Source organism: Weizmannia sp. FSL W8-0401 (assembly GCF_038009125.1).
GTDB lineage: Bacteria > Bacillota > Bacilli > Bacillales > Bacillaceae_C > Weizmannia > Weizmannia coagulans.
In genome coordinates, this window is sequence record NZ_JBBPAG010000001.1 from 57,672 (window position 1) to 173,014 (window position 115,343).

General features: G+C 48.0%; 111 protein-coding genes, 10 tRNA genes, 9 rRNA genes, 1 other RNA gene and 3 other annotated features (2 of these 134 cut by a window edge). Of the genes, 120 read left to right on the top strand and 11 right to left on the bottom strand.

What is annotated here, in order from left to right; genetic code table 11:
• The 23 genes from tilS to rrf (NSU00_RS00395) all read left to right on the top strand — a co-directional run.
• A protein-coding gene (gene tilS, locus NSU00_RS00285; RefSeq protein WP_340703205.1) for a tRNA lysidine(34) synthetase TilS crosses the window boundary here: on the top strand, positions 1–76 show its 3' end. Its footprint begins 1,361 nt before the window's first position; only the last 76 of its 1,437 coding nucleotides appear in the window; the start codon falls outside the window, past its left edge; its stop codon occupies positions 74–76.
• Positions 60–608: a hypoxanthine phosphoribosyltransferase gene (gene hpt / locus NSU00_RS00290; RefSeq protein WP_013858021.1), complete on the top strand. Its 549-nt coding sequence runs from the start codon at positions 60–62 to the stop codon at positions 606–608. Before tilS ends, hpt begins: the two co-directional genes overlap by 17 nt.
• A 166-nt stretch (positions 609–774) precedes the next feature.
• Positions 775–2,787 carry an ATP-dependent zinc metalloprotease FtsH gene (ftsH, locus tag NSU00_RS00295; RefSeq protein ID WP_340703206.1) on the top strand — a complete coding sequence of 671 codons (2,013 nt, stop codon included), beginning with the start codon at positions 775–777 and terminating at the stop codon, positions 2,785–2,787.
• A 152-nt stretch (positions 2,788–2,939) separates the two neighbouring features.
• The gene (locus tag NSU00_RS00300; RefSeq protein WP_017553409.1) at positions 2,940–3,710 is read left to right on the top strand and encodes a type III pantothenate kinase; all 771 of its coding nucleotides are present in this window, start codon (positions 2,940–2,942) and stop codon (positions 3,708–3,710) included.
• A gap of 15 nt (positions 3,711–3,725) precedes the next feature.
• Complete coding sequence (gene hslO / locus NSU00_RS00305) at positions 3,726–4,607, top strand: Hsp33 family molecular chaperone HslO (RefSeq protein WP_340703207.1); 882 nt, start codon at positions 3,726–3,728, stop codon at positions 4,605–4,607.
• Between the two features lie 336 nt (positions 4,608–4,943).
• Positions 4,944–5,870 carry a cysteine synthase A gene (cysK, locus tag NSU00_RS00310; RefSeq protein WP_133537104.1) on the top strand — a complete coding sequence of 309 codons (927 nt, stop codon included), beginning with the start codon at positions 4,944–4,946 and terminating at the stop codon, positions 5,868–5,870.
• 228 nt (positions 5,871–6,098) lie between these two features.
• Positions 6,099–6,935, top strand: a complete 837-nt coding sequence (folP, locus tag NSU00_RS00315; protein ID WP_017554387.1) for a dihydropteroate synthase — start codon at positions 6,099–6,101, stop codon at positions 6,933–6,935.
• Positions 6,913–7,281, top strand: a complete 369-nt coding sequence (gene folB, locus NSU00_RS00320; protein ID WP_013858027.1) for a dihydroneopterin aldolase — start codon at positions 6,913–6,915, stop codon at positions 7,279–7,281. Before folP ends, folB begins: the two co-directional genes overlap by 23 nt.
• Positions 7,274–7,792 (top strand): 2-amino-4-hydroxy-6-hydroxymethyldihydropteridine diphosphokinase, encoded by a 519-nt coding sequence (gene folK / locus NSU00_RS00325; protein ID WP_013858028.1) that lies wholly within the window; start codon positions 7,274–7,276, stop codon positions 7,790–7,792. Before folB ends, folK begins: the two co-directional genes overlap by 8 nt.
• 330 nt (positions 7,793–8,122) lie before the next feature.
• Positions 8,123–9,610 carry a lysine--tRNA ligase gene (gene lysS, locus NSU00_RS00330; protein WP_019722065.1) on the top strand — a complete coding sequence of 496 codons (1,488 nt, stop codon included), beginning with the start codon at positions 8,123–8,125 and terminating at the stop codon, positions 9,608–9,610.
• 395 nt (positions 9,611–10,005) lie between these two features.
• Positions 10,006–11,559, top strand: a 16S ribosomal RNA gene (locus NSU00_RS00335).
• A gap of 319 nt (positions 11,560–11,878) precedes the next feature.
• Positions 11,879–14,810 (top strand): 23S ribosomal RNA (locus NSU00_RS00340).
• A gap of 214 nt (positions 14,811–15,024) precedes the next feature.
• A 5S ribosomal RNA gene (gene rrf / locus NSU00_RS00345) occupies positions 15,025–15,140 on the top strand.
• 8 nt (positions 15,141–15,148) lie between these two features.
• Positions 15,149–15,224 (top strand) — tRNA-Val (locus tag NSU00_RS00350).
• Positions 15,225–15,231: 7 nt separating this feature from the next.
• A tRNA-Lys gene (locus NSU00_RS00355) sits at positions 15,232–15,304 on the top strand.
• Positions 15,305–15,377: 73 nt separating this feature from the next.
• Positions 15,378–15,452: transfer RNA gene (locus tag NSU00_RS00360), tRNA-Gly, on the top strand.
• A 12-nt stretch (positions 15,453–15,464) separates the two neighbouring features.
• Positions 15,465–15,553, top strand: a tRNA-Leu gene (locus NSU00_RS00365).
• 10 nt (positions 15,554–15,563) lie between these two features.
• Positions 15,564–15,640 (top strand) — tRNA-Arg (locus NSU00_RS00370).
• 4 nt (positions 15,641–15,644) lie between these two features.
• Positions 15,645–15,721, top strand: a tRNA-Pro gene (locus NSU00_RS00375).
• A gap of 9 nt (positions 15,722–15,730) precedes the next feature.
• Positions 15,731–15,806, top strand: a tRNA-Ala gene (locus NSU00_RS00380).
• Between the two features lie 119 nt (positions 15,807–15,925).
• Positions 15,926–17,479, top strand: a 16S ribosomal RNA gene (locus tag NSU00_RS00385).
• Positions 17,480–17,798: 319 nt separating this feature from the next.
• A 23S ribosomal RNA gene (locus NSU00_RS00390) occupies positions 17,799–20,730 on the top strand.
• Positions 20,731–20,944: 214 nt separating this feature from the next.
• Positions 20,945–21,060 (top strand): 5S ribosomal RNA (gene rrf / locus NSU00_RS00395).
• Together the 16S, 23S and 5S rRNA genes with 7 tRNA genes alongside form the textbook arrangement of a ribosomal RNA operon.
• Before the next feature lie 257 nt (positions 21,061–21,317).
• Here the strand turns inward: rrf (NSU00_RS00395) and NSU00_RS00400 are convergent.
• Positions 21,318–22,244, bottom strand: coding sequence for a YaaC family protein (locus tag NSU00_RS00400; protein WP_340703898.1), 927 nt, complete (start codon positions 22,242–22,244; stop codon positions 21,318–21,320).
• A 122-nt stretch (positions 22,245–22,366) separates the two neighbouring features.
• Here NSU00_RS00400 and guaB point away from each other — a divergent pair, with 122 nt between their 5' ends.
• The 6 genes from guaB to NSU00_RS00430 all read left to right on the top strand — a co-directional run bounded on the left by guaB (position 22,367) and on the right by NSU00_RS00430 (position 28,892).
• Positions 22,367–23,833 (top strand): IMP dehydrogenase, encoded by a 1,467-nt coding sequence (guaB, locus tag NSU00_RS00405; protein ID WP_013858032.1) that lies wholly within the window; start codon positions 22,367–22,369, stop codon positions 23,831–23,833.
• A 203-nt stretch (positions 23,834–24,036) separates the two neighbouring features.
• Complete coding sequence (locus NSU00_RS00410) at positions 24,037–25,356, top strand: serine hydrolase (protein WP_340703208.1); 1,320 nt, start codon at positions 24,037–24,039, stop codon at positions 25,354–25,356.
• Between the two features lie 144 nt (positions 25,357–25,500).
• On the top strand, positions 25,501–26,382 hold the full coding sequence (gene pdxS, locus NSU00_RS00415) for a pyridoxal 5'-phosphate synthase lyase subunit PdxS (protein ID WP_013858035.1): 882 nt from the start codon (positions 25,501–25,503) through the stop codon (positions 26,380–26,382).
• Between the two features lie 11 nt (positions 26,383–26,393).
• The gene (gene pdxT / locus NSU00_RS00420) at positions 26,394–26,966 is read left to right on the top strand and encodes a pyridoxal 5'-phosphate synthase glutaminase subunit PdxT (protein ID WP_013858036.1); all 573 of its coding nucleotides are present in this window, start codon (positions 26,394–26,396) and stop codon (positions 26,964–26,966) included.
• A gap of 51 nt (positions 26,967–27,017) precedes the next feature.
• Positions 27,018–27,233 (top strand) — a binding site (T-box leader).
• Between the two features lie 50 nt (positions 27,234–27,283).
• The gene (gene serS / locus NSU00_RS00425) at positions 27,284–28,564 is read left to right on the top strand and encodes a serine--tRNA ligase (RefSeq protein ID WP_029142749.1); all 1,281 of its coding nucleotides are present in this window, start codon (positions 27,284–27,286) and stop codon (positions 28,562–28,564) included.
• Positions 28,565–28,802: 238 nt separating this feature from the next.
• Positions 28,803–28,892 (top strand) — tRNA-Ser (locus NSU00_RS00430).
• A gap of 173 nt (positions 28,893–29,065) precedes the next feature.
• On the opposite strand, the gene NSU00_RS00435 is transcribed toward NSU00_RS00430, so the two are convergent.
• The 3 genes from NSU00_RS00435 to NSU00_RS00445 all read right to left on the bottom strand — a co-directional run bounded on the left by NSU00_RS00435 (position 29,066) and on the right by NSU00_RS00445 (position 31,993).
• Positions 29,066–29,734, bottom strand: a complete 669-nt coding sequence (locus NSU00_RS00435; RefSeq protein ID WP_133537564.1) for a deoxynucleoside kinase — start codon at positions 29,732–29,734, stop codon at positions 29,066–29,068.
• Positions 29,721–30,359 (bottom strand): deoxynucleoside kinase, encoded by a 639-nt coding sequence (locus NSU00_RS00440; RefSeq protein WP_061575902.1) that lies wholly within the window; start codon positions 30,357–30,359, stop codon positions 29,721–29,723. The genes NSU00_RS00435 and NSU00_RS00440 overlap by 14 nt, the downstream gene beginning before the upstream one ends.
• Positions 30,360–30,703: 344 nt before the next feature.
• A complete protein-coding gene (locus NSU00_RS00445) occupies positions 30,704–31,993 on the bottom strand; it encodes a glycoside hydrolase family 18 protein (protein ID WP_340702162.1) in 1,290 nt (429 codons plus the stop codon).
• A 1,143-nt stretch (positions 31,994–33,136) separates the two neighbouring features.
• Between NSU00_RS00445 and tadA the strand changes: the two genes are divergently transcribed.
• The 7 genes from tadA to NSU00_RS00480 all read left to right on the top strand — a co-directional run bounded on the left by tadA (position 33,137) and on the right by NSU00_RS00480 (position 37,374).
• Positions 33,137–33,646 carry a tRNA adenosine(34) deaminase TadA gene (gene tadA / locus NSU00_RS00450; protein WP_133537570.1) on the top strand — a complete coding sequence of 170 codons (510 nt, stop codon included), beginning with the start codon at positions 33,137–33,139 and terminating at the stop codon, positions 33,644–33,646.
• An 87-nt stretch (positions 33,647–33,733) separates the two neighbouring features.
• Positions 33,734–33,998, top strand: an RNA gene (gene ffs, locus NSU00_RS00455) — signal recognition particle sRNA large type.
• A 156-nt stretch (positions 33,999–34,154) separates the two neighbouring features.
• Entirely contained in the window at positions 34,155–35,846 is a 1,692-nt protein-coding gene (dnaX, locus tag NSU00_RS00460; protein ID WP_061565185.1) for a DNA polymerase III subunit gamma/tau, read from the top strand.
• 16 nt (positions 35,847–35,862) lie between these two features.
• Complete coding sequence (locus NSU00_RS00465) at positions 35,863–36,189, top strand: YbaB/EbfC family nucleoid-associated protein (RefSeq protein ID WP_013858044.1); 327 nt, start codon at positions 35,863–35,865, stop codon at positions 36,187–36,189.
• Between the two features lie 14 nt (positions 36,190–36,203).
• Complete coding sequence (gene recR / locus NSU00_RS00470) at positions 36,204–36,800, top strand: recombination mediator RecR (RefSeq protein WP_013858045.1); 597 nt, start codon at positions 36,204–36,206, stop codon at positions 36,798–36,800.
• Positions 36,801–36,818: 18 nt separating this feature from the next.
• Complete coding sequence (locus tag NSU00_RS00475; RefSeq protein ID WP_013858046.1) at positions 36,819–37,031, top strand: YaaL family protein; 213 nt, start codon at positions 36,819–36,821, stop codon at positions 37,029–37,031.
• A gap of 76 nt (positions 37,032–37,107) precedes the next feature.
• Positions 37,108–37,374 (top strand): pro-sigmaK processing inhibitor BofA family protein, encoded by a 267-nt coding sequence (locus tag NSU00_RS00480; protein WP_237348762.1) that lies wholly within the window; start codon positions 37,108–37,110, stop codon positions 37,372–37,374.
• Positions 37,375–37,552: 178 nt separating this feature from the next.
• On the opposite strand, the gene NSU00_RS00485 is transcribed toward NSU00_RS00480, so the two are convergent.
• Positions 37,553–37,693 carry a ribbon-helix-helix protein, CopG family gene (locus NSU00_RS00485; protein WP_003352379.1) on the bottom strand — a complete coding sequence of 47 codons (141 nt, stop codon included), beginning with the start codon at positions 37,691–37,693 and terminating at the stop codon, positions 37,553–37,555.
• Positions 37,694–37,780: 87 nt separating this feature from the next.
• On the opposite strand from NSU00_RS00485, the gene NSU00_RS00490 reads away from it, so the two are divergent.
• The 10 genes from NSU00_RS00490 (at position 37,781) to NSU00_RS00535 (ending at position 47,020) form a co-directional block, all read left to right on the top strand.
• Positions 37,781–38,899: an RNA-guided endonuclease InsQ/TnpB family protein gene (locus tag NSU00_RS00490; RefSeq protein WP_014096213.1), complete on the top strand. Its 1,119-nt coding sequence runs from the start codon at positions 37,781–37,783 to the stop codon at positions 38,897–38,899.
• A gap of 391 nt (positions 38,900–39,290) precedes the next feature.
• Positions 39,291–40,844 (top strand): 16S ribosomal RNA (locus NSU00_RS00495).
• 257 nt (positions 40,845–41,101) lie between these two features.
• Positions 41,102–41,178, top strand: a tRNA-Ile gene (locus tag NSU00_RS00500).
• A 13-nt stretch (positions 41,179–41,191) separates the two neighbouring features.
• Positions 41,192–41,264 (top strand) — tRNA-Ala (locus NSU00_RS00505).
• Between the two features lie 88 nt (positions 41,265–41,352).
• Positions 41,353–44,284, top strand: a 23S ribosomal RNA gene (locus NSU00_RS00510).
• A 214-nt stretch (positions 44,285–44,498) separates the two neighbouring features.
• Positions 44,499–44,614, top strand: a 5S ribosomal RNA gene (gene rrf / locus NSU00_RS00515).
• A gap of 280 nt (positions 44,615–44,894) precedes the next feature.
• Positions 44,895–45,038, top strand: coding sequence for a listeriolysin S family TOMM bacteriocin (locus NSU00_RS00520; RefSeq protein WP_080612090.1), 144 nt, complete (start codon positions 44,895–44,897; stop codon positions 45,036–45,038).
• Between the two features lie 65 nt (positions 45,039–45,103).
• Positions 45,104–45,976 (top strand): ATP-binding cassette domain-containing protein, encoded by an 873-nt coding sequence (locus tag NSU00_RS00525; protein WP_026104560.1) that lies wholly within the window; start codon positions 45,104–45,106, stop codon positions 45,974–45,976.
• Position 45,977: 1 nt separating this feature from the next.
• On the top strand, positions 45,978–46,727 hold the full coding sequence (locus tag NSU00_RS00530; RefSeq protein ID WP_017550907.1) for an ABC transporter permease: 750 nt from the start codon (positions 45,978–45,980) through the stop codon (positions 46,725–46,727).
• Entirely contained in the window at positions 46,724–47,020 is a 297-nt protein-coding gene (locus NSU00_RS00535) for an LlsX family protein (RefSeq protein ID WP_017550908.1), read from the top strand. The genes NSU00_RS00530 and NSU00_RS00535 overlap by 4 nt, the downstream gene beginning before the upstream one ends.
• 442 nt (positions 47,021–47,462) lie before the next feature.
• Here NSU00_RS00535 and NSU00_RS00540 read toward each other — a convergent pair whose 3' ends face one another.
• Complete coding sequence (locus NSU00_RS00540) at positions 47,463–48,926, bottom strand: transposase (RefSeq protein WP_340703209.1); 1,464 nt, start codon at positions 48,924–48,926, stop codon at positions 47,463–47,465.
• Positions 48,927–50,119: 1,193 nt separating this feature from the next.
• On the opposite strand from NSU00_RS00540, the gene NSU00_RS00545 reads away from it, so the two are divergent.
• Positions 50,120–51,430, top strand: a complete 1,311-nt coding sequence (locus tag NSU00_RS00545) for a transposase family protein (RefSeq protein ID WP_013858128.1) — start codon at positions 50,120–50,122, stop codon at positions 51,428–51,430.
• 404 nt (positions 51,431–51,834) lie between these two features.
• Here NSU00_RS00545 and NSU00_RS00550 read toward each other — a convergent pair whose 3' ends face one another.
• The gene (locus NSU00_RS00550) at positions 51,835–51,981 is read right to left on the bottom strand and encodes a hypothetical protein (protein WP_235601124.1); all 147 of its coding nucleotides are present in this window, start codon (positions 51,979–51,981) and stop codon (positions 51,835–51,837) included.
• Between the two features lie 289 nt (positions 51,982–52,270).
• On the opposite strand from NSU00_RS00550, the gene NSU00_RS00555 reads away from it, so the two are divergent.
• From NSU00_RS00555 to NSU00_RS00910, 72 genes are all read left to right on the top strand, one after another.
• Complete coding sequence (locus tag NSU00_RS00555; RefSeq protein ID WP_371836356.1) at positions 52,271–52,735, top strand: CtsR family transcriptional regulator; 465 nt, start codon at positions 52,271–52,273, stop codon at positions 52,733–52,735.
• Positions 52,736–52,754: 19 nt separating this feature from the next.
• A complete protein-coding gene (locus NSU00_RS00560) occupies positions 52,755–53,300 on the top strand; it encodes a UvrB/UvrC motif-containing protein (protein ID WP_017551242.1) in 546 nt (181 codons plus the stop codon).
• Positions 53,300–54,367 carry a protein arginine kinase gene (locus NSU00_RS00565; RefSeq protein WP_017553279.1) on the top strand — a complete coding sequence of 356 codons (1,068 nt, stop codon included), beginning with the start codon at positions 53,300–53,302 and terminating at the stop codon, positions 54,365–54,367. The genes NSU00_RS00560 and NSU00_RS00565 overlap by 1 nt, the downstream gene beginning before the upstream one ends.
• Positions 54,368–54,383: 16 nt before the next feature.
• Positions 54,384–56,834, top strand: a complete 2,451-nt coding sequence (clpC, locus tag NSU00_RS00570; RefSeq protein WP_013858051.1) for an ATP-dependent protease ATP-binding subunit ClpC — start codon at positions 54,384–54,386, stop codon at positions 56,832–56,834.
• A 139-nt stretch (positions 56,835–56,973) separates the two neighbouring features.
• Entirely contained in the window at positions 56,974–58,344 is a 1,371-nt protein-coding gene (radA, locus tag NSU00_RS00575; protein WP_017551240.1) for a DNA repair protein RadA, read from the top strand.
• Between the two features lie 329 nt (positions 58,345–58,673).
• Positions 58,674–59,759, top strand: a complete 1,086-nt coding sequence (locus tag NSU00_RS00580) for a PIN/TRAM domain-containing protein (RefSeq protein ID WP_104851066.1) — start codon at positions 58,674–58,676, stop codon at positions 59,757–59,759.
• 65 nt (positions 59,760–59,824) lie between these two features.
• Positions 59,825–60,505 (top strand): 2-C-methyl-D-erythritol 4-phosphate cytidylyltransferase, encoded by a 681-nt coding sequence (gene ispD / locus NSU00_RS00585; protein WP_017551237.1) that lies wholly within the window; start codon positions 59,825–59,827, stop codon positions 60,503–60,505.
• Between the two features lie 2 nt (positions 60,506–60,507).
• On the top strand, positions 60,508–60,984 hold the full coding sequence (gene ispF / locus NSU00_RS00590) for a 2-C-methyl-D-erythritol 2,4-cyclodiphosphate synthase (RefSeq protein WP_019722060.1): 477 nt from the start codon (positions 60,508–60,510) through the stop codon (positions 60,982–60,984).
• 395 nt (positions 60,985–61,379) lie between these two features.
• Positions 61,380–62,840: a glutamate--tRNA ligase gene (gltX, locus tag NSU00_RS00595; RefSeq protein ID WP_013858056.1), complete on the top strand. Its 1,461-nt coding sequence runs from the start codon at positions 61,380–61,382 to the stop codon at positions 62,838–62,840.
• Positions 62,841–62,884: 44 nt separating this feature from the next.
• Positions 62,885–63,113: a binding site (T-box leader), on the top strand.
• 143 nt (positions 63,114–63,256) lie between these two features.
• Positions 63,257–63,925 (top strand): serine O-acetyltransferase, encoded by a 669-nt coding sequence (gene cysE, locus NSU00_RS00600; RefSeq protein ID WP_017553269.1) that lies wholly within the window; start codon positions 63,257–63,259, stop codon positions 63,923–63,925.
• Complete coding sequence (gene cysS, locus NSU00_RS00605; protein ID WP_017553268.1) at positions 63,906–65,303, top strand: cysteine--tRNA ligase; 1,398 nt, start codon at positions 63,906–63,908, stop codon at positions 65,301–65,303. Before cysE ends, cysS begins: the two co-directional genes overlap by 20 nt.
• Positions 65,300–65,713, top strand: coding sequence for a Mini-ribonuclease 3 (locus tag NSU00_RS00610; protein WP_017553267.1), 414 nt, complete (start codon positions 65,300–65,302; stop codon positions 65,711–65,713). Before cysS ends, NSU00_RS00610 begins: the two co-directional genes overlap by 4 nt.
• The gene (gene rlmB, locus NSU00_RS00615) at positions 65,713–66,456 is read left to right on the top strand and encodes a 23S rRNA (guanosine(2251)-2'-O)-methyltransferase RlmB (protein ID WP_340703210.1); all 744 of its coding nucleotides are present in this window, start codon (positions 65,713–65,715) and stop codon (positions 66,454–66,456) included. Before NSU00_RS00610 ends, rlmB begins: the two co-directional genes overlap by 1 nt.
• 1 nt (position 66,457) lies before the next feature.
• Positions 66,458–66,967 carry an NYN domain-containing protein gene (locus NSU00_RS00620; protein ID WP_340703211.1) on the top strand — a complete coding sequence of 170 codons (510 nt, stop codon included), beginning with the start codon at positions 66,458–66,460 and terminating at the stop codon, positions 66,965–66,967.
• 111 nt (positions 66,968–67,078) lie between these two features.
• Complete coding sequence (gene sigH, locus NSU00_RS00625; RefSeq protein ID WP_071452439.1) at positions 67,079–67,684, top strand: RNA polymerase sporulation sigma factor SigH; 606 nt, start codon at positions 67,079–67,081, stop codon at positions 67,682–67,684.
• A gap of 312 nt (positions 67,685–67,996) precedes the next feature.
• Positions 67,997–68,143 (top strand): 50S ribosomal protein L33, encoded by a 147-nt coding sequence (rpmG, locus tag NSU00_RS00630; RefSeq protein ID WP_017551231.1) that lies wholly within the window; start codon positions 67,997–67,999, stop codon positions 68,141–68,143.
• A 35-nt stretch (positions 68,144–68,178) separates the two neighbouring features.
• Positions 68,179–68,364: a preprotein translocase subunit SecE gene (gene secE, locus NSU00_RS00635; RefSeq protein WP_017551230.1), complete on the top strand. Its 186-nt coding sequence runs from the start codon at positions 68,179–68,181 to the stop codon at positions 68,362–68,364.
• A 149-nt stretch (positions 68,365–68,513) separates the two neighbouring features.
• The gene (gene nusG / locus NSU00_RS00640; RefSeq protein ID WP_014096514.1) at positions 68,514–69,047 is read left to right on the top strand and encodes a transcription termination/antitermination protein NusG; all 534 of its coding nucleotides are present in this window, start codon (positions 68,514–68,516) and stop codon (positions 69,045–69,047) included.
• A gap of 361 nt (positions 69,048–69,408) precedes the next feature.
• Positions 69,409–69,834, top strand: coding sequence for a 50S ribosomal protein L11 (gene rplK / locus NSU00_RS00645; protein ID WP_014096513.1), 426 nt, complete (start codon positions 69,409–69,411; stop codon positions 69,832–69,834).
• 107 nt (positions 69,835–69,941) lie between these two features.
• Positions 69,942–70,643 (top strand): 50S ribosomal protein L1, encoded by a 702-nt coding sequence (gene rplA / locus NSU00_RS00650; RefSeq protein ID WP_061565124.1) that lies wholly within the window; start codon positions 69,942–69,944, stop codon positions 70,641–70,643.
• A 46-nt stretch (positions 70,644–70,689) separates the two neighbouring features.
• Positions 70,690–70,836, top strand: a sequence feature (ribosomal protein L10 leader region).
• Between the two features lie 35 nt (positions 70,837–70,871).
• Complete coding sequence (gene rplJ / locus NSU00_RS00655; RefSeq protein ID WP_013858067.1) at positions 70,872–71,372, top strand: 50S ribosomal protein L10; 501 nt, start codon at positions 70,872–70,874, stop codon at positions 71,370–71,372.
• 47 nt (positions 71,373–71,419) lie between these two features.
• Complete coding sequence (rplL, locus tag NSU00_RS00660) at positions 71,420–71,785, top strand: 50S ribosomal protein L7/L12 (RefSeq protein WP_017551227.1); 366 nt, start codon at positions 71,420–71,422, stop codon at positions 71,783–71,785.
• Between the two features lie 88 nt (positions 71,786–71,873).
• Positions 71,874–72,476, top strand: coding sequence for a class I SAM-dependent methyltransferase (locus NSU00_RS00665; RefSeq protein WP_118498370.1), 603 nt, complete (start codon positions 71,874–71,876; stop codon positions 72,474–72,476).
• 236 nt (positions 72,477–72,712) lie between these two features.
• Positions 72,713–76,273, top strand: coding sequence for a DNA-directed RNA polymerase subunit beta (rpoB, locus tag NSU00_RS00670; protein ID WP_017551225.1), 3,561 nt, complete (start codon positions 72,713–72,715; stop codon positions 76,271–76,273).
• A 132-nt stretch (positions 76,274–76,405) separates the two neighbouring features.
• Complete coding sequence (gene rpoC / locus NSU00_RS00675) at positions 76,406–79,999, top strand: DNA-directed RNA polymerase subunit beta' (RefSeq protein ID WP_013858071.1); 3,594 nt, start codon at positions 76,406–76,408, stop codon at positions 79,997–79,999.
• Positions 80,000–80,160: 161 nt separating this feature from the next.
• Positions 80,161–80,409 (top strand): 50S ribosomal protein L7ae-like protein, encoded by a 249-nt coding sequence (locus NSU00_RS00680; RefSeq protein WP_013858072.1) that lies wholly within the window; start codon positions 80,161–80,163, stop codon positions 80,407–80,409.
• Positions 80,410–80,505: 96 nt separating this feature from the next.
• A complete protein-coding gene (rpsL, locus tag NSU00_RS00685) occupies positions 80,506–80,925 on the top strand; it encodes a 30S ribosomal protein S12 (protein WP_017551222.1) in 420 nt (139 codons plus the stop codon).
• A gap of 36 nt (positions 80,926–80,961) precedes the next feature.
• The gene (rpsG, locus tag NSU00_RS00690; RefSeq protein ID WP_017554003.1) at positions 80,962–81,432 is read left to right on the top strand and encodes a 30S ribosomal protein S7; all 471 of its coding nucleotides are present in this window, start codon (positions 80,962–80,964) and stop codon (positions 81,430–81,432) included.
• A gap of 49 nt (positions 81,433–81,481) precedes the next feature.
• On the top strand, positions 81,482–83,560 hold the full coding sequence (fusA, locus tag NSU00_RS00695; protein ID WP_340702167.1) for an elongation factor G: 2,079 nt from the start codon (positions 81,482–81,484) through the stop codon (positions 83,558–83,560).
• 124 nt (positions 83,561–83,684) lie between these two features.
• Positions 83,685–84,872: an elongation factor Tu gene (gene tuf, locus NSU00_RS00700; protein ID WP_013858077.1), complete on the top strand. Its 1,188-nt coding sequence runs from the start codon at positions 83,685–83,687 to the stop codon at positions 84,870–84,872.
• A 319-nt stretch (positions 84,873–85,191) separates the two neighbouring features.
• Positions 85,192–85,500 (top strand): 30S ribosomal protein S10, encoded by a 309-nt coding sequence (rpsJ, locus tag NSU00_RS00705; protein WP_013858078.1) that lies wholly within the window; start codon positions 85,192–85,194, stop codon positions 85,498–85,500.
• A 40-nt stretch (positions 85,501–85,540) separates the two neighbouring features.
• A complete protein-coding gene (rplC, locus tag NSU00_RS00710) occupies positions 85,541–86,170 on the top strand; it encodes a 50S ribosomal protein L3 (protein ID WP_013858079.1) in 630 nt (209 codons plus the stop codon).
• Between the two features lie 24 nt (positions 86,171–86,194).
• The gene (gene rplD, locus NSU00_RS00715) at positions 86,195–86,818 is read left to right on the top strand and encodes a 50S ribosomal protein L4 (protein ID WP_013858080.1); all 624 of its coding nucleotides are present in this window, start codon (positions 86,195–86,197) and stop codon (positions 86,816–86,818) included.
• Positions 86,818–87,102: a 50S ribosomal protein L23 gene (gene rplW / locus NSU00_RS00720; protein ID WP_017554006.1), complete on the top strand. Its 285-nt coding sequence runs from the start codon at positions 86,818–86,820 to the stop codon at positions 87,100–87,102. The genes rplD and rplW overlap by 1 nt, the downstream gene beginning before the upstream one ends.
• A 35-nt stretch (positions 87,103–87,137) precedes the next feature.
• The gene (gene rplB, locus NSU00_RS00725; protein WP_071452227.1) at positions 87,138–87,968 is read left to right on the top strand and encodes a 50S ribosomal protein L2; all 831 of its coding nucleotides are present in this window, start codon (positions 87,138–87,140) and stop codon (positions 87,966–87,968) included.
• Positions 87,969–88,028: 60 nt separating this feature from the next.
• On the top strand, positions 88,029–88,307 hold the full coding sequence (gene rpsS / locus NSU00_RS00730; RefSeq protein WP_013858083.1) for a 30S ribosomal protein S19: 279 nt from the start codon (positions 88,029–88,031) through the stop codon (positions 88,305–88,307).
• Between the two features lie 17 nt (positions 88,308–88,324).
• The gene (rplV, locus tag NSU00_RS00735; RefSeq protein ID WP_013858084.1) at positions 88,325–88,666 is read left to right on the top strand and encodes a 50S ribosomal protein L22; all 342 of its coding nucleotides are present in this window, start codon (positions 88,325–88,327) and stop codon (positions 88,664–88,666) included.
• A gap of 3 nt (positions 88,667–88,669) precedes the next feature.
• Positions 88,670–89,326, top strand: a complete 657-nt coding sequence (gene rpsC / locus NSU00_RS00740; RefSeq protein WP_026104594.1) for a 30S ribosomal protein S3 — start codon at positions 88,670–88,672, stop codon at positions 89,324–89,326.
• 2 nt (positions 89,327–89,328) lie between these two features.
• Positions 89,329–89,763, top strand: coding sequence for a 50S ribosomal protein L16 (gene rplP / locus NSU00_RS00745; protein WP_340702168.1), 435 nt, complete (start codon positions 89,329–89,331; stop codon positions 89,761–89,763).
• A complete protein-coding gene (rpmC, locus tag NSU00_RS00750) occupies positions 89,753–89,956 on the top strand; it encodes a 50S ribosomal protein L29 (RefSeq protein WP_340702169.1) in 204 nt (67 codons plus the stop codon). Before rplP ends, rpmC begins: the two co-directional genes overlap by 11 nt.
• A 20-nt stretch (positions 89,957–89,976) precedes the next feature.
• Positions 89,977–90,240, top strand: coding sequence for a 30S ribosomal protein S17 (rpsQ, locus tag NSU00_RS00755; protein WP_013858088.1), 264 nt, complete (start codon positions 89,977–89,979; stop codon positions 90,238–90,240).
• A gap of 47 nt (positions 90,241–90,287) precedes the next feature.
• A complete protein-coding gene (gene rplN / locus NSU00_RS00760) occupies positions 90,288–90,656 on the top strand; it encodes a 50S ribosomal protein L14 (RefSeq protein ID WP_013858089.1) in 369 nt (122 codons plus the stop codon).
• A 38-nt stretch (positions 90,657–90,694) separates the two neighbouring features.
• The gene (gene rplX / locus NSU00_RS00765; protein WP_013858090.1) at positions 90,695–91,006 is read left to right on the top strand and encodes a 50S ribosomal protein L24; all 312 of its coding nucleotides are present in this window, start codon (positions 90,695–90,697) and stop codon (positions 91,004–91,006) included.
• Positions 91,007–91,031: 25 nt separating this feature from the next.
• Positions 91,032–91,571, top strand: a complete 540-nt coding sequence (gene rplE, locus NSU00_RS00770) for a 50S ribosomal protein L5 (protein ID WP_013858091.1) — start codon at positions 91,032–91,034, stop codon at positions 91,569–91,571.
• A gap of 28 nt (positions 91,572–91,599) precedes the next feature.
• Positions 91,600–91,785: a type Z 30S ribosomal protein S14 gene (locus tag NSU00_RS00775; RefSeq protein ID WP_014096494.1), complete on the top strand. Its 186-nt coding sequence runs from the start codon at positions 91,600–91,602 to the stop codon at positions 91,783–91,785.
• A 29-nt stretch (positions 91,786–91,814) separates the two neighbouring features.
• Entirely contained in the window at positions 91,815–92,213 is a 399-nt protein-coding gene (rpsH, locus tag NSU00_RS00780) for a 30S ribosomal protein S8 (RefSeq protein ID WP_013858092.1), read from the top strand.
• Positions 92,214–92,242: 29 nt separating this feature from the next.
• Positions 92,243–92,779 (top strand): 50S ribosomal protein L6, encoded by a 537-nt coding sequence (rplF, locus tag NSU00_RS00785; RefSeq protein ID WP_017554010.1) that lies wholly within the window; start codon positions 92,243–92,245, stop codon positions 92,777–92,779.
• A 31-nt stretch (positions 92,780–92,810) separates the two neighbouring features.
• Complete coding sequence (gene rplR / locus NSU00_RS00790; protein WP_340703156.1) at positions 92,811–93,173, top strand: 50S ribosomal protein L18; 363 nt, start codon at positions 92,811–92,813, stop codon at positions 93,171–93,173.
• A 23-nt stretch (positions 93,174–93,196) separates the two neighbouring features.
• A complete protein-coding gene (rpsE, locus tag NSU00_RS00795) occupies positions 93,197–93,697 on the top strand; it encodes a 30S ribosomal protein S5 (protein WP_013858095.1) in 501 nt (166 codons plus the stop codon).
• A gap of 13 nt (positions 93,698–93,710) precedes the next feature.
• Entirely contained in the window at positions 93,711–93,890 is a 180-nt protein-coding gene (rpmD, locus tag NSU00_RS00800; protein WP_013858096.1) for a 50S ribosomal protein L30, read from the top strand.
• 30 nt (positions 93,891–93,920) lie between these two features.
• Positions 93,921–94,361, top strand: coding sequence for a 50S ribosomal protein L15 (gene rplO / locus NSU00_RS00805; protein ID WP_340702171.1), 441 nt, complete (start codon positions 93,921–93,923; stop codon positions 94,359–94,361).
• Positions 94,361–95,653 carry a preprotein translocase subunit SecY gene (secY, locus tag NSU00_RS00810; protein ID WP_340702172.1) on the top strand — a complete coding sequence of 431 codons (1,293 nt, stop codon included), beginning with the start codon at positions 94,361–94,363 and terminating at the stop codon, positions 95,651–95,653. The genes rplO and secY overlap by 1 nt, the downstream gene beginning before the upstream one ends.
• A 47-nt stretch (positions 95,654–95,700) precedes the next feature.
• A complete protein-coding gene (locus NSU00_RS00815) occupies positions 95,701–96,351 on the top strand; it encodes an adenylate kinase (RefSeq protein ID WP_340702173.1) in 651 nt (216 codons plus the stop codon).
• A gap of 567 nt (positions 96,352–96,918) precedes the next feature.
• The gene (gene infA / locus NSU00_RS00820) at positions 96,919–97,137 is read left to right on the top strand and encodes a translation initiation factor IF-1 (RefSeq protein WP_013858101.1); all 219 of its coding nucleotides are present in this window, start codon (positions 96,919–96,921) and stop codon (positions 97,135–97,137) included.
• Between the two features lie 102 nt (positions 97,138–97,239).
• On the top strand, positions 97,240–97,353 hold the full coding sequence (gene rpmJ / locus NSU00_RS00825; RefSeq protein WP_003156543.1) for a 50S ribosomal protein L36: 114 nt from the start codon (positions 97,240–97,242) through the stop codon (positions 97,351–97,353).
• 21 nt (positions 97,354–97,374) lie between these two features.
• Complete coding sequence (rpsM, locus tag NSU00_RS00830; protein WP_013858102.1) at positions 97,375–97,740, top strand: 30S ribosomal protein S13; 366 nt, start codon at positions 97,375–97,377, stop codon at positions 97,738–97,740.
• A 21-nt stretch (positions 97,741–97,761) separates the two neighbouring features.
• On the top strand, positions 97,762–98,151 hold the full coding sequence (gene rpsK, locus NSU00_RS00835) for a 30S ribosomal protein S11 (RefSeq protein WP_013858103.1): 390 nt from the start codon (positions 97,762–97,764) through the stop codon (positions 98,149–98,151).
• 180 nt (positions 98,152–98,331) lie between these two features.
• The gene (locus NSU00_RS00840; protein WP_017554014.1) at positions 98,332–99,276 is read left to right on the top strand and encodes a DNA-directed RNA polymerase subunit alpha; all 945 of its coding nucleotides are present in this window, start codon (positions 98,332–98,334) and stop codon (positions 99,274–99,276) included.
• A gap of 48 nt (positions 99,277–99,324) precedes the next feature.
• Positions 99,325–99,735, top strand: coding sequence for a 50S ribosomal protein L17 (gene rplQ, locus NSU00_RS00845; RefSeq protein WP_029141994.1), 411 nt, complete (start codon positions 99,325–99,327; stop codon positions 99,733–99,735).
• A 526-nt stretch (positions 99,736–100,261) separates the two neighbouring features.
• Complete coding sequence (locus tag NSU00_RS00850) at positions 100,262–101,110, top strand: energy-coupling factor ABC transporter ATP-binding protein (RefSeq protein ID WP_340703899.1); 849 nt, start codon at positions 100,262–100,264, stop codon at positions 101,108–101,110.
• Positions 101,086–101,955 (top strand): energy-coupling factor ABC transporter ATP-binding protein, encoded by an 870-nt coding sequence (locus NSU00_RS00855; RefSeq protein ID WP_013858107.1) that lies wholly within the window; start codon positions 101,086–101,088, stop codon positions 101,953–101,955. Before NSU00_RS00850 ends, NSU00_RS00855 begins: the two co-directional genes overlap by 25 nt.
• A complete protein-coding gene (locus tag NSU00_RS00860) occupies positions 101,952–102,761 on the top strand; it encodes an energy-coupling factor transporter transmembrane component T family protein (protein WP_340703212.1) in 810 nt (269 codons plus the stop codon). Before NSU00_RS00855 ends, NSU00_RS00860 begins: the two co-directional genes overlap by 4 nt.
• The gene (gene truA / locus NSU00_RS00865; protein WP_327076926.1) at positions 102,758–103,495 is read left to right on the top strand and encodes a tRNA pseudouridine(38-40) synthase TruA; all 738 of its coding nucleotides are present in this window, start codon (positions 102,758–102,760) and stop codon (positions 103,493–103,495) included. The genes NSU00_RS00860 and truA overlap by 4 nt, the downstream gene beginning before the upstream one ends.
• 200 nt (positions 103,496–103,695) lie before the next feature.
• Positions 103,696–104,133: a 50S ribosomal protein L13 gene (rplM, locus tag NSU00_RS00870; RefSeq protein ID WP_013858110.1), complete on the top strand. Its 438-nt coding sequence runs from the start codon at positions 103,696–103,698 to the stop codon at positions 104,131–104,133.
• Positions 104,134–104,154: 21 nt separating this feature from the next.
• Positions 104,155–104,547 (top strand): 30S ribosomal protein S9, encoded by a 393-nt coding sequence (rpsI, locus tag NSU00_RS00875; protein ID WP_013858111.1) that lies wholly within the window; start codon positions 104,155–104,157, stop codon positions 104,545–104,547.
• 83 nt (positions 104,548–104,630) lie between these two features.
• Entirely contained in the window at positions 104,631–104,879 is a 249-nt protein-coding gene (locus NSU00_RS00880; RefSeq protein WP_340703213.1) for a hypothetical protein, read from the top strand.
• 120 nt (positions 104,880–104,999) lie between these two features.
• Positions 105,000–106,154, top strand: a complete 1,155-nt coding sequence (gene sat / locus NSU00_RS00885) for a sulfate adenylyltransferase (protein ID WP_340703214.1) — start codon at positions 105,000–105,002, stop codon at positions 106,152–106,154.
• A 33-nt stretch (positions 106,155–106,187) separates the two neighbouring features.
• Positions 106,188–106,805, top strand: coding sequence for an adenylyl-sulfate kinase (cysC, locus tag NSU00_RS00890; RefSeq protein WP_207368879.1), 618 nt, complete (start codon positions 106,188–106,190; stop codon positions 106,803–106,805).
• Positions 106,806–106,992: 187 nt separating this feature from the next.
• A complete protein-coding gene (locus NSU00_RS00895; protein WP_265114541.1) occupies positions 106,993–108,474 on the top strand; it encodes an amino acid permease in 1,482 nt (493 codons plus the stop codon).
• Positions 108,475–108,592: 118 nt separating this feature from the next.
• Entirely contained in the window at positions 108,593–109,036 is a 444-nt protein-coding gene (locus NSU00_RS00900) for a YbaK family protein (RefSeq protein ID WP_014096473.1), read from the top strand.
• A 91-nt stretch (positions 109,037–109,127) separates the two neighbouring features.
• Positions 109,128–109,841, top strand: coding sequence for an N-acetylmuramoyl-L-alanine amidase CwlD (gene cwlD, locus NSU00_RS00905; protein ID WP_017554024.1), 714 nt, complete (start codon positions 109,128–109,130; stop codon positions 109,839–109,841).
• A 95-nt stretch (positions 109,842–109,936) separates the two neighbouring features.
• Positions 109,937–110,989, top strand: coding sequence for an Mrp/NBP35 family ATP-binding protein (locus NSU00_RS00910; protein ID WP_013858116.1), 1,053 nt, complete (start codon positions 109,937–109,939; stop codon positions 110,987–110,989).
• Positions 110,990–111,107: 118 nt separating this feature from the next.
• On the opposite strand, the gene gerD is transcribed toward NSU00_RS00910, so the two are convergent.
• Positions 111,108–111,662 (bottom strand): spore germination lipoprotein GerD, encoded by a 555-nt coding sequence (gene gerD / locus NSU00_RS00915; RefSeq protein WP_061566922.1) that lies wholly within the window; start codon positions 111,660–111,662, stop codon positions 111,108–111,110.
• Positions 111,663–111,909: 247 nt separating this feature from the next.
• Here gerD and NSU00_RS00920 point away from each other — a divergent pair, with 247 nt between their 5' ends.
• Entirely contained in the window at positions 111,910–112,548 is a 639-nt protein-coding gene (locus NSU00_RS00920; protein ID WP_340703215.1) for a KinB-signaling pathway activation protein, read from the top strand.
• Between the two features lie 121 nt (positions 112,549–112,669).
• On the opposite strand, the gene NSU00_RS00925 is transcribed toward NSU00_RS00920, so the two are convergent.
• The 3 genes from NSU00_RS00925 to NSU00_RS00935 form a co-directional block, all read right to left on the bottom strand.
• Positions 112,670–113,788: an RNA-guided endonuclease TnpB family protein gene (locus NSU00_RS00925; protein ID WP_071452103.1), complete on the bottom strand. Its 1,119-nt coding sequence runs from the start codon at positions 113,786–113,788 to the stop codon at positions 112,670–112,672.
• 11 nt (positions 113,789–113,799) lie between these two features.
• On the bottom strand, positions 113,800–114,198 hold the full coding sequence (gene tnpA, locus NSU00_RS00930) for an IS200/IS605 family transposase (RefSeq protein WP_041818598.1): 399 nt from the start codon (positions 114,196–114,198) through the stop codon (positions 113,800–113,802).
• Positions 114,199–114,607: 409 nt separating this feature from the next.
• A protein-coding gene (locus NSU00_RS00935) for a C45 family peptidase (protein ID WP_340703216.1) crosses the window boundary here: on the bottom strand, positions 114,608–115,343 show its 3' portion. Its footprint extends 329 nt past the window's final position; only the last 736 of its 1,065 coding nucleotides appear in the window; the start codon falls outside the window, past its right edge; its stop codon occupies positions 114,608–114,610.

Genomic DNA, 115,343 nt, shown 5'->3' on the forward strand with positions numbered 1-115,343 from the left:
TGAAACCTATTATGTCGTGCACTATTGTAAGCAAACAACTTCTAGGGGGCAATCGCAAGATGAATCAGGATATTGAAAAAATCCTAATTGCAGAAGAGGAAGTCCAGCGAAAAGTAAAGGAATTGGGGGAGCAGCTGACGAAGGAGTATGATGGCAGATTTCCGCTTGCAATCGGGGTATTAAAAGGCGCCATGATGTTTATGGCCGATCTTGTCAAGCATATTGATACATATTTGGAAATGGATTTTATGGACGTATCGAGCTACGGGAATTCCACTGTTTCATCCGGGGAAGTCAAAATCTTAAAAGACTTGGATACCTCGGTGGAAGGGCGCGATGTCTTGATTATTGAAGACATTATTGACAGCGGGATGACGCTCAGTTACCTGGTTGAATTGTTCCGCTACCGGAAAGCAAAATCCATTAAAATCGTCACATTGCTCGACAAACCATCGGGACGGAAAGCGGACATCCAGGCTGACTACGTCGGTTTCATTGTCCCGGATGAATTCGTTGTCGGATACGGCCTTGATTATGCGGAAAAATACCGCAACCTTCCGTATATCGGCATCCTGAAGCCGGCTGTTTATACCCATGAGGGGGAATAAGAATTCCGGAAAAAGAGGACTATCCTTGTGAAATTCAGGCTATATGTATGGAAAAGCAGACGGTCTGTGAAAAAAAGATGAAAAACGGGTGCAAAATATTGTTAAATTAAAAACCACTATAGTACTATTGAATATAGTTTTTTAAGACCGTGGGAGGAGGTAAGGAATGAATCGGATCTTCAGAAATACAATTTTCTACGTATTATTATTTGTCGTCTTGATCGGGATCGTAAGTTTTTTTAACCGCAGCAACGAAACGACGGAAACGATATCCTATGATCAATTTGTTTCTTATTTGGATAAAGGCAGTGTAAAGAGTATAACAACGCAGCCTTCAAGGGGCGTTTATGAGATCCGGGGCCTGCTGAAAGACGGCAATAAACAGTTTATTACGTATGTCATGGATGACCAGTCCATGCTGAACCGGATCGATAAAGCGGCGCACGATCAAAAAGTGAAAGTCGATGTCCTCCAGGCAAAAGAAACGAATGGATGGGTTTCTTTCCTAACGTCCATTATTCCGTTCGTGATTATTTTCATTCTGTTCTTCTTCATGATGAATCAGGCACAGGGCGGGGGCGGCCGTGTCATGAATTTCGGGAAGAGCAAAGCAAGGCTTTACAATGACGACAAAAAGAAAGTCCGTTTCCGTGATGTTGCCGGCGCGGATGAAGAGAAACAGGAACTTGTCGAAGTCGTCGAATTCTTAAAAGATCCGCGTAAGTTTTCCGAACTGGGTGCCCGTATACCGAAAGGCGTACTGCTTGTCGGGCCTCCGGGAACCGGTAAAACATTGCTGGCAAGGGCAGTTGCAGGTGAAGCAGGGGTTCCTTTCTTCTCCATCAGCGGTTCTGATTTTGTCGAAATGTTTGTCGGTGTCGGCGCAAGCCGGGTACGTGATTTGTTTGAAAATGCGAAGAAGAACGCGCCTTGTATTATCTTTATTGATGAAATTGACGCAGTCGGGCGCCAGCGTGGTGCAGGGCTCGGCGGCGGTCATGATGAACGCGAACAGACGTTGAACCAGCTGCTTGTTGAAATGGACGGATTCAGCGCCAATGAAGGGATCATCATTATTGCGGCAACAAACCGCCCGGATATTCTTGATCCTGCACTTCTGCGGCCGGGGCGTTTTGACCGCCAGATTACGGTTGACCGGCCGGATGTCCACGGGCGTGAAGCTGTACTGCGTGTCCATGCGCGCAATAAACCGCTTGACCCGTCCGTCGATTTAAAAGCGATTGCCCAGCGGACACCGGGTTTTTCCGGAGCCGATTTGGAAAACCTGCTCAATGAAGCAGCGTTGATTGCGGCGAGGGCTTCCAAGAAAAAAATTGACATGCAGGACATTGATGAAGCGACAGACCGCGTCATTGCCGGACCGGCGAAAAAGAGCCGGGTCATTTCAGAAAAAGAACGCAATATTGTGGCCTTCCATGAATCTGGGCATACCGTTATCGGGCTCGTGCTCGATGAAGCGGAAATTGTCCAGAAAGTGACCATTGTGCCGCGCGGACAGGCCGGCGGGTATGCGATGATGGTGCCGAAGGAAGACCGTTACTTCATGACAAAACCGGAATTGCTCGATAAGATTACGGGGCTTCTTGGCGGCCGTGTATCCGAAGAGATTACGTTCGGTGAAGTGTCAACGGGCGCATCCAACGACTTTGAACGCGCAACCGGCATTGCGAGAAGGATGGTAACTGAATTCGGGATGAGCGATAAGCTCGGTCCTCTCCAGTTCGGTTCTTCGCAAGGCCAGGTATTTTTGGGCAGAGATATTAACAATGACCAAAATTATTCCGATAAAATTGCTTACGAAATTGATACGGAAATTCAAAATATCATCAAAACCTGTTATGAACGGGCACGGCAGATCTTGCTCGAACACCGCGACAAGCTGGAGCTGATCGCAAAAACGCTGCTTGAAGTGGAAACATTGGATGCAAAACAAATCAAGCATCTGTTTGAACACGGCACGTTGCCAGAACCGTCTGCGAAGCCACAGGATCCGGCTGAAATCGGCGGGACCGAGCCGCGCGTGAACCTGCAGCCGAAGCAGGGCGGCATAAAAGAAGTGGATCCGGGTGCCGGAAATAATTCGGATAACGGGATGCCGGAAGAAAAGCGCCCGGGGAAACTGGGGCCGTCAAGACCGGTAGATGATGACCAGCTTTAATATTGTGTAAAACCACTTTAAAAAGCACCGTCTGAAAAAAGGCGGTGTTTTTTTATGGCAGCGGGAACCAAATGAAAGCATTCTCTAAATCACGGAGATTATGGTATGATGGTTGCATAAAAACTAAACAGAAAAACAAAGTGGTGAGCATAATGTTATTGGTGATCGATGTTGGGAATACAAACATTGTATTAGGTGTATACGATAAAGATGAATTAAAATACCATTGGCGCATTCAAACAGTAAGGGATAAAACAGAAGACGAATACGGCATGTCCATGAAAGCCTTGTTCCGCCATGTCGGCATTCACTTTAAAGATATTACCGGCATTATTATTTCTTCTGTGGTGCCCCCGATCATGTACGCACTGGAGCGGATGTGCAGCAAATATTTCCACGTTTCGCCGCTGATCGTCGGCCCGGGGGTTAAAACAGGGCTCGACATTAAATATGATAATCCGCGTGAGGTCGGGGCAGACCGGATTGTCAATGCAGTCGCCGGCATCCACGAATACGGCAGCCCGTTAATTATTGTCGACTTCGGGACAGCAACCACTTATTGTTATATTAACGAGGAAAAGCAGTATATGGGGGGAGCCATTGCGCCGGGCATCAGCATCTCGGCGGAAGCCCTGTACTCGAGAGCGGCAAAACTGCCCCGGATAGAAATCGCGAGCCCGGATGATATTATTGGCCGGAACACCGTCAGCGCCATGCAGGCAGGCATTGTTTTCGGCTATGTCGGGCAGGTTGAAGGTATCGTGTCCCGGATGAAAGCAAAAAGTAAAAAAGACCCGGTCGTCATTGCAACAGGCGGGCATGCGCCCCTCATTGCAAAAGAATCAAAAAGCATTGATATTGTCGACCAATTTTTGACTTTAAAAGGGTTGCACTTGATTTATAACCGAAACTTACAGCATTAAAGGAGGATTTTTCTTTTGGCGGATTATTTAATTAAAGCATTAGCGTATGACGGACAGGTCCGGGCATACGCTGCGGACACAACGGAAACCGTTGGAGAAGCGCAACGGAGGCACTACACCTGGCCGACGGCTTCCGCCGCGCTGGGCAGAACGTTAACAGCAGGGGCGATGATGGGGGCCATGCTGAAGGGGGATGAAAAAATTACGATCAAAGTGGAAGGCGGCGGCCCGATCGGTGTCATTCTGGTAGATGCGAATGCACACGGGGAAGTCCGGGGCTATGTTACCAATCCGCAAACCCATTTTGATTTAAACAAAAAAGGAAAGCTGGATGTCCGGCGTGCAGTCGGGACAGACGGGACGCTTACTGTTGTGAAAGACCTCGGACTGCGCGAGCATTTTTCAGGCCAGGTTCCGCTTGTATCCGGCGAGCTTGGCGAAGATTTTACGTATTATTTTGCCGCTTCCGAACAAGTGCCATCTGCAGTCGGTGTCGGGGTGCTGGTCAATCCTGACAACACGATTCTGGCTGCCGGCGGGTTTATCATCCAGTTGATGCCGGGAACAGACGAGAAAGTCATCTCGGAAATTGAAAATAAAATTTCCGATACCGCGCCGATTTCCGAACTCATCCGCGAGGGGCTTTCTCCGGAAGAAATATTGGCAAATCTGCTCGGCAAAGAAAATGTGCAGATATTGGAGAAAATGGCAGTACGGTTTGAATGCACCTGCTCCAAAGAAAAATTTGCTTCTGCCATGATCGACCTCGGCAAACAGGAGCTCCGGGACATGATCGAGGAAGACGGACAAGCTGAAGCCGTCTGCCATTTTTGCCGCCAAAAATACCATTTCAGTCGTGAAGATCTGGAACAAATGCTGGAAGAAGCAAAAGGGTAAGGTAAAAGCCGTGAGGGCAGGAGATTTTCAGCAAAACGGCCTTCCTTTTCAGATGAATGCGGGCCCCTCGAGCGCGAATAGGCAGCTTTTAACCAAGTTGGCTAACCGGGGCCGGCCTGTTCGATTGCCGGAAGCTTGCCCCGCCGTTGCAATTAAGCCGCCGTTTGATCAAGAAGACCCGGCGCCAGTGGCTAAAAAAGCGACTCTTTGCCGTTTCCGTTTTCTTAGGCACTTTGTCATAGAATAGCAAGGCGTTTTGGTTGACAATTGCGTAAAAAGATGTTAATTTTTAGATATTAAACCAATAAAAATACTCGGAATATGGGGTGGATGATTTTGGCAAAGTATGTGAACTCTGTTGCTGAATTGGTCGGCAACACACCGGTTGTAAAAGTAAACCGTCTGACAAATGAAAATGACGCAGAAGTTTATTTGAAGCTGGAATATTTCAATCCGGCCAGCAGTGTCAAAGACCGGATTGCCCTTGCAATGATTGAAGACGCTGAACAAAAAGGGCGCTTAAAACCGGGCGACACCATTGTTGAACCGACAAGCGGCAACACGGGAATCGGGCTTGCAATGATTGCGGCTGCAAAAGGATACAAAGCTGTCATTGTCATGCCGGAAACAATGAGCATGGAACGCCGCAGCCTGCTGCGTGCATACGGGGCAAAGCTCGTTTTAACCCCGGGCTCTGAAGGCATTAAAGGTGCAGTAAACAAAGCGGAACAACTTGTAAAAGAAAACGGCTATTTTATGCTGCAGCAATTCAAAAACCCGGCCAACCCGGAAATCCACCGTTTGACAACCGGTAAAGAAATTATTGAACAAATGGGAGACCAGCTCGATGCATTCGTTGCCGGTGTCGGCACCGGCGGAACGATTACAGGGGCTGGCCAGGCGCTGCGCGAAGCTTATCCGGGCATCAAAATTTATGCGGTTGAACCGGATGACTCCCCGCTGTTGTCTGAAGGCAAACCGGGCCCGCACAAAATCCAGGGGATCGGCACCAACTTTGTCCCTGAAACACTCGATAAAGAAATTTACGATGAAATTATCCGTGTCACAACGGACCAGGCTTTCAAAGCGGCAAAAGATACAGCTGCAAAAGAAGGTATTCTCGGCGGGATTTCTTCCGGCGCTGCTGTTTATGCCGCGCTTGAAGTGGCGAAAAAACTCGGCAAAGGCAAAAAAGTGCTTGCCATCATTCCGGATACCGGCGAACGCTATTTGAGTACCCCGCTTTACCAGTTTGAAGACTAAGAACGGCAAAACCCGCGGAGGAACGGCCCCCGCGGGTTTTTCTTTTCGCAAACCTATGTATGCGGGTTGAAATGCAACCCCCTTCCTGCCTGAACAGTAAAGATTGGGATTTTCAGTGCAGGACCCGGGCCCGCTGCGGGAAGCCGGCATTTTTGCATATCGTATTAATCCCCGGCTGCGGATGTGGTAGACTATAATTATTGAACTGAGAAAAGGGGAGAACAGAAGTTGAAGTGTGGTCCGTTTACGTTCGACTTTACCCGAAAAACCTATGTGATGGGCATATTAAATGTAACGCCCGACTCTTTTTCGGACGGAGGGAATTTTTTTCAGCCTGAAAAAGCGGTGGAACATGCGTATCAGATGGTACAGGACGGTGCCGATCTGCTCGATATTGGCGGAGAGTCGACAAGGCCGGGGCATCAGCCGATATCAGCGGAGGAAGAACTGGACAGAATCCTGCCGGTCATTCATTCTGTGGCAGGAAAAGTCCAGGCGCCGCTTTCTGTTGATACGTATAAAGCGAGAACTGCGGAAGAAGCAATAAAAGCGGGCGCACATATCATCAATGATGTATGGGGGGCAAAACGGGATCCGGAAATCGCCGATGTAGCCGCACAGTACGATGTTCCGATTATTTTAATGCATAACCGCGAAAACCCGCAATATGAACATTTTATGCGGGACTGTTTGAACGATCTGTATGAAAGCATTACGATTGCAAAAAAAGCAGGTGTCGAAGACCGGCAAATCATCCTCGATCCGGGTATCGGGTTTGCGAAAGGTTTTCAGGAAAACATGGAAATGATGCGGAACCTCGACAAACTTGTTGGACTCGGCTATCCCGTCCTGCTTGCTGCTTCAAGAAAGCGCATAATCGGAAGCGTGCTCGGGCTGCCGACTGGCGAAAGAATGGAAGGCACCGGGGCGGTATGCTGTTTTGGCATCATGAAAGGCTGCCATATGGTCCGTGTCCACGATGTAAAACCCGTAAGCAGAATGGTGAAAATGATGGACGCCCTCGTCGGAAAAGGGGAACAGGATGGACAAAATTTATATTCATGATATGGAATTTTACGGTTACCACGGCGTATTGCCCGAGGAAAACAAACTGGGCCAGCGCTTCCGTGTATCCATCGTGCTTGGTCTGGATTTAAAGCGGGCGGGCGAAACCGACCGGCTGGAAGAAACCGTCAGTTATGCGGATGTCTATGCATGCGTGAAAAAAATTGTTGAAGGGCAGCCTTTCAAGCTCCTTGAAGCTGTTGCAGAAAAACTGGCTGCTTCCATTCTCGCTTTATATGAAAAAGTTGCGGAAGTCACAGTCAAAGTAACCAAACCGGACCCGCCCATTCCCGGCCATTACAAGTCCGTTGCGGTAGAAATTACAAGGAGAAGAAAGAATGGATAATCTCGCTTATTTGGCACTCGGATCCAATATTGAACCGCGATTTGATTATCTTCAGCACGCCGTCCGGTTGCTTGGAAACAACCCGGGCATAAAGGTTTGCAAAGCTTCATCCATTTATGAAACCGAACCTGTCGGGTACACAGACCAGGGACAGTTTTTAAACATGGCTGTCAAAATTGAAACGGGGTTATCCCCTTTTGGCCTGCTCGCTGCCTGCCTTGAGATTGAAAAAAAGTTACGGAGAAAAAGGAAAATTCATTGGGGGCCGCGGACCATAGACCTTGACATTTTGTTGTATAATCAGGAAAATATGAAAACAGAGAATCTTACCATTCCGCACCCGCGCATGCATGAACGGGCATTTGTTTTGGTTCCCCTCACGGAATTGGACAATGCACTTTGCGACCCTGTAACCAAAATCCCGTATGCGGAGCTGCTGAAAAAATGCGCAGACAAAGAAGGCGTCCGGCTGTGGAAACAGATCACAGGGGATACTGCTTTCTTGCCATAAAGGGTACCCCCGGGCATTTTAAACAACCCGGCGGCGGCTTTATACTGAAATACGGATTGGTGTATAACCGGTACGGAAACAACGACAGGCCATGTAACGGAGTACTGCCGGAGGAATCCCGGCAGTACTTGCTTGTATACATACAAAGAAAAAACCTGGTGAAAGGATGTCTGAACGCGAAAGATTGTGTACAATAATAGAGGTATACGTCTATAATGGCTAATGTTGGGCGGCAGAACCTTTCATACTTGAAGAGGGCGGAAAATAAGGAAAGGCGTCTTTCCTTTTCTATCATATTGGCCGGCATTTTTAACGATTGGAGGAAAAAAGATGAGTGGCGAAAATATAAATGAACAGTATCTGGTCCGGAAAGAAAAAATGGAGGCGCTCCGCGAAAAAGGGGTGGACCCGTTCGGCAAGCGTTTTGAACGGACAACCGACACGGAAGAATTAAAACAAAAATACGGCGAATGCACGGAAGAACAACTGGAAGAAAAAGAGATTCCAGTTGCCATTGCCGGGCGGATCATGACAAAACGGCGGAAAGGAAGGGCCGGGTTTGCCCATATCCAGGACTTGAAAGGGCAAATCCAGTTTTATATTCGCCAGGACGCAGTCGGCGAAGAACAGTACGAGTTATTCAAAAGCACGGACCTTGGCGACATTGTCGGGCTTAAAGGCACGGTTTTCCGGACAAAAGTGGGCGAATTGTCCGTCAAAGTCAAAGAATTTATTCTGTTAACAAAAGCGCTGCGCCCGTTGCCGGATAAATTCCACGGCCTGCGGGACATCGAGCAGCGGTACCGTCAGCGTTATCTCGACCTGATTATGAGTGAAGAAAGTAAAAACACGTTCATTACAAGAAGCCGCATTATCCAGTCCATCCGCAATTATTTGAACAAGAACGGCTATTTGGAAGTCGAAACGCCAATGATGCATGCCATTGCAGGTGGGGCGGCTGCACGGCCGTTTATCACCCATCACAATGCGCTCGATATCGACCTTTATATGCGGATTGCGATTGAACTCCACCTGAAACGGTTGATTGTCGGCGGGTTGGAAAAAGTCTATGAAATCGGCCGCGTTTTCCGCAATGAAGGAATCGATACCCGCCATAACCCGGAATTCACGATGCTTGAGCTGTACGAAGCATATGCGGATTTTAACGATATTATGCAGCTGACTGAAAACATGATTGTGCACACAGCAAAAGAAGTACTCGGCACCACCGCCATCCGGTACGGCGAACATGAAGTAAATCTTGAACCGGAATGGCGCCGCCTGCATATGGTCGATGCAATTAAAGAATATACGGGCGTCGACTTCTGGAATGTGACAAGCACCGAAGAAGCAAGGGCACTTGCAAAAGAACACCATATTGAAATCACGGAACATATGGAATACGGGCATATCGTCAATGAATTTTTCGAGCAAAGGGTAGAAGAAAAACTGATCCAGCCGACTTTCGTTTACGGGCACCCGGTCGAAATCTCGCCGCTTGCTAGAAAAAATGAAAAAGACCCGCGGTTTACAGACCGGTTTGAACTGTTCATTGTCGGCCGTGAACATGCCAATGCCTTCACCGAACTGAATGACCCGATCGACCAGCGCGAACGTTTCGTGAACCAGCTGAAAGAGCGCGAGCAGGGGAATGACGAAGCGCACCAAATGGATGAAGACTTTATTGAAGCATTGGAATACGGCATGCCGCCAACAGGAGGACTCGGCATCGGCGTTGACCGGCTTGTCATGTTGCTGACCAATGCCCCGTCTATCCGGGACGTGCTGCTCTTCCCATTAATGAAAAGCAGGGATTAAGCAAAGCAAAACTTACAAAAAGCAGCGGGGCAGGAACCGCTGCTTTTTGTAAACATCATTTTAAATAATATTAACGTTCAAGCGGCTGGTTTTTTGTGAATTGTATTGGCTACGGCCAGCGGTAAGCCTTTTTCTTGTTTTGCTGAAAGAGAGCAGGCTTCAGCTTGTTTGAAAAATAAATGGCGAAAAGCTGTTGCATTCGTACCAAATACATGGTATAGTATTATTCGTTGGCTAATTAAATGCCTACTTAAAAATACAGATTTGAAAAAGTTGTTGACAATAGTATTTGTTTGCAGTAGAATATTAAAGTCGCTTAGAAAACAACTTAGATTGTTCCTTGAAAACTGGACAAAATGAAACGTCAAATTCTTTTTGAGCTTTTATCAAACATCTTTACTGAGAGTTTGATCCTGGCTCAGGACGAACGCTGGCGGCGTGCCTAATACATGCAAGTCGTGCGGACCTTTTAAAAGCTTGCTTTTAAAAGGTTAGCGGCGGACGGGTGAGTAACACGTGGGCAACCTGCCTGTAAGACTGGGATAACGCCGGGAAACCGGGGCTAATACCAGATCGTTTTTTCCTCCGCATGGAGGAAAAAGGAAAGGCGGCTTCGGCTGCCACTTACAGATGGGCCCGCGGCGCATTAGCTAGTTGGCGGGGTAATGGCCCACCAAGGCAACGATGCGTAGCCGACCTGAGAGGGTGATCGGCCACATTGGGACTGAGACACGGCCCAAACTCCTACGGGAGGCAGCAGTAGGGAATCTTCCGCAATGGACGAAAGTCTGACGGAGCAACGCCGCGTGAGTGAAGAAGGCCTTCGGGTCGTAAAACTCTGTTGCCGGGGAAGAACAAGTGCCGTTCGAACAGGGCGGCGCCTTGACGGTACCCGGCCAGAAAGCCACGGCTAACTACGTGCCAGCAGCCGCGGTAATACGTAGGTGGCAAGCGTTGTCCGGAATTATTGGGCGTAAAGCGCGCGCAGGCGGCTTCTTAAGTCTGATGTGAAATCTTGCGGCTCAACCGCAAGCGGTCATTGGAAACTGGGAGGCTTGAGTGCAGAAGAGGAGAGTGGAATTCCACGTGTAGCGGTGAAATGCGTAGAGATGTGGAGGAACACCAGTGGCGAAGGCGGCTCTCTGGTCTGTAACTGACGCTGAGGCGCGAAAGCGTGGGGAGCAAACAGGATTAGATACCCTGGTAGTCCACGCCGTAAACGATGAGTGCTAAGTGTTAGAGGGTTTCCGCCCTTTAGTGCTGCAGCTAACGCATTAAGCACTCCGCCTGGGGAGTACGGCCGCAAGGCTGAAACTCAAAGGAATTGACGGGGGCCCGCACAAGCGGTGGAGCATGTGGTTTAATTCGAAGCAACGCGAAGAACCTTACCAGGTCTTGACATCCTCTGACCTCCCTGGAGACAGGGCCTTCCCCTTCGGGGGACAGAGTGACAGGTGGTGCATGGTTGTCGTCAGCTCGTGTCGTGAGATGTTGGGTTAAGTCCCGCAACGAGCGCAACCCTTGACCTTAGTTGCCAGCATTGAGTTGGGCACTCTAAGGTGACTGCCGGTGACAAACCGGAGGAAGGTGGGGATGACGTCAAATCATCATGCCCCTTATGACCTGGGCTACACACGTGCTACAATGGATGGTACAAAGGGCTGCGAGACCGCGAGGTTAAGCCAATCCCAGAAAACCATTCCCAGTTCGGATTGCAGGCTGCAACCCGCCTGCATGAAGCCGGAATCGCTAGTAATCGCGGATCAGCATGCCGCGGTGAATACGTTCCCGGGCCTTGTACACACCGCCCGTCACACCACGAGAGTTTGTAACACCCGAAGTCGGTGAGGTAACCTTTACGGAGCCAGCCGCCGAAGGTGGGACAGATGATTGGGGTGAAGTCGTAACAAGGTAGCCGTATCGGAAGGTGCGGCTGGATCACCTCCTTTCTAAGGGGAAAAGCGTAGGGCGCTCGTTCATCGGCGTACGGATTTCGAAGTCTTCGACTGAGATAAAGGAAACACGATGAGCCTTAAAGGCGAATCGATGCCCGCTTATCGTAGGGAGAAGACGTAGAAATACGCTAGCCGATAGCGCCCGGAGCTAGACATAAAAGGAAAACCTTCGGTTTTCCGAAATTAAGTTTGGCGTTTCCGTTTTGTTCAGTTTTGAAGGTCCAATCCTTCAGTATGTGTTCTTTGAAAACCGGATAGGAGAAATAAACCAAGTAAACCGAGAATCGCTTATTTTTGGATTTAAACCTTTTATGGTTAAGTTAGAAAGGGCGCACGGCGGATGCCTTGGCACTAGGAGCCGATGAAGGACGGTACAAACACCGATATGCTCCGGGGAGCTGTACGTAAGCTTTGATCCGGAGATTTCCGAATGGGGAAACCCCCTGTCTTTAATCGGACAGGATTCCTGCCTGAATCCATAGGGCAGGAAGGGCACACCCGGGGAACTGAAACATCTCAGTACCCGGAGGAAGAGAAAGCAATTGCGATTTCCCAAGTAGCGGCGAGCGAACAGGAAACAGCCCAAACCGGAAGGCTTGCCTTCCGGGGTTGTAGGACACTCATATGGGAGTTACAAAAGAACGGGGTAAGTGAAGCGGCCTGGAAAGGCCTGCCGGAGAAGGTAAAAGCCCTGTAACTGAAACTTCGTTCTCTCCCGAGTGGATCCTGAGTACGGCGGGACACGAGGAATCCCGCCGGAATCCGGGAGGACCATCTCCCAAGGCTAAATACTCCCTAGTGACCGATAGTGAACCAGTACCGTGAGGGAAAGGTGAAAAGCACCCCGGGAGGGGAGTGAAAGAGATCCTGAAACCGTGTGCCTACAAGTAGTCAGAGCCCGTTAACGGGTGATGGCGTGCCTTTTGTAGAATGAACCGGCGAGTTACGGTCTCATGCAAGGTTAAGCTGAAGAAGCGGAGCCGCAGCGAAAGCGAGTCTGAACAGGGCGAAAGAGTATGAGGCCGCAGACCCGAAACCAGGTGATCTACCCATGTCCAGGGTGAAGGCAAGGTAACACTTGCTGGAGGCCCGAACCCACGCACGTTGAAAAGTGCGGGGATGAGGTGTGGGTAGCGGAGAAATTCCAATCGAACTTGGAGATAGCTGGTTCTCTCCGAAATAGCTTTAGGGCTAGCCTCAAGCGGAGAGTTTTGGAGGTAGAGCACTGTTTGGACGAGGGGCCCTCATCGGGTTACCGAATTCAGACAAACTCCGAATGCCAAAAACTTATGCTTGGGAGTCAGACTGTGAGTGATAAGATCCATGGTCGAAAGGGAAACAGCCCAGACCGCCAGCTAAGGTCCCAAAGTATACGTTAAGTGGAAAAGGATGTGGCGTTGCTTAGACAACCAGGATGTTGGCTTAGAAGCAGCCATCATTCAAAGAGTGCGTAATAGCTCACTGGTCGAGTGACGCTGCGCCGAAAATGTACCGGGGCTAAACGTATCACCGAAGCTGCGGATGGACACCGTTTGGTGTCCGTGGTAGGAGAGCGTTCTAAGGGCGTTGAAGCCGGACCGGAAGGACCGGTGGAGCGCTTAGAAGTGAGAATGCCGGTATGAGTAGCGAAAGAAGGGTGAGAATCCCTTCCACCGAATGCCTAAGGTTTCCTGAGGAAGGCTCGTCCGCTCAGGGTTAGTCGGGGCCTAAGCCGAGGCCGAAAGGCGTAGGCGATGGACAACAGGTTGATATTCCTGTACCGCCTCTTCACCGTTTGAACGATGGGGGGACGCAGGAGGATAGGGCAAGCGCGACACTGGTTGATCGCGTCCAAGCAGTTAGGCCGGTGCGGAGGCAAATCCTTCGCGCCAAGGCGGAGCTGTGATGGCGAGGGAAATTAAAGTACCGAAGTTCCTGATTCCACACTGCCAAGAAAAGCCTCTAGTGAGGTGAAAGGCGCCCGTACCGCAAACCGACACAGGTAGGCGAGGAGAGAATCCTAAGGTGAGCGAGAGAACTCTCGTTAAGGAACTCGGCAAAATGACCCCGTAACTTCGGGAGAAGGGGTGCTTTTTGGGGTGTATGCCCCGGGAAGCCGCAGTGAATAGGCCCAGGCGACTGTTTAGCAAAAACACAGGTCTCTGCGAAGCCGCAAGGCGAAGTATAGGGGCTGACACCTGCCCGGTGCTGGAAGGTTAAGGAGAGGGGTTAGCCGCAAGGCGAAGCTCTGAACTGAAGCCCCAGTAAACGGCGGCCGTAACTATAACGGTCCTAAGGTAGCGAAATTCCTTGTCAGGTAAGTTCTGACCCGCACGAAAGGTGTAACGATCTGGGCACTGTCTCAACGAGAGACTCGGTGAAATTATAGTACCTGTGAAGATGCAGGTTACCCGCGACAGGACGGAAAGACCCCATGGAGCTTTACTGCAGCCTGATATTGAATTTTGGTACAGCTTGTACAGGATAGGTAGGAGCCTTGGAAACCGGAGCGCCAGCTTCGGCGGAGGCATCGGTGGGATACTACCCTGGCTGTATTGAAATTCTAACCCGCACCCCTTACCGGGGTGGGAGACAGTGTCAGGCAGGCAGTTTGACTGGGGCGGTCGCCTCCTAAAAGGTAACGGAGGCGCCCAAAGGTTCCCTCAGAATGGTTGGAAATCATTCGCAGAGTGTAAAGGCATAAGGGAGCTTGACTGCGAGACTTACAAGTCGGGCAGGGACGAAAGTCGGGCTTAGTGATCCGGTGGTTCCGCATGGAAGGGCCATCGCTCAACGGATAAAAGCTACCCTGGGGATAACAGGCTGATCTCCCCCAAGAGTCCACATCGACGGGGAGGTTTGGCACCTCGATGTCGGCTCATCGCATCCTGGGGCTGTAGTCGGTCCCAAGGGTTGGGCTGTTCGCCCATTAAAGCGGTACGCGAGCTGGGTTCAGAACGTCGTGAGACAGTTCGGTCCCTATCCGTCGCGGGCGCAGGAAATTTGAGAGGAGCTGTCCTTAGTACGAGAGGACCGGGATGGACGCACCGCTGGTGTACCAGTTGTCTTGCCAAAGGCATCGCTGGGTAGCTATGTGCGGAAGGGATAAGTGCTGAAAGCATCTAAGCATGAAGCCCCCCTCAAGATGAGATTTCCCACAGTTTAACTGGTAAGATCCCTGAAAGATGATCAGGTTGATAGGTCCGGGGTGGAAGCGCGGTGACGCGTGCAGCTGACGGATACTAATCGATCGAGGACTTAACCACGAAAAGCGGAGGTGCCTTGTTTAGCCCCGACAAGCGAATGTTCTGACCGGCATGGAGGCGTCTTTTGGCTCCGTGGCGGGCAGGTGATTCGACCTCGAGGGGCTAGGCACCGGAGCTGGACAATTCTCAAAGTTAGAAGCAGAAACGCATTCTCCGTTTACAGTTTTTTCTCCCATCCGGTTTTCAGGGAACACATCCCAAAATAAAATACAGGTCCGGTGATGATGGCGGAAAGGTCACACCCGAACACATCCCGAACTCGGAAGTTAAGCTTTCCAGCGCCGATGGTAGTTGGGGGTTTCCCCCTGCGAGAGTAGGACGTTGCCGGGCCATAATACGGAGGATTAGCTCAGCTGGGAGAGCGTCTGCCTTACAAGCAGAGGGTCGGAGGTTCGATCCCGTCATCCTCCACCATAAATATGAGCCATTAGCTCAGTTGGTAGAGCATCTGACTTTTAATCAGAGGGTCGCAGGTTCGAATCCTGCATGGCTCATCATATTTAGCAGGAGATAAGAATTTCAGCCTGTTCAAAGTCGCCCTGAAATTCTTTGTTATCTGCATCTTTTGCGGAAGTAGTTCAGTGGTAGAACATCACCTTGCCAAGGTGGGGGTCGCGGGTTCGAATCCCGTCTTCCGCTCCATTTTTTTCTCTTGCCGGGGTGGCGGAATTGGCAGACGCACAGGACTTAAAATCCTGCGGTAGGTGACTACCGTACCGGTTCGACTCCGGTCCTCGGCACCATTCAATGTATGCGCCCATAGCTCAATTGGATAGAGCGTTTGACTACGGATCAAAAGGTTAGGGGTTCGACTCCTCTTGGGCGCGCCATATACGGGAAGTAGCTCAGCTTGGTAGAGCACATGGTTTGGGACCATGGGGTCGCAGGTTCGAATCCTGTCTTCCCGACCATTCAAATTCGGGGCCTTAGCTCAGCTGGGAGAGCGCCTGCTTTGCACGCAGGAGGTCAGCGGTTCGATCCCGCTAGGCTCCACCAAAGAAGCATTGACTTTTAAATAAATAGGTGCTATAATTTAAAAGTTGCTGTTTGAGATTGTTCCTTGAAAACTGGACAAAACGAAACGTCAAATTCTTTTTGAGCTTTTATCAAACATCTTTACTGAGAGTTTGATCCTGGCTCAGGACGAACGCTGGCGGCGTGCCTAATACATGCAAGTCGTGCGGACCTTTTAAAAGCTTGCTTTTAAAAGGTTAGCGGCGGACGGGTGAGTAACACGTGGGCAACCTGCCTGTAAGACTGGGATAACGCCGGGAAACCGGGGCTAATACCGGATAGTTTTTTCCTCCGCATGGAGGAAAAAGGAAAGGCGGCTTCGGCTGCCACTTACAGATGGGCCCGCGGCGCATTAGCTAGTTGGCGGGGTAATGGCCCACCAAGGCAACGATGCGTAGCCGACCTGAGAGGGTGATCGGCCACATTGGGACTGAGACACGGCCCAAACTCCTACGGGAGGCAGCAGTAGGGAATCTTCCGCAATGGACGAAAGTCTGACGGAGCAACGCCGCGTGAGTGAAGAAGGCCTTCGGGTCGTAAAACTCTGTTGCCGGGGAAGAACAAGTGCCGTTCGAACAGGGCGGCGCCTTGACGGTACCCGGCCAGAAAGCCACGGCTAACTACGTGCCAGCAGCCGCGGTAATACGTAGGTGGCAAGCGTTGTCCGGAATTATTGGGCGTAAAGCGCGCGCAGGCGGCTTCTTAAGTCTGATGTGAAATCTTGCGGCTCAACCGCAAGCGGTCATTGGAAACTGGGAGGCTTGAGTGCAGAAGAGGAGAGTGGAATTCCACGTGTAGCGGTGAAATGCGTAGAGATGTGGAGGAACACCAGTGGCGAAGGCGGCTCTCTGGTCTGTAACTGACGCTGAGGCGCGAAAGCGTGGGGAGCAAACAGGATTAGATACCCTGGTAGTCCACGCCGTAAACGATGAGTGCTAAGTGTTAGAGGGTTTCCGCCCTTTAGTGCTGCAGCTAACGCATTAAGCACTCCGCCTGGGGAGTACGGCCGCAAGGCTGAAACTCAAAGGAATTGACGGGGGCCCGCACAAGCGGTGGAGCATGTGGTTTAATTCGAAGCAACGCGAAGAACCTTACCAGGTCTTGACATCCTCTGACCTCCCTGGAGACAGGGCCTTCCCCTTCGGGGGACAGAGTGACAGGTGGTGCATGGTTGTCGTCAGCTCGTGTCGTGAGATGTTGGGTTAAGTCCCGCAACGAGCGCAACCCTTGACCTTAGTTGCCAGCATTGAGTTGGGCACTCTAAGGTGACTGCCGGTGACAAACCGGAGGAAGGTGGGGATGACGTCAAATCATCATGCCCCTTATGACCTGGGCTACACACGTGCTACAATGGATGGTACAAAGGGCTGCGAGACCGCGAGGTTAAGCCAATCCCAGAAAACCATTCCCAGTTCGGATTGCAGGCTGCAACCCGCCTGCATGAAGCCGGAATCGCTAGTAATCGCGGATCAGCATGCCGCGGTGAATACGTTCCCGGGCCTTGTACACACCGCCCGTCACACCACGAGAGTTTGTAACACCCGAAGTCGGTGAGGTAACCTTTACGGAGCCAGCCGCCGAAGGTGGGACAGATGATTGGGGTGAAGTCGTAACAAGGTAGCCGTATCGGAAGGTGCGGCTGGATCACCTCCTTTCTAAGGGGAAAAGCGTAGGGCGCTCGTTCATCGGCGTACGGATTTCGAAGTCTTCGACTGAGATAAAGGAAACACGATGAGCCTTAAAGGCGAATCGATGCCCGCTTATCGTAGGGAGAAGACGTAGAAATACGCTAGCCGATAGCGCCCGGAGCTAGACATAAAAGGAAAACCTTCGGTTTTCCGAAATTAAGTTTGGCGTTTCCGTTTTGTTCAGTTTTGAAGGTCCAATCCTTCAGTATGTGTTCTTTGAAAACCGGATAGGAGAAATAAACCAAGTAAACCGAGAATCGCTTATTTTTGGATTTAAACCTTTTATGGTTAAGTTAGAAAGGGCGCACGGCGGATGCCTTGGCACTAGGAGCCGATGAAGGACGGTACAAACACCGATATGCTCCGGGGAGCTGTACGTAAGCTTTGATCCGGAGATTTCCGAATGGGGAAACCCCCTGTCTTTAATCGGACAGGATTCCTGCCTGAATCCATAGGGCAGGAAGGGCACACCCGGGGAACTGAAACATCTCAGTACCCGGAGGAAGAGAAAGCAATTGCGATTTCCCAAGTAGCGGCGAGCGAACAGGAAACAGCCCAAACCGGAAGGCTTGCCTTCCGGGGTTGTAGGACACTCATATGGGAGTTACAAAAGAACGGGGTAAGTGAAGCGGCCTGGAAAGGCCTGCCGGAGAAGGTAAAAGCCCTGTAACTGAAACTTCGTTCTCTCCCGAGTGGATCCTGAGTACGGCGGGACACGAGGAATCCCGCCGGAATCCGGGAGGACCATCTCCCAAGGCTAAATACTCCCTAGTGACCGATAGTGAACCAGTACCGTGAGGGAAAGGTGAAAAGCACCCCGGGAGGGGAGTGAAAGAGATCCTGAAACCGTGTGCCTACAAGTAGTCAGAGCCCGTTAACGGGTGATGGCGTGCCTTTTGTAGAATGAACCGGCGAGTTACGGTCTCATGCAAGGTTAAGCTGAAGAAGCGGAGCCGCAGCGAAAGCGAGTCTGAACAGGGCGAAAGAGTATGAGGCCGCAGACCCGAAACCAGGTGATCTACCCATGTCCAGGGTGAAGGCAAGGTAACACTTGCTGGAGGCCCGAACCCACGCACGTTGAAAAGTGCGGGGATGAGGTGTGGGTAGCGGAGAAATTCCAATCGAACTTGGAGATAGCTGGTTCTCTCCGAAATAGCTTTAGGGCTAGCCTCAAGCGGAGAGTTTTGGAGGTAGAGCACTGTTTGGACGAGGGGCCCTCATCGGGTTACCGAATTCAGACAAACTCCGAATGCCAAAAACTTATGCTTGGGAGTCAGACTGTGAGTGATAAGATCCATGGTCGAAAGGGAAACAGCCCAGACCGCCAGCTAAGGTCCCAAAGTATACGTTAAGTGGAAAAGGATGTGGCGTTGCTTAGACAACCAGGATGTTGGCTTAGAAGCAGCCATCATTCAAAGAGTGCGTAATAGCTCACTGGTCGAGTGACGCTGCGCCGAAAATGTACCGGGGCTAAACGTATCACCGAAGCTGCGGATGGACACCGTTTGGTGTCCGTGGTAGGAGAGCGTTCTAAGGGCGTTGAAGCCGGACCGGAAGGACCGGTGGAGCGCTTAGAAGTGAGAATGCCGGTATGAGTAGCGAAAGAAGGGTGAGAATCCCTTCCACCGAATGCCTAAGGTTTCCTGAGGAAGGCTCGTCCGCTCAGGGTTAGTCGGGGCCTAAGCCGAGGCCGAAAGGCGTAGGCGATGGACAACAGGTTGATATTCCTGTACCGCCTCTTCACCGTTTGAACGATGGGGGGACGCAGGAGGATAGGGCAAGCGCGACACTGGTTGATCGCGTCCAAGCAGTTAGGCCGGTGCGGAGGCAAATCCTTCGCGCCAAGGCGGAGCTGTGATGGCGAGGGAAATTAAAGTACCGAAGTTCCTGATTCCACACTGCCAAGAAAAGCCTCTAGTGAGGTGAAAGGCGCCCGTACCGCAAACCGACACAGGTAGGCGAGGAGAGAATCCTAAGGTGAGCGAGAGAACTCTCGTTAAGGAACTCGGCAAAATGACCCCGTAACTTCGGGAGAAGGGGTGCTTTTTGGGGTGTATGCCCCGGGAAGCCGCAGTGAATAGGCCCAGGCGACTGTTTAGCAAAAACACAGGTCTCTGCGAAGCCGCAAGGCGAAGTATAGGGGCTGACACCTGCCCGGTGCTGGAAGGTTAAGGAGAGGGGTTAGCCGCAAGGCGAAGCTCTGAACTGAAGCCCCAGTAAACGGCGGCCGTAACTATAACGGTCCTAAGGTAGCGAAATTCCTTGTCAGGTAAGTTCTGACCCGCACGAAAGGTGTAACGATCTGGGCACTGTCTCAACGAGAGACTCGGTGAAATTATAGTACCTGTGAAGATGCAGGTTACCCGCGACAGGACGGAAAGACCCCATGGAGCTTTACTGCAGCCTGATATTGAATTTTGGTACAGCTTGTACAGGATAGGTAGGAGCCTTGGAAACCGGAGCGCCAGCTTCGGCGGAGGCATCGGTGGGATACTACCCTGGCTGTATTGAAATTCTAACCCGCACCCCTTACCGGGGTGGGAGACAGTGTCAGGCAGGCAGTTTGACTGGGGCGGTCGCCTCCTAAAAGGTAACGGAGGCGCCCAAAGGTTCCCTCAGAATGGTTGGAAATCATTCGCAGAGTGTAAAGGCATAAGGGAGCTTGACTGCGAGACTTACAAGTCGGGCAGGGACGAAAGTCGGGCTTAGTGATCCGGTGGTTCCGCATGGAAGGGCCATCGCTCAACGGATAAAAGCTACCCTGGGGATAACAGGCTGATCTCCCCCAAGAGTCCACATCGACGGGGAGGTTTGGCACCTCGATGTCGGCTCATCGCATCCTGGGGCTGTAGTCGGTCCCAAGGGTTGGGCTGTTCGCCCATTAAAGCGGTACGCGAGCTGGGTTCAGAACGTCGTGAGACAGTTCGGTCCCTATCCGTCGCGGGCGCAGGAAATTTGAGAGGAGCTGTCCTTAGTACGAGAGGACCGGGATGGACGCACCGCTGGTGTACCAGTTGTCTTGCCAAAGGCATCGCTGGGTAGCTATGTGCGGAAGGGATAAGTGCTGAAAGCATCTAAGCATGAAGCCCCCCTCAAGATGAGATTTCCCACAGTTTAACTGGTAAGATCCCTGAAAGATGATCAGGTTGATAGGTCCGGGGTGGAAGCGCGGCGACGCGTGCAGCTGATGGATACTAATCGATCGAGGACTTAACCACGAAAAGCGGAGGTGCCTTGTTTAGCCCCGACAAGCGAATGTTCTGACCGGCATGGAGGCGTCTTTTGGCTCCGTGGCGGGCAGGTGATTCGACCTCGAGGGGCTAGGCACCGGAGCTGGACAATTCTCAAAGTTAGAAGCAGAAACGCATTCTCCGTTTACAGTTTTTTCTCCCATCCGGTTTTCAGGGAACACATCCCAAAATAAAATACAGGTCCGGTGATGATGGCGGAAAGGTCACACCCGAATACATCCCGAACTCGGAAGTTAAGCTTTCCAGCGCCGATGGTAGTTGGGGGTTTCCCCCTGCGAGAGTAGGACGTTGCCGGGCCAAATCAAAACCGCAGGCGATTTGTCTGCGGTTTTTGCATATTTTTATTGGGAAATGTACTCGGCTCCTGCTTTTTTCGGAATGCACCCCGTTTTGCTCAAAGTTATCAAATGAGGAGCCGGAAAGGGATTTTTCAACTTGCAAGGTCTTCTTGATGGTAGAAATCGGCCGAAAAGCACACACAGATAGCCGGTGAATCGTTCCATTTTGCGCTTGTCCGTAAGAATCGGTTTCCCCTTTAAGTTTGGCGAAATTGTTTAACGTATACCCTTTAGAAACTGCAGGCAGAGGAACGGGCCTTTTTCGATTGCCGTCTGGAGAAAAAGGCGGATGGCCGGAAAGTCAATCGTTTCCCGGTTCTTAAGCAGTTCTGCCCACCATTCTGTTTCGTAGCGGGAAATCATGCTCAAATTATATAAAAGCAGGTAATGGACCAATATATCGGGAAGGTCGTTCTCCGGTTGTAATTTACACGGAAAGCAAATTTGATTTGTAAAGAAATGATAACGGAATGGCGGAGGGAGACAGCCACGGGCGGAAAAGGAGAAGGCGCCATCTTCCGCTTCCATTTCCAAAAGCCTGCCCTGAAGTTTTTCGGACAAATATTGTGAAAACCTGTCCGCTGTCATATGGTAGCCATCAAGGACCGCAAAAGGAAGCTGGTACTTCCCATTCTTTTCTTTTACCGGCACAAAATATTTCCGGCGGGGGAGGGCCGTTTCAAGTTCCGGGATTTGCCGGAGCAGGCTCTGCATGGAATATTTATTGCCTTCGAGCGGGCCGAGCCCGAACATTTTTTGGGCAAAATGGCCGCATAAACCGGTTTTTTGAATTTTAACCTCGTCTTCGCCAAACCGGTAGTTTTGTTTTTTCTTTTTTCGCGATGTCACCCCGTGGGCAAGGACGGAGGTGGTTTCAGGATACAGCGGGTCGCATGACAGCAGGCAGGCTTTTAATAAATGAATGAAGCCGTAAAAAATCAGAACAGGCTGAATCGAAATGGGCGCCTGCACAGCCTGGCGGTAATAAGCTTCACCGTGTTCGAGATAATACATAAAAGCATAGCAGTTCTCATAGCTTTTGGCGGCGCTTTGGCTAAAATCCGAATCCTCATAGCGGGCTTTCAAATAGCGCTGCGTATATTCCGCGGATTGAAATAAAATCAAGTGATCCCATTGGTCCATAAAAGACAATATTTCGCCCTCCGAATTAACTGAATAGTATTATATGTTTTGGAGACCTTGACAGTATTATGTCCAATTGATAACCTACAAATAATATTTTTATCAATCCAGGAGGGGTTTGCATGTGGGAAACGAAGTTCGTAAAAGAAGGTCTTACGTTTGATGATGTATTACTGATTCCGGCAGAATCGGAAGTGCTGCCGAAAGATGTCGATACAAGTGTCGCGCTGACGGAAACCTTGAAGTTGAACATTCCGATCATCAGCGCCGGCATGGATACGGTAACCGAAGCGGAAATGGCGATCGCCATGGCAAGGCAGGGCGGCCTAGGGATTATCCACAAAAACATGAGCATTGAACAACAGGCGGAGCAGGTGGACCGTGTCAAACGGTCAGAAAACGGCGTGATCACCAATCCGTTTTTCTTAACTCCTGATGAGCAGGTGTTTGCGGCGGAACATTTAATGGGCAAATACCGGATTTCAGGCGTTCCGATCGTAAATAACCGTGACGAGCAGAAACTGGTCGGGATTTTGACCAACCGCGACATGCGTTTTATTGAAGATTACTCCACCCGGATTTCAGATGTGATGACGAAAGAGAATCTTGTGACTGCGCCTGTAGGCACGACGCTGAAAGAGGCGGAGCAGCTTTTGCACCGGCATAAAATTGAAAAGCTGCCGCTTGTCGATGAGAACGGCGTATTAAAAGGGCTTATTACGATTAAAGATATCGAAAAGGTTATTGAGTTCCCAAATGCAGCCAAAGATGACCAGGGCCGCCTTCTTGTTGGCGCGGCAGTCGGCGTGACAAGTGACGTAATGAAACGGGTGGAATTGCTCGTTGAAGCGGGAGTGGATGCGGTTGTCATCGATACGGCGCACGGCCACTCAAAAGGGGTGCTGGAAACCGTTGCAAACATCCGCAAATCTTACCCTTCTTTAAATATCATCGCCGGAAACGTTGCGACGGCGGAAGGTACGAAAGCGCTGATAGACGCTGGCGCGGATATTGTAAAAGTCGGCATCGGGCCGGGCTCCATCTGTACGACAAGAGTGGTTGCCGGCGTTGGTGTGCCACAAATTACGGCGGTTTATGATTGTGCGACGGAAGCAAGAAAGTACGGGAAAGCGATTATTGCGGACGGCGGCATTAAATTCTCAGGCGATATTGTAAAGGCGCTGGCTGCCGGCGGACATGCCGTAATGCTCGGCAGCCTGCTTGCAGGGACATCGGAAAGCCCGGGCGAAATGGAAATTTACCAAGGACGGCAATATAAAGTCTACCGCGGCATGGGGTCAATCAGCGCAATGGAAAGCGGATCGAGGGACCGTTACTTCCAGGAAGGCGCGAAAAAACTGGTGCCGGAAGGGATCGAGGGACGCGTGCCGTTTAAAGGGAGCCTGCAGGATGTCATCTACCAATTAATTGGCGGGCTCCGGTCCGGCATGGGTTATTGCGGCGCGAAAGATATGATTTCCTTGCGTGAAGAAGCGCAGTTTATCCGCATGACAGGGGCAGGCCTGCGGGAGAGCCATCCGCATGATATCCAGATTACAAAAGAAGCACCGAATTATTCTTTGTCTTAACATGGATTTTGAATGGGAAACAAAATGGCAGGCAATTTTCCTGCCGTTTTTTTCTACCATTTAATAGAGTTGCAGCCCTGTACCGGCTGCCCTGCATTTTCGGAAAAAGCTGACAAATACGGCAAACTCTATGCATCTACTTTTTCAACCGGAACTATGTTAAAATAGGCAAAGTGTATACATATCTTGATGGAGGGTTGAAAGTGAAAAAAAGCTTGCAAAAAATGGCATTTGCGTTTCTGGTGCTGCTGTTATCGGCAGGGGTTGTGCAGCAGGTGCCGAAAAAAGCCCATGCGCAGGACCAGTTGGATATTCATGCAAAAGCGGCTATCATTGTGGATGCGGATAACGGGCAGATTTTGTATGAAAAAAATGCTGAACAGGCGCTGGGCATTGCTTCCATGAGCAAAATGATGACGGAGTACTTGCTGCTTAAAGCCATTCATGAGAAAAAGGTTTCGTGGAACCAGAAAGTGACAATCAGCGATTATGCGTATCGCATTTCCCAAAACAGGGCACTTTCAAATGTGCCGTTAAGAAAAGGCGAAAAGTACACGGTTAAAGAGCTTTTCCAAGCGATGGCGATTTATTCGGCAAACGGCGCAACGATTGCGATTGCAGAAACGCTCGGCGGAACGGAAAAAAACTATCTGAACATGATGAACAAACAAGCGAAAGCATTCGGCCTCACCCATTATAAGTTTGTGAACGCAACCGGGCTGAACAATAAGGATTTGCAAGGCATGCAGCCGGCCGGGACAGGCAGGACGGAAGAAAACCTTGTCTCAGCAAAATCCGTTGCAAAAATCGCCTACCATTTGATCCACGACTACCCGGAGATTTTACAAACAACAAGCACGGCCAAAATGAAATTCCGGGCCGGGACAGATGATGAAATTGCGATGCAGAACTGGAACTGGATGATTCCGTCCCTTGTTTACGGGCGGAAGGGCGTTGACGGGTTGAAAACCGGGAACACCGACAAAGCGGGATACTGCTTTACAGGCACGGCCAAGCAAAACGGCATGCGCATCATTACCGTCGTTCTTCATGCAGAGGATGCGAACGGGAACAGCACCATCAAGTCCCGATTTGATGTCACAAACAAATTAATGGATTATGCTTTTAATAATTTCACAGAAAAAACCCTTTACCCGAAAGGCTATCAGGTGAAAAAGACGGTAACGGTGAAGTCCGGCAAAGAAAAACAGGCTTCCATTGTCACGAAGGCGCCGCTTAAAGTGGCTGTGAAAAACGGGGAAGGCAAAATGTACACCCCTGTTGTGAAATTTGATTCAAAACAAATCACAGCGCCGGTGAAAAAGGGAACAAAGGTCGGTACATTGTATGCCCGGCATAAAGACGGGCAGGAACTTGGCTATTTGTACGGCCCGGGTACAGCACACACCGCTTTGGTCACCAAAACCGATATTGAAAAAGCCAACTGGTTTGTGCGTATGATGCGTGGAATTGGCGGATTTTTCGGGGGACTTTGGGATCATACAGCCGGCAAATTATTTTAAATGAAAACAGGACAAGGGCCCTTGTCCTGTTTTTCACTTTAACGTGGAAAAATGAGTGCCTTGACAAGCATTCGCTCTTGGTGTTAATTTAAATTATTATACATATAATAAGAATTTTTAATTTTATAAAGGGGCGTACAAAAGATGAAAACAGGAACAGATCTAGTGAAACGCGGGATGGCGGAAATGCAGAAAGGCGGCGTGATCATGGACGTGGTCAATGCCGAGCAGGCAAAACTTGCTGAAGAAGCAGGCGCTGTTGCCGTCATGGCATTAGAACGCGTTCCTTCCGATATCCGGAAAGCCGGAGGGGTTGCCCGTATGGCGGACCCTTCCATTGTGGAAGAAGTAATGAACGCCGTCAGCATTCCGGTAATGGCAAAAGCAAGGATCGGCCATATTGTTGAAGCGCGGGTGCTCGAAGCGATGGGCGTCGATTATATTGACGAAAGCGAAGTTTTAACGCCGGCCGATGATGAGTTCCACATCAATAAAAAAGAATTCACGGTGCCGTTTGTGTGCGGCTGCCGCGATTTGGGGGAAGCGGCACGAAGGATCGGGGAAGGCGCCTCGATGCTCAGGACAAAAGGCGAGCCGGGAACCGGGAATATCGTTGAAGCGGTCAGGCATATGCGGAAAGTGAATGCGCAGGTGCGGAAAGTGGTCAACATGAACGAAGATGAACTGATGACGGAAGCCAAACAGCTCGGTGCCCCGTACGAGGTGCTGCTGCAAATTAAAAAAGAAGGCCGGCTGCCGGTTGTAAACTTTGCTGCTGGCGGTGTTGCAACGCCGGCGGATGCGGCTTTGATGATGCAGCTCGGTGCGGACGGCGTTTTCGTCGGATCGGGGATTTTCAAATCGGAAAACCCGGCGAAATTTGCGAAAGCGATTGTCGAAGCAACGACCCACTACCAAGATTACAAACTGATTGCCGAATTGTCGAAAGACCTTGGAACAGCAATGAAAGGCTTAGAAATTTCAACATTGCCGGCTGAAGCAAGAATGCAGGAGCGCGGCTGGTAAGGAGAATCAGCATGAAAAAAATTGGCGTACTTGGCCTCCAGGGGGCTGTGGAGGAACATATCCGTGCAGTGGAAGCCTGCGGGGCGGAAGGTGTTGTCGTTAAGAAAAAAGAGCAGTTGGACGAAATCGGCGGGCTCATCCTGCCGGGCGGGGAAAGCACGGCAATGCGGCGGCTCATTGACCGCTACGGTTTTATGGCGGAACTGAAACAGTTTGCCGAAAGCAAGCCGGTCTTTGGCACATGCGCAGGGCTGATCCTGCTTGCAAAGCGTATTGAAGGCCAGGAAGATGCGCATATCGGCGCAATGGATATTACGGTGGCGCGCAATTCTTTCGGCCGCCAGCGGGAAAGTTTTGAAGAAACAATCCGTGTTAACGGCATCGCGGAAGATTTCCCGGCTGTCTTTATTCGCGCGCCCCATATCGTTTCCGTTTCCGATCATGTTGAAGTGCTGGCCGAGTGCCGCGGGCGGATTGTTGCGGTCCGCCAGGGAAATCTGCTCGGCTGCTCCTTCCATCCGGAGTTAACGGATGACCTGCGGATGACCGAATATTTTTTGAGTATGGCAAGGATTCCGGTATAGTCTGTTGCAAAACGGATAAAATTGTAGTACATTAAGATGTACGTGAAGACTGAAAAAGCAATGACAGGAACCAGTAGGAGAACGCTTTTCCTAAAGAGAGCCGGTGGGCGGTGGAAACCGGCGGAAAGCTTCTGTGAATCCATCCTTGAGCGGGTTGCTGAAAGCCGGGCGAGTAGGCATCCACGGGAAAAAACCCGTTATCCTTACAAAGCGGAAAACTCTTGTTTTCAATTTGGGTGGCAACGCGGGTTCACTCTCGTCCCTGTTTTCGGGGCGGGAGTTTTTTATTTGAATTTCGATAAAAGGAGAAGGATAGCATGTTGGACATCAAATTTTTGCGTGCGCATTTTGATGAAGTCAAAGAACGGATGCAGCACCGCGGAGAAGATTTGACCGATTTTGAAAAGTTCAGCGGGCTGGACCAAAGGCGGCGCGAACTGATCATGGAAAGCGAAGCGTTGAAAAACAGGCGGAATGAAGTCACGCAGCAAGTTGCGGCACTGAAACGCGAAAAGAAAGATGCAACAAAGCTGATCGAGGAAATGCGCGGCGTCGGCGAGAAAATTAAAGCGCTGGATGCCGAGTTGAAACAAGTCGAGGCCGAACTTGAAATGCTGATGCTTTCTATCCCGAACATTCCGCATGAAAGCGTGCCGGTGGGAGACAGCGAAGAGGACAATGTCGAAATCCGGAAATGGGGTGAAGTGCCGGCATTTGGATTTGAACCGAAACCGCACTGGGATATTGCCACTGACCTTGGCATCCTTGACTTTGAAAGGGCAGCCAAAGTGACCGGAAGCCGGTTCGTCTTTTACAAAGGGCTTGGCGCCCGCCTTGAACGTGCGCTTTATAATTTTATGCTTGATTTGCATGTCGAAGAACACGGTTATGAAGAGGTATTGCCGCCGTATATGGTGAACCGCGCCAGCATGACAGGAACGGGGCAGCTGCCGAAATTTGAAGAAGATGCTTTTCTTGTCAATGAAAAAGACTATTTTCTGGTCCCGACTGCCGAAGTGCCGGTGACAAATTATCACCGTGATGAAATTTTAAACGGCGGCGACCTGCCGATCAATTATGTGGCATTCAGCGCCTGTTTCCGTTCGGAAGCGGGTTCTGCCGGGCGCGATACACGCGGGCTGATCCGCCAGCACCAGTTTAACAAAGTGGAACTTGTAAAATTTGTCAAACCGGAAGATTCCTATGAGGAGCTTGAAAAACTGACGGGTCATGCGGAAAAAGTGCTGCAGCTTCTGGGCCTGCCTTATCATGTGATGAGCATGTGCACGGCGGACCTCGGGTTTACGGCAGCGAAAAAATATGATATTGAGGTATGGATGCCAAGCCAGCACGTATACCGCGAGATCTCTTCGTGCAGCAACTTTGAAGCTTTCCAGGCAAGGCGTGCGAACATCCGCTTCCGCAGGGAACCCAATGCAAAACCGGAACATGTCCATACACTGAACGGATCCGGGCTTGCCATCGGGCGTACCGTCGCAGCCATCCTTGAAAATTACCAGCAGGCTGACGGCAGCGTGGTGGTTCCCGAAGTGCTCCGCCCGTACATGCGTATCGATATCATCAAACCAGAATCATAAAAAAATCCCCGGCTTTTTTACATGAAAAGCCGGGGATTTGAAACATGTTTTCCGGAAGCTTCCGCATTTTTTAGGGCGGGATTTTACTCAAAAGGGCGGACAAGAGAAAAACGGCCATATCTAAATGTGCGTTCCGGGGCCTTCCTTTGGCTAAAATTCAGATGGCTTTCCGCAGTAGAAAATCTTGATGTGCTTGACTTGTTTTGATCGTGTAGGTTATAATCTTTTTTGTCAAAATGGAGGAATACCCAAGTCTGGCTGAAGGGATCGGTCTTGAAAACCGACAGGCGGGTTACACCGCGCGGGGGTTCGAATCCCTCTTCCTCCGCTTGAAAAATGAAAAGGACTATGATTGAAAGCCTGTGGCACCCTGAAATGGCGGGAGCTGTGGGCTTTTTTCGTGGAGTAAGGACAAGACACCACATTTTTTTGCATGCCCGTGATCCCTCCGTAAATCATTAAAAAGCCCGTTACGCGATGGTAACGGGTTTTTAGCCGCCATTATTTTTTTACGGCTGCTGCCTGTGCGAGCATGTAGCCGATCCGCTCGACAATCGGTTCGACGGCATCTTCATGTTTAAACAGGTCGTATTCGTCAATGTTCAGCCTGAGAACCGGGCAGGCATGGAAAGAGTCGATCCACTGCTCGTACCGTTTCTGCATTTCAATCCAGTATTCAACAGGGGTATCTTGTTCCATTGGACGGCCGCGTTTTTTGATCCGTTCCAAAATGTTTTCCAGCTTGCCTTCCAAATAAATCATCAGGTCGGGATGCGGAAAATACGGGGTCATCACCATGGCATCAAACAAGTTTGTATAGGTTTCAAAATCAATGGCAGACATATTGCCTTTTTCATAATGCATCCGGGCAAAAATGCCGGTATCCTCATAAATGGAGCGGTCCTGGATAAAACCGCCGCCGTATTCAAACATTTTTTTCTGCTCCTTGAACCTTTCCGCCAGAAAATAAATTTGAAGATGGAAACTCCACCGTTTAAAATCGCTATAAAATTTTTCCAAATACGGATTGGTGTCGACTTTTTCAAAGGACGCCCGGAAATGGAGCGCCTTCGCGAGCGCACGCGTTAAAGTCGATTTTCCGACGCCGACAGTACCTGCAATGGTGATCACAGCGTGGTTCGGAATTTGATATTTCTCACGAAGTTCCATGGGTATGTACTCCTTTTTGTAAGGTTTGCGCGATTTCTTGCAGCATGTATGTCAGGTCATGTTCATGCCGGATAAAATCAAGTGTATCACAGTCGAACTTTAATACCGGGATGTCCGGATGGCCGGCTTCGAAGCGGCTCATAAACCGGCCGTAGTCTGCGGATAGTTTTTGTAAATACGTTTCCTGCATATTTTTTTCAAATGCCCGCCCTCTTATTTCAATTCTCTTGAGGAGCGTTTCCAGGCTTGCGTGCAAATAAATGATGACGTTCGGCTGCGGCATATCGGCTGTTAAAATGCCGTAAATTTTCATAAATTTTTCAAACTCATGCGTTTTTAGCGTCCGCCGGGCAAAAATCAAGCTTTTAAAAATATGGTAATCTGCAACGACAGGCTGCCTATGCCGTTTAAGGTCTTCCAGCTGTTTGTAGCGATTGCAGAGAAAAAACATCTCGGTTTGGAAACCCCATTCTTCTTTATTGGTATAAAATTTTCCAAGAAAAGGATTTTCATCCACAATTTCTTTCAAAAGCTGAAACGAAAAGTATGATGAAATGGCTTTTGCCAATGACGTTTTGCCAACGCCGATCGGTCCCTCGATTGCAATAAACGGTATCCTTTTCATAACGCCCTCCCGCTGAAGCGATTGTTCATTGATGCACACTGTTGCTATTTTAGCACAAGTCTCCGCCGGTTGGCATGCGGGAAAAAAAGCGGTCATGTGTCCCGGCGTTCTGCTTCCGGCTGTTTCCTGGGTTGGTTTTAACAAACATTCTCCAAAAAATGGAACTCAAATGTGACTGGTGCTTGCTCTGTGTATCGGATCAGGCCTGCATCCGGACCGTCCAGTTGGCGCCGGCATAAATGCGGGGAAAGGACTTCGCAATCCCGTCCGTGCGGCGCAGCGGGTTCCGGGTAAAAAGTAGCGGGATTCCGGGGCAAAAGAAAAAAGCAACGGAACCCGCTGCTTCAGGAAGGGCGTTTGACTACATCAAAGCGATCGGCGATTAACAGCCAGTTTTGCGGAAAAGAGAGGCCGAGTTTCCAGTAGCTCATGCCTCTTAACCCGAGTTCAGTAAGCAAATTAAATTTTGCCTCAATGGAACGGGCATCTTCAAACCAGACGGTGTGCCGCCGGTTGTTTTCATCTGTATAGTTAAAATGAGGGGCCTGGGATGTTGTGTCATACAGGATCGGCACATTGTGCGCACCCGCGAGCCGGATGGCCTGCTGCGGGCTGACGGCTCTTGCTGTTGTGCCAGTTTGATAGGGCAATGTCCAGTCATAGCCATACAGATTTTGCCCCATCAAAATCTTATTGGGCGGCATTTCTGTGATGGCATAGCGGAGCACATCCCGGACCGGCCCGATCGGAGACACCGGCATGGGCGGGCCGCCGCTATACCCCCATTCGTAGGTCATAATGACAACAAAATCGGCAATTTCGCCATGCGCCCTGTAATCGTGTGCCTCATACCAGCGCCCGGCCTGGGTGGCGCTCGTTTTCGGAGCGAGCGCGGTGGACATGAGCCAACCTTCCCGGCTGAAGCGCGTTTTTGCTTTTCTTAAAAACCGGTTGTAAGCTTCCCTGTCCTGCGGGCGCAAATACTCAAAGTCAAAATGAATATCACGGAAACCGAGCCGGCTTGCGGTTTGAACAATTTCATTTAAAAACCGGTTCTGGACGGTTTCGTCGTTCAAAAGGATCCGCCCGAGTTCATCGCTGAACTGGCCGTTTTCCTGATTACAGATCACCATCATTAAAATGGCGTTTTGGGCATCGGCAATCGCCCGCAAATTTCCAAGCGGCGGGGCAACAAGTGTGCCGTCTCGGTTTACCCGGAATGCAAACGGGGCAAGATAGGTCAAATACGGGGCCGCTTTTCGCGCACTTGTTTCAAGAGACGCTGAAACCGTGTTCCCGAATGGTTCAACATACGCATTAAATTCTGCTCTTTTTTTCGGGGAAGGCGGCAGATAAAGGCGCAACCCGGGTCGGAGCTGCTGATGGACAGAAATGCCGTTGATGCGGGCAAGTTCCTGGTAAGATATCCCTGCTTGTTGTGCAATGGAATATAAGCTGTCCCCCGGCCGGACCCAATAAAACCTCCCGGTGATCGGGATGACAATCGCCTGTCCGATGACAAGCCGATCCGGATCCGGAAGTTCATTTGCCGAAATGATTTCTGAAGCCGGAACACTGTATCTTTGCGCAAGATTTGAGACCGTGTCATTTCTTTCGACAACATGTATTTGCAAACGAGTCCCCCCTCGTGTCAGCCATCGCTATTGTTATCTTTATGCCCCGTTTTTTTAAAACATGCCCGCTTTTTATGTGCGCATTTTTTTTGCGGAATCATTCATCAAACCATTTTTGCGGCATTTCTTAACGTAACAGCCTGCTAAATGAAGGAAGGGCATGATTTTTGTAGTATTGCTTAACGTAGAAGGGTTCTAAGTAAAGGAAGGGCATGATTTTTGTGGCGCTTCTTAACATAGAGGAGCTCTAGATTAAGGAAGCGGAAATTTTTTGTGGTGTTGCTTAACAAAAAGACCATTTTGGACCCAGTCGCGACTCCTTTTGACAGGTTCAAAAGGACATTTCGAGCCCGGATACAGCTTGTTTTGTCCTTTTGGCAGGTTCAAAAAGACATTTCGGACCCGGATGCAGCTTGTTTTGTCTTTTTGACAGGTTCAAAAAGACATTTTGGGGCCAGGTGCGGTATGTTTTGTCTTTTTGACGGCTTCAAAAGGACATTTCGAACCCGGATGCAATCGTGTTTTGTCCTTTTGACGGCTTCAAAGGGACATTTCGGGCCAGGATGCAACGTGTTTTGTCCTTTTGGCAGGTTCAAGAAGACATTTTGGGGCCAGGTGCAGTTTGATTTGTCCTTTTGGCGGTTTCAAAAGACCATTTCGAGCCCAGGTGCGTCTTGTTTTGTCCTTTTGACGGCTTCAAAAAGACATCTCGAGCCCGGATGCAACGTGTTTTGTCTTTTTGACGGCTTCAAAAAGACATTTCGAACCCACTCGCGACTCCTTAAAGGCGCTCTAGATTAAGGAAGCGGAAATTTTTTGCAGTGTTTCTTAACGTAGAAGGGTTCTAAGTAAAGGAAGGGCACCCATTTGCGCATCTTTCTTAACGTAGCCGTCCGCTAAATGAAGGAAGCAAGCATGTTTTTCAGTGTTTCTTAACATAGAGCCCCTCTAAGTGAAGGAAGCGAACGTTTTTTGCAATGTTCCCTAACATATAAGTGCTCAGTAACGAAAGAGCATCCAATTTCTTCATGTTAGGACCCTCCTGCCCGAAGAAAGCCGGTGTAAAACTTATGGCCAAACCAAGTGTGATTTTTTTCAAGGCTGTGTTACGATAAGGCTACGATACCTTTTGGAGGAGTTTGGATGGAAAATCGCGATGAATATTATATGCGCCTTGCCATTCAGGAAGCCGTAAAAGCACAGCATCTCCGTGAAGTGCCGATCGGGGCGGTGATTGTGATCGATGAAAAAGTGATTGCTGCAGCCCACAACCTGCGTGAAACCACCCAGCGTGCTGCCGCCCATGCGGAACTTCTGGCCATCGAAAAAGCATGCGAAGTGATCGGATCATGGCGCCTTGAAAATGCCGAGTTGTATGTCACACTGGAACCATGCCCAATGTGCAGCGGTGCCGTTTTACAATCGAGGATCAAGCGGGTCGTTTACGGGGCAAAAGATCCAAAAGCGGGCTGTGCGGGAACTTTGATGAACCTGCTTGAGGACGGTCGCTTTAACCACCGGAGCGAAGTCGTAAGCGGTGTGCTTGAAACAGAATGCGGGGAGCTATTGCGGTCCTTTTTCCGGTCTTTAAGGGAGAAGAAAAAGAAGGAAAAATTTGTGGCAGAGGAAGATGGAAAAAGTCCCACCAATTAACAGGCGGGAGAGATTGCTTTTTTTAAAAAAGACATGTATACTTAGTTATGCGTTAGTTTTTAACGCTTAAAACTGGTATCAATTTTGCCGCGCTAGGTGGGGAGGCAGCGGTGCCCTGTACCCGCAATCCGCTCCAGCGGGACTGAATCCCTTTCCGAGGCCGGCTGCTTGTAGGGCCAGCCTTAAGTAAGTGGTGTTGACACCCGGGTCCTGCGCAATGGAACCCCGCGAACCATGTCAGGTCCGGAAGGAAGCAGCATTAAGCGGGTCATTCCATGTGCCGCAGGGCAGCCTGGGTCGAGCTAACTGCTTAAGTAACGCTTATGAGGGTCGGTCGAAGAAAGGTGCGCGGCAGTTTCATTACATAAAAAAACAAAACTCATCCTGATCCGGGATGGGTTTTTTCCATATTTGAATGCTTTTCGATTCGGGATGTAAAATCGCTTTTCCTAAGGTATAATAAAAGAAATGTGTGAGTCGGAAGCAAATCTGGCCGGGAGGATTGATCATGGCTTATCAGGCGTTATACCGCACATGGCGGCCGCAGCGGTTTGCGGATGTCGTCGGGCAGGAGCATGTGACAAAAACATTGCAGCATGCCCTCCTGCAACAGAAAACAACGCATGCTTATCTTTTCTCGGGCCCGCGGGGTACAGGAAAAACAAGTGCCGCTAAAATTTTGGCAAAGGCGGTGAACTGCGAACATGCTCCGACCGGGGAACCGTGTAACGAATGCGCTGTCTGCCGGGGGATTACAGACGGCACGATCCCAGATGTCATCGAGATTGACGCGGCGTCGAATACAGGCGTGGATGACATCCGGGATATCCGCGACAAAGTCAAATACGCGCCAAGTGTTGTTAAATATAAAGTATATATTATCGACGAAGTCCATATGCTGTCGATCGGCGCATTTAACGCACTTTTGAAAACACTTGAGGAGCCCCCGAAACATGTCATTTTTATTCTGGCAACAACCGAGCCCCATAAAATTCCGCTTACGATCGTTTCCAGATGCCAGCGGTTTGATTTTAAACGAATCACATCCCGTGATATTTTTAAACGCCTGGCTTATATTGCAGGCGAAACCGGCATTGCATATGATGAACAGGCGCTCAATATTATCGCCCATGCTGCGGAAGGCGGGATGCGGGACGCGCTCAGCCTGCTTGACCAGGCCGTCTCTTTCAGCGAGGGGAAAGTGAGAGTGGAAGATGCGCTCACGGTAACGGGTTCCATTTCCCAGAATGATTTTACCCGCCTTGCGCAGGCAATTCAAAAGAAGGATGCTGCAAAATGCCTTGACCTTGTCGGTTCTCTTCTCCAGCAGGGAAAAGATCCTTCAAGGCTTGTGGAAGACTTCATCCTTTATTTCCGCGATCTACTTTTGTATAAAACTGCCCCGCAGATGGAGGAAGCGGTTCAAAGGGTTTATTTAGATGAGGCGTTTAAAGAAATGAGCCGCTCGCTTCAAACGCAGGAAATTTACCGTTTTATTGACATCCTGAACCAAACGCAGCAGGATATGCGTTTTTCCAATATGGCCCGCGTTTATTTGGAAGTGGCTTTTATCAAACTTTGTGAAGAAAAAGCGCCGGATCCCGGGGAAAATGATCTCATCCGGAAACTTGCTGAAAAAATCGAACGGCTCGAATCAGAACTCGAGTCTCTCAAGCAAAACGGGGTGCCGGAGGCGGATGAAACAGAACATGCGCCAAAACGGCAGGCCCCGAGAAAAATTCCGCGCACTTCGAAAGGTTTTAAGGTACAAGTCGGAAGGATTCATGATATATTAAAAGAAGCGACAAAAGAGGATCTCAAACGGATTAAAAACAGTTGGAACGATATGATTGAGACGCTCAACAGCAGGCAGATGCGGTCGCAGGCGGCGCTTTTAAACGAAGCGGAACCGGTGGCGGCGTCGCCGAACGCTTTTGTCATCAAATTCAAATATGAGATCCATTGCCAGATGGCGATGGAAAACGAGAAATTTTTACAAGCGATTTCGAGCGTGCTCAGTGAATTAACCGGAACCGGGTACCAGGCTGCGGGCGTTCCGGAAAATGAATGGAATACGATCAGGGAAAATTATATCCACCACCATAAAGAAGAAGCAGAGGAAGAAAAACCGCAGGATGATCCGGTTGTAACCGAAGCAATCAAATTGTTTGGGCCTGAATTAATTGAAATAAAAGACTAAAACTGGAGGGTTTCATATGCGAGGAATGGGCAATATGGGCAATATGCAAAAAATGATGAAACAAATGCAAAAGATGCAGAAAGAAATGATGGAGGCACAGGAGCAGCTTGGCGAACAGAAAGTGGAAGGTACGGCAGGCGGCGGCATGGTAACCGTTGTCGTTTCTGGCCATAAAAAAGTGCTGGAAGTGCGCATCAATGAAGAAGCCGTCGATCCGGACGATGTCGAAATGCTGCAGGACATGATCCTTGTCGCCACCAATGACGCCCTGGATAAAGTTGAACAGCTGACGGAGCAGACGATGGGCAAGTACACGAAAGGCTTCAATATTCCGGGATTTTAAAGGTGTGATCAACAATGCAATACCCTGAACCAATCACAAAATTAATGGAAAGCTTCATGAAACTGCCAGGCATTGGGCCGAAAACCGCGGCCCGGCTGGCATTTTTTGTTCTTGATATGAAGGAAGACAGCGTCCTTGCATTTGCCAAGGCGCTTGTCGATGCGAAACGGGATCTGACGTACTGTTCCGTTTGCGGGCATATCACCGATACAGATCCGTGCTATATTTGTGCCGATCCGCGCCGCGACAGAAGCGTGATCTGCGTTGTCGAGGAGCCGAAAGACGTCATTGCCATGGAAAAAATGAAAGAATACAACGGCCTTTACCATGTCCTGCATGGTGCGATTTCGCCAATGGACGGAATCGGCCCTGAAGACATCAGTGTGCCGGATCTGCTCAAACGCCTGCGCGATGAAACCGTCCAGGAAGTGATTCTTGCAACCAATCCAAATATCGAAGGTGAAGCGACAGCCATGTATATTTCGCGGCTTTTAAAACCGTCCGGCATTAAAGTGACACGGATTGCGCACGGGCTGCCGGTGGGCGGGGATCTCGAGTACGCCGACGAAGTCACCTTATCAAAAGCACTGGAAGGCCGAAGAGAAATTTAACCTGACGGGGTGGATACAATGTTCAGTAAGAAGCAAAAACTCAGGAAAGCATACGATGCGCTTCTTCTTGATTTGGTCACAAACGTAAAAAATGAATGGGTGCAGCAAAATGCCCTCCAGAATCTAAGTTTTGAATTTAATGAAGAACTTTACTTCCGCACCAAAGTGGCCGAAGCAAAATATGTGTTTCTTTTTCGGGAAGTGAAAAGAAGAAATATTCGCCTACAGTAAGGGCAGCACGGCTCAAGTTCTTTTTTGGACAACTCCTTCATAAAAATAAAGCAGCCGGAAAAAAGGGGTGATCCGCTTGAGCTCAACCATCATCATTATTGCGATTGTAGGCCTGATCCTTTTGTTGCTGTTTTCCGCAGCTTTAACCAAACCGTTGCGATGGGCGGGAAAGTTGTGCATCAAAGCCATCATCGGGGCTGTACTCCTTTTCTTTTTAAACCAGGTGGGCGGCCGGTACGGGCTGCATGTCCCGATCAATGCAGCCACCGTATCCATTTCCGGGCTGCTCGGTATACCCGGGGTCATCGGCCTGACTGTCATTCAGACGTGGATTCTGTCCTGACAAAAGCGGCGTTTGACCGCCATCAGCAGACAACCAGCGCCAAAGAAATGATCCATCATTTCTTTGGCGCATTTTTTAACGGCTTTCCGAAAGAAGTCTCCCATCCTCAAGGAATGTGAAGGTGCGAATCGCACCAATGAGTAGGTGGGAGATGAATTTCGGTTGGCTTTAGCCAAAGTTATTTTTCCAATCCTTTTCTCAACAATTCTAAGATTGCGGCTGTTCTAGTTGGAATCCCATTTTCTTTTTGATATTGCTCCAATTTTTCTAATATCGTCTTAGGCATACGAATTTCTACACGTTCTTTCTCTTCTCTCATGATGATCACCTCATATTGATTGTACGGATTTTTTACTGTATAATCAATATATACGAAATTTTTCCGCACAAAGTGAGGTGAATGGATATGGCCAAGCAAAACAAAGCTTTCAAGTTTCGTTTGTTACCAAACAAAGAACAATCCGCATTATTAGCTAAGACATTTGGTTGTGTTCGCTTTGTCTACAATAAGATGTTAGCTGAACGCAAAGAAACGTATGAAAAGTTCAAGGATGATAAAGAATTGCTTAAAAAGCAAAAGTTTCCGACTCCTGCAAAATATAAAAGTGAATTTCCATTCCTAAAAGAAGTGGATTCTTTAGCTTTGGCAAATGCACAAATGAACTTACAGACTGCTTATAAGAATTTCTTTGAAGGAAATGCGGATTTTCCAAAGTTCAAAAATCGTAAAGCAAAACAATCCTATACAACTAATATGGTCAACGGAAATATTAAGCTAGAAAATGGTCATATCAAACTGCCAAAAATCAAAAAGCCAATAAAAATGAAACAGCATAGAGAGATACCTGCTGATTATAAAATCAAATCTTGCACTATTTCTAAAACAAAGACAGGCAAATACTACATTTCAATTTTGACAGAATATGAGAAAGATATTCGTCCAGTTAACATACAGAAAGTTGTTGGTTTGGATTTTGCTATGGATGGTCTATATGTCGAGAGTGAACAGGGTAAGAAAGCCAATTACCCACGTTACTATCGGCAAGCCTTAGATAAATTAGCAAAAGCACAACGAATTCTTTCTCGAAGAAAGAAAGGTTCTGCACGTTGGAACAAGCAACGACTAGTAGTGGCTAAATTACATGAGAAAGTGGCGAACCAACGCATGAATTTTCTTCATCATAAGTCAAAAGAATTAGCTTCTAACTTTGATGCTGTCGTGATTGAGGACTTGAACATGAAAGGGATGTCTCAAGCCCTTCACTTTGGGAAAAGCGTTCATGATAACGGCTGGGGTATGTTCACTACTTTCTTAGCGTATAAGCTAAAAGAACAGGGGAAACAACTTGTGAAAATTGATAAGTGGTTTCCCTCCACTAAGAAGTGTTCATGTTGCGGCAAGGAAAAAGAAATGCCATTATCTGAACGTGTATATAAATGTTCTTGCGGCTTTGTATTAGATCGCGATCACAATTCAGCAATCAATATCAAAAATGAGGGATTACGCTTATTAGCGTTATCATAAGTAACAAAACTCTTGGAACAAGAGGGTTAGCTCGGTCAGTTTTCGTTGGCTAGTAAAAGCAACGATAAGTCGAGAAGCCCCCACTTCAATCAAACCGTAAGGTTGATAAGTGGTGGGTAGTTCACATTCATTTGAAGGGACCCAAAACTTAGGCCGAAAGAAGCGGGAGCGCCCACGAAAAAGCGGGCATATTAAAAAAAGGATTGACTGTACTTCGTTATCCTAGTATAATAGTTTTCGTCATCGCATCCGGCATTAAACTTCTAAAAAGTAGTTGACATGTTGGTTGCGCCGTGGTATGATGTAAAAGTCGCTGAAAAACAAAGCGATTGTTCCTTGAAAACTGGACAAAACGAAACGTCAAATTCTTTTTGAGCTTTTATCAAACATCTTTACTGAGAGTTTGATCCTGGCTCAGGACGAACGCTGGCGGCGTGCCTAATACATGCAAGTCGTGCGGACCTTTTAAAAGCTTGCTTTTAAAAGGTTAGCGGCGGACGGGTGAGTAACACGTGGGCAACCTGCCTGTAAGACTGGGATAACGCCGGGAAACCGGGGCTAATACCAGATAGTTTTTTCCTCCGCATGGAGGAAAAAGGAAAGGCGGCTTCGGCTGCCACTTACAGATGGGCCCGCGGCGCATTAGCTAGTTGGCGGGGTAATGGCCCACCAAGGCAACGATGCGTAGCCGACCTGAGAGGGTGATCGGCCACATTGGGACTGAGACACGGCCCAAACTCCTACGGGAGGCAGCAGTAGGGAATCTTCCGCAATGGACGAAAGTCTGACGGAGCAACGCCGCGTGAGTGAAGAAGGCCTTCGGGTCGTAAAACTCTGTTGCCGGGGAAGAACAAGTGCCGTTCGAACAGGGCGGCGCCTTGACGGTACCCGGCCAGAAAGCCACGGCTAACTACGTGCCAGCAGCCGCGGTAATACGTAGGTGGCAAGCGTTGTCCGGAATTATTGGGCGTAAAGCGCGCGCAGGCGGCTTCTTAAGTCTGATGTGAAATCTTGCGGCTCAACCGCAAGCGGTCATTGGAAACTGGGAGGCTTGAGTGCAGAAGAGGAGAGTGGAATTCCACGTGTAGCGGTGAAATGCGTAGAGATGTGGAGGAACACCAGTGGCGAAGGCGGCTCTCTGGTCTGTAACTGACGCTGAGGCGCGAAAGCGTGGGGAGCAAACAGGATTAGATACCCTGGTAGTCCACGCCGTAAACGATGAGTGCTAAGTGTTAGAGGGTTTCCGCCCTTTAGTGCTGCAGCTAACGCATTAAGCACTCCGCCTGGGGAGTACGGCCGCAAGGCTGAAACTCAAAGGAATTGACGGGGGCCCGCACAAGCGGTGGAGCATGTGGTTTAATTCGAAGCAACGCGAAGAACCTTACCAGGTCTTGACATCCTCTGACCTCCCTGGAGACAGGGCCTTCCCCTTCGGGGGACAGAGTGACAGGTGGTGCATGGTTGTCGTCAGCTCGTGTCGTGAGATGTTGGGTTAAGTCCCGCAACGAGCGCAACCCTTGACCTTAGTTGCCAGCATTGAGTTGGGCACTCTAAGGTGACTGCCGGTGACAAACCGGAGGAAGGTGGGGATGACGTCAAATCATCATGCCCCTTATGACCTGGGCTACACACGTGCTACAATGGATGGTACAAAGGGCTGCGAGACCGCGAGGTTAAGCCAATCCCAGAAAACCATTCCCAGTTCGGATTGCAGGCTGCAACCCGCCTGCATGAAGCCGGAATCGCTAGTAATCGCGGATCAGCATGCCGCGGTGAATACGTTCCCGGGCCTTGTACACACCGCCCGTCACACCACGAGAGTTTGTAACACCCGAAGTCGGTGAGGTAACCTTTACGGAGCCAGCCGCCGAAGGTGGGACAGATGATTGGGGTGAAGTCGTAACAAGGTAGCCGTATCGGAAGGTGCGGCTGGATCACCTCCTTTCTAAGGGGAAAAGCGTAGGGCGCTCGTTCATCGGCGTACGGATTTCGAAGTCTTCGACTGAGATAAAGGAAACACGATGAGCCTTAAAGGCGAATCGATGCCCGCTTATCGTAGGGAGAAGACGTAGAAATACGCTAGCCGATAGCGCCCGCAGCTAGACATAAAAGGAAAACCTTCGGTTTTCCGAAATTAAGTTTAGCGTTTCCGTTTTGTCCAGTTTTGAAGGTTCAATCCTTCCTTATATTTCCTTTCATTAAGGGCCTGTAGCTCAGCTGGTTAGAGCGCACGCCTGATAAGCGTGAGGTCGATGGTTCAAGTCCATTCAGGCCCACCATTCCTTAATGATCGGGGCCTTAGCTCAGCTGGGAGAGCGCCTGCTTTGCACGCAGGAGGTCAGCGGTTCGATCCCGCTAGGCTCCACCTTTATAAATGTGTTCTTTGAAAACTGGATAGGAGAAATAAACCAAGTAAACCGAGAATCGCTTATTTTTGGATTTAAACCTTTTATGGTTAAGTTAGAAAGGGCGCACGGCGGATGCCTTGGCACTAGGAGCCGATGAAGGACGGTACAAACACCGATATGCTCCGGGGAGCTGTACGTAAGCTTTGATCCGGAGATTTCCGAATGGGGAAACCCCCTGTCTTTAATCGGACAGGATTCCTGCCTGAATCCATAGGGCAGGAAGGGCACACCCGGGGAACTGAAACATCTCAGTACCCGGAGGAAGAGAAAGCAATTGCGATTTCCCAAGTAGCGGCGAGCGAACAGGAAACAGCCCAAACCGGAAGGCTTGCCTTCCGGGGTTGTAGGACACTCATATGGGAGTTACAAAAGAACGGGGTAAGTGAAGCGGCCTGGAAAGGCCTGCCGGAGAAGGTAAAAGCCCTGTAACTGAAACTTCGTTCTCTCCCGAGTGGATCCTGAGTACGGCGGGACACGAGGAATCCCGCCGGAATCCGGGAGGACCATCTCCCAAGGCTAAATACTCCCTAGTGACCGATAGTGAACCAGTACCGTGAGGGAAAGGTGAAAAGCACCCCGGGAGGGGAGTGAAAGAGATCCTGAAACCGTGTGCCTACAAGTAGTCAGAGCCCGTTAACGGGTGATGGCGTGCCTTTTGTAGAATGAACCGGCGAGTTACGGTCTCATGCAAGGTTAAGCTGAAGAAGCGGAGCCGCAGCGAAAGCGAGTCTGAACAGGGCGAAAGAGTATGAGGCCGCAGACCCGAAACCAGGTGATCTACCCATGTCCAGGGTGAAGGCAAGGTAACACTTGCTGGAGGCCCGAACCCACGCACGTTGAAAAGTGCGGGGATGAGGTGTGGGTAGCGGAGAAATTCCAATCGAACTTGGAGATAGCTGGTTCTCTCCGAAATAGCTTTAGGGCTAGCCTCAAGCGGAGAGTTTTGGAGGTAGAGCACTGTTTGGACGAGGGGCCCTCATCGGGTTACCGAATTCAGACAAACTCCGAATGCCAAAAACTTATGCTTGGGAGTCAGACTGTGAGTGATAAGATCCATGGTCGAAAGGGAAACAGCCCAGACCGCCAGCTAAGGTCCCAAAGTATACGTTAAGTGGAAAAGGATGTGGCGTTGCTTAGACAACCAGGATGTTGGCTTAGAAGCAGCCATCATTCAAAGAGTGCGTAATAGCTCACTGGTCGAGTGACGCTGCGCCGAAAATGTACCGGGGCTAAACGTATCACCGAAGCTGCGGATGGACACCGTTTGGTGTCCGTGGTAGGAGAGCGTTCTAAGGGCGTTGAAGCCGGACCGGAAGGACCGGTGGAGCGCTTAGAAGTGAGAATGCCGGTATGAGTAGCGAAAGAAGGGTGAGAATCCCTTCCACCGAATGCCTAAGGTTTCCTGAGGAAGGCTCGTCCGCTCAGGGTTAGTCGGGGCCTAAGCCGAGGCCGAAAGGCGTAGGCGATGGACAACAGGTTGATATTCCTGTACCGCCTCTTCACCGTTTGAACGATGGGGGGACGCAGGAGGATAGGGCAAGCGCGACACTGGTTGATCGCGTCCAAGCAGTTAGGCCGGTGCGGAGGCAAATCCTTCGCGCCAAGGCGGAGCTGTGATGGCGAGGGAAATTAAAGTACCGAAGTTCCTGATTCCACACTGCCAAGAAAAGCCTCTAGTGAGGTGAAAGGCGCCCGTACCGCAAACCGACACAGGTAGGCGAGGAGAGAATCCTAAGGTGAGCGAGAGAACTCTCGTTAAGGAACTCGGCAAAATGACCCCGTAACTTCGGGAGAAGGGGTGCTTTTTGGGGTGTATGCCCCGGGAAGCCGCAGTGAATAGGCCCAGGCGACTGTTTAGCAAAAACACAGGTCTCTGCGAAGCCGCAAGGCGAAGTATAGGGGCTGACACCTGCCCGGTGCTGGAAGGTTAAGGAGAGGGGTTAGCCGCAAGGCGAAGCTCTGAACTGAAGCCCCAGTAAACGGCGGCCGTAACTATAACGGTCCTAAGGTAGCGAAATTCCTTGTCAGGTAAGTTCTGACCCGCACGAAAGGTGTAACGATCTGGGCACTGTCTCAACGAGAGACTCGGTGAAATTATAGTACCTGTGAAGATGCAGGTTACCCGCGACAGGACGGAAAGACCCCATGGAGCTTTACTGCAGCCTGATATTGAATTTTGGTACAGCTTGTACAGGATAGGTAGGAGCCTTGGAAACCGGAGCGCCAGCTTCGGCGGAGGCATCGGTGGGATACTACCCTGGCTGTATTGAAATTCTAACCCGCACCCCTTACCGGGGTGGGAGACAGTGTCAGGCAGGCAGTTTGACTGGGGCGGTCGCCTCCTAAAAGGTAACGGAGGCGCCCAAAGGTTCCCTCAGAATGGTTGGAAATCATTCGCAGAGTGTAAAGGCATAAGGGAGCTTGACTGCGAGACTTACAAGTCGGGCAGGGACGAAAGTCGGGCTTAGTGATCCGGTGGTTCCGCATGGAAGGGCCATCGCTCAACGGATAAAAGCTACCCTGGGGATAACAGGCTGATCTCCCCCAAGAGTCCACATCGACGGGGAGGTTTGGCACCTCGATGTCGGCTCATCGCATCCTGGGGCTGTAGTCGGTCCCAAGGGTTGGGCTGTTCGCCCATTAAAGCGGTACGCGAGCTGGGTTCAGAACGTCGTGAGACAGTTCGGTCCCTATCCGTCGCGGGCGCAGGAAATTTGAGAGGAGCTGTCCTTAGTACGAGAGGACCGGGATGGACGCACCGCTGGTGTACCAGTTGTCTTGCCAAAGGCATCGCTGGGTAGCTATGTGCGGAAGGGATAAGTGCTGAAAGCATCTAAGCATGAAGCCCCCCTCAAGATGAGATTTCCCACAGTTTAACTGGTAAGATCCCTGAAAGATGATCAGGTTGATAGGTCCGGGGTGGAAGCGCGGTGACGCGTGCAGCTGACGGATACTAATCGATCGAGGACTTAACCACGAAAAGCGGAGGTGCCTTGTTTAGCCCCGACAAGCGAATGTTCTGACCGGCATGGAGGCGTCTTTTGGCTCCGTGGCGGGCAGGTGATTCGACCTCGAGGGGCTAGGCACCGGAGCTGGACAATTCTCAAAGTTAGAAGCAGAAACGCATTCTCCGTTTACAGTTTTTTCTCCCATCCGGTTTTCAGGGAACACATCCCAAAATAAAATACAGGTCCGGTGATGATGGCGGAAAGGTCACACCCGAATACATCCCGAACTCGGAAGTTAAGCTTTCCAGCGCCGATGGTAGTTGGGGGTCTCCCCCTGCGAGAGTAGGACGTTGCCGGGCAGTTGAAGGCCAACTGAATAAGTTGGCCTTTTTGGCGTTGAATAACATGCTGAGTACATTTACACTTCGATAATGATTTACCTTTTGAATTTGGCAAGGGAATTTTATAAAATTTTAAAAAATTTGTTGACAAATTAATAAGTGAGTATTATAATATAACTGAACATTGGGAACTCATAATTTTATATAGGATATATAAAGTTCTTAATGTTATCAAATTGATGCTAAATTTATATGTGGGAGTTATCTTGGGATTATGAATTAAGGAGGTGGTTAAGTTATGAGAATCAAAGAGCATCGTGACAATACCTATGGCAAGGTAACGTATAAAGAAGCAATGAACTATGCAGGTGGTTGTTGCTCTTGTTCATGCTCCTGTTCATGTTCATGCTCTACGTGTGCATCAACTCCAGCAAGGAATTAATAAAAAGATTTCCAAGGGATCTAGCTGGTTCTCTTGGAAATCTTTTTAGTAAGGGAGTTACTCAGATGGAAAAACTTATAGAGATTAGGGACTTGGTGGTTAAGAAAAACGGGAGACGGATCGTTGACTTTCAGGGAAAGCATATTGTTATTAATAAAGGTGATAAGGTTGCCCTTATAGGAGAAAATGGTGCAGGAAAAACAACATTTATAAATGCTCTTTTGAACGATGTAAATTACGAAGGTGAGATTAAACGGAGTTTTAAAAAAGAGGATATTGGAGTTGTTTTTCAGGGAAATGCGTATAGTGATTTACTTCGTGTTTATGAACTAATTGATTTGGTTATCGGTATAAAAGGTGATCATCTTAATAACTTTCTTAATGAGTTTTCACTAAAAAGCTTATATAAAAGCTACATTAAAGATTTATCGATTGGGGAGCAACAAAGACTGACATTAGCTCTTGTATTATATAGACAGGCAACTGTGTATCTTTTTGATGAATTGACTTCAGGATTGGACTATCAGAAGAGGGAACAGCTCTTGGAGTTGATTAAAAAAAGAACACAAGAAAGTACAGTTATTAATATAACACATTATTTTGAGGAATTGGATAACTGGGCGACAAAAATTATAATTTTAAAAAATGGTTTGGTTCTTTTCTACGGGGGAATTACGGAACTATTTCGCGATTTTCCTCATTTTTCACTTGTACAAACAGGATGTCCAGTTAATTCTCTTAAGATATTAAAGGAAACTTATAAGCTTCGAGTTATTGATTTATCAACACCCCGTTTAACGAAGTATGGCATTATTTGCAATAACAATGAGCAACACAAACTGGTAACGGACTACTTAAGTGATAACAACATTGAATACTCACTTTGTTATCAAAATATCTATACCTGTTACATAGTGGCTTGTGAAGGGAAAAAATAGAATGATAAAATATTTATGGCTAAGTCTAAAGATGCAGTTTAGAATCCCATTTTCAATTTTTTTTGCCTTGGTTTTCCCATTATTAATGATGATCATTATGATTGCTAGTTATGGAAATTTTCCCATCGGAAATGGTTATCATTTTATAGATAAATATTTTCTAATTAGTACTGGAATTGGGCTAGTGCCAATATTTATGATAAGTTATCCAATATGGATTGCAGAGAGTATTCAAAATAATAGTTATAGGAGACTAAGTTATTTGGGTGTAGAAGTTAAAAAGATGGTAGTCTCAGATATTCTTTCCTATTTGGTTTTGACTTTAATTAATGTTTCTTTAAACATTGTTGTTGCACTTATATTTTTTCACTTGAAAGTTCCTTCTGTCATTTATTTGCTATCTTATTTTGTGAATGTTTTATATTGTGCTGTAGCAATGCTTGTGGTAGGAACTCTAATTGCGATTATGATTAGAAATACGAAAATTATTTTACCTTTTGGTATGATTTGTTTATTTATGATCTACATGTTTTGTGGTGTGTTTATCAATTATGATCAATTACCTGCAGGTATCAAAAGTATCGGTAATTTTATCCCTGTTAAATATCTAATGAATGACTTTTTCTCAATATGGAGCAGAAAAAGATATTTCATTCCACGCTTCTTAGAGCTTAATACTTTGATTGTTTTTCTTACTGGTTTGCTATTATTTGCTTTTCACAAAATAAGTTTGAGGTGGAAAAGAATATGAATCAACAAGTCAGGCGAATTATAATTGAGATTATTTTAGGTGTTGCACTTTCTGCATTGCTCTGCTTTATTTTAATTTTTATGGGCTATGGACAAATTAACACGGGAAACGCTAGTTCATATAATGTAAATTTATTTGGACTTAAAATTTATCATATTACTAAAGAAGGCAGCCAGACTAAGGGAAGCGCCTTTAACAATAACATGATGTTTATCGGCGTCATTATCTCCGTTCTGCTTGTCATAATTAGTGAAACTTTCTTTTCGATGAAAGGTAAGAAAAAAAATGATTGATTACAAATTGAAGGGTATGCTAAATGCACACACTGTTGTTAGTGGTGATTATACAAATAGTTCGAATAAAGATAACACACATATTTTTGGACAAGTCATTTCGGGTACTGAAAGCTCAGAAATGATGAATTACCTGTTGAATATGAACAAACAAAGGATAAGTGATTTTAAAAGTATGATGATTTATAATGAAAGAGCCTCTGCCAAAATAAAAATATACCCTTGAGCGAGGCTCTGGAAAATTAATTATCCCGATTTTTTTTTGCCTTTTCATCCAGATTTTCAATTTACATCCAGATTTTTAATTCAATAGAAGTAAAACGGTCATTTTTCTTCAAAAAAAGGGCATACGTATCCCGCCTTCACAAAATGGTTTTTTTCACTACCCTTTGTGGAAAGAAAACGTTCATTTGAGTTATTCACATATCCACCTGTGAATAACTTAATTTGCTCTTTGCAGCCGATTGCGTGTCCATCCACAATTGGCCTTTCCTGTCTGATGGTACGCCATATTTGCCATGATGTGCATAGATATCATGCATCGATCTACATGAGCTTCAACTGCCTGCTTCCCACGCTTGTGAACACGACGGAGACTGTATCCGTCTTTTAGAATGCCAAAGATTCTTTCGATGATCGTCCTGGCACTATATAACACTTCAAATGTGCGCCCATGTTGAGGCAACTCGACATCTACTTGAGGCGTTTGATCAAAGTCCATCCTAAATACTCTTCCTTGTGCTGCCCCATTACAACATTCCGCGTGATTCGCTAGCGGGCAGGTGAGACCTTCTTGCTTGGCATTTGGATGAAATACAGGACAAGTGTAAATATATTGCCCCTTTTCCCGATCAGATCCTCTAAGTTCCATTTTATGTCCACTGATACAGATGGGAGTGCCGTACCGGTTGATTTTTTCAATCCCTCGGGCGGTAGTTGGTTTATCTTTACGGTTCCGTGGATTGATCGGTGCCACCAATTTCGCCTGTAATACATCCTTTGTCACTTTTTGATTTTCCGGCGTTTGGTAGATTCCATCTGCCAGGATAAAGCTCAACTGCTCAGCCATCTCGGGGTGCTCTGCCTTAAACGTTTCCAATGTCGGTTCTAATGTTTTCCCATCGGGTGTATTTCCTTTAAATACTTCCCGCGTCAAAGGCAAACCGGATCTCACCCCGCATACCATTGATAATTTATGCGCAATATAGGAGACTGCATTACTTTTACGCATTACCCCTACATTGTCGTCCGTAAGGACTCTGGGGCAATCGCAATTACCCTCACAAGAACACGTCTTCCTTGTTTTATTCAAGGTTGCTTCTGCCTCTATATGCGATGTATCCACGGCGGCTGCTTCCTCATTCGTTTCAACCACGCCTTCCCCTTTATTATATTCAACAACCAATAGCCGGGCTTTTTCCCAAAGACCATTTGTTGTCATGATTTGATCAAAACGAGCAAAGGAACGGTAGCTCGGAATTTTCTCCGTAAATCCACACATGGTGGCAAATAGCGGGTTTGATTTCACTTGCAAATAGACACTCTCCACCATCACTTCAATATACTGTAAAGAGGCCAGTTCAAAAGCACGAAAAAAGGGCATGAAAGGATGCGGTTTTCTCCCAGTGGAAGGGAGATGAAATAATGAAGACGCAGACTTGTCTTCTTCCTCCGTTATTGAAAATAGTGCCGGTTGTATTTCATTAGAAGGATCATGTGCTCTTTCATTTTTTAGGTGCAAATATAAAAGGGTGTAGTATTCTCGTTCAATCGGCTTAAAAATCTCCCAAGGGAAACACATGGCTGGAATGACAAATGGTATATCGGCATAGTCTTGCCAATTGTGGGGAATCAAATTTTGTTGTATTGAAAAGTCTCTGGTTTGTGTTAGAATAGAAATAGTCATGAAATCACTCCCTGGATATTTGGTCGTACTTATATCTTAACAAAGGAGTGGCTTTCATGGCTCTTTTTTTTTTCAAAAAAATCATCCTTTTCCGTTTTACAATATTTACCACAGGAATGAGTAGCTTAATCTATTGAAACCCGCCTAAAACCGACCAAAGTGGAAAAATTTAGACACTTATAATAAATAAATTTACCCCATTAAAATCAAAAACTCACAATTTCTTTTTACATTTGTCATAATGTTCCTACAAACGTCTTTTTTCTTTAGTGGAATAAATCAACGACCTTTAATTGTCTGACTGCTTACAGTTTCAGGGGATATAGCATTTTGGCAAGGGCTCTAAAGTAAAATAGAAGTTTGAAATAAAAAGGTGCCCGAAAATCTGCTAAGGGCGCCTTTGGAGGATTCTATTAATTATTGACTCAAAAATTCAGTGTGTATTTCATTTAAAACTATTTGCGATGTTGGCATTTTTTCTTTCAGTACAAATAAAACATCATTGAAAATAAAATTGTCAGATAAATTTATATGTGCTGCCGTATAAGTAGTTCTTGTATATCCAAAAACATACTTTTAACAGATAAATACAGAAATATAAAAATGTATCCTGAAAAGGGTCCACAAATTCCAACATCCATAATCTCCTTTTAAAATTAATTTCCTGTATGTGGATCAGTTAAAAAATGAGGTTTTTTATTTTTTTAGACGGGTTTTTCTTTGATCTGACCTAAAGACATGGCTAACATGACACAGAATGCCAGCCCACAACACAGCTTTATGTTGGCTATTCCCCAAATCGTATTAAGCTCAAAGCCGAACGAAGTATCAAGCCGACTGTTCACACGCTCTACAGCTCTACGTCTGTTGTATTCTCTTTTCCACTTAATGTTACCGGTAACTCGTATGCTGCGTTTACCACCAGATGCGGTTTGTGGCCAAACCATTTTACAATTTTTTGCCACAGTTTTCCATCTCTTGTCACACCACTGCAGCTCTGAGGAGTAAAAATTTTTCGTGATAATTTAACTATTCCCCCCCCAAAAATGCGGCTAAATATGTAATAATTTAAATAATTAGAGCTTGCTGGACGAATATTTTGGCATGGCTTAGTGACAAGTCGAATACAAGCTAAAATTTGATTCGTTCAGCAAGCCCTAATTAAACTTGGCTGTTTTGAGGGGGTTTTTATTTTGGTTACTAGAAAAGAAAAAAGAAATCGTGAAAAAGAAGCAAATTATTTTTTCGAGTTCCTTAAAATTCAGAAGCATTTTTTCAAAGACCTGATGAATAACCTAAAAAAGGTAGCAGACCACCGACATCAAAGCTATATCACTTATGGTCCAGAGGTCCTTTTATTTACGATGATGTTGAAAAATATGACCGGCCTAAAATCCATGAGAAACATGAGTGAGAGTTTTAATAAAGAAGAATGTATTAAAAATGTAGGGAAGGTGTTAGGCTTAGATTCTCTTGAAGAACTTCCACATTATGATACAATTAACGACTTTTTATCTGGCTTAGATGTAAATGAATTAGAAAAAATTAGAACGTATATGATTAAAGAATTATTGAAAAAAAGGTCTCTCGAGTCTTATCGAATTGAAGGAAAGTACTGGGGTGTCATCATTGATGGAACTGGATTACACACCTTTCATGAGAAACATTGTAAACACTGCCTGAGACGGGCATATACAAATAAAGAAACAGGAGAAACGAACGTACTTTATATGCACCATGTACTTGAAGCCAAGCTTGTCGTGGGGGATATGGTCTTCAGTATTGCCTCCGAATTTATCGAAAATGAATCAGAAAATGTTTCTAAGCAAGATTGTGAATTAAAAGCCTTCGACAGGCTGGCAAAGAAAATAAAAAAAATATTTAAAAGACTACCGATTTGTATCTTGGGAGATAGTCTCTATGCATGTGAAACGGTATTTAATCTGTGCAGGGCGCACAAATGGAAATATATATGCAGATTTAAGGAAGGGAGAATTAAAAGTATCTCGACGGAGTTTAAGGCAATAAAAGAGCTGGAACAAAGTAAGGATCAGAATTCATTAGTTTGGGTGAATGATATTGCCTACAAAGACAGAACGGTCAATCTGATGGAGGCCACAATGAAAACAGAGGATGGGAAATCGAAAGAGTATGTATTTATAACGGATATTAAAATCACGAAAAAGAACGTGGAACGACTCATCGCTGCAGGAAGAAGCCGCTGGAAGATTGAAAATCAAGGATTTAACGAACAAAAAAATAATCGTTACAATATAGAACATGCCAATAGCCAAAACTACACAGCCATGAAAAATCATTATTTATTAGTTCAAATAACAGATATTATTAGACAGCTGTTTGAAAAAGGTTCGTCAATCTTAAAAGCACTCAAAAAAACGGCAAAAGAAAAATCCTCAAATCTGTTGGAATCGTTTCGGACACGTATTTTAACAGACGAGGATTTCACCCATTTAAGTAAGCCAATACAAGTAAGGTTTACTTAATGGTTATATTATAGCAAAGGATGTGATGTAAAAAAAGGTTTTTTTGAAGTTATCCACAATTTTAAAAAAGAAATTTGCAAATTCGGCTCTTTTTGACTTTGAAAGCAGAAAAAATAGATGGAAAAATTTTCTAAATGTGGATAAGTCATTTTATCATAAAACATCTAAAAATTGATGAATTTACTCTTCAGAACTGCACACCACTGTAAGTTTTCTGGCTGTTATTTGCATCCAGATCTCGATGCCCGTCCTCGGTTTCGTTCTTGTTCGGATGTTTAGAAAACGATGGAATTGCCTTGCTATCGGTGGCCAAATGCTTAGCAAAACCCGGCAACTGTTCAATGAGCTGTTCCACCAAAGTCCAAACATTTTATCAGGCATTTCTTCGTCACGGATTAAAAATTTTAGAAATCGCGATAGGCATATGAAGGCGGAACCTGCCCTTCAAATCCACACACCTCCCTTAATTGGCCATTATGGGAGAGCTTCCGGCATAATTTCTCAATGCTTTCATGTTGGAATACGATTACTGCCAGGGTGGGATTCCACATGGCACGAACGGGGTAGTCATTAACCTCTTTTTCAAATCCATGGATTATAAGGGTTTTGTAATATCGCAATTCTCGGGGTAAAAAAATTCAAAAAAGTTGAAGTTATGTTACTTTCAGTATGCAAGCGTCAAGTAAATTGTTGTCTGATCAATTTCCGATCTTCATATTATAATCAGATTACCCGAAAAATTAAAATTGGGCGGGTTGTTCTGTTGCATTTTTGCGGGGGAATCCTGTATAATTATAGTCAAATATAGTCAAAGTCAAAAGACAGTGTCAGGAGGTGGCTTTGATGAAAAATATATCTGATATCATAGAGGAATATTTAAAACGGATTCTGGAACTGAATGAAAAAGAAATTCTTGAAATAAAACGCAATGAGATTGCCGATAAGTTCCAATGTGTCCCTTCACAAATCAATTATGTCATCAATACGCGGTTTACGATTGAAAGAGGGTATATTGTTGAAAGTAAAAGGGGCGGCGGCGGTTATATCCGGATCATGAAAGTGCGGCCTGAAAGCGATGCGGAACTGATTGACCAGCTGCTCGTGCATATCGGCAATGTCATCTCCCAGTCCAATGCGGAAGCCATCATTCTCCGGCTCGTTGAAGAAGAGGTGATCTCAAGGCGGGAGGCAAAAATCATGCTCAGCGTGATGGACCGCTCCGTGCTCTACATCCAGTTGCCGGAACGGGATGAACTGCGTGCCAGAATGTTGAAATCCATGTTAACAACCTTAAAATACAAGTAACAATAGAGGTGAGTATGCTGTGATTTGCCAGGAATGCAATGAAAGGCCGGCAACCATGCATTTTACAAAAATTATAAACGGTGTGAAAACGGAATTCCATCTTTGCGAAAAGTGCGCGCAGGAGAAAGGGGAAAAGTTTTCATCGGATTGGGGAAAAAGCTTTTCCTTCGATAATTTGCTCGCGGGCCTTTTTAATTTTGACCCGGCCATCCAACTTTTCAAACAGGAAACAGCGCCTGACCCGGATGTGCTTCGCTGCAGCCATTGCGGGATGACATTGACCCGGTTTTTAAATACGAGCCGGTTAGGCTGCCCGCATTGCTATGAGACGTTTCAGCACCAGCTTGTCCCGATTTTGCAGCGCCTCCACGGCGGCAACGTTGCGCATGAAGGAAAAATACCGGCACGGATTGGCGGTGCCATTTACACAAAGAAGAAACTGCAGGAACTAAAGGCGGCGTTGCAGGAAGCCATCAGCCAGGAAGAATTTGAAAAAGCAGCAGAACTCCGCGATCAAATTCGTGCACTTGAAGGTTCTTCTCAAGCTAAAGGAGGGGAGCAGTAATGTCTTTGGAACATTTTTTGCACGAAGCGTCCAGTTCCTGGATGAACGAGCAGGGGCCTGAATCGGAAATTGTACTGACCTCACGTGTCCGTCTGGCAAGAAATTTAAAAAATTTCCGGTTCCCGTCCTTGTTTAGTACCGAGGAAGCAAGGGAAATTATGAAAATAATCCAGGATATCGCCCGGAATCATTTTCCGGCTGAACTGCAGGTTGAATTTTTAAAAATGGATGAATTAAAACCGCTCGAAAAAAGGGTGCTTGTGGAGAAACACCTGATCAGCCCGCAGCTTGCCGAAGAATCGGGTGACGGGGCAGTTATTTTGTCAAGCGGCGAAGATATTAGTATTATGATAAATGAGGAAGATCATTTACGCATACAATGTCTTTCTCCGGGGCTTCAATTGCATGAAACGCTTCAGAAAGCCAATCAGCTTGATGACCTGATTGAAAATGGGGCCGATTATGCTTTTGATGAAACGCTCGGTTACTTAACCAGCTGCCCGACGAATGTCGGAACAGGCATCCGCGCATCGGCCATGATGCATTTGCCGGGGCTTGTGCTGACACAGCAAATTAAACAAATCATTCCGGCGATTCATCAGCTTGGTTTGGTGGTAAGAGGAATATATGGCGAAGGAAGCGAAGCCATCGGAAATATTTTTCAAATTTCCAACCAGGTGACACTCGGAACATCGGAAGAAAACATTGTCTCAGATTTAACCAGTGTCATCCGGCAGATCATTACACAGGAAAGATCGGCAAGGGAAGCATTGGTGCAGACTTCAAACATACAATTAGAAGACAGGGTTTACCGTTCGCTCGGTGTCCTGCAAAACAGCAGGATCATTGAAACAAAAGAAGCGGCCCGTTGTTTGTCCGATGTCCGGCTGGGAATTGATCTGGGCTATATTCAAAACATTTCGAAACAAATTTTAAATGAATTGATGATTTTAATGCAGCCAGGATTTTTACAGCTTTATGCCGGAAGAGCGCTCAGCCCGTATGAAAGGGATATCCGGAGGGCTACACTGATAAGAGAACGTTTGAGGCTTGAGGAGACCAAATGAACAGGAGGAATGACAGATGATGTTTGGAAGATTTACAGAGAGAGCCCAGAAAGTGCTGGCCCTTTCCCAGGAAGAAGCAATCCGCCTGAAACATAACAATATCGGAACGGAACATATTTTGCTCGGACTTGTCCGCGAAGGGGAAGGCATCGCAGCAAAAGCGCTGTACGGCCTGGGTTTAAGCGCCGAAAAAATCCAGGAAGAAGTGGAAACCCTGATCGGGAACGGCCAGGAAATTTCCCAAACGATCCACTACACGCCAAGGGCCAAAAAAGTGATTGAACTGTCAATGGATGAAGCGAGAAAACTCGGGCACTCCTATGTTGGAACGGAACATATTCTCCTCGGGCTGATCCGTGAAGGTGAAGGCGTTGCGGCACGTGTGCTGACAAATCTCGGCGTCAGCTTAAATAAAGCAAGGCAGCAGGTGCTCCAATTATTGGGCAACAGTGAAGCATCCGTGCAGGGCGGTTCGGCGGCCAGCGTCAGCACACCGACACTGGACAGCCTGGCCCGCGATTTGACAGCGATCGCACGGGAAGATTCCCTTGATCCGGTAATCGGGCGGAGCAAAGAAATCCAGCGTGTCATTGAAGTGCTGAGCCGGAGGACAAAAAACAACCCTGTCCTGATCGGGGAACCGGGCGTCGGGAAAACGGCCATTGCAGAAGGACTCGCCCAGCAAATTGTCCATAATGAAGTGCCGGAAACCCTACGTGACAAACGGGTCATGACGCTCGATATGGGTACGGTTGTAGCCGGCACAAAATACCGCGGCGAATTTGAAGACCGCCTGAAAAAAGTGATGGATGAAATCCGCCAGGCCGGCAATATCATTCTTTTCATTGATGAACTGCATACTTTAATCGGGGCCGGCGGTGCGGAAGGGGCCATTGATGCCTCCAATATTTTAAAACCGTCGCTTGCCCGCGGCGAACTGCAGTGCATCGGTGCTACGACACTGGATGAATACCGGAAATATATTGAAAAAGACGCGGCACTGGAAAGAAGGTTCCAGCCGATCCAGGTCGATGAGCCGACGATTGATGAGTCGATCCAGATTTTAAAAGGGCTGCGCGACCGCTATGAAGCACACCATCGCGTCTCGATTACCGATGAGGCGATCGAAGCCGCTGTAAAACTTTCGGACCGCTATATCGCAGACCGGTTCCTGCCGGATAAAGCGATTGACTTAATTGATGAAGCCGGATCGAAAGTGCGCCTCCGTTCCTTTACAACGCCGCCGAATTTGAAAGAGTTGGAATTGAAACTGGAAGAGGTGCGCAAGGAAAAAGATGCAGCCGTCCAGAGCCAGGAATTTGAAAAAGCGGCTGCGTTAAGGGATACCGAACAGAAACTGCGCGAACAGCTGGAGGAAACGAAGAAAAGCTGGAAGGCAAAACAAGGCCGGGAAAACAGCGAAGTCACAGTCGATGATATAGCGCTTGTTGTTTCGAGCTGGACGGGAGTTCCAGTGACGAAACTGGCGCAAACCGAAACGGAAAGGCTTTTGCACCTTGAAGAAATCCTTCATTCCCGTGTGATCGGGCAGGAAGAAGCGGTGCTTGCTGTGGCAAAAGCAGTCCGCCGTGCACGGGCAGGATTAAAAGATCCGAAACGCCCGATCGGTTCCTTCATTTTCCTCGGGCCGACAGGGGTCGGAAAAACAGAACTGGCGCGTGCGCTTGCGGAAGCGATGTTCGGCGATGAAGACGCTATGATCCGGATTGATATGTCCGAATACATGGAGAAACATTCGACTTCCCGCCTCGTAGGTTCGCCGCCTGGATATGTCGGTTTTGAAGAAGGCGGCCAACTGACGGAAAAGGTACGGAGAAAACCGTATTCGGTTGTGCTGCTTGATGAAATTGAAAAAGCGCATCCGGACGTTTTCAACATTTTGCTTCAGGTGCTGGATGACGGCCGCCTGACCGATTCCAAGGGCCGCACGGTTGATTTCAGCAATACGATTGTCATCATGACATCGAATGTCGGCGCAGATGCTTTAAAACGCAACAAGAGCGTCGGCTTCACCATTCAGGATACCGTCGAGGCCGATTATAAAGACATGAAGGACAAAGTGCTCGAGGAACTGAAAAAAGCGTTCCGGCCTGAGTTTTTGAACCGTGTTGATGAAACCATTGTGTTCCATTCGCTCGAGAAGAAACATTTGAACGAAATTGTCACATTGATGGCGAAAGAATTGTCGGACCGGTTAAAAGAGCATCATATCGAACTTGTGCTGACGGATGCCGCAAAGGAAAAAGTGGCGGAAAAAGGCTACGATCCTGAATACGGCGCGCGGCCGCTGCGCAGATCGATTCAGAAAAACATCGAAGACCGCCTTTCGGAAGAAATGCTGAAAGGCAATATAAAAGAAGGGCAAAAGGTATTGGTCGATGTAAAAGACGGCGAATTTACTTTTGCCAGTGTGGCGGAGTCGGAAGCTGTATCGTCCAATTCTTAATGCCGGAAGCAGGAAGGGTACAATGGTATTGGAGATTGTACCCTTTTTTTCACATAGCGGTTTCTTATACGATTTTAATTAAATTTCAAGATACTTTGTTTACACTTATACACATAGATATTAGGGAAAGGGGTTTAAGATGGCAAAAAAAACCGTGAAGTTTGTTTGCCAGAACTGCGGCTACGAGTCGCCAAAATGGATGGGAAAGTGCCCGCAATGCAACCAGTGGAACCAGATGGTGGAGGAAGCGGAGGCGCCAAAAAGGAGGGGCTTTTTTTTACATCCTGAGCCCGGAAATGAAACCAAAGCGGCGCCTATTACGTCTATAGAGTCTAAAGAAGAAAAAAGGACGAAAGTGGATTTTGGCGAGCTGAATCGTGTCCTCGGAGGCGGCATTGTTGCCGGGTCACTTGTTTTGATCGGCGGGGATCCCGGGATCGGCAAATCAACCCTGCTTTTGCAAGTGTCATCACAACTGGCAAAGCACGGGTTAAATGTACTGTATATCTCCGGGGAGGAATCGGCGAAACAGACGAAATTAAGGGCAGACCGGTTAAACATCCATACCGACCATCTTTATGTGCTGCCGGAAACGGACCTTTCCGTGATCCAGCAGGCGATAGATGAACTGAACCCCGGCTTTGTTATCATTGATTCCATCCAGACGATTTACCATCCGGAAATCCAGTCTGCGCCGGGCAGTGTGTCGCAAGTGAGGGAAACGACTGCACAGCTGATGCGGACGGCAAAAACAAAAAATGTGGCCATCTTCATTGTCGGCCACGTGACAAAAGAAGGCTCCATTGCCGGCCCGCGCGTGCTTGAACATATGGTGGATACGGTCCTGTATTTTGAAGGTGAACGCCATAATGCCTACCGGATATTAAGGGCGGTCAAAAACCGCTTTGGCTCGACCAATGAAATTGCGATTTTGGAAATGAAAGAATCCGGTTTGGAAGAAGTCCAGAACCCTTCCGAAATTTTTCTGGAAGAACGGACAAAAGGTGCAGCCGGTTCTACCGTGGTTGCTTCCATTGAGGGGACGCGCCCGGTGCTTGTCGAGATCCAGGCGCTTTTGGCTCCGACGTTTTTCAATATGCCGCGGCGGATGGCATCCGGGATTGATTATAACCGTGTCACGCTGATTATGGCGGTGCTTGAAAAACGGGCCGGCCTTTTGATTCAGAACCAGGATGCATATTTAAAAGTTGCCGGCGGCCTGAAAGTGGATGAACCGGCAGTGGATTTGGCAGTTGCCGTCAGCGTGGCATCCAGTTTCCGCGACAAGCCGACAAATGCGGATGACTGCATTATCGGAGAAGTCGGGCTGACGGGGGAAGTCAGGCGGGTGTCCCGCATTGAGCAGCGCGTCCAGGAAGCGGCAAAGCTCGGTTTCCGGCGGGCGATCATTCCGAAAAATAATATGGGTGGGTGGACGCCGCCAAAGGAGATTCAAGTGATCGGCGTCGCTACCATCCAGGAAGCTTTAAAAGCGGCACTCGGAGGATGAGACGGGGAACAAACTTCCGTGCCTTCTTGTGTTCTTTGGATCAGTGCGTGAAGGAACCGGGAAGTGAAGGCAAACGTGGGAAAAAACGGAACCCGCTGGATAAGCAAACAACTGCCGCGAATCCGCGTTTGCAGGATCCGTTATGATGTAAAGGCAGAAAAGACAACGGCTGGCAGGATACAAATTTTAAAAGAAAGCAGGGGATGTGCATGAAGCCTGAAAATGCCCGGAGAAAACCGCGGCGATTAAACGGCTCGGCAGGGAAAAATAATACGAAGGCAAACGTTTTAAACCATATTTTTTGTTTATAATGTATAAAGGAGGTGAACATGTTGTTAAGACGGCTTATACAAATTTGTTTGGTGCTGATTGGCGGCACGCTCGGTGTTTTCCTGCTGCCTGATTTTTACAAACTTGTGAATGTGGATTATGTGTTAATCAAAAACCCGTATGTTTCAGCGCTGTTGGGGGCTATTATCTTTTATCTTATTACTTTCTGGTCCATTCATTATATCGTTGATTTTGTCGATTGGTTTGAGGATTCACTGGTAAAAGTCCCGATGACGGAAATTTTTTCCGGAACCTTTGGCCTTGTGCTGGGCCTGATTATTGCTTATCTGGCAAGCATTCCGGTCCGGGGAATTCCGATTGTCAATACAATCGTGTCGATTACGCTTACGGTATTGCTCGGTTATATCGGATTCCAGGTCGGTTTTAAGAAAAGAGAAGAAATTTTCAATTTGTTTTTTAGCCGGCAGCACAGACGGAAAGGCGGGACAGAGCAAGGAGGGCATCCGCAGCCTGGAAAACAGGTGAAGATTCTTGATACAAGCGTTGTTATCGACGGGCGGATTGCGGATATTTGCCAGACCGGTTTTCTTGACGGCCCGATTGTGATTCCGCTCTTTGTGCTTGAAGAATTGCAGCATATTGCCGATTCTTCGGATGCCTTGAAAAGAAACCGGGGCCGGCGCGGGCTTGATATCTTAAACCGGATACAGAATGAACTGCCGATCGAAGTGCAAATGTACGAAGGCGATTTTGAAGATATCCAGGAAGTGGACAGCAAGCTCATTAAACTGGCAAAATTGATGAACGGGATTGTCGTGACAAATGATTACAATTTAAATAAAGTGTGTGAATTCCAGAAAGTCAAAGTGCTCAATATCAATGACCTTGCCAACGCCGTAAAACCGGTTGTGCTCCCCGGCGAAGAACTCAATGTCCAGCTCATTAAAGACGGGAAAGAGCATCACCAGGGGATTGCCTATTTGGATGACGGCACGATGATTGTTGTCGAAGAAGGCAAAAATTACATTGGCAAACGCATTGATGTGCTTGTGACAAGCGTCCTGCAGACTTCAGCGGGCCGGATGATTTTTGCCAAGCCGAAGCTGCTCGAAAAAGCGTTATAATGGAGATGGAACACCCGCGGCCCGGGCCGCGGGAGGTTTAAACGCGATGCCGGGGGAGATTGGATTTGACAGATTATGAGGTGATTATACCGGCAGCCGGATCGGGGAAACGGATGGGCGCAGGGTTCAACAAATTATTTCTTGAACTGAACAAGCGCCCGGTCATTGCTTTTACAGCAGAAGTTTTTTTGGCTGATCCGTCCTGCAAAAAGTTGATACTTCCCGTGCAGCCGCATGATTTGGAAGAGATGAAGCGTATTTTGCCCCGCTCGGAAAAAATAGTATTCGCCCGCGGCGGTTCTGAACGGCAATATAGCGTGCGGAACGGGCTGGAACTTGCCGGAAGCTGCAGCGTCATTCTTGTCCATGACGGTGCAAGGCCGTTTATCAGCACCGGATTCATTGCAGCACTGGCGGCAATGGCCGGGGAGAAAGGGGCGGCGATAGCGGCTGTCCCGGTAAAAGACACGATCAAAAGAGCAAAAGACCAGATTGTAACCGAGACGATTGAGCGGAGCAGCTTGTGGCAGATCCAAACGCCACAAGCTTTTCGCACGTCTGTCTTGAAAAATGCGCATAAAGCGGCGGAACGGGACGGCTTTCTCGGAACGGATGAAGCCTCGCTGGTCGAACGGATCGGCCATGCTGTACATATTGTGCCGGGAAGTTATGATAATATTAAAATTACGACACCGGAAGACCTTTATTTTGCAGAAGCGATTTTAAAAAAGCAGGGGGGAGGATGAAGATGTTCAGGATCGGACAAGGCTTTGATGTGCACCGGTTCGGGGAGGGGCGTCCCCTGATGATCGGGGGAGTTGAAATTCCGTATGAAAAAGGTTTGCTCGGCCACTCCGACGCGGATGTGTTGCTTCATGCCGTAGCGGACGCCTGCCTCGGGGCCATTGGGGAAGGGGATATCGGCCGGCATTTTCCGGATACAGATGCGGCATTTAAAGATGCGGATTCTGCGGCGCTTTTGGCGCATGTTTTTCGGCTTGTGAAACAAAAAGGGTACAAGCTCGGCAATCTTGATTGCACGATTATTGCCCAAAAGCCGAAAATGGCGCCCTATATCGGGAAAATGCGGGAAACGATCGCGCGCATTTTGGAAGCAGAGAACGGGCAGGTCAATGTCAAGGCGACCACGACGGAAAAACTCGGCTTTGCCGGGCGTGAAGAAGGCATTGCTGCGCAGGCGGCAGTACTGCTGGAGCAGGCTTAACCGGTATGGCTGCATGGTGCTGGAACAAGCCGGGCAGTTTAGGGCGCGTACTGCCTGCAGGAACCTTTTAACCGGTGTATGGCAGCAGATGTTTCGTCGAAAATGGTGTAACGGAGCCGGGCGGCTGTTTACGGGAACCCGTTTTTCGCTGGAACAAGTATAGTTGGGGTATAGCTGCAAAAGAGTGGGCGCGATCGGGACAAGCCAGGCGGTTTAGGTCCCGTAATGCTGCTGGAACAAGCATAACAGCAGAGATTTTGCCTGCAAGATGTGTGATTAACATCACGTAAAACATCTTTCATCCGCCGGGCCGGAACGAGCCACCGGTTTACGGCTTTTTCAGACGGTGATACAATAAAATAAGGCAAAAAGCGACAATTTAAAGGAGAATCGACATGGCAAACGAAATCAGAGTACGGTACGCTCCGAGCCCGACCGGTTTTTTGCATATCGGGAATGCCCGTACCGCATTATTCAATTATTTATTTGCGCGCAGCAAAGGTGGAAAGTTCATTATCCGGATTGAAGATACCGACCAGAAGCGGAATGTGGAAGGCGGCGTGGAAAGCCAGCTGAAATATTTGAAATGGCTCGGTATCGACTGGGACGAAAGCATTGATGTCGGCGGCGAATACGGGCCTTACCGCCAGTCGGAACGCCTCGATATTTATAAAAAATATTATGAAGAGCTGCTTGACCGCGGGCTGGCTTATAAATGCTATTGTACGGAAGAAGAACTGGAAGCCGAACGTGAAGCCCAGCTTGCACGCGGGGAAATGCCGCGTTATTCCGGGAAATGCCGCCATCTGACAGAAGAAGACAGGAAGCGGCTTGAAGCGGAAGGCCGGAAACCGAGCCTCCGTTTCCATGTTCCGGAAGGCAAAGTGTATACGTTCAACGATATCGTAAAAGGCGAAGTATCTTTTGAATCGGACGGAATCGGCGACTTTGTCATCGTTAAAAAAGACGGGATGCCGACTTATAATTTTGCGGTTGCGATCGATGATCATTTAATGAAAATTTCCCACGTGCTCCGGGGGGACGACCATATTTCCAACACGCCGAAACAGCTGATGATTTATGAAGCATTCGGTTTTGAACCGCCGGTATTCGGCCACATGACGCTGATTGTCAATGAGCACCGGAAAAAACTGAGCAAACGCGACGGAAGCATCATCCAGTTTATTGAGCAGTACGCGGAACTCGGTTATTTGCCGGAAGCGTTGTTTAATTTTATTGCCATGCTCGGCTGGTCACCGAAGGGCGAGGAAGAAATTTTTTCGCGGGAAGAATTCATCCAGATTTTTGACCCCGAACGGCTGTCGAAATCGCCCGCTTTGTTTGACCGCCAAAAATTGGCATGGATGAACAACCAGTATATGAAAAAGCTCGATCTGGATAAAGTTGTGGAGCTTGCGTTGCCGCATCTTGTAAAAGCAGGGCTCGTCCCGGAAAACCGGACACCTGAAGAAGAACAATGGGTGCGCAAACTCATCTCCCTCTATCAGGAACAAATGAGCTACGGCGCGGAAATTGTCGAGCTGTCGAAACCGCTCTTCTTTACGGATGAAATCACATATGACGACGAAGCAAAAGCGATTTTGTCGGAAGAACACGTTCCGGAAGTGCTCCGTGCATTCCTTGAAGAACTGGACAGGATCGAACCATTTGAAGCAGGCGAAATAAAAAAAGGAATCAAAGCGGTGCAAAAAGCAACCGGGCAAAAGGGGAAAAAGCTGTTTATGCCGATCCGTGTTGCCGTTAGCGGCCAGACACACGGCCCGGAACTGCAAAGCCTGATCGAACTGCTCGGCAGAGAAAAAGTGAAGAAACGCCTTGAAAGAATCACGGGTTAACATTTTTGCGAAAATAGGATATGATATGGTTAAAATGGATGTGTGAAAAAGCGTTGAGAAGGAGAAGTAGGAAGAGGACGCTTCAAAGAGAAAACCATCGCCGGCTGAAAGTGGTTTAAGCCCCTCCTTTTCTGAAATGCACCTTCGAGCCTGTATCTGAACGCGCTCGCCAGTAGGATGCGGCGGGGCCGCCCGTTAACAGGGAAAGTTGGGCAGCGGGCAAGGCCTGCCGCCAAACAGAGTGGAACCGCGCGATCAAGAAGCGTCTCTGTCCGTTGCAGAGGCGCTTCTTTTTTAAATGGCAGGCTCCGTTAAAGAAAAGATCGGTGCCGATCCGGCTGATGGAAATGCAAAGCGAAAGAAATTTTATAACCGGACAGGGAATGGGAAAGAAACAAACGAAAGGGGAGTAGCACATGTTTAAGCGGTTGAAGGAAGACATTGAAGTGGTTTTTGATCAGGATCCGGCAGCACGGACGTATTTTGAAGTGATCTTGACTTACTCCGGTCTTCACGCCATCTGGGCACACCGGATTGCGCACTTTTTTTATAAAAAGAAAATGTTTTTTATCGCCCGGGTGATTTCGCAGCTCAGCCGCTTCTTTACCGGAATTGAAATCCATCCCGGTGCAAAAATCGGCAGGCGGTTTTTCATCGACCACGGCATGGGGGTAGTGATCGGGGAAACGTGCGAAATCGGCGATAACGTGACGGTTTACCAGGGCGTTACGCTCGGCGGCACCGGAAAGGAAAAGGGCAAGCGCCATCCGACGATTAAAGACAATGCGTTAATCGCAAGCGGGGCGAAAGTTTTAGGTTCGATTACGATTGGGGAAAATGCAAAAATAGGGGCAGGTTCTGTCGTATTAAAGGATGTCCCGCCCAATTCGACAGTGGTCGGCATTCCGGGCAGGGTCGTCGTCCAGGACGGCGTCAAAATCAAAAAAGATTTAAAACATAATGAGCTGCCTGACCCTGTTGCGGACCGCCTGAACAGCATGCAGCAGGAAATCGAGGCTTTGCGGTCGGAATTAGAACAACTGAGAAAGGAAGGAGCAAGAACGTATGAGCATTCAGATATATAATACGTTAACAAGAAAGAAGGAGCCGTTTATCCCGCTTGAAGAGGGGAAAGTGAAAATGTATGTATGCGGCCCGACTGTCTATAATTATATCCATATTGGAAATGCGCGGCCGGCGATCGTATTTGACACGGTCCGGCGCTATTTGGAGTTTCGGGGTTATGATGTCCATTATGTGTCGAATTTCACCGATGTGGATGATAGACTCATTAAAGCCGCGAAAGAACTCGGGGAAGAAGTGCCGGTGATCAGCGAGCGTTTTATTCAGGCCTATTTTGAAGATATTGATGCGCTCGGTTGCAGCCATGCGGACGTCCATCCGCGCGTGACGGAAAATATGGATACGATCATTGCGTTTATTGAAAAATTAATTGAAAAAGGTCATGCCTACGAATCAGACGGTGATGTTTACTACCGCACGAGAAGTTTTCCGGATTACGGTAAATTGTCCCATCAATCTATTGACGAATTGAAATCGGGTGCGAGAATTGAAGTAGGGGAAAAGAAAGAAGACGCCCTTGATTTTGCCCTTTGGAAAGCGGCAAAAGCGGGGGAAATCTCCTGGGACAGCCCGTGGGGGAAAGGCCGGCCGGGATGGCATATTGAATGCTCGGCCATGGCAAGAAAATATCTTGGCGATACGATTGACATCCACGCGGGCGGGCAGGACCTGACTTTTCCGCACCACGAAAATGAAATTGCCCAGTCAGAAGCTTTGACAGGCAAACCGTTTGCTCGTTACTGGCTGCATAACGGCTATATCAATATTGATAATGAAAAAATGTCGAAATCGCTCGGAAACTTTGTGCTTGTCCATGACATCATCAAACGGCATGATCCGCAAGTTTTGCGCTTTTTCATGCTGTCGGTGCATTACCGCCATCCGATCAACTATAGCGAGGAACTGCTTGCCAATGCGAAGGCAGGGCTTGAACGGATCAAGACGTCGTACCAAAATGTAAAGCACCGGCTCGAATCCAGTGCAAATCTGGCGGAAGATGGTGAAAAATGGCTGGAACAGGTCCGTTCGCTCCATCGCCAGTTTATCGGGGCGATGGACGATGACTTCAATACGGCAAACGGCATTTCTGTTTTGTTCGAACTGTCGAAGCAGGCCAATTATTACTTGCGGGGGAAAAATACGACAGAAACCGTTCTCCGGGCATTTATAAAAGAGTTCGAAACGATTGCCGGCGTGCTCGGCCTGAAACTCGAGGAAGAAGCGCTTTTGGACGAAGAAATTGAAGCGCTGATTGAAAAACGGAATGAAGCAAGAAAGGCGCGTAATTTCCAACTGGCTGATGAAATCCGCGACAAGCTGAAAAGCATGAATATCATTCTGGAAGATACGCCCCAAGGGGTGAGATGGAGACGCTTATGACGGTCACCCTTGATCCGAAACAATTGAACAGCCTTGCGCTTGCCTATATGGGGGATGCGGTATATGAAGAATATATCCGGCACCATGTCCTTTTGCAGGGAAAAACGAAGCCAAACCGCCTCCACCGGGAAGCGATCCGCTTTGTTTCAGCGAAGGCGCAGGCTCAAGTTTTAAAACAGATGATGAACGAAGAGCTTTTAACAGAAGAGGAAACCGCTGTTGTCCGGCGCGGCAGAAATGCGAAGTCGGGCACGGTTCCGAAAAATACGGATGTCCAGACATACCGGCACAGCACTGCATTCGAAGCGCTGATCGGCTACCATTATTTGTCCGGCAGCCGGGAGCGGATGGAAGCGCTGATTGAAAAAGCAATTGGCATTGTCGAAGGCCAGAAAGGAGGGGTGCGCTGATGGACCAGGAGTATATTGCAGGCAAAAACCCGGTGCTGGAAGCATTAAGAGCGGGCCGGGAAATCAACAAAATCTGGATTGCGGAAGGTTCACAAAAAGGCGCCATGAAGCAGGTGATGGAGCTTGCAAGGGAAAGAAAAGTGGCCGTCCAATTTGTCCCGAAGAAAAGGATTGACCGGGTGGCGGATGGGGCGCATCAGGGCGTACTGGCACTCGTTGCCGCTTACCGGTATGCAGAAACAGGCGATATGTTCAAGCTTGCCAAAGAGCGGAATGAGCACCCGTTTATCCTGATTCTTGATGAATTGGAGGATCCGCATAATCTTGGCTCGATTTTACGGACGGCCGATGCGGTCGGCGCACACGGCGTCATTATTCCGAAAAGGCGCTCGGTCGCATTAACAGCAACGGTGGCGAAAGCTTCAACCGGCGCGATTGAACATATCCCGGTGGCGCGGGTAACAAACCTTTCGCAAACGATTGTCGGCTTAAAGCAGCAAGGGTTGTGGATTGCGGGAACCGATGCTTCCGGGACGACCGATTACCGGCAAATGGATGCGGATCTGCCGCTCGGCCTTGTCATCGGCAGTGAAGGCAGGGGAATGAGCAGGATCGTAAAAGAAGCATGCGACTTTCTGATCCGCCTTCCGATGGCAGGGCATGTGACTTCGCTCAATGCGTCCGTTGCTGCCGGCCTGCTCATGTATGAGGTTTACAGGAAGCGCCATCCGCTTGGTGAATAAAATGAATATTTTGCTGGTGGACGGCTATAACATCATTGGCGCCTGGCCGGAACTGCAAAAATTGAAACAAAAAGACCTTGGCGCCGCCAGAGACCGGCTTGTTGAGATCATGGCGGAATACCAGGGCTATACGGATGACAAAGTCATCGTCGTTTTTGATGCTTACGGGGTGAAAGGCCTGGAAAAAAAGTACCGCTATCACAAAGTGGAAGTCATTTTTACAAAAGAAAATGAAACGGCAGATGAACGGATTGAAAAAATGGCCATTAAACTGAACAACATCCGCACGCAGATTTATGTGGCCACATCCGATTTTACTGAGCAGTGGCAAATATTCGGCCAGGGCGCTTTAAGAATTTCAGCACGCGAACTGTTGACCAAAGTGGAAGTGATTGAACAAAAGATTAAAAGAAATGTAAAATCAATTCAAGAGGAAAAGCCGGCAACAAGAATACCGTTAAGCCAGGAGGTCATGGAAATTTTCGAAAAATTACGCAGGGGGAAAGGATGAGCGGTTGACGATTGAAAATTCTGTACTGTATAATAGCTTTTATCGAATGCTCATGGGGGGATACAGGTGAACCTGAACATTGAGGCAGCATATGAAGAAAGATATGGCACGATGCAGGACGAAGAGTTGGTTGAACGGATACACAACGGCGAAAGCGAAGCGCTGGATTACTTGATCCAAAAATACAGAAACTTTGTCAGGGCAAAAGCGCGTTCTTACTTTATCATCGGGGCCGACCGCGAGGATATTATCCAGGAAGGCATGATCGGGCTGTATAAGGCCATACGCGACTACAGAGAGGACAAGCTCACGTCTTTCAGGGCTTTTGCTGAATTATGCATCAACCGGCAAATGATTACCGCAATTAAGACTGCCACCCGCCAAAAGCACATACCGCTTAATTCTTACATTTCCCTGGACAAGCCAATTTATGATGAAGAATCCGACCGTACGTTGATGGATGTCATCACCGGCGCGAAAATTTCCAATCCTGAAGAATTGATTTTAATCCGCGAAAAATATGTCCATATAGAAGTAAAAGTATCCGAGCTGTTAAGCGATCTGGAAAGAAAAGTGCTCGCCCTTTACCTGGACGGGCAGTCCTACCAGGAAATTTCAGAAGAATTGAACCGCCATGTAAAATCAATTGATAACGCTTTACAACGCGTCAAAAAGAAGCTGGAGCGCCTGTTGGAAAGGAGGGAGCTGACTTACTGAAAAGGTGTTGTAAGCCGTATTTCCGCCAGGCCGTTTTTCCCGGATGCAAGTGCGGCATTAAGGCGTACAAAAAGCTATCTTTCAATGCCTGGTATTCAATGCTTTCGGGAAAAACCCGGCACATCCCTTCTTCAGCTACTGATTGACACAAGCTTTCTGCCGTGTTATGTTGATTTGTAGGATTTTATGTTTTGATACGATACCGGTACGGAACCGGCGGCGCCCAAAAGACTCTCCCGGTTTTCCGGGAGAGGTTCTTTACAGCGGCAGGTTCCGTTAACACCGTAAGACCATAAGACAGCTGGTGATGAGATGCAGAAAAAAATGGTACTTGCCTGTTCGGTTTGCGGTTCGCGCAATTACACGACCACAACGGGCAACGGAAAGGCTGAAAGAATGGAATTAAAGAAGTTTTGCAAGCACTGCAACGAACACACCATCCACCGCGGCACAAAATAACAACGAACATGAACTTACTTGGAGGTCTTAAATACATGTCCATCACAAAATTTTTTCGTAATGTAGCTTCCGAAATGCGAAAAGTCAGCTGGCCGGGGCGCAAAGAGCTGGTCAAATACACGATTACAGTCCTTGTAACGGTTGCTTTCCTGACATTGTTCTTTATTGTCATCGATCTCGGCATTTCCGCAGTGATCCGGTGGGCTGAAAACTCATTGTAAAATGATCATTTTACACTTGAATATCCAATGATAAAACATGGTATAATGGGAGTATCATAAGCAACGACTCAAACCCGGTTAGCGGGTTTTTTCATTTGCCCAAAAAATCAAAAGACCAACAGGGAGGGACGGACATCAAGTCCTATTAGATGGAAAAAAACTGGTATGTTGTCCATACGTATTCAGGCTATGAAAATAAAGTCAAAACCAATTTGGAAAAGCGCGTGGAATCAATGGGGATGCAGGATAAAATTTTCCGGGTAGTGGTACCGGAAGAAGAAGAACTTGAAGTGAAAAATGAGAAGAAAAAAGTGGTGAAACGAAAAGTTTTCCCGGGCTATGTCCTGGTGGAAATGGTGATGACGGATGATTCCTGGTATGTCGTCCGGAACACGCCGGGCGTCACCGGTTTTGTCGGGTCGTCGGGAGGCGGTTCCAAGCCGACGCCGCTTTTGCCTGAAGAAATTAATACCATCTTGAAACGGATGGGCATGGAAGAAAAACGGGCCGATGTTGACTTTGAAATCGGCGAGACGGTGACGGTAAAAGAAGGGCCGTTTGCGAATTTTGCCGGCAAGATTGTGGAAATGGACCGCGACAAAGGTAGGGCAAAAGTCATGGTCAATATGTTCGGGCGGGATACACCGGTAGAACTCGTTTTTGAACAAATTGATAAAATATAACGGGATAAAACTTGAAATCCATGTGCTGAGATGTTAATATGTTATAAGTCAGTATGTTCTTTGCGGATGGCCCGCCTGACCGGGCACCCGCGCGAACAGACACGATGCAATCACATGATTCTTATGATACACTCGTGACGCGGGTCATGAGATGAATTGGATTCGGATAAGGCTTGCCTTTTCGGCACGCCAATTGTCCGGCTAACCGCAGGAACTTGCGGGGATAGCCTGCGTAGACAGCGGAGCATGTTTCGGTGTCTGCAGGAAGCTCGCGGCTTCAGCCGTGGGGGGTTCAATCAAACAGATGAGTGGGAGGGCTCAGCCCCTGTTACCACATCACGGACTTAAGGAGGTGTGTCTCGTGGCTAAAAAAGTAGTAAAAATTGTTAAATTGCAGATTCCTGCCGGTAAAGCAAACCCTGCACCGCCTGTTGGTCCTGCACTGGGCCAGGCCGGCGTCAATATTATGGGATTTTGTAAAGAATTCAACGCTCGTACTGCAGATCAGGCAGGCTTGATTATACCTGTTGAAATCACGGTGTTTGAAGATCGTTCATTTACATTCATCACAAAAACCCCGCCAGCTGCAGTTCTGCTGAAAAAAGCAGCCGGCATTGAATCCGGTTCTGGCGAGCCGAACCGTACAAAAGTGGCAACTGTGAAGCGTGACAAAGTGCGTGAAATCGCAGAAACAAAAATGCCTGACTTAAATGCGGCAAGTGTTGAAGCGGCAATGCGCATGGTGGAAGGCACGGCGCGCAGCATGGGGATTACGATCGAAGACTAATCCATGCAGTACTGGTTATGTCCAACGGGGTTGCGATGCGATACTGGCTCGCAACCTTTTTCGTGGGAGGTTATTCCGTTAAAACCACATTCGAGGAGGAAATACAAATGGCGAAAAAAGGAAAAAAATATGTTGACGCTTTGAAACTCGTTGACCGTTCCAAAGCTTACCCGGTTCAGGAAGCCATTGAACTGGTGAAAAAAACAAGTTTTACAAAATTTGATGCAACAGTTGAAGCTGCATTCCGCCTCGGCGTTGACCCGAAAAAAGCGGACCAGCAAATCCGCGGTGCTGTCGTGCTTCCAAACGGAACAGGGAAAACCCAGCGCGTGCTTGTTTTTGCAAAAGGCGAAAAAGCAAAAGAAGCGGAAGCAGCCGGTGCGGATTATGTCGGCGATACAGACTACGTCAACAAAATCCAGCAGGGCTGGTTTGATTTTGATGTCATCGTGGCAACGCCGGATATGATGGGCGAAGTTGGTAAACTCGGGCGCATCCTTGGGCCTAGAGGATTAATGCCGAACCCGAAAACCGGCACGGTAACATTTGATGTGACAAAAGCGGTCCAGGACATTAAAGCCGGTAAAGTCGAATATCGTGTTGACAAAGCGGGCAATGTCCATGCCCCGATCGGGAAAGCCTCTTTTGAACCGGAAAAGTTGGTTGAAAACCTGTCAACCTTGTTTGACACATTGATGAAAGCAAAACCGTCAGCTGCAAAAGGCACTTACATGAAGAATGTTTCTGTCACATCGACCATGGGGCCTGGCATCAAAGTAGACCCGTCTTCTTTTGTGGCAGCAAAATAATGATTTGACATGCTGCCTGCGGGCTGCTATAATGAAGAACGGTTTTAAAAAGTAAACATTTGTACCGTAGACAGCAGGTGCCGGAGGGCTTAATTTCCTGCCGAGGTAATGCGTATAAATCCGGGGGCGCCTTAAGGCCTCCGCATGCATGAAACCTCCATGTCTCGGGATATGGAGGTTTTGTTTTGGTATAAATGTTCATCAAGAATATCTGTAGGAGGTGTCAAGATGGGCAGTGCAATTGAACAAAAGAAACAACTGGTGGATGAAATCACCGATAAATTCAAATCAAGTACAGCCGTTGTGGTTGTCGATTACCGCGGTTTAAACGTGGCTGAAGTAACTGAGCTGCGTAAACAGCTGCGCGAAGCGGGCGTTGAATTTAAAGTGTATAAAAACACGATGACGCGCCGTGCTGTAGAAGCAGCCGGGATGGACGGATTGAACAGCGCGCTGACCGGCCCGAATGCGATCGCATTCAGTACGGAAGACGTGGTTGCGCCTGCGAGAATCCTTAATGATTTCGCAAAAGACCACGAAGCTTTGGAAATCAAAGCAGGTGTCATTGAAGGCAATGTTGCAACCGTTGATGAAATCAAAGCACTCGCAACGCTTCCTTCACGCGAAGGCCTGCTTTCCATGCTTCTCAGCGTACTGCAGGCGCCAATCCGCAACTTTGCTCTTGCTGCAAAAGCAGTCGCAGATCAAAAAGAAGAACAAAGCGCATAAGTTTTACGGAATATACTTTAAAAAATATCTTGTAGGAGGATATGAAAATGACGAAAGAAGAAATCATCTCTGCTGTCAAAGAAATGACAGTGCTTGAATTGAACGATCTTGTGAAAGCCATTGAAGAAGAATTCGGCGTAACCGCTGCTGCACCGGTTGCTGTTGCTGGCGGCGCTGCAGGCGGGGAAGCTGCTGCAGAAAAAACGGAATTTGATGTTGTGCTGACTGAAGCCGGCGCACAAAAAATCAAAGTCATCAAAGTTGTCCGCGAAATCACAGGTCTTGGCCTTAAAGAAGCAAAAGAACTTGTTGACAATGCTCCAAAACCGCTTAAAGAAGGCGTAGCGAAAGAAGAAGCCGAAGAAATTAAAGCGAAACTTGAAGAAGTTGGAGCCGGCGTAGAAGTGAAGTAAGGCCCTTTTTAAAGAAAAAGCCCGCATTTGGCGGGCTTTTTTCAACATCTCTTCTTCCTGAATCCTCCAAGAAAGAGTGGGACTTTTCATGACTGAACATTACTACTCGCAAAACCCAGAAGCAAAGCATCAACCGATAGATTTCACCTTTACATTGAGAGGGCATGCCTTTCATTTTCAAACAGACCAAGGGGTTTTTTCAAAAAAAGAAGTCGACTTCGGCTCCCGCGTTTTGCTCGATCTTGTGGCCATGCCCGAAACGGAAGGGCCGGTCCTTGATATGGGTTGCGGTTACGGACCGATCGGCCTCGCGCTTGCAAAATCTTTTCCCGGCCGCCATGTGCATATGGCGGATATTAATACAAGAGCGGTCGAGCTGGCAAAGAAAAATGCTGCCCGGAACCATATTTCAAATGTTTCCATATACGAAAGCAATCTTTTTGAAAATGTGAAAAGCGGCCCGTTTGCCTTGATTGCCACAAATCCCCCGATCCGCGCCGGAAAGCAGATTGTGCACCGGATTTTTGAAGAAAGTTACCAATATCTCGCAAACAACGGCGAACTTTGGGTGGTCATCCGGAAAAAGCAGGGAGCCCCTTCTGCCAGGAAAAAATTAGAAAGCATATTTGATGAGGTAAATTGTGTTGGAAAAGAAAAAGGATATTTTGTTTTTAAAGCCAAAAAAATTTGACTCCCGATTTCATATATGTTAAAATCATAAAATGCCAATAGATTAAGGTTCTTTATGCAATCTAAGCTATACTTGTCAAGTATATATTTTGGATGAATTGGAAAATACTTATAAAATCATAAGCTCGTCATGCGATATGTGGTTTTTTCATAAAAAACCCTTTTTCTTTTTGCCTTAGCTTTATTGTTGTTTGACGAAAGATGCAAACAAAACGCTTGATTTGAGGGGTGAATCAGTTGTCACATCAACTAGTTCAGTATGGACGGCACCGCCAGCGCAGAAGTTACGCGCGCATCAAAGAAATTTTAGAGCTGCCAAACCTTATCGAAATCCAAACCGCATCTTACCAATGGTTCCTTGACGAAGGTTTGCGTGAAATGTTCCAGGACATCTCTCCGATCGAGGATTTTGCCGGAAACCTGTCGCTGGAGTTTATTGACTACAGCCTCGGCGAACCGAAATATTCCATCGACGAATGCAAAGAGCGCGACGTAACGTACGCTGCTCCGCTTCGTGTAAAGGTGCGCCTTGTCAATAAGGAAACCGGTGAAGTAAAAGACCAGGACGTATTCATGGGCGATTTCCCGTTAATGACCGAAACGGGGACTTTCATCATTAATGGCGCGGAACGTGTTATTGTATCCCAGCTTGTCCGTTCCCCTAGTGTTTATTTTAACAGCAAAATGGACAAAAACGGGAAATACGGCTACACCGCAACGGTAATTCCGAACCGCGGCGCCTGGCTTGAATATGAAACAGATGCGAAAGATGTGGCTTATGTCCGCATCGACCGCACAAGAAAACTGCCGATTACCGTTCTCCTCAGGGCGCTCGGCTTCGGCTCCGACCAGGAAATTATTGATCTGATCGGCGATAATGAGTACTTAAGAAATACGCTTGAAAAAGATAATACCGAAAGCACGGAAAAAGCGCTTCTTGAAATATATGAACGCCTCCGTCCGGGCGAACCCCCGACCGTTGAAAATGCAAAAAGCCTGCTGATTTCGCGTTTCTTTGACCCGAAACGCTATGATCTGGCCAATGTCGGGCGTTACAAAATGAATAAAAAGCTTCACCTGAAATTCCGCCTGTTCGGGCAACGGCTGGCTGAATCGATCGCAGACCCTGAAACCGGTGAAATCATCGCGGAGGAAGGAACCGTTTTAGACCGGCGTACGCTTGATAAAATTGTGCCTTTTCTCGAAAAAGGCCTGAAGTTTGAAACGTACAGCCAGGCTGGCGGCGTTGTTGATGATGATATCACATTGCAGTCCATCAAAATTTATGCCCCGATTGACGATAACGAAAAAGTGATCAATGTAATCGGAAATGCTTATGTTGATGAAAGCATTAAACATATTACACCTGCGGATATTGTGGCTTCCATCAGCTACTTCTTTAATTTGCTGCATGGCGTCGGCAATACGGATGATATCGACCACCTCGGCAACCGCCGTTTACGGTCTGTCGGCGAATTGCTGCAAAACCAGTTCCGCATCGGCCTTTCCCGGATGGAACGCGTTGTCCGTGAAAGAATGTCGATCCAGGACATTAACACCATTACGCCGCAGCAGCTGATCAATATCCGTCCGGTCATTGCGGCCATTAAGGAGTTTTTCGGCAGTTCACAGCTGTCCCAGTTTATGGACCAGACAAACCCGCTTGCGGAACTGACCCATAAACGCCGGTTGTCGGCGCTCGGCCCGGGCGGTTTGACCCGTGAGCGCGCCGGGATGGAAGTGCGTGACGTGCACTATTCCCACTACGGCCGCATGTGCCCGATTGAAACGCCTGAAGGCCCGAACATCGGGTTGATCAACTCTTTATCAACGTATGCAAAAGTAAACCGTTTCGGTTTTATCGAAACGCCTTACCGCAGGGTTGATCCGGATACAGGGCGTGTTACGGAGCATATTGATTATTTAACGGCTGATGAAGAAGACAATTACGTCGTCGCACAGGCGAACGCGCAGCTGGATGAAAACGGCTTTTTCGTTGACGATGAAGTATATGCGCGTTTCCGCGGTGAAAACATTGTTGTAAAAACAGACCGCGTTGATTATATGGACGTTTCGCCGAAGCAGGTTGTATCGGCTGCAACGGCATGTATTCCGTTCCTTGAAAACGACGACTCGAACCGTGCGCTGATGGGTGCAAACATGCAGCGCCAGGCGGTTCCGCTTATGAAGCCGCAAGCGCCGATTGTCGGCACCGGGATGGAATATGTCAATGCGAAGGATTCCGGCGCGGCACTCATCTGCAAATATGACGGCATTGTTGAACATGTGGAAGCCCGGGAAATCTGGGTGCGCCGTGTGATCGATGTCGACGGACAGGAAGTAAAGGGCGACCTTGACAAATACCGCCTGCAAAAATTCAAACGTTCCAACAATGGCATGTGCATCAACCAGCGCCCGATTGTGAAAAAAGGCGACCGTGTGGTAAAAGGCGAAATTTTAGCGGACGGCCAGTCAATGGACCAAGGTGAACTTGCCCTTGGCCAGAACGTGCTCGTTGCCTTTATGACATGGGAAGGTTACAACTATGAAGATGCCATTATTATGAGTGAAAAACTTGTAAAAGAAGATGTGTATACTTCTATCCATATTGAAGAATACGAATCTGAAGCACGCGATACAAAGCTCGGGCCGGAAGAAATGACCCGTGATATCCCGAACGTCGGGGAAGATGCTTTGAAAAACCTTGACGAACGCGGGATTATCCGGATTGGTGCCGAAGTAAAAGACGGCGATTTGCTTGTCGGAAAAGTCACCCCGAAAGGCGTTACGGAATTAACGGCGGAAGAACGTCTGCTCCATGCGATTTTCGGTGAAAAAGCGCGCGAAGTCAGGGATACATCACTCCGCGTTCCGCACGGCGGCGGCGGCATCGTGCTCGATGTCAAAGTGTTTACACGTGAAGCCGGGGATGAACTTCCGCCTGGCGTGAACCAGCTTGTCCGCGTCTATATTGTACAGAAACGGAAAATCCACCAGGGCGACAAAATGGCCGGGCGCCACGGGAACAAAGGGGTTATCTCCCGGATTCTTCCGGAAGAAGATATGCCTTTCCTCCCGGATGGCACACCTGTCCAGATCATGTTGAACCCGCTTGGCGTGCCTTCCCGGATGAATATCGGGCAGGTGCTTGAACTCCACCTCGGCATGGCGGCCAAAAAACTCGGCCTTCACGTCGCGACGCCTGTATTCGACGGTGCACGTGAAGAAGATGTATGGGAAACGATTGAAGAAGCCGGCATGGCGCGCGATGCAAAAACGGTCCTTTATGACGGCCGCACCGGTGAACCTTTCGACAACCGTGTATCTGTCGGGATTATGTATATGATCAAGCTCGCCCACATGGTTGATGATAAACTGCATGCCCGCTCAACAGGCCCTTACTCGCTTGTCACCCAGCAGCCGCTTGGCGGTAAAGCACAGTTTGGCGGCCAAAGGTTTGGCGAAATGGAAGTATGGGCGCTTGAAGCCTACGGCGCAGCCTATACGCTCCAGGAAATCCTGACTGTTAAATCGGACGATGTTGTCGGCCGTGTGAAAACTTATGAAGCGATCGTCAAAGGGGAAAATGTCCCTGAACCGGGTGTCCCGGAATCGTTCAAAGTGCTGATCAAAGAACTTCAAAGTTTGGGACTGGACGTGAAGATTCTTTCCGGCGACGACGAGGAAATTGAAATGCGCGATCTCGAAGACGACGATGACCTGAATCAGGCCGATACGCTGAATATTGCGCCCGAGACAAAAGAAGAACCGGAAGGAATCGGGGCATCCAAAGACTAATCGTTTATGTTGCTTGGAACAAACAGAGGCTTTTGCCCGGATTGTATGCATTCGTACAATCCGGCTTCTGTTTCTGTTTCTTCTGCGTGTGTTTTAAGGTACGAACCTAAAGACGAAAGGGAGGCTGGCCCCTTGCTGGATGTAAATAATTTTGAGTACATGAAAATCGGTCTTGCTTCACCGGATAAAATCCGATCCTGGTCATACGGTGAAGTAAAAAAACCGGAAACAATCAACTACCGGACGTTAAAACCTGAAAAAGACGGGCTTTTTTGCGAACGGATTTTCGGGCCGACGAAAGATTGGGAATGCCATTGCGGGAAATATAAACGCGTTCGTTACAAAGGCGTGGTTTGCGACCGCTGCGGCGTGGAAGTAACAAGATCAAAAGTGCGCCGGGAAAGAATGGGGCATATTGAACTTGCCGCCCCTGTTTCGCATATTTGGTACTTCAAAGGGATTCCAAGCCGCATGGGCCTTGTGCTTGACATGTCCCCGCGCGCCCTGGAAGAAGTCATTTACTTCGCATCTTACGTCGTAACGGAAGCAGGCGACACTTCTTTGGAAAAGAAACAGCTTCTTTCCGAAAAAGAATACCGTGCCTACCGTGAAAAATACGGCAACAAATTCCAGGCAGGCATGGGCGCGGAAGCCATTAAAAAGCTGCTGCAAGATGTAGATGTCAACAAAGAATGCGAAATGCTGAAAGAAGAGCTGAAAGTTGCCCAGGGGCAGCGCCGTACACGCGCCATCAAACGCCTTGAAGTACTGGAAGCTTTCCGTAATTCCGGCAATAAACCGGAATGGATGGTGCTGGATGTTCTCCCGGTCATTCCGCCCGAACTGCGGCCAATGGTACAACTGGAAGGCGGCCGCTTTGCAACATCCGACTTAAATGATTTGTACCGCCGTGTGATCAACCGGAACAACCGCCTGAAACGCCTGCTTGATCTTGGCGCACCAAGCATCATTGTCCAAAATGAAAAACGGATGCTGCAGGAAGCCGTTGACGCTCTGATTGACAACGGCCGCCGCGGACGTCCGGTAACCGGCCCGGGGAACCGCCCGTTAAAATCGCTTTCCCATATGCTGAAGGGGAAACAGGGCCGTTTCCGCCAAAACCTGCTCGGGAAGCGGGTTGACTATTCCGGCCGTTCCGTTATTGTTGTCGGCCCGAACCTGAAAATGTACCAATGCGGCCTGCCGCGCGAAATGGCGATTGAACTGTTCAAGCCGTTCGTGATGAAAGAACTGGTTGAAAAGGGCCTCGCCCATAATATTAAAAGCGCAAAACGGAAAATTGAACGTTTGCAGCCTGAAATTTGGGATGTCCTTGAAGAAGTCATTAAAGAACACCCTGTCCTGTTGAACCGTGCGCCTACTTTGCACAGGCTCGGGATCCAGGCGTTTGAACCGACGCTTGTGGAAGGCCGTGCGATCCGTCTCCATCCGCTCGTATGTACGGCTTACAACGCGGACTTTGACGGCGACCAAATGGCGGTCCACGTTCCGTTATCCGCTGAGGCACAGGCGGAAGCGCGCATGTTGATGCTTGCCGCACAAAATATTTTGAATCCGAAAGACGGGAAACCGGTCGTTACCCCGTCCCAGGACATGGTACTTGGCAACTACTACTTAACGCTTGAACGTGAAGATGCAGTCGGTGAAGGATCTGTCTTCAAAGATGTAAATGAAGTGTACATGGCTTATTACAACGGCTACGTGCATTTCCATACGAGAATTGCCATTTATGCCGGGTCGCTGAACAACCCGACGTTCACGGAAGAGCAAAACAAGAAGCTGCTGATTACCACAGTCGGGAAAGTGATCTTCAATGAAATTTTGCCGGAGAGCTTCCCATATATTAATGAACCGACGAAAACAAATCTTGAAGAAAAAACGCCGGATAAATACTTTGTTGATCCTTCGATTGACGTAAAAGCGCATATTAAAGAACAGCCGTTAATCCGCCCGTTTGTAAAAGGCTTCCTTGGCAGCATCATTGCCGAAGTGTTCAAACGGTTCAAGATTACGGAAACATCCAAAATGCTCGACCGCTTAAAAGATCTTGGCTTCCATTATTCGACAAAAGCCGGGATTACCGTTGGTGTTGCGGATATCGTCGTTTTAGGCGAGAAGGAAAAAATTCTTTCGGATGCCCAGAAAAAAGTCGATACGGTCATGAAACAGTTCCGCCGCGGTTTAATTACCGAAGACGAACGCTATGACCGCGTTATTTCGATCTGGAGCGGGGCTAAAGACACGATCCAGGGCAAACTGATGGAATCGCTCGATAAACGGAACCCGATTTTTATGATGAGTGACTCGGGGGCCCGGGGTAACGCGTCGAACTTTACACAGCTTGCCGGCATGCGCGGTTTGATGGCCAACCCGGCCGGCCGGATTATTGAATTGCCGATTAAGTCCAGCTTCCGTGAAGGCTTAACCGTGCAAGAGTACTTTATTTCGACGCACGGTGCCCGTAAAGGCCTTGCCGATACTGCCCTTAAGACGGCAGACTCGGGTTATCTGACACGCCGGCTTGTTGATGTGGCGCAGGATGTCATCATTCGTGAAGACGACTGCGGCACAGACCGCGGGCTTTTGATCAGTGCGTTGAAAGAAGGCAATGAAATCATTGAATCGCTTGAAGAACGGTTAACCGGCCGTTATTCAAGAAAAACGATCAAACATCCTGAAACAGGCAAAGTGATCATTGAGGAAAACGGCTTTATCACGGAAGATATCGCGAAGGAAATTGTCGATGCCGGCTATGAAAAAGTCTGGATCCGTTCGGCCTTCACTTGCAATACCCGCCATGGCGTATGTAAAAAATGCTACGGCCGCAACCTTGCCACCGGCCAGGAAGTGGAAGTCGGCGAAGCAGTCGGGATTATTGCCGCCCAATCGATCGGCGAACCTGGCACACAGCTGACGATGCGTACATTCCATACAGGCGGTGTTGCCGGGGATGACATCACACAAGGTCTTCCGCGTATTCAGGAATTGTTTGAAGCCCGGAACCCGAAAGGCCAGGCTGTCATTTCCGAAGTGGAAGGCGTTGTTACTTCCATCAGCGAAGGGCGCGACCGCCAATATGAAATTGTCGTTCAGGGCGCTGTCGAAACGCGCACCTATACGGCCCCTTATACTTCCCGCTTGAAAGTGGCGGTAGATGACCACGTCGTGCGCGGGCAGGAGCTGACGGAAGGTTCCATTGACCCGAAAGACCTGTTGCGTGTCACGGATGTCACAACCGTACAGGAATACTTGCTTCGTGAAGTACAGAAAGTTTACCGGATGCAAGGAGTGGAAATTGGCGACAAACACATTGAAGTGATGGTCCGCCAAATGCTGAGAAAAGTAAGGGTGCTCGATGCCGGCGACACGGATGTCCTGCCGGGAACATTGCTTGATATCCATCAGTTCGGTGAAGCGAATGAAAAGGCGCTCAAGGAAGGCAACCGCCCTGCAACAGGCCGCCCTGTTCTGCTCGGGATTACAAAAGCTTCCTTGGAAACCGATTCGTTCTTATCGGCAGCCTCCTTCCAGGAAACGACCCGCGTATTAACCGATGCGGCGATCAAGGGGAAACGCGATGAACTGCTCGGCTTGAAAGAAAACGTCATTATCGGGAAACTGGTTCCTGCAGGGACGGGCATGACCCGCTACCGCAAAACGGTTCCTGAACTGGTGAAAAAGGAAGAAGAAGTGCCGGCTGAATAATGCGGCGGCAGCACCGGCAAAAACCGGTGCTGCACCTTTTTCTGTTTTTTAGCAAAAAAAAGCATGGCCTTTTTTACACGGGCTGTTGACTTTAGATTTTCAAAGTGATAATATATTCAAGGTGCTCCTATGAATACCTGTATACTTTGGAGGATATTGCGATGTCTTATGAAAAAGTAAATCAGGCGAAAAGAATCGTTGTAGGGACAAAACAAACAGCGAAAGCGATAAAGTCCGGAAATGTGGATGAACTGCTCGTTGCCAGAGATGCTGATCCGAATATTACGGGCAAAGTCATTTCCGTTGCCGAACAATTCAATGTGCCGATTACGTATACCGAGTCGAAAAAACAACTCGGAAAAGTATGCGGCATTGAAGTCGGAGCTGCAGCTGTTGCACTTATTTATTAAACACTTTTTGCTGGAGAATCCGCAAAAATTTGTTTTTGCCATTAAATGAACCACCTGGATGTGTGGACTTAAATTGTTCGAAGGGAGGAAAAACAGATGCCTACTATTAACCAATTGGTGCGCAAACCTCGTAAATCAAAAATCGAGAAATCCAAGTCACCTGCGCTGAATAAAGGCTATAACAGTTTCAAAAAAATCAATACCGATCTTTCTTCACCCCAAAAACGCGGTGTATGTACCCGTGTGGGGACGATGACTCCGAAGAAACCGAACTCGGCGCTCCGTAAATATGCCCGTGTCCGTTTAACAAACGGTATTGAAGTAACGGCTTATATCCCTGGGATCGGCCATAATCTGCAGGAACACAGCGTTGTTTTAATCCGTGGCGGACGTGTAAAAGACCTGCCTGGTGTACGTTACCACATCGTGCGCGGTGCACTTGACACTGCCGGTGTTGAAAACCGGAAACAAGGCCGTTCGAAATACGGGACGAAAAAACCGAAAGAAAAGAAATAATAAGAACGATAACCATACTTGAAAGGAGGATCATTTATGCCACGTAAAGGACCTGTCGCAAAACGCGACGTATTACCGGATCCGATTTACAATTCGAAACTGGTCACACGTTTAATCAACAAAATGATGATCGACGGCAAGAGAGGGAAAGCCCAGACTATCCTGTATTCTTCCTTCGATATTATCCGTGAACGCACTGGCAAAGATCCAATGGAAGTTTTTGACCAGGCATTGAAAAACATTATGCCTGTACTTGAAGTAAAAGCTCGCCGTGTCGGCGGCGCAAACTATCAGGTGCCGGTTGAGGTGCGCCCGGAACGCCGGACAACTTTAGGGCTTCGCTGGCTGGTCAATTATGCCCGCCTTCGCGGAGAAAAAACAATGGAAGAACGGCTGGCGAACGAAATCATGGATGCGGCCAACAATACAGGCGCTGCCGTGAAAAAACGCGAAGATACGCATAAAATGGCGGAAGCAAACAGAGCGTTTGCGCATTATCGCTGGTAATATTCCGATACTCCTACATTACACCTATTAAGGAAGGAGAAAGTACGAGATGCCAAGAGAGTTCTCCTTAGAAAAGACTCGTAACATCGGTATCATGGCGCATATCGATGCCGGTAAAACTACAACAACCGAGCGTATCCTTTATTATACCGGCCGTATTCATAAAATCGGCGAAACGCATGAAGGTGCGTCTCAAATGGACTGGATGGAGCAGGAACAGGAGCGCGGGATTACGATTACTTCCGCTGCTACAACAGCGCAATGGAAAGACCACCGTATCAACATCATTGACACCCCGGGACACGTGGACTTCACCGTTGAAGTTGAACGCTCCCTTCGTGTCCTTGACGGCGCGGTTGCTGTCCTCGATGCCCAGTCCGGCGTTGAGCCCCAGACTGAAACCGTTTGGCGCCAGGCAACGACTTACGGTGTACCGCGGATTGTATTTGTCAATAAGATGGATAAAATCGGGGCCGATTTCTTGTATTCTGTCAGCACCCTGCATGACCGCCTGCAGGCAAATGCACATCCGGTCCAATTGCCGATCGGTGCTGAAGACAACTTTGTAGGGATCATTGACCTTATTGAAATGAATGCAATTTTCTACGGCGATGATCTCGGCACGAAAATTGAAGTGCGCGAAATCCCGGATGAGTACCGTGATCAGGCGGAAGAATATCATGAAAAACTGCTTGAAGCAGTTGCTGAAGTTGATGAAGATATTATGGAAAAATATCTTGGCGGAGAAGAGATTTCAAAAGAAGAACTGAAAGCTGCCATCCGCAAAGCAACCTGTAATGTTGAATTCTTCCCGGTACTGTGCGGCTCGGCATTTAAAAACAAAGGTGTCCAATTAATGCTGGATGCGGTTGTTGACTATCTGCCTGCGCCGACGGATGTTCCTTCCATCAAGGGGACGCTTCCGGATACAGGGGAAGAAGTATTTAGGCATTCCAGCGATGATGAGCCATTCTCGGCTTTGGCCTTCAAAGTCATGACAGACCCGTTCGTTGGTAAACTGACATTCTTCCGTGTTTATTCAGGCACATTAAGCGCTGGTTCTTATGTCAAAAACTCGACAAAGAACAAACGCGAACGCATCGGGCGTATTTTGCAGATGCACGCAAACCACCGGAAAGAAATCGACATGGTTTATGCCGGCGATATTGCTGCTGCTGTCGGCTTAAAAGACACGACAACAGGCGATACGCTTTGCGACGATAATAATCCGGTCATCCTTGAATCGATGGAATTTCCGGAACCGGTTATCCAGTTGTCGGTTGAACCGAAATCGAAAGCCGACCAGGATAAAATGACGACGGCGCTGCAAAAACTGCAGGAAGAAGACCCGACTTTCCGTGCCCATACGGATCCGGAAACGGGACAAACGATCATCGAAGGTATGGGTGAGCTTCACCTCGACATTATCGTTGACCGCATGAAACGCGAATTCAAAGTTGAAGCCAATATCGGTGCGCCGCAAGTTGCGTACCGTGAAACATTCCGCAAATCCGCACAAGTCCAAGGTAAGTTTGTACGCCAATCCGGCGGCCGCGGGCAATACGGGGATGTTTGGATTGAATTTTCACCAAACGAAGAAGGAAAAGGCTTTGAGTTTGAAAATGCGATTGTCGGCGGTGTCGTTCCGCGCGAATACATTCCGGCGATCCAGTCCGGCCTTGAAGATGCCATGCAGCGCGGTGTACTTGCCGGCTATCCGCTCGTTGACATTAAGGCAAAACTGTATGACGGTTCTTACCACGATGTTGACTCGAGTGAAATGGCATTTAAAGTGGCTGCCTCCCTTGCATTGAAGAATGCAGCATCCAAATGCGATCCGGTCCTGCTTGAACCTGTCATGAAAGTGGAAATTGTCATTCCGGAAGAATATCTCGGCGACATCATGGGACAAGTTACAGCCCGCCGCGGCCGTGTGGAAGGTATGGAAGCACGCGGAAATGCCCAGGTTGTCCGTGCCATGGTTCCGTTGTCCGAAATGTTCGGTTATGCTACAGCACTCCGATCCAGCACGCAAGGACGCGGTGTCTTTACGATGACATTTGATCATTATGAAGAAGTGCCGAAGTCCATTGCGGAAGAGATCATCAAAAAAAATAAAGGCGAATAATTGATTTATTGCTTTCAATGAAGTATAACTTTACTAGGTTGGTTCAAAGCGCTTTAAAGCTGTCCTTTCAGCTTTAAAGCATCCATATACTTACTCAATCCAAAATATTAAGGAGGATTTCCTGATGGCTAAACAAAAATTTGACCGTTCTAAAGAACACTGTAACATTGGAACAATCGGTCACGTTGACCATGGTAAAACGACTTTGACTGCTGCAATTACTGCTGTTCTTGCAAAACAAGGGAAAGCTGAAGCAAGAGCATATGACCAAATTGACGGTGCTCCGGAAGAACGCGAACGCGGTATTACCATCAACACTGCGCACGTTGAATATGAAACGGAAAAACGCCACTACGCACATGTTGACTGCCCTGGACACGCTGACTATGTGAAAAACATGATTACTGGTGCTGCCCAAATGGACGGCGCGATCCTGGTTGTATCCGCTGCTGACGGCCCAATGCCGCAAACGCGCGAACACATCCTTTTGTCCCGCCAAGTTGGCGTGCCTTATATCGTTGTGTTCCTGAACAAATGCGACATGGTGGACGACGAAGAATTGCTTGAACTTGTTGAAATGGAAGTTCGTGATCTTCTTTCCGAATACGACTTCCCTGGCGATGAAGTGCCGGTTATCAAAGGTTCTGCTTTGAAAGCTCTTGAAGGCGACCCTGAATACGAAGCAAAAATCCTTGAATTGATGGATGCTGTTGACGAATACATCCCGACTCCGCAACGTGACACGGATAAACCGTTCATGATGCCAGTTGAAGACGTATTTTCCATTACCGGCCGTGGTACAGTTGCAACCGGCCGTGTAGAACGCGGGCAATTGAAAGTCGGCGACGTTGTTGAAATCGTAGGTTTGAGCGACAAACCAAAACAAACAACGGTTACCGGCGTTGAAATGTTCCGTAAAATTCTTGACTATGCTGAAGCTGGCGACAACATCGGTGCACTTCTCCGCGGTATTGCACGTGAAGAAGTCCAACGCGGCCAAGTTTTGGCGAAACCGGGTTCTATTACACCGCATACCAAATTTAAAGCACAAGTTTATGTATTAACGAAAGAAGAAGGTGGACGCCACACTCCTTTCTTCTCTAACTACCGTCCGCAATTCTACTTCCGTACAACGGACGTAACCGGCATTATTACTCTGCCAGAAGGCGTTGAAATGGTTATGCCTGGTGATAACGTTGAAATGAGCGTTGAATTGATTGCCCCGATCGCGATCGAAGAAGGAACAAAATTCTCGATCCGTGAAGGCGGCCGTACAGTTGGCGCCGGTTCTGTTTCTTCCATCGAAGCTTAATCGGCTATTTAAAAAAAGCCCGGCCAGGTCATCCCGGCCGGGCTTTTTCCATGCTTACGCGCCCGGGTTGCAGCAACGTTTTCCAAAACTTGATGTTGCGCCACAGGGCCTGTATAATAAAAAGTCACTGAAATCAGCAGCATATCAAAGTTTATGTTGCATTACACCCGGCTTTTGTGTATAATGTTTGATGTTGGTCTTTGACTGCGATGAAGTGGGAGGTTGCTGGCACACCCGGCCGCTTTGCCATGGCGCGTGGGCCAGGAAAATTTCCATGGAGAATGTCTATTAGCAAATAGGCGATAAAGGAGGGAAAATAATGGCAAAACAAAAAATTCGCATTCGTTTAAAAGCATACGATCACAGAATTCTGGATCAGTCTGCAGAAAAAATTGTAGAAACAGCAAAACGATCAGGTGCAAACGTCTCCGGTCCGATTCCGCTTCCGACTGAGAAATCCGTTTACACCATTCTGCGTGCTGTCCACAAGTACAAAGATTCTCGTGAACAATTTGAAATGCGTACACACAAACGTTTGATTGATATCGTAAATCCGACCCCGCAAACGGTTGATTCGCTGATGCGGTTGGATCTGCCATCCGGCGTTGACATTGAAATTAAACTTTAATGATAAAAAAACATGACATATTTAACAGGAGGTGTGACTGATGACCAAAGGAATCTTAGGAAGAAAAATCGGTATGACCCAAGTTTTTGCCGAGAACGGCGATCTTATTCCTGTCACTGTAATTGAAGCAACACCAAACGTTGTGCTGCAAAAGAAAACAGTTGAAACGGACGGTTATGAAGCGATTCAGCTCGGATTTGCAGACAAACCGGAACGCCTGGCAAACAAACCGGAAAAGGGTCATGTTTCGAAAGCCAATACGGCACCTAAGCGCTTCATCCGCGAATTCAGCGGCGTAAACACAAGTGATTTTGAAGTTGGTCAAGAAGTCAAAGTAGATATTTTTGCAGAAGGTGACATTGTAGATGTTACCGGCATTACAAAAGGGAAAGGATTCCAAGGCGTCATTAAACGCCACGGACAATCCCGCGGCCCTATGGCTCACGGTTCGCGTTACCACCGCCGTCCGGGTTCAATGGGCCCGATTGCGCCAAACCGCGTCTTTAAACAAAAAGCACTCCCTGGACGCATGGGGGGAGAACGGGTTACCGTTCAAAATCTGCAAATCGTCAAAGTGGATGCAGAACGCAATCTGCTTTTGATTAAAGGTAACGTTCCTGGTCCGAGAAAAGCTTTGGTTACAGTTAAAGCAGCTGTAAAAGCAAAATAATTGCAAAGAAAGGAGGAAACAGGAATGCCAAAAGTAGCTCTATACAACCAAAACGGTTCCCAAGTCGGTGAAGTGGAATTAAACGACGCTGTATTCGGCATCGAACCGAATGAACATGTTTTATTTGAAGCGATCATCATGCAGAGGGCTTCGCTCCGCCAAGGTACCCACAAAGTAAAAGGCCGTTCTGAAGTACGCGGCGGCGGACGCAAACCATGGCGACAAAAAGGCACAGGCCGCGCACGCCAAGGATCGATCCGTTCCCCGCAATGGCGCGGAGGCGGTACGGTTTTCGGGCCTGTTCCACGCAGCTACAGCTACAAACTGCCGAAAAAAGTACGCCGTCTTGCGATTAAATCCGCTCTATCGTCAAAAGTAAAGGAAAACAATATTTTGGTTCTGGACGCATTAAGTTTTGATGCGCCAAAAACAAAAGATTTTATTGCTGTCCTGAAAAATTTGTCAGTGGATAAAAAAGCACTTGTTGTCACAGACGGATTGAACGAAAATGTGGTACTGTCCGCACGCAACATTCCGGGTGTTACGGTTGTTGAAGCAACAGGCGTAAATGTTTTGGATGTTGTAAACCATGATCAATTGATTATGACAAAATCCGCTGTTGAAAAAGTAGAGGAGGTGCTTGGTTAATGGATGCACGTGATGTTCTGAAGCGCCCCGTGATTACTGAACGTTCAATGGAATTGACAGCAGATAAGAAATATACATTTGAAGTTGATGTTAAAGCGAATAAAACAGAAATCAAAGATGCTGTGGAAGAGATTTTCGGCGTCAAAGTTGCGAAAGTGAACGTTGCGAACTATAAAGGCAAGTTCAAACGCATGGGCCGTTATACCGGCTATACAAACAAGCGCCGCAAAGCAGTTGTTACGTTAACAGCTGACAGCAAAGAAATTGAAATCTTTGAGGTTTAAATACGATCCATCAAACTTGAAGAGGAGGGAAAAAAATGGCGATCAAAAAATACAAACCAACCTCTAACGGGCGTCGCGGCATGACGGCTTTGGATTTTGCGGAGATCACGACGGATAAGCCTGAAAAAACACTGCTTGCTCCGCTTTCGAAAAAAGCAGGCCGCAACAACCAGGGGAAATTAACTGTTCGTCATCAGGGCGGCGGCCATAAGCGCCAATACCGGATTATCGACTTCAAACGCGATAAAGATGGTATACCAGGGCGCGTTGCCACAATCGAGTATGACCCGAACCGCTCATCTAATATTGCTTTGATTCACTATGTAGATGGTGAAAAACGGTACATCCTTGCACCAAAAAATTTAACTGTCGGCATGGAAGTGATGTCCGGGCCGGATGCAGACATTAAAGTCGGAAATGCACTTCCGCTTTCTGAAATTCCTGTTGGTACGGTCATCCATAACATTGAATTGAAACCAGGCAAAGGCGGCCAATTGATCCGTTCTGCTGGTACTTCAGCACAAGTGCTTGGTAAAGAAGGCAAATATGTGCTTGTCCGCCTGAATTCCGGCGAAGTGCGCATGATTCTTGCAACTTGCCGCGCAACGGTCGGCCAGGTTGGCAACGAACAGCACGAACTGGTCAACATCGGTAAAGCAGGCCGCAAACGCTGGATGGGTGTACGCCCGACTGTCCGCGGATCTGTTATGAACCCGAATGATCACCCGCACGGCGGTGGTGAAGGCCGCGCTCCGATCGGCCGTAAATCGCCAATGTCACCATGGGGCAAGCCGACACTTGGTTACAAAACGCGCAAGAAGAAAAATACTTCAGATAAATTTATTGTACGGCGCCGTAAAAAATAATGCTGTTGAACTACGGTTCGTAGCTTGAACCGTAGCTCTAATCAGGAAGGAGGACTATTCATGGGTCGCAGTCTGAAAAAAGGGCCTTTCGTTGACGATCACTTAATGGTGAAAGTGGAAAAATTGAACGAATCCAACAAGAAGCAAGTGATCAAAACGTGGTCACGCCGTTCGACGATTTTCCCTGCATTTGTCGGCCACACAATCGCTGTGTATGACGGCCGTAAACATGTTCCGGTATACATCACGGAAGATATGGTCGGCCATAAGCTCGGTGAGTTTGCTCCGACACGTACATTCAAAGGTCACGCCGGTGACGATAAGAAGACAAGACGCTAACGGGAGGAGGTATTCCAATGCAAGCAAAAGCTGTCGCGAAAACAGTCCGTATTGCTCCTCGTAAGGCACGCCTGGTAATTGATTTAATTCGAGGAAAGCAAGTAGGAGAAGCGCTTTCGATTTTGAAATTTACGCCAAAGGCTGCTTCGCCGGTTATTGAAAAAGTACTCAACTCTGCGATTGCGAACGCAGAACACAACTACGATATGGACGCAAACGACCTTGTTGTGGAAAAGGCTTATGTCGATGAAGGTCCTACACTGAAACGTTTCCGGCCGCGTGCAATGGGGCGCGCAAGCCAGATCAACAAACGCACGAGCCATATTACGATCGTAGTATCAGATCAAAAGGAGGGATAATTGGTGGGTCAAAAAGTAAATCCTATCGGTTTGCGAATCGGAGTGATTCGTGACTGGGAATCGAAATGGTACGCAGAAAAAGATTATGCCGATCTATTGCACGAAGACATTAAAATTCGTGAATATATCGCAAAGCGCCTCGCGGATGCTTCTGTTTCTGGCGTGGAAATTGAACGTGCTGCAAACCGTGTCAACATTACAATCCGCACGGCAAAACCGGGCATGGTGATTGGTAAAGGCGGTTCGGAAGTAGAAGCATTGCGTAAAGCACTGAATGCTTTAACAGGAAAAAGAGTCCACATTAACATTGTCGAAGTTAAAAAGGCAGATATTGATGCAAAACTTGTTGCGGAAAACATTGCCCGCCAGCTGGAGAACCGTGTTTCTTTCCGCCGTGCGCAAAAACAGGCGATCCAACGTGCGATGCGTGCCGGTGCAAAAGGAATCCGGACGCAGGTTTCAGGACGCCTGGGTGGTGCGGATATTGCCCGTGCAGAACATTACAGCGAAGGTACAGTTCCGCTTCATACGCTTCGTGCGGATATTGACTATGCCCATGCCGAAGCAGATACGACTTACGGAAAACTGGGCGTAAAAGTTTGGATTTACCGCGGGGAAATCCTTCCTGCCAAGAAAAAAACCGAGGAAGGGGGAAACTGATCATGTTGATGCCTAAACGTGTAAAATACCGCCGTGAACGCCGCGGAAAAATGCGCGGCCGTGCAAAAGGCGGCACTGAAGTTGCATTTGGCGAATATGGTTTGCAGGCTTTGGAAGCTTCCTGGATTACAAACCGCCAAATTGAAGCTGCCCGTATTGCGATGACACGTTATATGAAGCGTGGCGGTAAAGTATGGATAAAAATTTTCCCTCATAAACCATATACAGCAAAACCGCTTGAAGTCCGGATGGGTTCCGGTAAAGGTGCGCCTGAAGGTTGGGTGGCTGTTGTGAAACCGGGCAAGATTTTGTTTGAAATTGCCGGTGTTCCTGAAGAAGTCGCACGCGAAGCTTTGCGCCTTGCGTCCCACAAGCTGCCGATTAAATGCAAGTTCGTAAAACGTGAAGAAATTGGTGGTGAATCTAATGAAAGCTAAAGAAATTCGTGACTTAACCACTGCCGAAATTGAACAAAAAGTAAAGTCGCTGAAGGAAGAGCTGTTCAACCTTCGCTTCCAGCTTGCGACCGGACAATTAGAGAACACTGCCCGCATTCGTGAAGTTCGTAAATCGATTGCCCGCATGAAAACCGTCATTCGTGAAAGAGAAATTGGAATTACCAACCGATAATGGGAGGAGGTTCGCGATACATGAGTGAACGCAACCAACGCAAAGTATACACCGGCCGTGTCGTATCAGACAAAATGGATAAAACCGTTACTGTTCTTGTAGAAACTTACAAAAAACATTCTCTGTACGGCAAACGCGTAAAATACTCGAAAAAATTCAAGGCACATGATGAAAACAACGAAGCCAAAGTCGGCGATATCGTAAGAATCATGGAAACACGCCCGTTATCTGCTACAAAACGTTTCCGCCTGGTGGAAATCGTTGAAAAAGCAGTCATTATCTAATTTGTATCAGTTCGGATACGGTTGATTCCGAAGGGAGGTAAACGAGGATGATCCAACAAGAAACCCGTTTAAAAGTAGCTGACAACTCAGGTGCACGTGAAGTTTTGACGATTAAAGTATTGGGCGGATCCGGCCGGAAAACCGCGAATATCGGAGATGTCATCGTTGCTACGGTAAAACAAGCAACACCTGGAGGCGTTGTTAAAAAAGGTGATGTAGTGAAAGCTGTTGTGGTCCGTACAAAGAGCGGAGTGCGCCGCAGCGACGGTTCTTATATTCGTTTCGATGAAAATGCATGCGTCATTATCCGTGACGACAAGAGCCCTCGCGGCACGCGTATCTTCGGGCCTGTTGCACGTGAACTGCGCAACAACAATTTCATGAAAATCGTATCACTGGCTCCGGAAGTGCTTTAATCGATACAGTTTGTGACAATCAAGGAGGTGCGACTGTAATGCATGTCAAAAAAGGTGACAAGGTAATGGTGATCTCCGGCAAAGATAAAGGCAAAACCGGTACGATCCTTGCGGCATATCCGAAAAAAGACCGTGTGATTGTGGAAGGCGTGAACATTGTCAAAAAACACGCGAAACCTTCCCAGGCAAATCCACAGGGCGGTATTTTCGATATGGAAGCGCCCATTCACGTGTCCAATGTGATGCCGATTGATCCGAAAACAAATGAGCCGACACGTGTCGGATATGAAATAAGGGACGGCAAAAAAGTGCGTGTAGCAAAAAAATCCGGTGAAGTTTTAGATAAATAGTTGAACATGAAGGGAGGTACACGACATGAACCGCCTAAAAGAAAAATATGAAAAAGAAGTTATTCCTGCTTTAACAAGCAAGTTTCACTATACATCCGTTATGCAAGTGCCTAAAGTTGAAAAGATCGTGATCAACATGGGTGTTGGCGATGCTGTCCAAAACGCAAAAATGCTCGACAATGCAGTAGAAGAATTAACGTTGATTTCCGGCCAAAAACCGGTTGTGACAAGAGCGAAAAAATCGATCGCAGGTTTCCGCCTTCGTGAAGGGATGCCGATTGGCGCGAAAGTAACCCTCCGCGGCGAGCGCATGTACGAATTCCTCGATAAACTGATTTCAGTTTCGCTTCCGCGTGTGCGCGACTTCCACGGCGTATCGAAAAAATCATTTGACGGCCGCGGAAACTATACACTCGGCATTAAAGAGCAACTGATCTTCCCTGAAATTGATTACGATAAAGTCAGCAAAGTGCGCGGGATGGACATCGTCATTGTCACCACTGCGAACACGGACGAAGAATCACGTGAACTGTTAGGCCTGCTCGGAATGCCATTCCAAAAATAAAGCGGGCGCTAAAAAGGGAGGCGAAAACGTGGCTAAAAAATCAATGATTGCGAAACAAAAACGTGAACCGAAGTATAAAGTTCAGGCTTATACCCGGTGCGAACGATGCGGCCGACCGCATTCCGTCATTCGCAAATTTAAACTTTGCCGTATTTGTTTCCGCGAACTTGCATATAAAGGTCAAATTCCTGGCGTGAAAAAAGCCAGCTGGTAAAACTCGAATTTGGGAAGGAGGTAAAAGAAATGGTCATGACTGATCCGATTGCAGATTTGCTTACGCGTATCCGTAATGCAAATACAGTGCGTCATGAAAAATTGGAAGTCCCGGCTTCCAAGATTAAGAGAGAGATCGCCGAGATTTTGAAACGTGAAGGTTTCGTGCGTGATGTTGAATATATCGAGGATAACAAACAAGGGATTATCCGGATCTTCCTGAAATACGGCGCAAACAACGAACGCGTCATTACAGGGATCAAGCGCATCAGCAAACCGGGCCTGCGCGTATACGCAAAAGCAGGTGAAGTGCCGAAAGTGCTGAACGGGCTTGGCATCGCAATTGTTTCTACTTCTCAGGGCGTTTTAACCGACAAAGAAGCACGGAAAAACAATGTCGGCGGAGAAATTTTAGCATACGTTTGGTAATCATTTGACGTTGAACGGAGGTGTAAATTATGTCACGTATAGGAAAAAAACCGGTTGAAATTCCATCCGGCGTTACGGTAACCATTAACGGAGATACAGTTACGGTTAAAGGGCCTAAAGGTGAGCTGACCCGCAGCTTCAACCCTGATATTAACATTGCCGTAGAAGACAATATCATTCACGTAACACGCCCTTCAGACAGCAAAAACCACCGCGCTTTGCACGGAACGACCCGCGCACTGCTCGCAAACATGGTGGAAGGGGTGTCGAAAGGCTTTGAAAAATCTTTGGAACTGGTTGGGGTTGGATACCGCGCCCAAAAACAAGGCAAAAAACTCGTATTGAACGTCGGCTACTCCCATCCTGTTGAATTTGAACCGGAAGAAGGCCTGGAAGTCGAAGTGCCTTCCAATACAAAAATTGTCGTAAAAGGCGTAAGCAAAGAACGCGTCGGCGCATTTGCCGCCAACATCCGCGACGTCCGCCCGCCTGAACCTTATAAAGGCAAAGGGATTCGTTACGAAGGCGAATATGTACGCAGAAAAGAAGGTAAAACCGGTAAATAATGCCGCCTAGGATGAGAAAGGAGTGAATTCGATGATCACGAAGCCGGATAAAAATCAAGTACGCAAAAAAAGGCATGCACGCGTCCGCGCAAAATTAAGCGGAACGGCTGAACGTCCGCGCCTGAGTATCTATCGTTCCAACAAAAACATTTATGCCCAATTGATTGATGATGTAAATGGCGTCACACTGGCCAGCGCTTCCACGCTCGATAAAGAGTTGAGCCTTGAGTCAACCGGAAATGTGGAAGCTGCACAAAAGGTGGGCGAATTGATTGCAAAGCGCGCAGTGGAAAAAGGTATCAAAGAAGTTGTTTTTGACCGCGGCGGATATCTCTATCATGGCCGTATCAAAGCGCTTGCCGATGCAGCCCGTGAGAACGGATTACAATTTTAATCAAAAAGGAGGGGAAATTTTACATGCTACGTATTGACCCAAACAAACTTGAGTTAGAGGAACGTGTTGTTACGATTAACCGCGTTGCCAAAGTGGTAAAAGGAGGGCGCCGTTTCCGCTTTTCCGCACTTGTCGTTGTTGGCGACCGGAACGGACATGTCGGATTTGGAACCGGAAAAGCGCAGGAAGTGCCGGATGCGATCCGCAAAGCTGTTGAAGATGCGAAGAAAAATCTTGTAGAGGTACCGATTGCGGGCACAACGATTCCGCACGAAGTTGTTGGCCACTTCGGTGCAGGCAAAATCCTGCTGAAACCGGGTTCCCCTGGTACCGGTGTTATCGCCGGCGGCCCTGTCCGTGCGATCCTTGAGCTTGCGGGTATTGCGGATATTACGTCCAAATCGCTTGGTTCAAACACACCGATTAACATGATCCGTGCCACAATGGACGGCATTAAACAATTGAAGCGTGCGGATGAAGTTGCGAAACTGCGCAATAAATCTGTCGAAGAATTATTAGGTTAAGGAGGGAACGCTCATGGCAAAATTGAAAATCACCCTCACCCGCAGTGTCATCGGCCGCCCGCAGGATCAGCGCGATACGGTAAAAGCGCTCGGCCTGCGCAAAGTCAACCAGACTGTTGAGAAAGAAGACAATGCTGCAATTCGCGGCATGATCAATAAAGTGTCCCATCTTGTTTCTGTATCGGAACAATAATTTTTGATTTTAAGATAAGGAGGTGCAACCATGAAACTTCATGAATTAAAACCTGCAGAAGGATCTCGTAAAAAACGCAACCGTGTCGGCCGCGGTATTGGTTCCGGCAACGGAAAAACAGCCGGCAAAGGGCACAAAGGCCAAAACGCCCGTTCCGGCGGCGGTGTACGCCTCGGTTTTGAAGGCGGCCAAACCCCGTTGTTCCGCCGTTTGCCAAAACGCGGTTTTACGAACATTAACCGTAAAGAGTATGCCATTGTGAACCTGGACGTTTTAAACCGTTTTGAAGAAGGCACGGAAGTAACGCCTGCCCTTTTATTGGAAACAGGTGTGATCAGCAAGGAAAAATCGGGCGTAAAAGTGCTTGCAAACGGCAAACTCGAGAAAAAATTGACCGTAAAAGCACATAAATTCTCCTCTGCTGCCAAAGAAGCCATAGAAGCTGCTGGCGGTACAGCCGAGGTGATTTAATGTTCAAGACAATCGCCAATTTGATGCGTGTGGGTGAGATAAGAAATAAAATTATTTTCACCCTCCTCATGCTGGTTGTATTCCGCATAGGAGCCTTTATTCCTGTTCCTTATGTGGATGCTTCCGTATTGGAAGCCTCCACCCAAAACGGTTTAGTCGGCTTTCTAAACACTTTTGGGGGCGGTGCGCTGAAGAACTTTTCCATTTTTGCAATGGGCATTATGCCATATATCACATCTTCCATTATTGTGCAGCTCTTGCAAATGGATGTTGTGCCGAAGTTTGCCGAGTGGGCAAAACAGGGTGAAGTGGGGCGTCGTAAGCTGAGTGAGTTTACACGCTATTTTACGGTTATCCTGGCTTTAATTGAAGGCTTCGGCATGTCATATGGCTTTAATAATTTGGCGCAGGGGGCACTGATTACGAAGTCCGGTTTCTGGACGTATTTGATCATCGCACTGACGTTGACAGCCGGTACCACATTTTTGATGTGGCTCGGCGAACAAATTACGGCCAAAGGCGTAGGAAACGGGATTTCCATTTTGATTATGGCCGGCATTATTGCCGGGATTCCGACAGCCATCAACCAGATTTACGCACAGCAAATTGAAAATGCCGGTTCCCAGCTGTTTTTGAAGATTGTTTTGCTGGCTTTTCTTGCATTGATCATTCTGGCCATTGTGGTCGGAGTCATCTATTTCCAGCAGGCATCGAGAAAGATACCGGTCCAGTATGCCCAGCACATTTCCGGCAGGGCAACAACCGGCAGGCAGTCAACGCATTTGCCTTTAAAGGTCAATGCTGCCGGGGTCATTCCGGTTATCTTTGCGATTTCGTTCATTATTGCGCCGCAGACGATTGCTTCGTTTTTCGGTTCCAGCAGTGTGGCAAGCAACATCCAGTATATTTTTGACTATACAAAACCGGTCGGAGCTTTGATTTATGTGGCGTTGATTATCGCTTTTTCGTACTTTTATGCATTCGTACAAGTCAATCCGGAGCAGCTTGCCGACAATTTAAAGAAACAAGGCGGCTATATTCCGGGGATCCGCCCGGGCAAAAACACACAGCAATATGTCACTTCGGTTTTATACCGGCTGACATTCGTCGGTTCAATCTTTCTTGCTGTGATTGCCATTCTGCCTGTCATTTTCACGAATGTCATCGGGCTCCCGACTTCCGCCAGAATCGGCGGCACAAGCCTGCTCGTTGTGATCGGGGTTGCGCTTGAAACGATGCTGCAACTGGAAGCACAGCTTGTTAAACGCCATTACAGAGGCTTTATCAAATAAAAATGGTTTTGCACTTGAAACCATGTCAGGAATAAGGGGGCTGTACGATGAATTTAGTGTTAATGGGCCTTCCCGGAGCCGGTAAAGGGACTCAAGCCGAAAAAATCATTGATAAGTATGCCATTCCTCACATTTCCACCGGAGACATGTTCCGGGCGGCGATAAAGGAAGAAACGGAGCTGGGGCTTAAAGCCAAGTCCTTTATGGACAAAGGCGAACTGGTCCCTGATGAAGTAACGATCGGGATCGTGCGCGAACGGTTAAGCAAGGATGACTGCAAAAATGGCTTCCTGCTTGACGGTTTCCCGCGGACGGTTGCCCAGGCAGAAGCTTTGGAAAATATTTTAAGCAGCCTTGGCAAACGGCTTGATTATGTTATCAACATAGAGGTGGACCGGAAGATTCTGACAGAGCGGCTGACCGGTCGGAGAATTTGTGAAAATTGCGGTGCGACTTACCATCTCGTGTTTAATCCGCCAAAAACGGAGGGCGTTTGCGACAAATGCGGCGGCCCGCTGTATCAACGGCCGGATGACAACGCAGAAACTGTCGGGAACCGGCTCGATGTCAATATGAAGCAAACCCGGCCGCTGCTGGACTTTTATGAGGAAAAAGGCTATTTGCGGAATGTAAACGGCCAGCAGGATATTCATCAAGTTTTTGCGGATATCGATCAATTGCTGGGCCAACTGGGTTAAACGTGAACGACTTGGTGAATTCATGAGAGCCGCAATCACGTTGGATGGAAACCACCTTTGGAAGTTTTATCCGGACGGCTTTTCGGCTGTGTCCTGACGGTAAAAAACTTTTCAAGTTTGATGCAATTTCCGCTTAAAAAGGTTATAATGGTTTTCGTGGCATTTTCACCGCTGGATATTTCACGGGTGAAATGACGGCTCTGTTTTATTGGCGATTTGCTTCATCCGTTAACTTGTAATCAATAGATGAGGAAGGCGGCTTCCGTTGTCAGGATTGCCAGTAAGCGCCATTCGAACGTCTCTCATGCAATTCAATTCTGTGCAAATGGCTTTCGTTCGTTCACATGTATGCCGGACATGGGATTGGTCAAGACTGACATGAAAGAACCATGTAACCTTGGGAACGTTTATCAGCTCCTGCCGGCCCCCCGGATCAGCCGGTTTACGTGAATATGCAGCAGGCCGGCCGCTTCCTGAAGCGGGAGTTTTGGCGAGCCTAATCGTTTTAAGGTTTTGGAAAAGTATCATTGCCAGGTCCTAAATGTTAGGAGGAGGGAGAATAGTTCGATGGCGAAAGATGACGTTATTGAAGTTGAGGGCATTGTAAGCGAAACTTTGCCGAATGCCATGTTTAAGGTAGAATTAGAAAATGGTCACACTGTTCTTGCACATGTGTCGGGTAAAATCCGGATGAACTTTATCCGCATTTTACCGGGCGATAAAGTAACAGTTGAACTGTCCCCATATGATTTGACCCGCGGTAGAATTACGTACCGGTTTAAATAATGTAGATACACGGCTTTTTCGGTGAAACGGAAAGTCTGCCCGGGGAATCTGTCTGGATAAAGGGTACCGGGCCTGTACTCCGTATATTAAGGAGGGTAAACCATGAAAGTTAGACCATCTGTGAAGCCGATCTGCGAAAAATGCAAGGTTATCCGCAGAAAAGGCAAAGTAATGGTAATCTGTGAAAATCCGAAACACAAACAAAAACAAGGATAAATTTGAAGGAGGTGCACCTGTATGGCTCGTATTGCCGGTGTTGACATTCCACGTGATAAACGTGTTGTTATTTCTTTAACATACATTTACGGAATCGGTAAATCAACTGCACAAAAAATTCTTGCTGAGGCCGGAATTTCTGAAGATACACGCGTCCGCGACTTAACAGAGGATGAAGTAAACAAAATCCGTGATATCGTGGACAGGCTGAAAGTAGAAGGGGATCTTCGCCGCGAAGTTTCCTTGAACATTAAACGCCTGATGGAAATCGGATCCTACAGAGGTCTCCGCCACCGCCGCGGTCTTCCTGTTCGCGGGCAAAACACGAAAAACAATGCCCGTACACGCAAAGGCCCGCGTAAAACGGTTGCCGGTAAGAAGAAATAATAAGCAAAGGAGGTTGTTCATATGGCACGCAGAACAAATACGCGCAAACGCCGCGTAAGAAAGAATATTGAATCAGGTGTCGCTCATATTCGTTCCACTTTTAACAATACAATCGTTACGATCACGGATGTGCATGGGAATGCTGTTGCATGGTCCAGTGCCGGTGCGCTCGGCTTCAAAGGTTCTCGTAAATCAACGCCGTTTGCTGCACAAATGGCTGCTGAAACAGCCGCGAAAGCATCGATGGAACATGGGATGAAGTCTTTGGAAGTAACTGTAAAAGGACCTGGCGCAGGCCGTGAAGCCGCTATCCGTGCCCTGCAGGCTGCCGGGCTTGAAGTTACAGCCATTAAAGACGTAACACCTGTGCCGCATAATGGTTGCCGCCCGCCAAAACGTCGCCGTGTCTGATTTTTTTGTATAGATTTTGTATCCTTGTCTATAATGGGATATGATGCATAATCTGCAAAAAAATGATTTGAATGATCCAGTTGTTATGCATAATAGGGAATTTTGCATGGGGAATTTCGAATAGGGCTCTTTCTGGGGTGCTATACGGGGTTTCGACGTTTTGAAGGAGGGTTAATTTGAATGATTGAAATTGAAAAGCCAAAAATTGAAACGGTTGAGGTCAGCGATGACGCTACTTATGGCAAGTTCGTCGTAGAACCGCTTGAGCGTGGATATGGTACTACTTTGGGTAACTCCTTACGTCGTATCCTATTATCTTCACTCCCGGGTGCCGCTGTCACATCCATCCAAATCGATGGCGTGATGCACGAATTCTCGACAGTCGAAGGCGTTGTTGAAGATGTGACCAGCATTATTTTGAACCTCAAAAAGCTGGCTTTGAAAATCTACTCCGATGAGGAAAAAACGCTTGAGATTGATGTACAGGGAGAAGGCGCTGTGACAGCAGCCGATATTACGCATGACAGCGATGTGGAGATTTTAAATCCGGATCTCTATATTGCGACGGTTGCCGAAAACGGGCATTTGCGTATGCGCATGACTGCCAACCAAGGCCGCGGCTATGTTCCTGCTGATCAAAATAAGCGGGAAGACCATCCAATTGGTGTCATTCCAATAGATTCTATTTATACCCCGGTTCAACGCGTGAGCTACCAGGTCGAAAATACCCGGGTAGGGCAAGTCAGCAATTATGATAAGCTCTCACTGGATGTCACGACTGACGGCAGCATCGGCCCGAAAGAAGCAATTGCTTTAGGCGCCAAAATTTTAACCGAGCATTTGAACATCTTCGTCGGACTGACGGATGAAGCACAAAATGCGGAAATTATGGTGGAAAAAGAAGAAGACCAGAAAGAAAAAGTGCTTGAAATGACAATTGAGGAACTTGATCTTTCAGTCCGTTCTTATAACTGCCTGAAACGTGCCGGCATCAATACCGTTCAGGAACTGGCCAACAAAACGGAAGAAGATATGATGAAAGTCCGGAATCTTGGCCGCAAGTCCCTTGAAGAAGTCAAAGCAAAGCTCGAAGATTTGGGCTTGGGTTTGCGCAAAGACGACTGAGCCGGTTAGAAGGCAAAGCGATTAATCCAACATAAGGGAGGGAACTTCATGCCTTACAGAAAGTTAGGACGCACAAGCGCCCAACGTAAAGCATTACTGCGCGATTTGGCAACAGACCTTATCATTAATGAACGCATCGAAACAACTGAAGCACGCGCAAAAGAATTACGCTCGGTTGTTGAAAAATTAGTTACGCTTGGAAAACGCGGTGATCTTCATGCCCGCCGCCAGGCTGCTGCATATGTACGCCATGAAACAGCTGACGCAGAAACAAAACAGGATGCTGTTCAAAAATTATTCTCGGTCATTGCAGAACGTTACGCGGATCGCCAGGGCGGTTACACCCGCATCTTGAAAGTAGGCCCGCGCCGCGGGGATGGTGCGCCGGTTGCGATTATTGAATTCGTTGAAAAGAAAGAGCAAGAGCAAGAGCAAGACCAAGAGCAAGTAAACGAATGATTTTCTCAAGGGCTGGACAGTTGAAAGAATCTTAACTGCTTCTTTGCCCTTTTTCTATCTTTTTTCGGTTCGTCATCGCAGGCTTGCAGCTAGAGGGCAGCCTGTGTTTATGAAACCTTTTCTTTTATGCGTGATGCAACAAACTGTGAGTGTTACGATGGGCGCATTTTGTGGCCCGTCTAGCTCTTGCACCCCTTTTTATTTCTGTACGCCGGATTGTTAACGTCTACACTGAAGAGGGGTGCAGGCTTTTTTATTATGGGGATATTTTACCCGCCAAACTGCACGACAATACGGTAGAATATAAATACAAGCAAACAGGCGAAACATTGGCATCGTCGTTCGTGAGATAAACCGTTTTTAAACGGGCTGTTGCCGGCGCAGGGGCAGGCGCATGAAGGCTGCCCCTGCTGCAACTTTAAGGCGCCGCCATCAGGATGAAAATGATGCTGAAGAGGATGAAGAAGGATTGCTTGGCATGTTTGAACCGTGCAAAGAAAGCAGGTTACAGAGGAGGAATCCGACATTGGCAGACAGCGCGAACGTGATCATTGACATCGACCAGGTTTCCTTCCGTTACCCGGAACAGGAAACATATGCATTAACAAATATTTCTTTTCAAGTTTATAAAGGCGAGTGGCTGGCCATTGTCGGGCATAACGGATCCGGAAAGTCTACGCTGGCGAGGCTCCTGAACGGCTTGCAGTTTCCCGGAAAAGGCGCGATAACGGTTTCCGGCCTCAAGTTGTCGGATGAAAATGTCTGGGAAATTAGAAGGCGCGTCGGCATGGTGTTTCAAAATCCCGATAACCAGTTTGTCGGCACAACCGTTCAGGATGATGTCGCATTTGGGCTGGAAAACCACGGTGTGCCGCGTGAGGAAATGGTGAAACGCGTCCATGATGCTTTAAAGCGGGTTCGGATGTCGGACTTTCTGGACCGCGAACCGCACCATCTATCAGGCGGGCAAAAACAGCGGGTGGCGATTGCCGGGATCATCGCGCTTAAGCCGGAAGTGATCATTTTGGATGAAGCTACATCCATGCTCGATCCGGTCGGCCGCAAAGAAGTGCTGGAGACGATCCACCAGTTGAAACAAGAAGCGGGGCTGACCGTCATTTCGATTACCCATGATCTTGAAGAAGCCGCCCAGGCGGAACGAATGATCGTGATGAACCGCGGGGAGGTCTACCGGGAAGGCACACCGCGTGACATTTTTCAAATGGATGAGACATTGACCGCGCTTGGCCTCGATATTCCGTTCCCGGTCAAAATGGCAAAAGCGCTTAAAGCAAGGGGCCTGGACTTACCGGAAATTTATTTAACAGATGAAGAATTGGTGGATGCACTATGGACATTGCATTTGAACAAGTAGAATACCGGTATCAGCCGAATACGCCGTTTGAAAGGCTTGCGCTCTATGACATTTCCCTCGCCATCCCGTCCGGCCGCTATATCGCCGTGATCGGGCATACCGGTTCAGGCAAATCGACGCTGCTGCAGCATTTGAATGCCCTGCTCCAGCCGACAAAAGGAAAAGTAACGATCGGCGGCCGGGTGATTGAAGGCGGAAAAAAGGAAAAAAACTTGAAGGCGATCCGGCAAAAAGTCGGGATTGTGTTCCAGTTTCCTGAACACCAGCTGTTTGAAGAAACGGTGGAAAAAGACATCTGTTTCGGCCCGAAAAATTTCGGCGTTCCGGATGAAGAAGCGAAACAGCGGGCAAGGGAACTCATCCGGCTTGTCGGGCTTTCAGAAGAGATTCTTGCAAAATCGCCGTTTGACCTGTCAGGCGGGCAAATGCGGCGGGTTGCCATCGCCGGTGTGCTTGCGATGGAACCGGATGTGCTTGTGCTGGACGAGCCGACTGCCGGCCTTGATCCGCGCGGGCGCCACGAGATGATGGGCATGTTTTACGAATTGCACCGGAAGAAGCATTTAACGACTGTGCTTGTTACCCACAGCATGGAAGATGCCGCCCTGTATGCCGATGAACTCGTCATTTTGCACCAGGGGAAATTGATGAAAAAAGGTGCACCCCGTGACATCTTTTCCGATCCCGGGTTGCTTGAAAAATGGGGATTAAGCGTGCCGGAGATTGTCCGCTTCCAGACCATGCTCGAGAAAAAAACCGGTATGAAGTTCAAAAAGACATGCCTGACAGTAGAAGAACTTGCGGAAGCATTGCAATCGGTTTTGAAACGGGGTGGGCGCGCATGATGGAAAAAATGATTTTCGGGCGTTATATTCCGGGCGATTCCGTCATTCACCGGATGGATCCGCGTTCGAAATTGATTTTTGTATTCGTCTTTATTTGTATTGTATTTTTGGCCAATAATGCGGCCACCTACGGGATTCTCGTAATCTTTACCTTGCTTGTTATGCTGGTTTCAAAAGTCCCTGTCCGTTTTTTTATTAAAGGGTTAATGCCGATTTTATGGCTGGTCATTTTTACCTTTTTTCTGCAGCTGTTTTTCAATCGTGAGGGCAGCCTTGTTTTCCATTATGCATTTATTCATATTTATAGTGAAGGGATCCGGCAGGGCGTGTTTATTTCGCTCAGGTTTATGCTGTTGATCTTTTTAACATCGCTTTTGACGCTGACGACAACGCCAATCTCGCTGACAGACGGGATTGAAATGTTGCTTGCGCCGCTCCGGAAAGTAAAATTTCCGGTCCATGAACTGGCGTTAATGATGTCCATTTCACTGCGGTTCATTCCGACATTAATGGACGAAACGGAAAAAATCATGAAGGCGCAGATGGCCCGGGGTGTCGATTTTTCCGGCGGAAGTATAAAAGACCGGGTGAAAGCCATTATTCCTTTATTAATTCCGCTGTTTGTCAGTTCGTTCAAACGTGCGGAAGAGCTGGCAACGGCAATGGAAGCCCGCGGCTACCAGGGCGGGGAGGGGCGGACAAAATACCGCTTGCTCATCTGGCGCACGGCTGATACGCTGTCCATTTGCGCCCTGGCCGCCGTTATCATCCTGCTCGTGCTGTTCCGTGACGGGGGGATTTTATGAAGCGCGTAAAATGTACGGTCAGTTACGACGGTTCCCGGTTCGCGGGGTACCAGGTCCAGCCGGGGCAGCGGACGGTCCAGCAGGAAATCGAAAAGGCGCTGGCCGCTCTTCATAAAGGCCGCCCCGTGAAAACGGCGGCTTCCGGAAGGACGGATGCCGGCGTGCACGCGATGGGGCAGGTGGTCCATTTCGATACGGATCTTTCTATTCCGGAAACAAGCTGGCCGGCCGCTTTAAACAGCCTGCTTCCCGGCGATATTTCAGTTTCGGCAGCGGCGTATGCGGGCCCCGGTTTTCACGCGCGCTACTCGGTAAAAGAGAAGGAATACCGCTACCGGATCTATTTTTCCCATGTCCGCAGCCCATTTAAGCACCGTTACGCGTTAAGGGTCTGGTTTCCGCTTGATACCGGGGCAATGGAAGCGGCGGCAAACGCCGTGCTTGGCACCCATGATTTTACGAGTTTTTGCTCGGCAAAAACGGAGGCGGAAGACAGGGTCCGCACGTTGAAAGAGATCCGGTTTTTGCGGCAGGACGATGAATTGGTGATCTGTTTTAAAGGAAACGGCTTTTTATACAATATGGTGCGGATCTTAACCGGCACTTTGCTTGAAATCGGCAGCGGCAAGCGCGAGCCCGGTGAAATGCGCAAAATCCTTGAAAAACGCAACCGGATCTATGCGGGCAAAACCGCGCCGCCGGAAGGATTGTATTTATGGAAAGTAACTTATTGACGGGGCATGGATCCGCATGATAAAAAGAAGATAAAAACAACCGGACCAGGCGTAACATTTGCTTGACATTCTTGCCCCAAAACGATATTATAACCTATGGTATTGTTTTTTTAACTCCACGATAAGCCCCGGAAACTTATTGTGATAATGACAATAGATCATGACTGTGTTTTTGTGAATATTTTTTAGGAGGGTAACTCATGCGTACGACTTATATGGCAAAAGCAAACGAAGTTGAACGTAAATGGTACGTAGTGGATGCTGAAGGCAAAACCCTTGGGCGCCTCGCTTCTGAAGTGGCATCCATTTTACGCGGCAAACATAAACCGGTTTTCACACCGCACGTGGATACGGGCGACCATGTGATCATCCTGAATGCTTCTAAAGTAGAATTGACAGGCAAAAAACTGGAAGACAAAATTTACTACCGCCACAGCCAGTTTGCAGGCGGTTTGAAACAGCGCACAGCAGGCGAAATGCGTGCGAACTATCCGGAAAAAATGCTGGAACTTGCTATTAAAGGCATGCTTCCGAAAGGTTCCCTTGGACGCCAGATGTTTAAAAAGTTGCATGTGTATGCTGGCGCAGAGCATCCGCATGAAGCACAAAAACCGGAAGTTTACGAACTTCGCGGATAATTTTAAAAGGAGGGCATTATTTTGGCACAAGTACAATACGCCGGGACCGGACGCCGCAAAAGTTCTGTTGCACGTGTCCGCTTAGTTCCTGGAAACGGCAATATTACGGTTAACGGGCGCGATGTAAAAGATTACATTCCGTTCGAAGCTTTAGTTGAAGTGATTAAACAACCATTGAATATAACAGAAACAAACGGCAGCTACGATGTTCTCGTAAACGTAAGAGGCGGCGGTTTCACAGGCCAAGCTGGCGCAATCCGCCACGGTATTGCCCGCGCATTGCTGCAGGCTGATCCTGAATATCGTGCAGTGTTAAAACGCGCAGGCCTTCTGACACGTGACGCCCGTATGAAAGAACGGAAGAAATACGGTCTCAAAGGCGCTCGTCGTGCACCTCAGTTCTCGAAACGTTAAATTATTGGCATTTCAAAGGCTCTCTTCACTTATGTGGGGAGGGTCTTTTTTATGTCCAAAAAAAACCCGCTGGCACCCTTCATTTGCTGTTGCAGGAAGACGAAACGGAGCTGAGGCAGAAAATCGAATCGTTTATTGACCCGGCACTGCAAACGAGCCACAACCATACAAGCCTTGATGATTTTATGCAGTGTGAAGACATCGCTGAGGATGTAAAGGCATTATACTTGCTTGCCCTTGAAGGAACAACATCGCAGGAAGTCTTTCAGTCCGGAGCCTATCATGAGCGTGTCGAGAAGCGATTTGAAAGAGGACAGCGCGCTCACCCATGATCCGTCAAAATTTGCAAAAAATAAATGCAAAAATAATCTGTTTAATGCTAAAATAAATATTACGGAAGTATTCCAATTGTTTTTATAGGAAAAATGTAAACGAGTGGAGGAAATTGGAACATGGCTTTTTCAACGAGCATCCCGCACGGCGGTATATTGGTAAACCGGGAAAACCACAGTGCGGAAGCTTTAAAACAGGCAGAACAATTACCGGCATTAACCGTTTCCGACTGGAGCATCTCCGACTTGGAGCTGATCGGCATCGGCGGATTCAGCCCGCTGACCGGGTTTATGGGGAAGCAGGATTATGAAACGGTTGTGGAAAATATGCGGCTTTCAAACGGCCTTATCTGGAGTATTCCGATCACGCTTCCCGTAACAGAAGAGGAAGCGGAAAGGTTTGAAACCGGCGAAACGCTCGCATTAAAAGGCGTAGACGGCGTAATCTATGGCACGCTCACACTGGAAGAAAAGTATACAGTGGATAAAGAACGGGAAGCAAGGCTCGTTTACGGGACAACCGACCCGGCGCACCCCGGCGTTAAACGCCTGTATGAAAACGGGGATGTGTATCTTGCAGGGCCGGTTACGCTTTTAAACCGCCCGAACCATGACGAGTTTGCCGCTTATTATAAAGATCCGAAAGAAACAAGGGCATTGTTCGCATCCCTCGGCTGGAAAACGATTGTCGGCTTCCAGACGCGCAACCCGGTCCACCGTGCCCATGAATACATTCAAAAAAGCGCGCTTGAAATCGTTGACGGGCTGCTTTTAAACCCGCTTGTAGGCGAGACGAAAAGCGATGATATTCCGGCGGATATCCGGATGGAAAGTTACGAAGTGATTTTGAAACATTATTATCCAAAAGATCGCGTGCGCCTTGTTATTTACCCTGCCGCCATGCGCTATGCAGGCCCGCGGGAAGCGATCCTGCATGCGCTTGTCCGTAAAAATTACGGCTGCACCCATTTCATTATCGGCCGTGACCATGCCGGTGTCGGCGATTATTATGGAACGTATGAAGCACAGGAACTGATCAGCACTGTGGAGCAGGAACTGGGCATCACCATTTTAAAATTTGAGCATGCGTTTTACTGCACGAAATGCGGCAATATGGCCACAACGAAAACCTGTCCGCACGGAAAAGAAGACCATATTCATTTGAGCGGGACAAAAGTGCGCGAAATGCTGCGCGCCGGCCAAAAACCGCCGAAAGAATTTTCCCGGCCGGAAGTGGCAGAAGTGCTGATCAAAGGGATGAAAGTGCACAATTAAACGTCCACAAATCATAAGGAGGGAACCGGCCGCATGGCGAAAGCAACCAATATCACATGGCATGAAACCCAAATTAAAAAAGAAGACCGCCGGAGGTTAAACGGGCACTCTAGCGCAGTCCTCTGGTTTACCGGGTTATCCGGTGCGGGGAAATCAACGCTGTCCGTCGCCGTTGAACAGGAACTCCACAGGCGGGGGATCCGCACGTATATCCTCGATGGCGATAATATCCGCCACGGGTTGAATAAAAATCTCGGGTTTTCCCCGGAAGACCGGAAAGAAAATATCCGCCGCATCGGAGAGGTGTCAAAACTGTTCGTGGATGCCGGCGTAATGGTGCTGACGGCATTCATTTCACCGTACCGTGCTGACAGGGACATGGTGCGCGAACTGGTTGAAGACAATGAATTCGTAGAGATTTACGTGAATTGCCCGCTGGAAGCATGTGAACAGCGGGACCCGAAAGGCTTATACAAAAAAGCCCGCAATGGGGAAATACAAAATTTTACCGGCATAGATGCCCCTTATGAAGCCCCGGAACATCCGGAACTTGTCGTGGAAACCCATAAACAGCCGCTGGAACAGGCTGTCGGGCAGGTAATCCGCTTTTTGGAAGAAAAAGGGTACATCGAAAAGCAGCCGGTTTTATAAACGGCAAACGTGCAGCAGGTGCAAAACCTTGCTGCACGTTTTTCTACATAGGTATGTAAGATTATGCAACAAAATGCTGGAAATATGCAAAATCCTGTTTTCATCCGGAATTTTTTGTGCTATGGTATGGACGTTGTGATTTATTTTAACCAGATGCGTATGATAGATAAATGGAGATGAACATACGATGGCAACACAAAAATCCGGCCTGAAACGGCGTTTAAAGGCACGGCATCTGACCATGATATCACTCGGCGGCTCGATCGGGACCGGGCTTTTTCTCGGAAGCGGCGCCGCAATTTACCAGGCTGGCCCGGGGGGAGCACTGCTTGCCTATTTGGTTATCGGTGTGATGGTCTATTTTATTATGACAAGCCTCGGGGAACTGGCTTCATTTATGCCGACAAGCGGGGCATTCAGTACGTATGCAACCCGCTTTATTGATCCGGCGCTCGGTTTTGCGCTCGGCTGGAATTATTGGTACAGCTGGGCCATTTGTCTTGCAGCGGAACTGTCGGCATCGACGCTGGTCATGAAATTTTGGTTTCCGCACAGCCCCAGCTGGTTGTGGAGCGGCCTGTTTTTGCTCGTGATTTTTCTTTTGAACATTTTGTCCGTGAGAGGCTATGGCGAAGGAGAGTACTGGTTTTCCTTTGTCAAAGTGGCGACCATTATCCTTTTTATTGTTACCGGCTTATGCATGATATTTGGCATATTGGGCGGGGCACCGGCCGGCTTTAAAAACTTTACAATCGGGGATGCGCCTTTCCACGGCGGTGCGCTTGCCGTGCTTGGCGTGTTCATTACAGCCGGATTTTCATTCCAGGGGACGGAAATTGTCGGCGTTGCAGCTGGGGAAAGCGAGAATCCGCGCAAAAACGTCCCGAAAGCAATCAAAAGCATTTTCTGGCGCATTTTGTTGTTTTATGTCCTTGCAATTCTTGTCATCGGGCTGATTATCCCTTATACGACAAAAAGTTTGCAAAGTACGGATGTAATGGTGAGCCCGTTTACACTTGTCTTTAAAAAAGCGGGGCTTGCGTTTGCTGCATCCCTAATGAATGCGGTCATTTTAACGGCTGTGCTGTCGGCGGGAAACTCGAGCCTGTATGCTTCAACAAGGATTTTGTATGCATTGGCCCATGAAGGCCAGGCGCCGAAGTTTTTCGGCAAACTGAACAAACGCGGCGTGCCGGTCGCAGCCCTTGTTGCCACGACCATTGTCGGCGCGCTTGCATTTCTCGCATCCGCATTCGGGGACGGCGCCATTTATATCTGGCTGTTGAATGCAGCGGGCATCACGGGCTTTATTTTCTGGCTCGGGATTGCCGCCAGCCATTACCGTTTCCGGAAAGCGTATCTCGCACAGGGACGTTCACTTGACGACCTCCCTTACCATGCGAAATGGTACCCGTTCGGCCCGATTTTTGCGCTGATTGTCGGCGTGATCGTCATTCTTGCGCAGGATTATCAGGCATTCCTCGGCGGTCGTATCGACTGGATGAGCGCCATTGCCGCGTATCTCGGCATCCCGCTTTTTGCCATCATGTGGCTCGGCTACAAGCTCGTAAAGCGGACAAAAGTCATCCCGCTTGAGGCATGCCGGATTGATGACCGGGGATTTGACCAGGAGCCGGAGCATACTGAAAAAAAGGATGCGCGCTCCTGAGCGGTGTGTTGGCTTAAAGCGCGCGCCCATGTTGCGATATCGATTCCTTGTTTGGAAATCATTATAAAGTATCGACGCCTCTACACCCGCGTACAATACCGGTAAGGAGTGGGTAGAGATGAATGAAGTCATTACCACCCTATCTGCGAAAAGACGGGAGAGGCAAATGAAAGCGGAACGCAATTTGCTCCGCGAACTGCCGGTTGAAGTGCTGAAGAAAAGCTTCCAGTCCCATTTCGGTTCGTTCCGGATCAACGGGGGAGCGTGGATGGAGCAGGGAATCGAAGAAGGGTGTTACGATGTCGCCATTGAAGCCTATTTATTGGGCGGCCATTACAGCCGGTTCGGGTATTACGGAGAGCCAGCCGAGCAGGCAAAGAAACGGTGCGAAACCGAATTAAAGCATATTACAGATACGCTGTACAATTTTTGGCTTTATTGGACATTCGGCAATGATACGATGCAGGAGTCCATTTACTATACATGCGAGCAGTTTGCCGACTACTTTTGGTCTTACGGATTTAAAAAAGGCGAACAAAGGCGGAAACTGCGGCTTCATTAGGGGATGCCCGTTTGCGGCTCTCTTTTTTCCAGTTCTATTTTCCTCCCTTGTCCCATAACTTTTCAGTAAGGACAGGGAGAGGGAGATTGTGATGAAACGGAAAATCAAAATTGCGGGGTTTCTGCTTGGTGTCACCCTTTTATTTTTACTTGTGCAGTTTGAGTTTTTCCAAAAAGATACGTGGCGCCCGTGGAATCTGCCGCTTTCCGGGAAAATCATCTATTTGGATCCGGGGCACGGGGGGCCGGATGGCGGGGCAACGGGAGATGAAGTGCTGGAAAAAGATGTTGCCTTGAGTGTGGCGAGCAAAATCAAAGACTATCTTCAGCAGCAGGGGGCGCTTGTTATTATGACGCGCGAAACGGACACAGACCTTGCTGATAACGAGACAAAGGGCTACAGCCGCCGCAAAGTGGAGGATTTAAGAAAAAGGCTTTCCCTGATCAACGCGTCGGAAGCGGACCTTTTTATCAGCATCCATCTGAACGCTATTCCGCAATCGCAGTGGCACGGCGCCCAGACTTTTTACGCCCCGACCATGATTGAAAATAAAAGGATCGCCACGTTTATCCAGGCGGAGCTGGTCCGGAATCTCGAAAATACAAACCGGGCTTCCAAAACATTATCCAATGTGTATTTGCTGAAGCATGCGAAAAAACCGGGCTGCCTTGTGGAAATCGGGTTTTTGTCCAATCCCGGGGAGCGGGAGCAATTAAAATCCGATGCGTACCAGACAAAGGTGGCGGCTTCTATTTATGAAGGGATTATGCGCTACTTTACAAAAGAAAAGGACTTAAAGAACTGACAAGCATCCGGAGCCGTTCCAGCGCAAAACACTGCCATTGTATGGTATACTGGAATCAAGCTGGAAACGACTTCATTTTAAGGATGGTGTAGAAAATGTTGACGGAACAACAGGTTTACGACGTGTTAAAAGGGTTTGAAGATCCTTTTTTACATAAAACGCTGGAAGAAACAAAAGGGATCCTCGAAATCAAAATCAAAGAAGAGATCCAGCATGTCAGTGTCAAAGTGGCGATTGCCAAAACCGGCACAAGCGAACAGCTGCAGCTGCAGATGGCCATTGTGAAAGCATTGAAGGGGATCGGCGCGAACACAGTCGGCATCCGCTTCGGCGAACTGCCGAAAGAGACGCTCGGCCGGTTCCGCGATTTGTTGCAGGAAGACAACAAAAATCCGCTCGGCTCCGCCAAAACGGAATTCATCGCCATTGCAAGCGGCAAGGGCGGCGTTGGGAAATCGACCGTTTCCGTCAATTTGGCGGTTGCACTCGCCCGCCTCGGGAAAAAGGTCGGCCTGATTGATGCCGATATTTACGGGTTCAGCGTGCCGGACATGATGGGCATTATGCAGCGTCCAGTTGTCCGCGGCGAAAGAATTATCCCGGTGGAACGGTTCGGGGTCAAGGTCATTTCGATGGGTTTTTTTGTAGAAGACAATGCGCCGGTTATCTGGCGCGGGCCGATGCTTGGCAAAATGCTGAACAATTTCTTCCATGAAGTGGAATGGGGCGACCTCGATTATTTGCTGCTGGACTTGCCGCCGGGCACCGGGGATGTGGCGCTCGATATCCATTCGATGCTGCCGCGCTGCAATGAGATTATCGTGACGACCCCGCATCCGACTGCGGCTTTTGTTGCGGCAAGGGCCGGCGCGATGGCACTCCGGACGGAACACAATTTGCTCGGTGTCATTGAAAATATGGCTTATTTTGAAAGCAAGGTGACCGGCGAACGCGAGTATGTATTTGGCCGCGGCGGCGGGGAAAAACTTGCCGAAGAATTGCGGACCGAAGTGCTCGGCCAGCTCCCGCTCCAGCAGCCGGACTGGAATGAACATGATTTCGCGCCGTCCATTTATGCTGAAGACCACCGGCTCGGGCAGATTTACAGGGAGATTGCCCAAAAGATTGTGGACAAATTGAAAAAGTGAAGCTTTCCTTTCGCGAAAAACCCGCAGTTTTGAAGCAGCCGGAAACAGAGGAGGAATTTTCGGCGGAGCATCCACATTTTTTCCATGATAAGAAAATGCGGCGGAACCCGCCCCGCCGCTACTTTTTCTCATTCATTGCTTTGGCTGCCTTCAGTAAACTGTCTTCCATTTTCGCTTTAAAAGCCGGGTCATTAAACGTATCAATGACAACACCCTGCATGGTTTTCCGCATTTCTTTGCTTTTTAGCATCGTTTGTACTTCTTTTTCGTAAGCCGGGTCTTTTAAAATATCGATCATCATCGCCTGGTAATCCGGATCCTTCATCAAACTTTTCAACAGCGCTTTGTTTTCGGTTTTCATGCTGTCTGCAACCGCGGCGGCAAATTTCGGATCCTGCATGGCCTCTCTCCAAAAAGTCTTGCCTTTATCGGAAGTTAATGTTTGTTCGATCGCTTCTTTCATGTACGCCTTGTCAATGACCAAATTCTTTTTCATTCCATCGCTTGTGATCACGTCCTGCAGCGCTTTTTTTCCTTCATCGGTTTTCAATATGTCAATGACCATTTTTTTCGTCTGGTTATAATCCGCTTGCCCGCCTGTTGAAGCCTCGCCCGAGCAGGCTGTAAGGGCAGCGCAAAGGCTGATCAGGAGCAAAACGGTTCTTGGTTTCATGCTTTTGGCTCCCTTCTTCATTCTATCTTTAATATGTGAAGTTCTTTTCGGATTATGCGCCCGGCGGGGAGGCTTAAAAGCAGTGGAAGTTTTTCCCGCTAAGGCCGGCGTGCAGGTCTGCAAAAACCGGCTTCATCGTGCGTATTGGTAAAACGGTACATTTGGGAAAAGCCGGCGTGATGTGCTGGATTTTTCTAATTATTCTCTGTTACAATAGAGGTACTTTAATGGCAAAGGGGGATGGGGATTGACAAGCCGGAACTGGGTTCGTTTCTTTTTTGCCGCTCTTGCAATCGGAGGGGTGTCAGCCGGGATTCTCGGGTTTTTCGTACGCTGGCCGGAAATGGCACCTTATTTTGCGCGGGCGGATCTTTTATCCATCGCCGGCGCGTTTTTCTGGTTTGCGGGGTTGGGCTTGATTTTCAGTCTTGTCAGCCAGGTCGGTTTCTTCGCCTGGTTAACCGTGCACCAGCTCGGGCTTGATATTTTCCGTTCGCGGCTTGTTTGGCAGGCCGTTCAGCTCGTAGCAGCCTGTTATGTACTGTTCGATTTTGTGTACTTCCGCGCGGATACCCGCCAGTCCTTGCTGTTTGCGGCACTAATCCTTGTGTCCGCGCTCGCGGCGGCAGCTGCTAAGACAAAGCAGGCGAAAAGTGCAAGGACTTTTATTCCTGCCTTCTTTTTCATGGTGGCAGTGACCATTCTCGAATGGGTGCCGTCTTTGCGTGCCAATAGCATAACCTCGCTTTATCTTATGCTTTTCCCGCTTCTCATCTGCAATGCTTATCAGCTGCTTGCGCTTCCGTATTTTTTAAAGCGCTCCCAAAGGGAAAAGGAGGAAAAGGCAGCATTGCGCAAGATCGCAGAAGAAAAGACGGCAAAGTGAACTACCCACCACTTATTGACCTTGCGGTCTAATTGAAGTGGGGGCTTCTCGACTTATCGTTGCTTTTACTAGCCAACGAAAACTGACCGAGCTAACCCTCTTGTTCCAAGAGTTTTGTTACTTATGATAACGCTAATAAGCGTATACCTTCATTTTTGATATTGATTGCTGAATTATAGTCGCGATCTGCCACATAACCGCACGAACAACGGTAGGTGCGTTCAGATAGTTTCACAGGTTTTTCTGCACCACAACAAGAACACTTCTTAGTGGAGGGAAACCACTTATCAATTTTCACAAGTTGTTTCCCTTGTTCTTTTAGCTTATACGCTAAGAAAGTAGTGAACATCCCCCAACCGTTGTCGTGAACGCTTTTCCCAAAGTGAAGCGCTTGAGACATCCCTTTCATGTTCAAGTCCTCAATCACGACAGCATCAAAGTTAGAAGCTAATTCTTTTGACTTATGATGAAGAAAATTCATGCGTTGGTTCGCCACTTTCTCATGTAACTTAGCCACTACTAGTCGTTGCTTGTTCCAACGTGCAGAACCTTTCTTTCTTCGAGAAAGAATTCGTTGTGCTTTTGCTAATTTATCTAAGGCTTGCCGATAGTAACGTGGGTAATTGGCTTTCTTACCCTGTTCACTCTCGACATATAGACCATCCATAGCAAAATCCAAACCAACAACTTTCTGTATTTTAACTGGACGAATATCTTTCTCATATTCTGTCAAAATTGAAATGTAGTATTTGCCTGTCTTTGTTTTAGAAATAGTGCAAGATTTGATTTTATAATCAGCAGGTATCTCTCTATGCTGTTTCATTTTTATTGGCTTTTTGATTTTTGGCAGTTTGATATGACCATTTTCTAGCTTAATATTTCCGTTGACCATATTAGTTGTATAGGATTGTTTTGCTTTACGATTTTTGAACTTTGGAAAATCCGCATTTCCTTCAAAGAAATTCTTATAAGCAGTCTGTAAGTTCATTTGTGCATTTGCCAAAGCTAAAGAATCCACTTCTTTTAGGAATGGAAATTCACTTTTATATTTTGCAGGGGTCGGAAACTTTTGCTTTTTAAGCAATTCTTTATCATCCTTGAACTTTTCATACGTTTCTTTGCGTTCAGCTAACATCTTATTGTAGACAAAGCGAACACAACCAAATGTCTTAGCTAATAATGCGGATTGTTCTTTGTTTGGTAACAAACGAAACTTGAAAGCTTTGTTTTGCTTGGCCATATCAATTCACCTCACTTTTGACCTTGATTTTCAATATATTTTTTGATGGTATCTATTGGAGCGTCGCCTGTTGTAAGTAGGCAGAAACTTCTTGACCAAAACATTTCTTTCCATAGTTTTTTTCTTATATGTGGAAAGTCTCTTTTTATCAGTCGAGAACTTGCACTCTTATAGGCATTGATGAACTTTGATAGTTCAGAGTTAGGATTTGCTTTGAATAAGATGTGGATATGGTCTTTATCATGATTCCATTCCACTAAAGAAATATTGTATTTACTTCCAATCTCAGCGAACATATCTTTTGCAAAATCAGATATTTCACTATCGAACACTTGTCTACGGTATTTTACAACCAATACAAGGTGATAATGCAGTAAGAATACTGAATGATTATTACTATCTAATTTCATTGATATATCAACCCTCTATTCCATCTAAGACTGATTATATCAAAACCTTTGGCTAAAGCCAACCGAAATTCATCTCCCACCTACTCATTGGTGCTATTCGCACCTTCACATTCCTTGAGGATGGGAGACTTCTTTCGGAAAGCCGTTAAAACCGGAACCTGATTGGGTATCCGGTTTTTGCCGTGCTTTCTCGTTCCTCTGCCAATTGGACAGTAAACGCATAAATAAAATTTTCCCAGCTGGAGTACAATATACACGATACAGTGGGAACGCTTCCAATGCTGGCGGCCCATGAAAAAAAGAGTCCATGGTTTTTGCTCCATACGACCCAGGGCGCCTGATGATTCCATTTTTGCAGCCGGAGCGATTTTTCCGGCAAGGATTCCTGCTGCCATGGCCGCTATTTTGATTATTTTCGAAACCAGTCGGCCCCTTTGTCCATATGGAGGAAGGGAATATCCGTATCCACTTCGCCGGTGATCTTTTCAATGGGCAAGTCTTCTCCTGACAGCCATTTGTCAAAGTCGATTTTCACCGGCTCGCAGTCCCCACCTAAAGCGAACCAGGATTCCATTTGCTTCGGCAGGTAAGCGGAAGTATGAATCGTGCCTGCCCAGCTGCTGTATAATTCTGAAAAAACGCCTTTTTCCCGGCTGTTTAATAATTGAAACGCATCCCGGGCGCTGGACAGATGCCCTTTTTCCTGTTCCAAAATGGCGATTCTGCGCATCGAATCGTTGAGATGATGCCGGTTTTCTTTGCCGAGGGTTTCAAAATGATTGGTACAAGTGTTTCCGTTCCGCACGGCGACCGCGCGCGGAGATGCTTCGACAATCCGGGTTTCCCCGCTTTTATCGTAAACTACATAGCTGAATGAATGGCGGTGCGGAATTTCTTTTAATAGGGCAACGGCTTCGTCAATATTTGCGCATGATTCCAATAGCAGCCTGCCAATCATGCAGCAAATAAACCCGTCGCCGGGACTTTTTCGATGGATAAACGTATAGCCGATGGCGAGCCCTTTTTCATTCATGCCGTCCATCCGCCCGGTGACGCGCTGGCTCGGCCCGGCAATCGCGTATCCCTGATCGCTTGGCTGGTACAGGACATAGCGGCCTTCATAGGTTTTTGGATGGTAATCATAG

Excerpts from the sequence above, each read along its gene's own strand:
- hpt (WP_013858021.1), top strand. The coding sequence starts at position 60 with ATGAATCAGGATATTGAAAAAATCCTAATTGCAGAAGAGGAAGTCCAG.
- ftsH (WP_340703206.1), top strand. The coding sequence starts at position 775 with ATGAATCGGATCTTCAGAAATACAATTTTCTACGTATTATTATTTGTC.
- NSU00_RS00300 (WP_017553409.1), top strand. The coding sequence starts at position 2,940 with ATGTTATTGGTGATCGATGTTGGGAATACAAACATTGTATTAGGTGTA.
- folB (WP_013858027.1), top strand. The coding sequence starts at position 6,913 with ATGGACAAAATTTATATTCATGATATGGAATTTTACGGTTACCACGGC.
- folK (WP_013858028.1), top strand. The coding sequence starts at position 7,274 with ATGGATAATCTCGCTTATTTGGCACTCGGATCCAATATTGAACCGCGA.
- lysS (WP_019722065.1), top strand. The coding sequence starts at position 8,123 with ATGAGTGGCGAAAATATAAATGAACAGTATCTGGTCCGGAAAGAAAAA.
- NSU00_RS00400 (WP_340703898.1), bottom strand. The coding sequence starts at position 22,244 with ATGGACCAATGGGATCACTTGATTTTATTTCAATCCGCGGAATATACG.
- guaB (WP_013858032.1), top strand. The coding sequence starts at position 22,367 with ATGTGGGAAACGAAGTTCGTAAAAGAAGGTCTTACGTTTGATGATGTA.
- pdxS (WP_013858035.1), top strand. The coding sequence starts at position 25,501 with ATGAAAACAGGAACAGATCTAGTGAAACGCGGGATGGCGGAAATGCAG.
- pdxT (WP_013858036.1), top strand. The coding sequence starts at position 26,394 with ATGAAAAAAATTGGCGTACTTGGCCTCCAGGGGGCTGTGGAGGAACAT.
- serS (WP_029142749.1), top strand. The coding sequence starts at position 27,284 with ATGTTGGACATCAAATTTTTGCGTGCGCATTTTGATGAAGTCAAAGAA.
- NSU00_RS00435 (WP_133537564.1), bottom strand. The coding sequence starts at position 29,734 with ATGGAACTTCGTGAGAAATATCAAATTCCGAACCACGCTGTGATCACC.
- NSU00_RS00440 (WP_061575902.1), bottom strand. The coding sequence starts at position 30,359 with ATGAAAAGGATACCGTTTATTGCAATCGAGGGACCGATCGGCGTTGGC.
- tadA (WP_133537570.1), top strand. The coding sequence starts at position 33,137 with ATGGAAAATCGCGATGAATATTATATGCGCCTTGCCATTCAGGAAGCC.
- dnaX (WP_061565185.1), top strand. The coding sequence starts at position 34,155 with ATGGCTTATCAGGCGTTATACCGCACATGGCGGCCGCAGCGGTTTGCG.
- NSU00_RS00465 (WP_013858044.1), top strand. The coding sequence starts at position 35,863 with ATGCGAGGAATGGGCAATATGGGCAATATGCAAAAAATGATGAAACAA.
- recR (WP_013858045.1), top strand. The coding sequence starts at position 36,204 with ATGCAATACCCTGAACCAATCACAAAATTAATGGAAAGCTTCATGAAA.
- NSU00_RS00475 (WP_013858046.1), top strand. The coding sequence starts at position 36,819 with ATGTTCAGTAAGAAGCAAAAACTCAGGAAAGCATACGATGCGCTTCTT.
- NSU00_RS00485 (WP_003352379.1), bottom strand. The coding sequence starts at position 37,693 with ATGAGAGAAGAGAAAGAACGTGTAGAAATTCGTATGCCTAAGACGATA.
- NSU00_RS00490 (WP_014096213.1), top strand. The coding sequence starts at position 37,781 with ATGGCCAAGCAAAACAAAGCTTTCAAGTTTCGTTTGTTACCAAACAAA.
- NSU00_RS00520 (WP_080612090.1), top strand. The coding sequence starts at position 44,895 with ATGAGAATCAAAGAGCATCGTGACAATACCTATGGCAAGGTAACGTAT.
- NSU00_RS00525 (WP_026104560.1), top strand. The coding sequence starts at position 45,104 with ATGGAAAAACTTATAGAGATTAGGGACTTGGTGGTTAAGAAAAACGGG.
- NSU00_RS00530 (WP_017550907.1), top strand. The coding sequence starts at position 45,978 with ATGATAAAATATTTATGGCTAAGTCTAAAGATGCAGTTTAGAATCCCA.
- NSU00_RS00535 (WP_017550908.1), top strand. The coding sequence starts at position 46,724 with ATGAATCAACAAGTCAGGCGAATTATAATTGAGATTATTTTAGGTGTT.
- NSU00_RS00540 (WP_340703209.1), bottom strand. The coding sequence starts at position 48,926 with ATGACTATTTCTATTCTAACACAAACCAGAGACTTTTCAATACAACAA.
- NSU00_RS00550 (WP_235601124.1), bottom strand. The coding sequence starts at position 51,981 with ATGTGGAATCCCACCCTGGCAGTAATCGTATTCCAACATGAAAGCATT.
- NSU00_RS00565 (WP_017553279.1), top strand. The coding sequence starts at position 53,300 with ATGTCTTTGGAACATTTTTTGCACGAAGCGTCCAGTTCCTGGATGAAC.
- clpC (WP_013858051.1), top strand. The coding sequence starts at position 54,384 with ATGATGTTTGGAAGATTTACAGAGAGAGCCCAGAAAGTGCTGGCCCTT.
- radA (WP_017551240.1), top strand. The coding sequence starts at position 56,974 with ATGGCAAAAAAAACCGTGAAGTTTGTTTGCCAGAACTGCGGCTACGAG.
- NSU00_RS00580 (WP_104851066.1), top strand. The coding sequence starts at position 58,674 with ATGTTGTTAAGACGGCTTATACAAATTTGTTTGGTGCTGATTGGCGGC.
- ispF (WP_019722060.1), top strand. The coding sequence starts at position 60,508 with ATGTTCAGGATCGGACAAGGCTTTGATGTGCACCGGTTCGGGGAGGGG.
- gltX (WP_013858056.1), top strand. The coding sequence starts at position 61,380 with ATGGCAAACGAAATCAGAGTACGGTACGCTCCGAGCCCGACCGGTTTT.
- cysE (WP_017553269.1), top strand. The coding sequence starts at position 63,257 with ATGTTTAAGCGGTTGAAGGAAGACATTGAAGTGGTTTTTGATCAGGAT.
- cysS (WP_017553268.1), top strand. The coding sequence starts at position 63,906 with ATGAGCATTCAGATATATAATACGTTAACAAGAAAGAAGGAGCCGTTT.
- NSU00_RS00610 (WP_017553267.1), top strand. The coding sequence starts at position 65,300 with ATGACGGTCACCCTTGATCCGAAACAATTGAACAGCCTTGCGCTTGCC.
- rlmB (WP_340703210.1), top strand. The coding sequence starts at position 65,713 with ATGGACCAGGAGTATATTGCAGGCAAAAACCCGGTGCTGGAAGCATTA.
- NSU00_RS00620 (WP_340703211.1), top strand. The coding sequence starts at position 66,458 with ATGAATATTTTGCTGGTGGACGGCTATAACATCATTGGCGCCTGGCCG.
- sigH (WP_071452439.1), top strand. The coding sequence starts at position 67,079 with ATGCAGGACGAAGAGTTGGTTGAACGGATACACAACGGCGAAAGCGAA.
- rpmG (WP_017551231.1), top strand. The coding sequence starts at position 67,997 with ATGCAGAAAAAAATGGTACTTGCCTGTTCGGTTTGCGGTTCGCGCAAT.
- secE (WP_017551230.1), top strand. The coding sequence starts at position 68,179 with ATGTCCATCACAAAATTTTTTCGTAATGTAGCTTCCGAAATGCGAAAA.
- nusG (WP_014096514.1), top strand. The coding sequence starts at position 68,514 with ATGGAAAAAAACTGGTATGTTGTCCATACGTATTCAGGCTATGAAAAT.
- rplA (WP_061565124.1), top strand. The coding sequence starts at position 69,942 with ATGGCGAAAAAAGGAAAAAAATATGTTGACGCTTTGAAACTCGTTGAC.
- rplJ (WP_013858067.1), top strand. The coding sequence starts at position 70,872 with ATGGGCAGTGCAATTGAACAAAAGAAACAACTGGTGGATGAAATCACC.
- rplL (WP_017551227.1), top strand. The coding sequence starts at position 71,420 with ATGACGAAAGAAGAAATCATCTCTGCTGTCAAAGAAATGACAGTGCTT.
- NSU00_RS00665 (WP_118498370.1), top strand. The coding sequence starts at position 71,874 with ATGACTGAACATTACTACTCGCAAAACCCAGAAGCAAAGCATCAACCG.
- NSU00_RS00680 (WP_013858072.1), top strand. The coding sequence starts at position 80,161 with ATGTCTTATGAAAAAGTAAATCAGGCGAAAAGAATCGTTGTAGGGACA.
- rpsL (WP_017551222.1), top strand. The coding sequence starts at position 80,506 with ATGCCTACTATTAACCAATTGGTGCGCAAACCTCGTAAATCAAAAATC.
- rpsG (WP_017554003.1), top strand. The coding sequence starts at position 80,962 with ATGCCACGTAAAGGACCTGTCGCAAAACGCGACGTATTACCGGATCCG.
- fusA (WP_340702167.1), top strand. The coding sequence starts at position 81,482 with ATGCCAAGAGAGTTCTCCTTAGAAAAGACTCGTAACATCGGTATCATG.
- tuf (WP_013858077.1), top strand. The coding sequence starts at position 83,685 with ATGGCTAAACAAAAATTTGACCGTTCTAAAGAACACTGTAACATTGGA.
- rpsJ (WP_013858078.1), top strand. The coding sequence starts at position 85,192 with ATGGCAAAACAAAAAATTCGCATTCGTTTAAAAGCATACGATCACAGA.
- rplC (WP_013858079.1), top strand. The coding sequence starts at position 85,541 with ATGACCAAAGGAATCTTAGGAAGAAAAATCGGTATGACCCAAGTTTTT.
- rplD (WP_013858080.1), top strand. The coding sequence starts at position 86,195 with ATGCCAAAAGTAGCTCTATACAACCAAAACGGTTCCCAAGTCGGTGAA.
- rplW (WP_017554006.1), top strand. The coding sequence starts at position 86,818 with ATGGATGCACGTGATGTTCTGAAGCGCCCCGTGATTACTGAACGTTCA.
- rplB (WP_071452227.1), top strand. The coding sequence starts at position 87,138 with ATGGCGATCAAAAAATACAAACCAACCTCTAACGGGCGTCGCGGCATG.
- rpsS (WP_013858083.1), top strand. The coding sequence starts at position 88,029 with ATGGGTCGCAGTCTGAAAAAAGGGCCTTTCGTTGACGATCACTTAATG.
- rplV (WP_013858084.1), top strand. The coding sequence starts at position 88,325 with ATGCAAGCAAAAGCTGTCGCGAAAACAGTCCGTATTGCTCCTCGTAAG.
- rplP (WP_340702168.1), top strand. The coding sequence starts at position 89,329 with ATGTTGATGCCTAAACGTGTAAAATACCGCCGTGAACGCCGCGGAAAA.
- rpmC (WP_340702169.1), top strand. The coding sequence starts at position 89,753 with ATGAAAGCTAAAGAAATTCGTGACTTAACCACTGCCGAAATTGAACAA.
- rpsQ (WP_013858088.1), top strand. The coding sequence starts at position 89,977 with ATGAGTGAACGCAACCAACGCAAAGTATACACCGGCCGTGTCGTATCA.
- rplN (WP_013858089.1), top strand. The coding sequence starts at position 90,288 with ATGATCCAACAAGAAACCCGTTTAAAAGTAGCTGACAACTCAGGTGCA.
- rplX (WP_013858090.1), top strand. The coding sequence starts at position 90,695 with ATGCATGTCAAAAAAGGTGACAAGGTAATGGTGATCTCCGGCAAAGAT.
- rplE (WP_013858091.1), top strand. The coding sequence starts at position 91,032 with ATGAACCGCCTAAAAGAAAAATATGAAAAAGAAGTTATTCCTGCTTTA.
- rpsH (WP_013858092.1), top strand. The coding sequence starts at position 91,815 with ATGGTCATGACTGATCCGATTGCAGATTTGCTTACGCGTATCCGTAAT.
- rplF (WP_017554010.1), top strand. The coding sequence starts at position 92,243 with ATGTCACGTATAGGAAAAAAACCGGTTGAAATTCCATCCGGCGTTACG.
- rplR (WP_340703156.1), top strand. The coding sequence starts at position 92,811 with ATGATCACGAAGCCGGATAAAAATCAAGTACGCAAAAAAAGGCATGCA.
- rpsE (WP_013858095.1), top strand. The coding sequence starts at position 93,197 with ATGCTACGTATTGACCCAAACAAACTTGAGTTAGAGGAACGTGTTGTT.
- rpmD (WP_013858096.1), top strand. The coding sequence starts at position 93,711 with ATGGCAAAATTGAAAATCACCCTCACCCGCAGTGTCATCGGCCGCCCG.
- rplO (WP_340702171.1), top strand. The coding sequence starts at position 93,921 with ATGAAACTTCATGAATTAAAACCTGCAGAAGGATCTCGTAAAAAACGC.
- secY (WP_340702172.1), top strand. The coding sequence starts at position 94,361 with ATGTTCAAGACAATCGCCAATTTGATGCGTGTGGGTGAGATAAGAAAT.
- NSU00_RS00815 (WP_340702173.1), top strand. The coding sequence starts at position 95,701 with ATGAATTTAGTGTTAATGGGCCTTCCCGGAGCCGGTAAAGGGACTCAA.
- infA (WP_013858101.1), top strand. The coding sequence starts at position 96,919 with ATGGCGAAAGATGACGTTATTGAAGTTGAGGGCATTGTAAGCGAAACT.
- rpmJ (WP_003156543.1), top strand. The coding sequence starts at position 97,240 with ATGAAAGTTAGACCATCTGTGAAGCCGATCTGCGAAAAATGCAAGGTT.
- rpsM (WP_013858102.1), top strand. The coding sequence starts at position 97,375 with ATGGCTCGTATTGCCGGTGTTGACATTCCACGTGATAAACGTGTTGTT.
- rpsK (WP_013858103.1), top strand. The coding sequence starts at position 97,762 with ATGGCACGCAGAACAAATACGCGCAAACGCCGCGTAAGAAAGAATATT.
- NSU00_RS00840 (WP_017554014.1), top strand. The coding sequence starts at position 98,332 with ATGATTGAAATTGAAAAGCCAAAAATTGAAACGGTTGAGGTCAGCGAT.
- rplQ (WP_029141994.1), top strand. The coding sequence starts at position 99,325 with ATGCCTTACAGAAAGTTAGGACGCACAAGCGCCCAACGTAAAGCATTA.
- NSU00_RS00855 (WP_013858107.1), top strand. The coding sequence starts at position 101,086 with ATGGACATTGCATTTGAACAAGTAGAATACCGGTATCAGCCGAATACG.
- NSU00_RS00860 (WP_340703212.1), top strand. The coding sequence starts at position 101,952 with ATGATGGAAAAAATGATTTTCGGGCGTTATATTCCGGGCGATTCCGTC.
- truA (WP_327076926.1), top strand. The coding sequence starts at position 102,758 with ATGAAGCGCGTAAAATGTACGGTCAGTTACGACGGTTCCCGGTTCGCG.
- rplM (WP_013858110.1), top strand. The coding sequence starts at position 103,696 with ATGCGTACGACTTATATGGCAAAAGCAAACGAAGTTGAACGTAAATGG.
- sat (WP_340703214.1), top strand. The coding sequence starts at position 105,000 with ATGGCTTTTTCAACGAGCATCCCGCACGGCGGTATATTGGTAAACCGG.
- cysC (WP_207368879.1), top strand. The coding sequence starts at position 106,188 with ATGGCGAAAGCAACCAATATCACATGGCATGAAACCCAAATTAAAAAA.
- NSU00_RS00895 (WP_265114541.1), top strand. The coding sequence starts at position 106,993 with ATGGCAACACAAAAATCCGGCCTGAAACGGCGTTTAAAGGCACGGCAT.
- NSU00_RS00900 (WP_014096473.1), top strand. The coding sequence starts at position 108,593 with ATGAATGAAGTCATTACCACCCTATCTGCGAAAAGACGGGAGAGGCAA.
- cwlD (WP_017554024.1), top strand. The coding sequence starts at position 109,128 with ATGAAACGGAAAATCAAAATTGCGGGGTTTCTGCTTGGTGTCACCCTT.
- NSU00_RS00910 (WP_013858116.1), top strand. The coding sequence starts at position 109,937 with ATGTTGACGGAACAACAGGTTTACGACGTGTTAAAAGGGTTTGAAGAT.
- gerD (WP_061566922.1), bottom strand. The coding sequence starts at position 111,662 with ATGAAACCAAGAACCGTTTTGCTCCTGATCAGCCTTTGCGCTGCCCTT.
- NSU00_RS00925 (WP_071452103.1), bottom strand. The coding sequence starts at position 113,788 with ATGGCCAAGCAAAACAAAGCTTTCAAGTTTCGTTTGTTACCAAACAAA.
- tnpA (WP_041818598.1), bottom strand. The coding sequence starts at position 114,198 with ATGAAATTAGATAGTAATAATCATTCAGTATTCTTACTGCATTATCAC.